Origin of the sequence: Pseudacidovorax sp. (genome assembly GCF_017991995.1) — a bacterium.
In the GTDB taxonomy this organism is placed as follows: Bacteria; Pseudomonadota; Gammaproteobacteria; order Burkholderiales; family Burkholderiaceae_C; genus Xenophilus.
Genome location: NZ_JAGOPN010000008.1, coordinates 167,780 through 254,419, shown reverse-complemented (window position 1 = coordinate 254,419; position 86,640 = coordinate 167,780). Strand labels below are relative to the sequence as shown.

Below are 86,640 nucleotides of genomic sequence, written 5' to 3'. Positions count from 1 at the left end.
GGTGGGCGGTCTGGTCGGCGAGAACGGCGTCGTGGGCGGCCTGCTGGGAGGCGAGCTCCTCGGCGGAGACCTGCTCGGCGGCGTTCTCGGTGAAGACGGCCTGCTCGGTGGCCTCACTGGTGGTGACCTGCTGGGCGGCGATCTGCTCGGCGGCGTTCTCGGTGAAGACGGCCTGCTGAGTGGCCTCACTGGTGGTGACTTGCTGGGCGGCGATCTGCTCGGTGGCGTGCTGGGTGACGATGGCCTGCTGGGAGGCCTCCTTGGCGGCCTGACCGGCGGGGGCGACGGTGGCACGGGCAACCAGCTGCTGGACCCCGCGGTGGGCGTGGTCTCCGACACCGTCGCCAGCCTGGACAGCCTGCCCCTGGTGGGCGAGCTGGGCCTGTCGGACACGCTGGCACCGGTCACGGGTCTGGTGGACAACGTCGGCGGCACGGTCAGCGGTGCGCTGTCGCCGCTGCTGGGCGACAGCTTCACGGCCAACGACCCGAACGTGCTGGACCCCGTGGATGACGTAGTGGGCACGGCCACCGGCGCGGTGGACGGCCTGGTCTCGCCGCTGACCGAAGGGCTGCTGGGCTCGAACATCGTGCACGACGTCTTCTCCGGCGTGACGCAGCAGGTGGACTACGTGACCGACGGCGTGGCGAACATCACCGACGGTGCACTCGGCGGCGACCTGCTGGGCGGCGTGCTGGGCGAGGACGGCCTGCTGGGCGGCCTGGCCGGTGGCGATTTGTTGGGTGGTGATCTGCTCGGTGGCGTGTTGGGCGAGGACGGCCTGCTGGGTGGTCTCACCGGCGGTGACCTGCTGGGGGGTGAGCTGCTCGGTGGCGTCGTGGGCAACGACGGCCTGCTCGGCGACCTGACCGGCGGGGGCGACGGTGGCACGGGCAACCAGCTGCTGGACCCCGCGGTGGGCGTGGTCTCCGACACCGTCGCCAGCCTGGACAGCCTGCCCCTGGTGGGCGAGCTGGGCCTGTCGGACACGCTGGCACCGGTCACGGGTCTGGTGGACAACGTCGGCGGCACGGTCAGCGGTGCGCTGTCGCCGCTGCTGGGCGACAGCTTCACGGCCAACGACCCGAACGTGCTGGACCCCGTGGATGACGTCGTGGGCACGGCCACCGGTGCGGTGGACGGCCTGGTCTCGCCGCTGAGCGAAGGGCTGCTGGGCTCGAACATCGTGCACGACGTCCTCTCCGGCGTGACACAGCAGGTGGACTACGTGACCGACGGCGTGGCGAACATCACCGACGGTGCGTTGGGCGGCGACCTGCTGGGCGGCGTGCTCGGCAGCGACGGCCTGCTGGGTGGCGTCACTGGTGGTGACCTGCTGGGCGGCGAACTGCTCGGTGGCGTGCTGGGCCAGGACGGTCTGCTGGGTGGGCTCACCGGCGGCGACCTGCTCGGCGGCATCGCTGGCGACACCGGCATCGTGGGCGGTCTGCTCGACACCGTGGCCGGCGACGGCGGCCTGCTGGGCGGCGTGACCGGCGGCGAACTCCTGGGGGGCGATCTGCTGGGGAGTGTGCTGGGTGACGATGGCCTGCTGGGCGGTGTGCTGGGCGCCGCCGACGGTGCCAGCGGTGCCGGCGACCTGTTGAACGCCGTGCTGGGCGACAACGGCGTGCTCGGCGGTGCGCTGGGCAGCGTCACGGGCGGCGACGGCGCCGCCGGCGGCCTGCTGGACGGCATCACCGGCAGCAGCGGCGTGGTCGGCGGTCTGCTCGACACGGTGGCGGGCGACCACGGCGTGGTCAGTGGCGTGCTCGACACCGTCGCCGGCAGCAATGGCCTGCTGGGCAATGTCCTGGGTGGCAGCGGCGGCAGTGGCGGCCTGGTGGGCGGCCTGCTCGGCGGCCTCGGCAGCGTTACCGAGCCGGTCTCCAGCGGCACCGGTGGCAGCACCCCCAGCCCGGCCAGCCCGGTCGGCGGCCTGCTGCACAACCTGCTGGGCTGATGAGTCCGGCGCCCTCGTCGTCCCCTGTCGAGTGGCCGGCCCGCCGTGCGGGCCGGTCGTTGACCAAAGGTCCCTCCATGATGAAGTCACTCCAACGCCTCAGCCTTGCGCTGTCGGTCTCCGTGCTGCTGGCCGCCTGCGGCACGGCGCCCAAGGACGGCAGCGAAGACACCACCTACTACTACGCCAATCCCAAGGGCCGCAGCGCCGTGGCCCCGGTGCAGGCGCCGCCCCCGCCACCGGCCCTGTCGGGGCCGGCGGGCGTGGCCCGCATCGTGTACTTCGACTTCGACAAGTACGAGGTGAAGCCCGAGTACCGCTCCATCGTCGAGGCCCATGCGCGCTACATGCGCGAGCGCCCGCAGGCCCGCGTGGTGCTTGAAGGCCACACCGATGCCCGCGGCGGCCGTTCGTACAACGTGGCCCTCGGCCAGCGCCGCGCCGAGGCGGTGCGCCAGGCCATGCAGCTGGGTGGCGTGCCCAACGAGCGCATGGAGGCCATCAGCTGGGGCATGGAAAAGCCCGCCTCGCTGGAGAAGACCGAGGCCGGCTACCAGCTGAACCGCCGCGTCGAGTTCGTCTACCGCTGACCGGCGCCGCACGATGGACCAGGACGTGAGCGCCCCCGCCCGGCCGGGCGCCGGGGGGGCGGTCTTGCCGCTCGCCGGCTCGCCCGGGCAGCCCGGCGAGCGCGGCTTTGCCGCCCAGCTCGCCGCCTGCCGCGACAAGGTGGCGGTGATGTGCGCGCCCGTCCCGGCGCCGTACCCGGCCTTCACGCTCTTCTTCTCGGTCACCGACGGCCAGCGCCGTGCGCAGGTGCTGCATGCGACGGGCGCCAGCTTCGACGAGGCCTGGCAGGCCGGTGCGCGCCGCGCCAGCGCCTTCGTGCTGCGGCAGCAGCTGCAGTCGCCCTGGCTGCGTGTGGACTGGGTGCAGGGCGTGGGCGAACTGCCGGTGGGCGAGTTCGAGCAGCAGCTGCGCCAGGTCAAGCGCAATTACTTCCGCCTGGGGCTGGCCTTCGACGGCGCCTTCGCGATGGCCCTGACCGAGCAGGAGATCAATGCCAACGCGCTGCTCTACGGCGGCCCCGAGATCCCGCATGCGGTCATCAACCGCCACAACCTGGGCCTCTACCTGCAGCAGCGCTACCGCGGCCAGCCGGCCCCGGCGCTCGAGCCGCAGGACAAGGTCTACCTGCTGGCCCTGGGCGGTGTCTTCTGCCAGGAGGATGGCGTGGTGCACCGCTTGGCTGGCCATGGCCTGGACACCGGCCGCCGCCAGGTGCCGCCGCTCGATGCCGCCGCGGCGCTGGAGCTGGTGCGCACCGGCTCCGCGCATCTGGCCCGCCAGGTGCAGGACAACGGCCGCTTCGTCTACGGCTACTTCCCCTGCTTCGACCGGCTGATCCCCAGCTACAACACGCTGCGTCATGCCAGCTCGCTCTACGCCATGGCCGAGGCCTGGGAGCTCACGCGCGACCCGGCGCTGCGCCAGGCCATCGACCGCGGCCTGCAGCACCTGACGCAGCAGCTGGTGCGCGACTACACGCTGGCCGATGGCCGCGCCGCCGCCTTCCTGGTCGACGTGGGCGACGAGATCAAGCTGGGGGGCAACGCCGTTGCGCTGCTGGCGCTGGTCAAGTACAGCGAAGTTCTGGGTACCGACGAATGGCGCCCGCTGATGGAGCGCCTGGCCACCGGCATCGCCGCCATGCAGGACGCGGCTACCGGCCGCTTCGTGCATGTGCTGCATGCGCAGGACCTGTCGGTGAAGGAGGTCTCGCGCATCATCTACTACGACGGCGAGGCGGCCTTCGGCCTGCTGCGGCTGTATGCGCTGACGCGCGACGAGCGCTGGCTCGCCGTGGTGGAGCGTGCCTTCGAGCACTTCATCGGCCAGCAGCACTGGCAGGCGCACGACCACTGGCTCAGCTACAGCGTCAACGAACTCACCCGCTGGCGGCCGCTGGAGAAGTACTTCCGTTTCGGCATCCAGAACGTGGCCGGCTACCTGGACTTCGTGCTCGACCGCAAGACCACCTTCCCCACGCTGCTGGAGTTGATGCTTGCGGCCCAGGCCATGATCCGCCGGCTCGAAGGCATCCCGGCCCTGGTCCACCTGCTGGACGAGATCGACCTGGAGAAGTTCGAGCGCGCGCTGCACTACCGCGCCAACTACCTGCAGAACGGCTATTTCTGGCCCGAGATGGCGATGTACTTCAGGCGGCCCTCCGCCGTCGTCGGGTCCTTCTTCATCCGCCACCATTCCTTCCGCGTGCGCATCGACGACGTGGAGCACTACCTGTCGGGCATGGTGGCCTACCACCGGCTGATGGCCGAGCGCGAGACCGCCGGCCGCGCCGCGGCGGAGCCGGCGGCTCGTGGCGTGCGCTGGTCGGCGGCCGAGCTGGCCCGCATCACAGGCGGTGACTGGGTGGTCGCGCCGCCCGAGGGCTGGCATGCCATCGGCATGGCGACCCGGCCCTTCGCGCAGCCGCAGCGCCTGCTGTGCCTGCACGACGAGCGCGCCGGCCGCGCACCGGCGCCGCTGGAGCTGGACGGCCTGCGGCCCGCCGCGGCGGTGCTGTGCGCCCATCCGGCGCCGCACCTGCACCGCGGCCTGCCGGTGCTGCGGGTGGAGGACGTGCGGCAGGCCATGCTGGACCTGGGGGCCCAGGCGCGCGCGCAGTTTCCGGGCCGTGTGGTCGCCGTGGCCGGCAATGCCGCGCGCGACACGACCGCCGCCATGCTGGTCAAGACACTGGGCGCCTGGGGCGAGGTGGGGGAGCCCGAGACCCGCCAGCGCCTGCCGCTGGGCGTGGCCTGGGCCCTGAGCTGCCTGCCGCAGGAGGCCGCCGCCTGGGTGCTGGAGCTGGGCCAGGCCCCGGCGCCGGCCATGGTGCAGGTCGCGCGCCCGCAGGTGCTGGTGCTGGCCATCGATCCCGCCGAACCTGCCGCAGCCGACGTGCAGCGCAAGGCGGCCCTGCTTTTCGAGGCCATGCCCGAAGACGCCTGCCTCGTGCTGTGCCGCGACATGCCGGGCTACGACGGCCTGGCCATGCTGGCGGCGCGGCGGGGCCTGCGCGTGTTCGACCACGGCAGCCATCGCGATGCGCAGGTGCGCCTCACGGCGCTGGGGCATGGCGAACTGCGCGCCGAGGTCGTGGGCAGCCCGGTGCGGATGAAGCTGCAGGCCGTGGGCGCGCATGTGGGCCTGGGCGCCACCGCGGTGCTGGCCACCGTGCTGGCCCTGGAATGGCAGGCGCAACTGGGCGCGGCGCTGGTGGCCCTGGGCGGCTTCGAGCGGCATGAATGGCGCGGGCCCGTGCTGGAAGTGCCCATCGCCGGCGGCAGCTTCCACTTCGTGGACGAGACGCACGATGCCAATCCCACCTCCATGCGGGCCGCACTCGCCCTGCTGGCCCAGGCGCCCTGCGCGCCGCGGCAGCGGGTGGCGGTGCTGGGCGAGATGCAGGGCCTGGGCGCGGAGTCGCAGCGCCACCACCTGGCGCTGCAGACCGAGGTGCTGGCTGCGCAGCCGGGCCGCGTGCTGCTGTGTGGGCCGCTCATGGGCCCTCTGGCCCAGCGGCTGAAGCCGCTGGTGCCGGTGCGGTGGTTCAACGACGCCGCCGAGCTCGTGGCCGCCTTCGGCGACATCGTGGCGCCGGGCGACTGGGTGCTGGCCAAGGGCGGCGCGCGCATCGGCCTGGCCCGCCTCGCCAAGGCCGTCAAGGCGATGGCCTGATCGGGTCGGCTCGGCGTTTACCCGGCTTTCTGTCTTCAACCTGACCTGCGTCCGCCTCAGTGAGTAACAATCTGTTCATGGTTTTCAACGTCGACGGCCGCCCATGCTGAAGTACCTGCTTCCCAGCCAGCTGGTCGCTCCCTCGGTCACGGCCGAGGGCGATGAGCCGGCCAGCCCGCATGCCGACGCGCTCGGCCGGGCCTTCGGCGCGGCCTATCCGGCCGTGCGGCAGGCGGCCTGGTGGTCGGTGCCGATCAGCCTGTTCGGGCTGCTGCCGTCGATCTTCCTGCTGCAGGTGTACGACCGGGTCATCTACCGCAGCGGCACCTCCACGCTGTGGGCGCTGTTCAGCGGCATCCTGTTCTTCCTGGCCATCGAGTTCGTGCTGCGCAGCCGCCGCTCGCGCCTGCTGCGCGACGCGGGCGCCACCATCGACCACGGCATCTCCGGCGCCCTGCTGCAGTCCATGCTCAACCGGCCCCTGCGGGCGCTGGAGGAGCGGCCCGCCGCCGCCTGGTTCCTGCTGTTCCGCGACGTGGGCGCGGTGCGCATGACGCTCAGCAGCGGCCTCGCGCAATCGATCTTCGATCTGCCCATGGCGCTGTTCGCGCTGGTGGTCATCGGCATCGTGGCGCTGCCGGTGCTGCCGGTGGTGGTGGTCTTTCTGGGCGTGATGTCCTTTCTGGCCTGGTGGTGGGCCGACGAGGTGCGCGCCGGCCGCGTCGAGGAAACCGAGCGCAGCCGCAACCTCGAACGCATGACGGCCGAGATCTGCGCCGCGCGCGAAACGCTCAAGACCCAGGCCAACGACGGCCCCACCATCGAGGGCTGGCGCCAGACCTACGACCACTGGCTGGGCGAGAGCTTCCGCAAGAACGGCGAGATCGAGACCGCCCGCGACGGCACGACGGTGCTGCTGACCATCTTCTCGACGGTGGTCATCACGGTGGGCGCGCTGTCGGTCATGGAGCAGTGGATGACCGTCGGCGGCCTGGTGGCGGCCAACATGCTCGCCATGCGGGCGCTGCAGCCGGTGGCCGGGCTGGTCTCCAACTGGCGCGCGCTGGCCACGGCGGGCGAGGCGGCCAGCCGGCTCGAAAAGGTGCTGTCCGAGCCGGTGGAGCGCGAGCCCAGCGGCCTGAACCTGCCGCAGCCGCCCGGCCTGGTGCAGCTGCGCGATGTGGACTTCCGCTTCCATGCGCAGGGCCGACCGGTGTTCGAGAAGCTCGACCTCGCCATCGGCCCGGCTGGCCTGCATGCCGTGGTGGGCCGCAACGGCGCCGGCAAGTCCACGCTGGTGCGGCTCATCTGCGGCCTGTATGCGCCCAGCGCCGGCACCGTGAGCCTGGGCGAGTACGACCTGGCCCAGTTCGGCCGCGACGACCGCGCCAAGTGGATCAGCTACCTCTCGCAGGAGGTCTACTGGTTCGCCGGCGAGATCATCGAGACCCTGCGCCGCTGCGCGCCCGGCCACAGCGACGAGCAGATCGTGGCGGCCTGCAAGCTGGCCGGCGCGCACGACTTCGTCTCGCGCCTGCCCGCCGGCTACCGCACGCGCATCGGCGAGGGTGGCACCGGCCTGTCGGTGGGCGAGCGCCGCAAGCTGGGCCTGGCGCTGGCCTTCCTGCGCAAGCCCTCGGTGCTGGTGCTGGACGAGCCCAGCAACGACCTCGACTTCCACAGCGAGCGCCAGCTCATCAACACGCTGGTGGCCATCGCCCGCACGCGCACGGTGATCGTGGTCACCCATTCGCTGCGCATGGTGGCCGCCGCCAACAACGTCTACCACGTCACCGGCGATGGCGGCGTGGAGCAGGGCGCGCCAGCGGTGATGGTGCCGCGCCTCTTCGGCAGCCAGCGCGCCGACCTTCAACAGGTGGCCGCATGAAGAACGATCTGCCCCAGGTCCTGCTGCGTGCCGAGGACCGCGCGCCGCTGCCGGACGGTCCGGGCCGGCGCCGACGCTGGCTCATCGGCGGCGCCATCGGCGTGCTGGCCGTGGTGGCGCTGGCCTTTCCCATGGAGACCGTGGTGGTCGCCAACGGCAAGGTGATCCCGTCCGACCGCGTGAAGTCGATCCAGCATCTGGAAGGCGGCATCGTGCGTGCCGTGCTCGTGCGCGAGGGCGAGCGCGTCAAGGCCGGCCAGCCGCTGGTGGAGATCGACCTGGGCGGCAGCGGCCTGAACCTGGAAGAGCTGACCGCCCGCCAGGCCGCCACCCAGGCCGCCCGCCTGCGCCTGACGGCCGAGAGCCGCGGCGAGCCATTGCGGCGCGAGAGCTTTCCGCCCGCCATGGACGCCGACGTGGTGCGCGGCGAGCTGGGCGCGTACCAGGCCCGTTCGCTGGAGCAGCGCGGCATCGCCGCCGGTGCCCAGGCCGCGCTGGAGGCCGCGCGCAGCAAGCAGATGGAGCAGCAGGCGAAGGTGGCCGGCCTCACGCAGCGCGTGGCCCTGGCGCGCAAGGAGCTGGAGATCTCCGAGCAGCTGGCCGCCGAGAAGCTGATCGGCCAGCTGGAGGTGCTCGACAAGCGCCGCGAGGCCGAGGTCGCCGGTGCCGAACTCGCGGTGGCGAGGCAGGGCGTGATCTCGGCCAGCGCCGCCATCGGCGAGGCACAGGCCAAGCTGGCCGAGACCGAGGGCAGTTTCCGCCGCCGCGCGTCCGACGAACTCTCCACCGTCGAGCGCCAGCTCGCCAGCCTCAACGAGGACCTGCAGCGCGCCCGCAACCAGCGCTCGCGCACGGTGGTCACGGCGCCGGGCGAGGGCATCGTGAAGGGCCTGCGCAGTGGCAGCCCCGGCTGGGTCATCAAGCCCGGCGAGGCCATCCTGGAGGTGGTGCCCGACGACGCGCAGGTGATGGTCGAGGCGCGCCTGAGCCCCAACGACCGCGGCTTCGTGCATGCCGGCCAGAAGGCCCGCGTGAAGATCACGGCCTACGACTTCCTGCGCTACGGCACGGTGGATGGCCGCGTGGACCTGGTGGCGGCCGACGCCGACCGCGACGCCACGCTGCCCACCGCGCCGCCCTACTACCGGCTGCAGGTGAGCACCAGCGCCTCGCACGTGGGCCGGCCCGAGAACCGCATCACGCCCGGCATGGAGGCCGAGGTGGACCTGATCGTGGGCACCGATCCCTTCATCTGGTACATCCTGCGGCCCGTGCTGAAGCTGCAGCGGGAGGCGTTCCGTGAACCTTGAGCGGATGCGAGGAGGAGAGGCCATCGTCAGACCGGTCGCGCCGATGCGCCCGCTGTCGGCCGCGTGGTTGTCTGGCCCCTTCCCCCTCTGGGGGAAGGCAGGGATGGGGGCCAGCGCCGCCCGCCACTTTCCAGCGCCGCAGGCCCCCACCCCCGCCCTCCTCCAGAGGGGGAGGGTGCCCATGCGCGGCCAGGAGGGCGTCGCATGAAGTGCCTCGCCGCCTGGCCGCTGCGCTCTCCGGCGCGCGCCGCCATCGCCCTGGCCTGTGCGCTCGCCTGCCTGCCCGCCGCCGCTCAGGTGCAGATCCGCCGGCAGGGCGTGCCCGTGGCCGTGTACGACGAGAACGGCATGCGGCTGCTGACGGCGACGCGGCTGTCGATGCCGGAGTCACCCGCGCCGATGCCGGTCGGTGAACGCATCGCGGCGGTGGCGCCAGCGTCGCTGCGCAGCGCGACGACACCCACGCCCTCCGCAGCAGCCGCTACACCGGCGCCGGTGCCCATCTCGCTGCCCGTGGCGCCCGCCTCCACGCCATCGGCCGCGCCGGCCTCTGCAGGCGCCGCGGCCGGCGCACCGGGCCTCGTCATCACCGGCCAGACCCAGCGCTTCAAGCAGTCGCTGCGCACCTTGGCGCTGGAGCATCCCGAAGTGCTGGCCGCCGATGCCGCCGCCGCCAGCAGCGGCTTCGAGGTCGAGGCGGCCAGGAAGGCGCGTTACCCGCGCTTCAAGGTCGGCACCGCCAGCGGCACCTACAACAGCGGCCGCGAGGGCGCCTCCAGCGAGACCTACACCCTGCTCACCGCCGAGGCCCGCATGAGCCTGATCGACGGCGGCGCCATGAGCGCGCGCGAGCGGGCCGCCGAGGCCGGCAGCCGGGCCCAGAGCGAGGCCGTCAAGACCACCTCGCAGAAGGTCGTGCTCGACGCCCTGACGGCCTACATGCAGGTGCAGCGCTTCGACCTCAAACGCGAGGTGGCCCGCCGCTCCACCCGCATCGTGCAGGACCTGGCCAGGAGCGAGGAGCGCCGCGTCGCCCTGGGGGGCGCCGGCCAGAACGACCTGCGCATGGCCAGCGCCCGCCGCGCCGGCATCGCCGCGCGCGAGGCGGACTTCGATGCCCAGCTGGCCGAGGCCATCGCCAAGTTCGACAGCTACTTCCGCTTCGTGCCCGACCCGGCGCGCCTGCCGCTGCTGCGCACGCCGCCGGCCTGGCAGATCGCCTCGCAACAGGAGGCCATCGCCCGCGCCGAATCGCGCAGCACGGAGCTGACCGAAGCCCAGGAGCGCGTGGCACGCGCGCGGGAGCTGGTCGAGCAGCAGGAGGCCAGCGTCTGGCCCACGGTGGATGCCGTGGTGGTCAAGACCAAGGACCCGCGCGGCGTGACCACCTCCGAGCCCACGCGCGCCGCGCTGGAGCTCAACTGGAACTTCGGCAGCGGCTTCGACCGCCAGCTGCGCGTCAAGTCGGCGCTGGCCGAGGTACAGACGCAGGAGGCCAAGCTCGACGGCGTGCGCCGCAACCTGCTGGAGCTCACCGCCTCGGCCTGGGGCCGCACCGCCAGCGGCCGCGAGCGCGAGCAGCAGCTGCGCGAGGCCGTGTCCGAGTCGGGCGAGGCCTTCCGGGGGCGCAGCCGGCTGCTGGAGTTCGGCCGTGAGACGCTGCCCAACGTGCTCGATGCGCAGCTCGACCACAACAACCTGCTGCTGGACTACATCGATGCCGTGTTCGACCTGCGCGTCACCGAGTTCCGGCTGGCCCGGGCCACCGGCGAGCTGCGCGTGGAGCCCGACGGCGTCAGTCCCTGGGTGGACGAGATCGTGGGCGGCCCCGCGCGCTCGCTGCTGGGGCCGGACGGCCTGGGCATGACGCAACAGGGCGCGCCTGCCGTGCCCGCCGGTCCGCCGGCGCGGGCCGTGGTCCAGCAGCCGATGGCGCCGCCGGTGCGCGGGCCGGACGTGAAGGCCGCGCAGCGCGCGGGCGGCGTGGCGGTGCCGGCGCAGAGCCTGCCCCAGCGCATGGCCCTGCGCACCGCTTCGCGTCTACAGTGAGGGGCGTACCTTCCCTCGTGCCTTCTCCTTGAACGACGCCGATCCGATCCTGCGACGCCGCCGCGTCGAGGCGCTCTACGACACCGTGCCCGTCTCCGGCTTCATGGGCCTGGCGGGCGCCGCCATGCTCGCCAGCGTCTTCTGGCGGCCCGACCGGCATGCGCTGGTCATGGGCTGGCTGGTCGCCTCCTGCCTGCCCATCTTCGCCCGCATGGGGCTGCGCCTGGCGTACCGGCGCAGCCGCCGACGGGGCGATGCCGGCCTGCGCTGGGTGTGGGCCTCGCTGGTGCTCATGGCCCTGACCGGCCTGGCCTGGGGCATCGGCCTGGGCTGGATGCTGGTCCACGGCGAAGCCGACGAGGTGCCGGTCGTGGTCGGCACGGCGTTGGGCGCGGTGGCCATGACCATGACCAACATGGCGTACTGGCAGACCCATGCGGCTTTCCAGGTGCCCATCCTCGGTTCGCTGGCGGTGGCGGTGCTGATCGCGCGGCCGGGCTTCGCGCATGTGCTCTCCGTGGCATCGGTGGTGCTCTGCCTTGCCCAGCTTGCCGTGGCGCGGCGCATGGGCCGCATCTATGTCGACGCGCTGCGCGTCTCGCTGGACAACGAACGCCTGGCGCAGGACCTGGCCACGCGCAGCCATGCGCTCGAGCAGGCCAACTTCGAACTCGAACTGCTCAGCCGGGCCGATCCGCTCACGGGCCTGGCCAACCGACGCAGCTACATGGAATGGCTGGGCACCGTGTGGGCGCGTGCGTTGCGCGAGGACATGCCCGTGGCCCTGCTGTCCGTCGACGTCGACCGCTTCAAGCTCTACAACGACGCCCACGGCCACGGTGCAGGCGACCGCTGCCTGCAGGCGGTGGCCTCGGCGCTGGCCCACGCCTGCCGCAGCGAGCAGGATCTGGCGGCGCGGCCGGGCGGTGAGGAGTTCGCCATCGTGCTGCCGGCCACCCCGTTGCGCGACGCGATGCAGGTGGCCGAGCGGGTGCGCCAGGGCGTGATCGATGCCTCGCGCGATGCCGGCTGGGCACTGCCTGCGGGCGTGACCGTCAGCGTGGGCGTCGCATGCCGCCATCCCCGCGACGGCGGCGGCATCGAGGACCTGCTTCGCGAAGCCGACCAGGCGCTCTACCAGGCCAAGGACCGCGGACGCAACCGCGTCGAGGCTGCACCGGTCGCCGTGCTGGAGTCGGCCGGCGATTGACCGGTGTCGTGGTCCGTTCGTTGCGGCGGGCATGGGCGGGCCGGGGCGGACGTCGCTGTGCGGATGCCTCTCGGCCCGAGGCGGAACTAATGCACGCTCTCCTGCAAAGTTGAGCCGGCGGTCCGCGCCGGACGCCGCGCCGCGCGCGTCGCGCCGCTAACCTCCCGCCCCAGCCGAGCCGCCTCATCCCCAGAAGGCCGCCGGCGCGAGACCAGGGAGGTTTCATGTCCACGCTGTCACACACGCTGCGGGTGCATTCGCCCGCACTGACGGTCTTTGCCGGCACGCCCCTGCTGCAGCCCGTGCGGCTGTCGGGCCACGAGGGCGTCAATGCCCTCTTCACCTATGAGCTGCTCCTGCAGACCCCCGATGCGCTGGACCCCGGCGCCCTGGCCGATGCCTGCGCCGACATCGACCTGGACGCGCTGATCGGCCGCGAGATCCATTGCGAGATCGACCTCGATGGTGCCGGCACCTTCGTGCCCGGCGGTGTCGGCGATGCCGTGGATCGCCTCGGCGCCGGCATCCGCCAGATCAACGCCCTCATCACCGAAGCAGAGTTGCTGGGCGAGCATGGCCGACACCTGCGCTACCGCCTCCTCCTTCGCCCCTGGCTGCACCTGGCCACGCTGAATTCGGACTGCCGCATCTTCCAGAACGCCACCGTCGTCGACATCCTCGACGCCCTCCTGGCGAACTACCCCTTCCCCGTCGACAAGCGTCTGGCCGAGTCCTTCCCCATCCGCGACTACCAGACCCAGTTCAACGAAAGCGACTTCGCCTTCTTCGAGCGCCTGTGCCAGGAATGGGGCATCAGCTACCACTTCGAGCACGACGCGGGCGCCCACCGGCTGGTGCTCTCGGACCATCTGGGTGCCTTCAGCCCCAACCCGAGCGAGGCCTATCGGCAGGTGGCCTATCACCCGCCCGGCTGGAAGCTCGACGCCGAGTATCTGCATGCCTTCATGCCCGCCAGCAGGCTCACCAGCGGGCGCTACAGCAGCCGCGACTACGACTACACCCGCCCCCGGGCCGACCTCTCGGTCAGCCGCAGCGATCCACGGCCCACGGGCTTTGCGGAGGCGGAGGTCTACGCCTGGCATGCCAGCCTCGGTGGCAGCCACTACGCCCAGCCACGCGCAGGCACCGCGCGCCCGAATGACCCGCTGGCCGAGGGCGACCTGATCGCCCGGCTTCGCATGCAGCAGCTGCGCACCTCGGGGGCGCGTGCGCGGGCCAGCGGCAACCTGCGCGGCATGGTGCCGGGCTTCAGCTTCGTGCTGCAGGGCCATCCAAGGGAAGCGGCCAATGCGGAATATCTGGTCCTGGAAACCGACTTCCTCATCGAGGACGTGGGGCAGGACAGCCAGGCGGCGCTGGCCGCGGGGGCGACGGTAGCGCGGCCCCAGGCGCAGCAACGCTGGCGGGTGCAGGTGGACCTGCTGGCCCATCCGATCACCGAGCCGCTGCGGCCGGCGCTCACCCGCACCAAGCCGCATACCCACGGCCCGCAGACCGCCCGCGTGGTCGGCCCCGCGGGCCAGGAGCTGTGGACCGACGAACTCGGCCGCATCAAGGTGCAGTTCCCCTGGGACCGGCAGGGCCGGGAGAACCCGCACAGCAGCTGCTGGCTGCGCGTCTGCAGCCCGTGGGCGGGCAACCAGTTGGGCGGCGTGCACCTCCCGCGCATCGGGCAGGAGGTGGTCGTCGACTTCCTCGGCGGCGATCCGGACCTGCCGATCTGCACGGGCCGGGTGCACAACCAGCTGAACCTGCCGCCGTGGAAGCTGCCCAGCCAGAGCGCCCTCAGCGGCTTTCGCAGCCGCGAGATGACCGACGGGGGCGGCAACAGCGCGGCCGGACGCAGCAACCACCTGGTGATGGACGACACGGCCGGGCAGATCCAGGCCCAGCTCAAGAGCGACCACCAGCACTCCAGCCTCAGCCTGGGAGCGATCACGCGCATCGAGGACCACCAGGGCCGCAAGGACGCGCGCGGTGAGGGCTTCGAGCTGCGTACCGATGGGCACGGCGTGCTGCGGGCCAAGGACGGGATGCTGATCACCACCGAAGGGCGGGCCAACGCCGCCGAACATGCCAAGAGCCTGGGCGAAACCGTCGCGCGCCTGAAGGCGGCCACGCGCCAGCACGAGGGCCTGGCCGATGCCGCCAGCATCGCCAAGGCGCAGGAAAGGGGCGCCGATCAGGACGCCGTGGCACAGCGGCTGGCCCGGCAGGCGTCCGACATCCAGGGCGAAGGCCAGGCCGATGCGGCGCAGCGGTGCTTTCCGGAACTGCAGCAGCCGCACCTGGTGCTGGCCAGCGCGGCAGGCCTGGCCGCCACCACGGCGCAGAGCCTGCACCTGCAGGCGGGCGAGCACGTGGCCCTGACCAGCGAGGGCCACACCAGCCTGAGCGTGGGCCGGCGCTGGCTGGTGGCCGCCAAGCAGGGCCTTCGCGTGTTCGCGCGCAGGGCCGGCATGAAGTGGATCGTGGGCGAGGGGCCGGTGCGCATCCAGGCGCAGCGCGATGCCGTGCAGGCCCTGGCCCGCCAGGGCGTGACCATCCGCAGCACCACCGGCAGCATCGTCATCTCGGCGCCGGTGAGCGTGACGGTCATCCGTTCGACTACGTGCATCTGCCCAACATTCACCTCGTCTGGGCCACCTTGATGCCGCCGAAGTACCACGCACTGGCAGCGAAGACCCCGTTACCCAATGAACCCAGCGCGCTGGTGGGCTTGCATCGCATGGTCATTGCCATGTACTACCAGTTGCTCTGCTACTTCGACAGCGCGAACAAGAAGAAGCCGGACCGACCGGGCTACCTGCCCGACGTCCTGCGAACCGAGATTCCCTTGGCAAGAAAGGCCGCCTATGAATTGCTTCAAGACGTGGGGTTGGGCGGCAAGCCCATCGATGTGGATCAGATGGCCATGGCGGAACCGGGCAGCCTCGGCTATCGCATGCGACCCTGGGAGGAGGACAGCTTCGCTTGCGAAGAGGTGGTCAAACACCTTTGGAACGGCGCTCCTGGCGCTGCTCTGCCTCAACCCGGCTTCTGCACAAGATTGTTTGACATCGCCACCAATTCAGTTCGGCAACCCACCCGAGGAAAAGAAAGTGATGGCACCCGCTGATAAGCAGAAGGCCTGGGAGGACTACCAGGCTCGCCAACGAGCGGCTCAGGCCGTCTACGACAGCTTCCGCTACACCGAGGCTCAGCGCGAACGGCTGATCGACTTCATCGGGGCAGCGATGAAGGTCATCCGTGGGGATGCGCCGTTCGAGGGCTTGGCTCGACTGCTTCCGATTTCGGATCGAAGGCCTGCCATCGTGAGTGGTGAAGCGTACCGCGGCGGCACTACCTTCGACTTTGACGCATGCTTTCTCAACCAGTGGACCGGCATCTACATGCTCGGCACGACGGATGACCAGGGCAAGGTCGAGCCGTATCACTTCCAGATCGAACTCAGTCCGCCGATGGACCTCGACCGGGAGCGTCTTGAGCAACTTTTGAATCTGAAGGTTGCGCCAGGATGGCTGCAGGATGGCGGCAATCTCTATCCCCCCGAAGTGATCATGCATCTGGGCATCGTGCGTCAGCCGGCCACCTTCGAGTACGACATCCTGAAGCCGGCCTACGCACCCTATCTGGTCAAGGTCAAACTCAGCTATATCAACCCTCGGGACAAAGACCCCTACACCGCAACGAGGATGGTCCGCCTCGAAATCCGCCGCAGATATCTCACTCCCGAGCAACTGCGCGAGCGCGATCAGAAGAAGTTCAGCGACATGCCCAGGACCGGCCAGCGGGTTCCCAAGGACGGCCGCTGGCTCGGCTTCTTTGCCGACGACGCACTGAATGCGGCCATCCCCATGCAGCGGCGCATCCACACCCTTGGCGATGACGGATGGTTCCCCGTCCTGAACGGGCAGGATCCTGATACCGGCCGCGTTGTGACACAGCCCGCCTGGTGGCAATGGGTCGGCCCCGATCCCATGGCCGAGGAAATCGAGCGGATGTTCGGCCCGAAGAAGAAGAGCTGACTTCGCTGCCGGCGCTACAGCAAAGCAGCCACCGGCCGAATGCGCATCGATTTGGCCTCGCCTGCAATGGAAAGGCCGCCTATGAATTGCTTCAAGACGTGGGGCTGGGCGGCAAGCCCATCGATGTGGACCCGATGGCCATGGCTGGATCGGGCAGCCTCGGCTACCCGAATGCGGCCCTGGGAAGAAGGCAGCTTCGCTTGCGAAAAGGTGGTCAAGCATCTGTGGAACGGCGCTCCTGGCGCCGCTCTGCCTCAACCCGGCCTCTGCACAAGATTGTTCGACGTCGCCACCACTCCGGTTGGCCGACCGTCAGGAGGAAAGGAAAGTCATGACACCCGCTGAGAAGGCCCAGCGGCGTGCGGAAACCGAGGCAGAACTGCGCGGCGCCCAAGCCGTCTAGGACAACTTCCGATATGACGACATGCAGCGGGAGCGGCTGGTCGAATTCACTGCGGCGGCGATGAAGGTCATTCGAGGGGACGCTCCGTTCGAATTGAGCAGGTTAGAAATCCGCCGCGACTACCGCATCCCCACGCAACTGAGCAAGCGCGAGGCCGATCGCCCGTCACCGACGTCCATACATTGAGCGCGCCATCCGGTCCGGCCTGCGCGGCCCCTTCGGCTCAGGACGCCTCCGGCGCCTCCGGCACGCCCGGCTCGCCGTCCATGATCTGGTACTTGCGCATCTTCTCCCACAGCACCTTGCGGCTGATGCCCAGGTGCTGGGCGGCGTCCTGGCGGCGCCAGTCGTTCACTTCGAGCGCCGCGATGATGCGGTTGCGTTCGGTGGCGTTCCAGCCGCGGCGCTCCAGCGGCGCAGCGGAGGGCACCTCCACCGGACGGGCCAGCGCCAAGGCGCGCTGGATCAGTGTCGGCTCCCAGCTCTTCGTCTGCCGCGCGATCACGCCCACCCGCTCGGCCAGGTTGCGCAGCTGGCGCACGTTGCCCGGGAAGGTGGCCGAGGCGATGGCGTCGGTCAGCCAGTGCGGCGCCTCACCCAGTTCCTGCAACAGCGGCTCGCCCAGCACGCCGGTCAGCACGGCCTTGAAGAGGGCGATCTTGTCGGCCTCGCCGCGCTCCTCCAGGCTGGGGATGCGCAGCTCGATCACCGCCAGCCGGTAGAACAGGTCGGCGCGGAACTCGCCCGCGGCCACCATCTCGCGCAGGTTGCGGTTGGTGGCCGCCACCAGGCGGAAGTCCACCCGCAGCGGCGTGGCCGAGCCCAGACGGGTGACGGCGCCGTCCTCCAGCACCCGCAGCAGCTTGACCTGCTGGTAGCGCGGCAGGTCGCCGATCTCGTCCAGGAACAGCGTGCCGCCGGTGGCCTGCTCGAAGTAGCCGCGGTGCGCATGCACGGCGCCGGTGAAGGAGCCCTTGGCATGGCCGAAGAACAGCGACTCGAACAGGCCGTCGGGAATGGCGCCGCAGTTGACCGCGACGAAGGCACCCTTGCCATAGGTGGGATGGCCATGGTGCAGCAACTGCGCCACGCGTTCCTTGCCCACGCCGGTCTCGCCCTGCACCAGCACCGAATGGTCGCTGCCCGCGAAGGTGTTCACCTCGGCCAGCAGCCCCTTCATGGGCTCGGACAGGGCCACCAGCTCGCCGGGCGCCGGCGCTTCGGCCGCGCGGGCGCGCAACTGGCGCACCAGCTTGGCGACCATGGTGCGCAGCTCGGCGCAGGTGAAGTCGTAGGGCAGGACGTGCAGGTACTCGGGCGGGTAGTTGCGCGGATCGCGCTCGCGGGTGCTCGCGCCCACCCAGATCACCGGCATGCCCTGCAGCAGTTCGGTGGCATGCGGCAGGCCGCCGCCATCGATGGCGGTGACGCTCATCACGGCCAGCGACGGGCGCAGCGGCTGCTCGCGCTCGGGCAGGTTCATGAAGCGATCATCGGCGCGGATCACGTCCACGTCGAAGCTGGACATGCAGCGCGCCACCCGGTCCAGGATGTCGGCCTTGCCCTCCCACACATAGAGGTCGAGTTCGTCGAAGGCGGGGGAGACGCTCATGATTTCCGGCGCATCAGTACACGAGCCGCGCACGACCGCAGCCCACCGAGATCAGCGAGACATCGGTCTGGCCGAGCGACACGCCGAGGACGTTGCCGAGCAGTGTGTTGAGGGCCTGGCTGAGCAGGTTGAGCACGGGCTGCAGGATGATCACGACCATCGACGTGACGCCATGCAAGGCGTTGGAGCTGCTGTTGAGCGTCGTGTTCTGGATGTAGCTGATGCGGCAGTTGCGTATGGCGCTGGGCACGATGGCCAGGGTGCATGTCAGGTCCGCCAGCGGGTCGAGGAGCACCGTTCCCAGCAGATTGCCCACCAGCTGAAGGGTGCCGCCGAGCACGCCAGTAAGACCGCCCGTCGCCACCCGGTCGCCCAGGGCCGCCATTGCACTGTCCGACCATCGCAGGTCGTTGGACACCTTGGAGATGCTGTTGCCAGCGCCGTTGTTGCCGGTGCCGACCAGGCTGGTGGCCAGGCTACCGCGTTGCGCGGGGCTCAGGCTCACGCCCTGACCGAGCAAGTCGCCCAGGATGCCGACGGTCACGGCGTCGGCAATGTTGCTGACCGACTGCGCCAGGTTCAGGCCGGGGCCCGTCAGCGTGGCTCGTGAACGTCCATCGTCAGGGCTGATCGGCTCTTGCAGCGTGGCTGGCATGGGCGCCTGCGAGGCCAGCACCGGCAGACCGACGCGCGATGTCAGCGGCAGCACGCCCACCACGTTCAGGATCTGGTGGCGGCGTACGCCGTCGAGGGTGTCGGGAAAGACGCCGCCGGTGTCCGGCGCGCATCGATTGGCCTGCGAGAAGAAGTGCGCAGGATCGCCGTCCTTCACCGAAGTCATGTCGTGGAAGCGGCCAAGGCACACGTTGACCTGCGACGAACTCACGTCGATGGTCGCGTTGCGTCGGGGCGCCTCACAGCTGATGCGGCTGAGTTCGCCCGTCGACTGGGCCAGCTCGATGATCACGGGCAGGTCGATGCCCGTGCCGAAGAGGTCGAGCACAGGGCCCACGAGTGGAGTGGCGCCGGTGTTGACCCGCAGATAGACCCGCACCTGCGCGCTGCGGGCGATGGTGCCGACGCCGCCGATGCCGATCTGGGGCGGTTCCACGATGCTGGCCTTGGCCTGGACCACGTTCAGCACACCCAGGTTGCCGATGTCGACGAGGTTGGCACCGTTGGCCACCGACACGCCGGCGGTCACCAGGCTGAGCAGGTCCACACCGGTGTCCAGCGCGGCGCGACCGGTCGTGTCCAGTCCGACCAGGATGCCCGGGCTCCCCTCTGCGCCGAACAGCGGCACGCGCGCCTGCAGGGCCTGAAGCGTCAGTCCTGCCCGCAGGCTGCGCAGCAGGCCGAGCTGCACATCTGCGGCGCTGCCCTGCTGGACCAGTGCATCGATGGAAGCGTCGAGCAGGCCGCCCAGCGTGAGGTTGGCCACCTGTGCCACGCCGCTGAGGGTGCCCACGTCCACGTCGCCTTCGACCGGCACGCCCAGCGCCTTGAGCAGGCCAGCCGGGGTGATGGTGGCGTTGGCGAGCCCGCGATAGCTCAACAGGTCGGTGGTGCCCAGGTTCAGGCCGACGGCCGAGAGCAGAGACGGAAGCAGGGTTCCGTCTTCCAGCCGCAGCAGACGCGAACCCACCGAGAAGGCGGCCGTTGGCGCATCCAGCGAGGCGACCGCTTCAGTGGCAACAGTCCGGCTGCCGCTGAAGAAGGGCAGCACGGCAGGAGCGTCCTGCTCCACGCGCACCATGAGCGCGTTGTAGTCGGTCGCGCCGGCGCGAAAGTGGCGAGACTCGGCATAGCTCGGGTCCCAGCGCCCGCATACCGGCGGTGCCAGCGTGATCTCCGGCGCGTTGGCACGCGCGTTGTCGATGGCCGCGGCCACGGCCCGGGCACACCGCTGTGCCGCGGTGTCCCCTTGTGGGGTCAGTTGCTGCGCGCCCGCCAGCGCGGCCAGATCCGCCACCTTCTGATATTCGCGCTTGGCAAAGAAGAGATAGCCGATCTGGATGCTGCCCAGTGCGATCACGATCAGGCTCAGCGCGATGACGGCCTGTACGGCCACCGAGCCGGTCTGCCGCCGCCGGCTCGTGGAGAAAGGAAGGGGGCACGTCGACATGCGGGGCTCAGCGAGGCGGCAATGCGACCACCGCCTGACTTGACAGTTGGTCGGGAACCCAGGCGGCCTGCGTCAGCAGCGGCACGGCAGGAAACACGCCACTGGTCGCGTAGGGGTAGTACACGGCAAGGGTGAGGGTGCTCGTGGGGGCGGCTTGTGCAATCTCGATGCGCACGGTGTCGGCGATCCAACGTCGCCGGGTCTCGGTGCTGCCGGACTGCGACAGTGGCGTGATGAGCGAACCCGCGAGCGAGTCGAGCATTGCGTTGCGGATCGCATCCAGGGCGGCGAGCCGCTCCGCTGCGCTGGCGCTGCCGAAGGCGGGCAGCACGCCCACCATGCGCGCACCGTCCTCGGTGGCACGTGAGAGAGCCTGGCGGGTGTAGAGCGCCAGACCGAAGGTCGTCAGGCCATAGAAGCAGAACAGCAGTGCCAGACACACCATCACGAATTCCAGTGCCGCCACGCCCTGTTGCGACGGCCGGCGGTGGCGGACGCGTCGCGAGCGCGCCGGACTTCCGTGGAGCCTGCCGCCGGTGCAAGCGCTTTTTGGCGTGGTTGGGCGGGTGCGCATCGGATCACCTTCGGCTCTGCCTGCGGTGAGCCTGCCTTTCAGAGCGGCCGGGCGGGCGCTCATAGGGCGCGTCCGTCCAGCAGCACCTGCGCCTGGCCGCGCAGGACGTCCGGCATCACCAGCCCGGCCAAGGGCGGGAGAACGCGATTGAGGCCCGATGCCTGCACGGTGACCTGGACACTGCAGCGGCCGGCGGCCGTGGCGTCGCAGAGCGGGCCTTGCGCCAACACGGTCGCACGCACCTCCGGTTCCACGGGCAACCAGCCGCGCGTCCGTGCCAGGGCGACCTCCTGGGCGTGAAGACGTCGCTGCTCCAGGGAGGGCTGATACCGGACGGCGGCCCGCGCCCCATCCTCCGCGGCGTTCTGCAACCCGAAGCGGAAGGTGAACACGATCGCGTAGCACACGATGGTGTAGATGAGCGCAAAGAACAGCAGGAACACCATCGCGTACTCCAGCGAGTACACGCCGCGCTGCACCCGCGCGGCGCGCGGCCGCGTGGCGTGTACGCGAGGGCTGCCCGTTCTCGGCATGTCGGTCGTCGTTCAGCGGGCGCCGCCGGTGGACGTGCCCGTGCCGGTGCCACCCTGGCGCACCGACACAGAGGAGCCGTACCGGTCGGGAATGGGGTGGTTGAAGCTGTTCAGGTAGCGCTCGTAGCTGCGATGCGCCACCTCGCCCGGGATGGGGCGCGGCGTGGCCGAAGCCATCGTGCCGCTACGCTGCAAGGCCAGCAGGCGCTGCGTGGCCGCGCCGACCGGCAGCGCAGGCTGGTCGGTGGCGGCGGCCGTCTCGTCCAGGGCCGCGCCGCTGCCGCCCGAGGGTGCGACCGACGGGGCAGGCACCGGCGCAGCCGTCACCGGCATCGGCGCGACCTGCACGGGCGTCACCTGCCGGCTGTCCGCCGAAGTCGATGCGGCGAGCGGCGCCGCCGAGATCTGGGCCCGGGCCGGTGCGGCCACGAGCAGGCCCAGGAGCAGCAGGGAAAGCGGGGTCGTCTTCGTCATGGCGTCCTTCCGGTGTCGGGGGCGTTGGGCGCGCGCTCGGCGGCGCTCGCGGTGGTGGCCGCGGCGGCCGGTGAAGCCGTCCGCGGCAGGCTGGCGCGGGTGGCGGTGCGCAGGGCCAGGCCGCCGGGCGCGAAGCCGGCCGGCAGGTCGGCGGTGGCCACGGGCGCGCCCCCGCCGGCCAGGTCGCGCCCCGCCTGGCGGATGGCCTCGCGGCTGGCCGGGGGCAGGCGCTGGGCGTCCATCAGCGCGCTCGCCTGATCGGTTCGGCCGCTCGCTTCCAGGTAGAGGGCCAGGTTGGCCTGCACCTGGGCTTGGTCGGGGCGCAGCTGGGCCGCCTGCATCAGCGGCACGCGGGCGGCGTCGATGCGGCCGGCGCGCAGCAAGGCATAGCCCAGGTCGCTCAGCAGCAGGCCGTCGGTGGGCGTGCTGCGGCGGGCTTGCTCCATCAGGCGCGCGGCCTCGGCGAAGTCGCCCTTGCCGCCCGCCAGCAGGCCCAGGCCGTGGTAGCCGGCCGCTTCGAGCGGCGTGCCCACCAGGCGCCGGTAGGCGGCCGCGCTGGCGGCGTCCTGCCCGGTCTGGCGCAGCGCATCGGCACGCAGGCGGGTCGAGGCCGGCGTCACGCCATGGCGCGCTTCCAGTGCGTCCACATGCGCCAGCGAGGCGAACCACAGGCCGTCCTGCTGCATGCGCTCGACCAGGCGCAGGTAGGTGCCCGCGCTGTCGATGGCGCCTGCGCCTTCGCCGGCCGGCACGGCATCGGCGGCAGCCTGTGCGTTCTGCCGCTCGCGCGCCGCGCCGGCGCCCGGGTAGTCCGACCGCGGCGTGCTGCCGCAAGCCGCGAGGCCCAGGCAGAGAAGGCTGAGGGCGATCACGGAAATCCTGTGCATGGGCGACTCCTTTCTCGTGAGGCGACAACAAGCGCCAGCATTGGCACCTGTCGAAGGGCCGCGGAGCAGGCCACGCCAGGGCACACCAGGAACTGGCTTTGCCAGGCCTGCGGGTGCGCCCCCCTCCAAGCCGAAGGCGCCAGAGAGGGGCTGAGGGCCGCGGCTCCAAGCCTGCCTGCGCAGGCTTGGACGTGCCCGAAGAGCAGCCGCCTCTGGCGGCCGCCCGGAGCCGCGAAGCGGCACGGGGGTGTCATCTGGGATGTCATCTCATGCTCCCGACCGAACGGACGATCGCCAGGAAACCGGGGCCTGCGGTGACCACCAGCAGCGCCGGCAGCAGCGTGGTGACCATGATCACGGTCATCTTCACGGTGATGCGGCCGATGCGCTCCTTCATCTCCATGCGGCGGCGCTCGCGCAGCCGCTCGCTGAAGATGCGCAGCGGCTCCTGCACGGCGCCGCCGTGGCGGTCCACCTGCACCAGCAGCATCACCAGGCTGGCCAGGTCCTCGTTGGCATGCAGCGTGGCCAGGCGCTGCAGCGAATGCTCGCGGGTGCGGCCCTGGGCGTACTGCCGGTTGGCGATGCCCAGCTCGAAGCCCAGCACGCGCAGCACATGGTGGAAGTCGGTGGCCATGATCTGCAGGCTCTGGTCCAGGCTCAGGCCCACGCCCTGCAGCAGGCGCAGCAGGTCGACGAAGAGCGGCAGCTCCTGCGCCACCTGTTCGCGGCGGTCGGCCGCGCGCCGCGCCAGCAGCCACTTGGGGCCCATGAAGCCGAGCGTGAAGCCGAAGGCCAGCCCAGCCATCGCCCTGGCCGGCGTCTGGCTGCCTGCCCACGCCATGTAGACCACCACGGGCAGCAGCAGCGCCATGCCCAGGCGCAGCAGCAGGAAGATGAGCTGCGCCCGCACGGCCGGAAAGCCGCACTGGTCGATCAGGCGCCGGTCCTCGTCGGCCACCAGCGCGCGGCCCAGGCGCGTGTCCAGCCAGTGCACCGGCAGGTCGCTGGCGCTGGGGGCGGCCAGGGGCGCATGCAGGCTGGGGTCGCCGGCCTGGCTCAGGCTGGCGCCATGGGCCAGGGCGCGGTCCAGCGCGCGTTCGTGGCGCAGCCGGCGCAGTTCGGCACTGATGAGGGCGGCGCCCAGCACCAGCAGGCCCAGGGCGAGCACCGCGACGCTGAGGGCGGCGAGCAGGGTGGGGCTGAGTTGCTGCGGCATCACAGCCTCGCCACCCGGTACAGCAGCACCGCGCCCAGCAGCTGCAGGCCCGCGCCGCCGAAGACCATCATGCGGCCCGTGCCGTCGTGCCACATGCGCAGGAAGTAGTCGGGGTTGTTGGCGACGATCAGCCCGCCCACGATGAGCGGCAGCAGGCCGAGGATCCAGGCCGACAGCCGGGTCTCGGCCGACAGCGCCTGCAGTTCCTGGTCGGCCTGCTCGCGGTCTCGGATGAAGTGCGCCAGCCGCTCCAGCAACAGGTCTGCCCGGCCGCCGTAGCGCACGCCCAGGCCCAGCACGGCAGCCATCAGGTGCAGCTCCTGCACGCGCACGCTCTCGGCCGTCTGTGCCAGCGCACGGTCCAGGTCCACGCCTGCACGCACCAGGCCGGCGGTGCGCTCCAGGTAGGCCCGCAGCGGCTCGCGCGCACTCGGAATGGCCAGCTGGAAGGCCGCCTGCGTCGAGTTGCCCACCGTGATGAGCCGCACCATCGCATCGATGAAGCCCGGCAACTGGCCCACCAGCCGGCGGCGGAATTTCTGCACCCGCCACCAGAGGAAGAAGGCCGACAGCGGCAGCAGCACGGCCAGTGCCGCGACCACGCCGGGCGCCGAGGCCAGCAGGCCTGCCAGCGACACCAGGATCACCAGCGCCAGCGCGCCCAGGCCGAGCTGGGGCGCCGACACCGCGCCCTGCAGCCAGGGCGGCAGCAGCTCGTCGAGGCGGCCACGGCCGGACGGGCTGGCCGCGGTAGCCGCCTCGGTCGTCGCGGCCCAGGGGTCGACCAGCGTGCCATCGGCGGGTGCGGCCGCCAGCGGCTGTGCACTGGCGGGCGTCGACAGCGGCGCCGGCCGTGCGCGCGGCACGGCGTCGCTGTCGGCCAGCCCGGCGAGCTGCTCGCCCAGGTGGCGCGCGGCGGCGGCCCGGCCCTGGCGCGAGGTCGCCCACTGCCACAGCAGCAGGCCGGCGGCGGCCAGCATCAGGGCCACGGCCGCCAGCAGCAGCAGGCCGATGCGCGGCGACTCAGCCACGGCGGCCCTCCGCCGCGCCCGGCGCGTTGCGGGCCAGGGTCTGGCGCAGCCGCGCGATCTTGGGCGAATGCGGCGCGATGCCCAGCGACACCCAGCGGTCGCGCTCCTCGCCATCGGGCCCGACCTGCGGCTCGTAGCGGTACAGCTCCTGCATGGCGACCACGTTGTCGTTCACGCCCGTCACCTCCGACAGCGACAGGATGCGCCGCTGCCCGCCCGAGAGCCGGCCGATCTGCACGATGAAGTCGATGGCGCTGGCGATCTGCCGGCGCAGGCTCACCTCGCTGCCCTGGTAGCCCGCGAAGCCCGCGAGCATCTCCAGCCGGTAGATGCATTCGCGCGGCGAGCTGGCGTGGATGGTGCCCATGGAGCCGTCGTGGCCGGTGTTCATGGCCTGCAGCATCTCGATCACCTCGGCGCCGCGCACCTCGCCCACGATGATGCGGTCGGGCCGCATGCGCAGGCTGTTGCGCAGCAGGTCGCGGATGGAGACCAGCCCCGCGCCATCGAAGCCGCCCTGGCGGCTTTCGAGCCGCACCACGTGGGCGTTGGCCAGCGACAGCTCGGCCGTGTCCTCGATGGTGATGACGCGCTCGGTCTCGGGGATGAAGGTGGTCAGCGCATTGAGCAGCGATGTCTTGCCCGAGCTGGTGCCGCCCGAGACCAGGATGTTGCAGCGCGCCCGCACCGCCATCTCCAGCACCTGCGCCATGCCGGCGTCGAAGGTGCCCAGCTTGACCAGCTCGGCCGGCGTGAGCGGGTCCTTGCGGAACTTGCGGATCGACACCGACATGCCGTCCAGCGCCAATGGCTCGATCACCGCGTTGATGCGGCCGCCGTCGGGCAGGCGTGCGTCGACCATGGGGTTCGACTCGTCCAGCCGCCGGCCCAGCGGCGCCAGGATGCGGCGCACGATGCGCAGCACATGCTCGTCGTCCGAGAAGCGGATCTGCTCGCGCGTGAGGATGCCGCGGCGCGAGACGTAGACGTTCTTGTGGCCGTTGATCAGCACGTCCTCGACGGCCGGGTCGTTCAGCAGGTCCTCCAGCGGGCCGAGGCCGGCCAGCTCCTTGGTGAGCGCATCGGCCACCAGCTGGATCTCGCGCTCGTTGATGGGCACGCGCTGCAGTCGCACGAAGCTGTCGAGCTCCAGCTCCACGAACTGCTGGATCGAGGCGCGCGACCAGCGGCCGAACTCGGCGCCCAGTTCCTCGATGCGGGTGAGCAGGTGCTCGTGCGTCCAGTTCTTGATGTCCTGGAACTGCTGGGAGCCGACGAAGGCCTGGTCGTCGTCGGCGAACTGGATGTCGGGGGACATGGCGCTCAACCCTCCTTCTTCCACAGGCTGCCGATCTGCTTGCCCAATGCACGCCAGCGGGCCGGCGACGCGGCGGCGCTGCGCGGTGCGTTGGCGCCCGGGCCACCGCCGGGCAGCGATTCGCGCAGGCCACGCGCCATCGCGGCCACCGCCTGGGTGTAGGCATCGCTGCGCGCGGTGCGCACCAGCATCTCGCCGCGGCTGGCGGCGGCATTGAGGGCGGCGGCCCGCGCCGGCACCACATGGGCCAGCGGCAGTTCGAGCCGCGCGGCGATCTCGCGCGCCGAGAGCTCCACATGGCTGTCGAACTTGTTGACCACCAGCGCGAAGCCCTGCAGGTCCACGCCCTTGGCCTTCAGGTCCTTGAGCAGTGCGGCCGTGGAGACGATGGCGCCGATGCTCTGGTCGCACACCACCCACACGCGGTCGGCCTCGCGGGCGGTCTGGGCGATGAAGTCCACCGACGAGAAGCCGCCCAGGTCGGCCACCTGCAGGTCGAAGAAGTCGGCCAGGCGGCGGATCAGCTGGGCCGAGTCGGCATGCGAGATCTCGCGCACCTGCGCCAGGCTGGCCGGCAGCGGCAGCAGGGCCACGCCGCTGTCGTGGTGGGCCAGCGCGGTCTGCAGCAGCGTGGGGTCGATGCGGCGCAGGTTGCGCACGCCGTCCACGAAGCTGAACTCGCTGGGCGTGTCCAGGTAGAGCAGCGCATCGCGCGCCGGCAGGCCCAGGTCGAGCAGGGCGACGCCCCGGCGTTGGGTGGCCGCGGCGTTGCGCGGTGCGGCGCCCGGCGGGCCTCCCAGTTGCTCCTGCAGCAGCAGGGCCAGGCTGGTGGCGAGCGTGGTGGTGCCGACGCCGGCGCGTGCGCCCAGCAAGGCGATCGTGCCGCCGCGCACGGTGCGCTGCGTGGCGGCGCGCCGCTGCATCAGCGCGCGCAGCGTGACCTGCGCATCCTCGGCGGCGCCGGCCAGGTCGATGAAGTCGTCCACGCCAGCGCGCAGGGCGCCGAGCGTGGCGGCGGGGTCGGTGGCCAGGCCTGCGGCGGCCACCGGCAGCGCGGGCCAGTCCTGGCGCAGGCGCTGCAGCAGGGCGGCCGCGTCATCGGCCCCGCCGCCGCCGAAGTCGATCAGCACGGCCTGCGGCGCCAGCATGCCGATGCGCTCCTCGATGCCCGCGCCCGCGCGCAGGGGCACGACCACGCCCTGGCCCGCCAGCGCGTCGGTCATCCAGGCCACGCGTGCCGGGTCGGCGCACACGAACACATAGGTGGCGGTGCCAGCGTCGGGAAAGCGGTCGCGCGGGGCGTTCATGGCGCTGTCTTCGTTCACGAACGGCTCATCGCGAGAAGCCGGGCAGGCTCGTGCTGCCGGGCACGTTGCCGGTGAAGATCGAGCGCCACACCGGGCCGTCGCGCTGTTCGTTGGCGCCGGGCAGGTAGGGCGACAGGTCGGTGCCGCGGGCGATGGGCCGCACGAGGTGCGGCGTGACCACGATCACCAGCTCCTTCTCGCTCATCTGGTAGCGGTTCTGCTTGAAGAAGGTGCCCAGCACGGGAAGGTCGCCCAGCAGCGGCACCTTGTCGGCGTTGGAGCTGGTGCTGCGGCTGACCAGCCCGCCGATGATGAAGCTTTCGCCGTCGCCCAGCTCCACCGTGGTATCGGCGCGGCGCGTGGTGATGGCCGGCACCGGCACGCCATTGAGGCTCAGGGCGTTGGCATAGTCGAGGTCGCTGGCCTCGGGCGCCACCTTGAGCGCGATGCGGTCGTCGCCCAGCACCGTCGGCGTGAGCGTCAGGCCGATGCCGAAGGGCTTGTATTCGATGGAGGTGGTGCCGAGGCCCTGCGGCACTGGGATGGGCAGTTCGCCGCCCGACAGGAAGCTGGCGCTCTGCCCCGAGAGGGCCACCAGCGTGGGCTCGGCGAGCACCCGCGCCAGGCCGTTGCCTTCGAGGAAGCCCATGTTCACGCCGATGCCGGCGCGGCCGAAGTTGAACAGCAGGTTGAAGGCCTGCGACAGCGGGTTGTTGGCGTCGGTGGTGAGCGAGCCGTCGCTGTTGTAGGTCGTGCTTCTGAGCGAGGTGGGCGTGAACACGCCGAAGCTGAAGCCGTGCGAGTTGGCCCGCGTGCTGAAGATGTTGAGCCCGGCCTGCTTGAGCACGCTACGGTTGAACTCCACCACCTTCACGTCGACCTGCACGGTGTGGCTCCCGACCTGCACGCTGGAGCGGTCGGTCAGCGCGGCCTTTTCGGGGAAGGCGGCGAGGGCGGTCTCACGCGCCTGACGGTGCTCCGGCAGGCTTTCGCTGCGGCCTTCGAGCACGGCGGTGCGACGCTGGACCTCGATGGCGTAGGTGCGGCCGGCAGCTTTGCCCTTCTCCCACACGATCAGCGAGGTGCCTCCTGCGGCCTTGCCGGTGATGACCAGCCGCGCCGCCGGCGAGCCTGGCGTGCGGCGGGCGATGGTGACGCCGGCCACCGACTCGTCGGCAATGGCGATGCGCTCCACCGCGCCGTCGAAGACCAGTTCCTTCTGGGTGCCCATGGTCAGCACCATCCGGGCCGGGTCGGCGGCTGGCGTGAGCGCCAGGGCCGTGGGCGCGGCCGCGGGTGCGAGCAAGGCGACGGCCAGCACGGTGGGGATCGGAAGGCGGCGGGGACGCAGGCGCATGGTCGTGGTCGGTGAGGGGCGGGCGGTGGGCGGGGCCATGGCGCGATCAGTAGCGCACTGTCTCGCGACGGTCGCCGCGGATCACTTCCACCTCCAGGCCGGCCGGGGTGGGGCGTGTGCCGGAAGAGGCCGGGGCGGCGGCCACGGTCCGGCGCGCGGCCCGGTTGCCGCCATTGGCGAGGTCTTCCACGGCGAGGCCGGCCTGGGCGCGGTCGATGCCGTCCAGAGGCGCGCGGGCCTTGTCGCCGCGCGCGGCGGGCAGCGGCTGCACCGCAGGCGGCAAGTCGGCGAACAGGCGCGGATCGGGCTCGGCAGTGTCGGCCGGATTGCGCAGCGCCAGCAGCAGGCGGCCGCTGTTCTCGACCAGCACCAGCCGGTTCACGTCGGCCACGGGCACGGCCAGCACGGCGGTGCGGGCGGCTTCCACGCGCTGGCCGCCGGTGGATGCGCTGGTCGCGCTGTTGACGCGGCCGTTGCCGCCCTCCGCACGGCTGGCGTTGCCGTCGAGGGAGGCCTGCCCGAAGGCCAGCACGCGCAGGCGCGCGAGCAGCAGCCGCGCCTGGCTTCGCTCGATGTCGCGGCCATCGGCCTTGAGGGTGAAGAAGACATCCACGTAGTCGCCGGGCGTCACGCGGTTGCCGACGCCGATGACCTCGTCCACCTTGACGGCCACGGCGCGCTCGCCCTCGGCCAGCTTGAGGGCGAGGCCCGTGCTCAGCTGCGCTTCGAGCACCGGCGTGCCGGCACCCAGGTCCAGCACCGGCACGCGGCCGGCCACGTCGGCCGTGGTGCGGAAGGCGCCGGCGGGGTCGATGGGCAACTGCGCCAGCTGCAGCGCGTCGGCGGAGATCGGCTGGCCGGCCGGCACGGCCTTGCTCGTCACCACCACCGCATAGGTGGCGGCGGGCGCGGCGGTGGCCGGGGCGCTGGCGGCGGGTGCCGCCGCCGTGCGGGCGGGCGCCGGGTTGCGGCTCAGCAGCCACGCATACACCGCCAGCGCCACGGCCAGCAGCACGAGGAGAACGGCCAGGATCTTGGAGAAGCGGAGCATGGCGGGCGGTTCAGTTCGGATCGAAGGGGACGCGGCCGGCGTACGCCCGGCTCATTGCGGCACCCGCCATGCCAGCCACCCGAGGGTGGCCAGCGCCAAGTAGGCGGCGTAGGGAATCGGCCGGCGGGCCGAAGGCGATGCCGTGCCGTCCGCCTCGCGGCCGGAAAGCGCCAGCATCAGCCGGGGAGAAAGGGGCCAGCGCCGCAGCACGAGCACGGCCAGCGCATGGGCGAAGGCGAGCAGACTGCCGACGATGGCGATCGGCGCCAGCGGCGCCAGGCCCACCCACAGGCCGAGCGCGGCGGCGAACTTGACGTCGCCGGCGCCCATGAGGCGCAGGGCGTAGAAGGGAAGCAGGACGGCGAAGGCCGCGCCCGAGCCCACGAGTGCCGCAGGCCAGTCCAGGCCCGGCAACGCGGCGCCGAACGCCAGCGAGAGCAAGGCGCCCACCACGCCGGCCAGGACCAGCAGGTTGGGCACCTTGCGCCAGCGGAGGTCGCAGAAGACCGCACCGGCGAGCCACAGCAGGAGGAGGGGCTGCATGGGCGAGGCGACGCGTTCTTGAGCAGCGGACCCTTCCAGGAGGCTCACGCGCCCGTTGTGGCGACAGTCTTGACCTTGGTGAAGATGGCTTCCAGCGTGGTCTGGACGGCGCCGTCGGTGCCGAAGATGGCGACCAGCATCAGGGCCATCAGGCCCGCGATGATCCCGTACTCGATGGCGGTGGCGCCTTCTTCATCACGCAGAAAACGAACGATTGCAGCTTTCATGGTTGACCTCGCAAAGTGGTAGCAGAACGACAGGGGCCCGAAGGCGAGTTCATGCTAGGTTCCGGTAACTTCCTGTATCAATAAGATGGAAGTATTCACATTTGCGAGGCCGTCCGAAGCCGTCACTGCGGGGGCCTCAGCCATCCGCCATCGGCTGCATCAGCCAAACGGATGAGTGCTGATTTTCAAGTTGTTGAAATCAAAAGAAAAATTTTTCCTGAATTGCAGCTGAATAGAGTGCACCGAAAAGGTGCATTCCGGAAATCGCCCAGTTACGGCCGTGTCACGCGAGGCGTTACGTAACGCGCTTTTTGACATTCAGGCCACAAAGCAAGGGAAAACGTTGAATAGTTCACGCCCACGCCGTAGGGGTATTGGGCGTGGTCAGCTGCTGCTGGAAGGGTGGACACAGCCGGTCGATGCAGACGGAACGCCGTGCGCCGAGCGCGGCGGGCGCATCGCGCCGCGGTGGGAGCGCCTGTGACCAGCCCTCGCGGGCCGCGGCGGTCAGCCCAGGATGTCTTCGTGGAAGAGCTTCCAGCTGTCCGGGGTGCGCACCCAGTACTGGCGGCGGGTGCGGCCGGTGCGTTCGCCGGCGACCACTTCGCCGAAGGTGGCGACCACCGTGTCGCGCTTGTCGTGCCACATCAGCACCGACGTGTCCTTGAGCTGGATGCTGCGGCCCTGGGCGGTGGCCAGTTCCTGGCGAAGCACGTTGTCGATGGGGACAGTGACCGGGCCTCGGCGGCCGGCGCGCTGGTATTCGGTGGCGTAGAAGCTGCGCAGCCGCTCCTCGTTGCCGCCGCTGCGGGCCTGCAGCCAGGCGCTCAGCGCCGTCTCGAAGGGCTCGGCCAGCGTGCGCACCTTGGGCGGCGCCACCCAGTCCAGGCTGCGGGCGATCACGACCGGCGTGGCGCCCACCTGCACCTTGCGCAGGATCTGCTTGAGGTCGGGGTTGGACAGCACCACGCAGCCGTCGCTGGCCTGGGGTGGCCGCGAGAACTGCTCGGGCGGCGTGCCGTGCAGCCAGATGCCGCTGCCCGTGCGCCCCAGCATGTTGTCGTAGGGGTTCGGGTAGTTGATGGGCAGGGCGCCGGCGCCGTAGAAGTCCTTCAGCGTGCGCGGATCGAGGTTGCTGGTGACGTAGTACACGCCCAGCGGCGTGCGGGCGTCGCCTTCGACGAGCTTGTCCGTGCCGGCCTTGCCCACCGAGATGTAGTAGTCCGCGGCCAGTTGCAGGCCGTTGGCCGTGTTCTCCAGCAGGTACAGCCGCGAGCGGGAGGCGTCCACGGCAATGGCATAGCGGCTGCGTTGCGACAGCGCCAGGAACTGCGAGGGGACGGTGCCCGGCGGTGGCCGGTCGCGCAGGGCCTGCAGGCGGCGCCGCGATTCCTCGTGCAGCTCGGTCAGGGCAGGGTTGCCGCGCAGTCGGGCCAGGCTGGCCGCGTCCGCCAGGGCGGCGTTGGGCGGCACGCGGGTGGCCAGCAGGTCGCCGTACACCAGTTGCGCGAGCTGGAAGTTGGGGTAGGTCTTGACCAGCGCGCGGGCCTTGTCCAGCGCCTGCTGCGTTTCGCCGCGGCCGAATAGCTGGTAGACCTCGATCAGTTGGGCCTCTGCCGCACCCCCCGCCTGCAGGATGGGACCGGCGTCGTTGGGCGCGCTCGGCACCGCGGACGCGTTGGCGGGCTGTACCGTGCCCATGGCGGGCGGATGGGCCACCACGCGGCTGGTGGCGGCGGCAGTGGCCACCGTGGCCGCAGCGGCCGGAACAGCGGCGCGGGCTGCCGCCCGCACGGGCGTGCGCTCCGTGCGGCGAAGCGCCGTACGTCCTGCGGGGGCGGCTGCCGCGGCGCGGGAAGGCGCGGCGCGCGCAGCTTCCTTCTTGGAACGGGCGGCGGGCGCCGCGACGGACTTGGCGGGTGCCTTGCCCCGGGCGTGGCGCTCCGCGGGAGCGGCCTGTGCCGCCATCGGCAGGGATGCTGCGAGCAGGCCCGCGGCCCACAGCCAGGCCGTGGAGGGCTTCAGGGAACTGGAGCGGTCCGCCAAGATCGGGCGCCGTTGCGTGTCGCCGGCCTCAGCCGCCGACGGTTTCCTTCACGATGCGCCACTTGCCGTGCACACGCTGCATCTCCAGCGTCTTGCGGCTGCTGACGTTCAGGCGGTCGGCGCGATAGCGCTGGCGGAACTTGGCGGTGGCCTTGTCACCCTGTACCTCCACGTTCAGGCCTTCGACCTGGACGGTGATGCTGCTCTTGCCCACGATGCGGGCACGGCGCTCCTTCTCCCAGGCGGCGCGGCTGGCGCCGTCGGCTGGATCGAAGTTGGGGGCATAGGCGGCCAGGTAGCCGTCCATGTCCTGCTTGGACCAGGCGCTGGCCCAGGCATTGACGGCCGAGGCCACATCGGTCTGGGCGGCGCTGCTGGCATCCGGCTTGGCGGCGGGCGAGGGTTCGGCGGGCTTGGGCGCCGGGGCGGCAGCGGGCACAGGCGCCGGTGCCGGCACTGCCGCAGGAGCCGGTGCGGGCGTCGGTGCCGCAACCGGTGGCTTGGCGGGTGCGGGTGCCGGAGGCGCGGGGGCCGGCTCTGGGGCCTTGGCGATCACCGTGGGAGCCGGCGCGGGCGGTGCCTTCGCCACGACCGCCGGTGCAGGGGCGGGCGTCGGAGCGGCCGCGGGCGCTGCGGCCGGTGCCTTGGCCACCGTCGTCGGTGCGCCCTTGCCGGCCAGAAGGGCCGCGCTCGGCGTGGTGAACAGCGTGCGGATCACGGCCAGCTTGGGCTGCACGGCGGCGTTGCTCTTGTCGAGCTGCAGCGCCTTGCCATAGGCCTCGCTGGCGAGCCGGGCGTACACGTCGCCCAGGTTCTCGTAGGCCGTCGCGTAGCTGGAGTTGGTGCGGATGGCCCGCTCGAGCACGCCGCGGGCCTTGTCGAAGTCGCCCTGGCCGGCGTAGATCACGGCCAGATTGTTGTACGGCTCGGGCAGGTTGGGCGCGTCTCGGGTGAGCTGCTCGAAGATGGCGATGGCCTCGGGGCGGCGCCCGGCCTCGAGATTGGCCACGCCCTTGAGGAAGCGCATCTGCAGGTCCTGGGGCTTCTCGCGCAGGAACTTGTCGGCCTGGGCGAGGCCTTCGTCGAACTTGCGCTGCTGGATGAGCTGTTCGACGTTGTCGTACTCGTCCGCCCAGGCGGCCGCGAAGGGCAGGGCGCAGGCCAGCGCAACGGCCAGCAGACGCGACGGGATGCGGGAAGCGGATCGAGGCGGCTGGGCGGCTGCGGTCTTGGACATGCGGGCAGGGGCTCTATCGGAACCGGCGGATTGTAGTGTCGCCCTTCCACGCATTGTTTACTTTTATCCACACATGAACGCCCCTTTCCTGTTGCCATCCGCAACGGGAAAGGGACGTCGTGAGGAAGGCGGGCCCGCTCAGCGGGGCATGCGGGTCGGCGGCAGGGTGGTCACGGTTTCGCGGATGAGTCCGCCACCGAGCACGCTGCCGTCGATGGTGGTGTCGCCTTGACCGGTGACGCGCGCCTCGCAGGCCGCGCGGTCCACGCTGGTCTGGTGAAGCTGGCAGCGGGCCAGGGCGTTGCGGCGGTAGGTGTCGGCGTTGGCGCTGCTCAGGTTGCCCTGGCGGGCGGCCTGTGCGGCGGCGCCCGCCTCGCGGATGCAGGCGGCGCGGTCCTGCTGAATGTGGCCGCACATCGCGCGCTCCTGGCTGTACGTGCCGCTGTCGGCGGCTTGAGCGAAGGGGCTTGCGAACAGGGCCCCGGTGGCGAGGGCCAGTGCGAAGCCGGCGTGACGAAGGGTCTTCTTCATGGCGTTGCTCCTGGTGAGTGTTGACAGGAAAGGAATGGAATCAGCGTGCTGCGGAAGACGCCTTGACGGGAATCAAGGTCGGGGCGTGGCAGGCGCCGCGGGGATGGGCGTGACGGTTTCGCGGATGATCCCGCCGCCCATCACGCTGCCTTCGGTGGTGGTCGTTCCCGCACCGCTGCCGCGCACCCGCGCTTCGCAATCCGCGCGGTCGGCCGCGGGCTGAAGCTGGCAGCGCGCCATCGCGTTGGCACCGGCGTTGCCTTCCACAGGGGTGGTCAGTCCGCCGCGGCGGGCTTCCTCGCGCGCCGCGCCGGCCTCGCGGCGGCAGGCGGCGGAATCCTGGCGGCTGTCGCAGTCGGGAGCGGGCTGTGCCCAGGCCGTCCAGGCCGAGGCGGCCAGGACGACGGCGAGGCCGCCACGGAGCGCGGATTGGCGCCAGGCACGGGTGGAAAAGGTCATGGGCACATCCAGTCGCCCTGTGAGGGGCGTCGTTGTTCGATGCCCTGGACTATCGGCAGGCCCTCCGTCGCCCCGCTGTGGGACGCGGCTGCGAGCCCATTCGCGCCGACGGCGACCGCCGGTGTCGGACAGGTCGCACGCCGCCCCCGACCGTCTGCACGGCCGGAGGTTGCCCCTCAGTCGGCTTCCGCGATGCGCTGTGCCAGATGCGCCAGCGCCTCTTCGACCTGATCGACGAGGATCAGGGACAGGTCGCCCGGCGCCAGCCGCTCCAGCGCCGCGTCGATGGCCAGGAACTCGCCGCGGATCTCTTCCACATGCGCGGTGCGGCGGGCGCCCTGCAGGCCCTGTCGCAGCAGCGCGATCACCTCGCCATCGGCCCGGCCGCGCTGGGCGGCGTCCTGGTAGAGGATGACGTCGTCGAAGGCGGCGCCGAGGATGGCGGTCTGATCGCGGATGTCCTCGTCGCGGCGGTCGCCGGCACCGCTGATCACCACCGACCGGCGCTTGGCCGGCAGCGTCTCGATGGCCGCCACCAGCGCCTTCATGGCGTCGGTGTTGTGACCATAGTCGGCGATCACCGTGGCGCCCTTGTAGTCCATCACGTTGAAGCGGCCCGGCACGCCGGCCGCATCGTTCTTGAAGCTGGCCAGGCCGCGGCGGATGGTGTCCCAGTCCAGGCCCACCGCCCAGGCCGCGGCAACCGCGGCCATCACGTTCTCGACCTGGAAGGGCAGGGTGCCGCCACGGGTGATCGGCACGTCGCGCAGCGCGACGCGCTCGCGCCAGGCGCCTTCGGCGGCGATCAGCGTGTCGCGGTCGACATAGACCGTGCGCTTGCCCTGGGCCCGGTGCGTCGCCATGACGGGGTGCTGGCGGTCGGCCGCGAAGTAGATGACATGGCCCGGGCAGGCGCCGGCCATCGCCGCCACGTGCGGGTCGGCGGCGTTGAGCACGCCCCAGCCGCTGGGCGCTACGTTGCGCACGATCACCCGCTTGACGGCGGCGAGGTCCTCCACCGTGTGGATGTAGTTCATGCCCAGGTGGTCGCCACTGCCCACGTTGGTCACCACGGCCACGGTGCAGCGGTCGAAGCCCAGGCCCTCGCGGAGGATGCCGCCGCGCGCGACCTCGAAGACGGCGGCTTCGACCTCGGGATGCAGCAGCACGTTGCGTGCGCTCTTGGGGCCGCTGCAGTCGCCGCTGTCGGTCTGGCGGCCGTTGACGTAGACGCCATCGGTGTTGGTCATGCCGGTGACCATGCCGCTGGCCGCCAGCAGGTGGTTGATCAGGCGTGTCGTGGTGGTCTTGCCGTTGGTGCCGGTGACTGCGATGACCGGCACGCGCCCGTCGTCGCCGTCGGCGTAGAGCTGGTCCACGATGGCCTCGCCCACCGGCCGGCCGCGGCCGAAGGAGGGGCTGATGTGCATGCGCAGGCCGGGCGCGGCATTGACCTCGACGATGCCGCCGTGCTGCTCCTCCAGCGGGCGGATCACGTTCTCGCAGACCATGTCCACGCCGCAGATGTGCAGGCCCACCATCTGCGCCGCATCGACCGCGCGGGCGGCAATCTCGGGATGGACGGTGTCGGTCACGTCGGTGGCCGTACCGCCGGTGGAGAGGTTGGCGTTGTTGCGCAGCACCACGCGCTGGCCCAGGGCCGGCACGCTGTCGGGCGTGAGGCCCTGCGCCTCCAGCCGGCCGAGGGCGATGTCGTCCAGCCGGATCTTGGTGAGCGAGGTGGCATGGCCTTCGCCGCGGCGCGGATCCTGGTTGACCACGTCGACCAGTTGGCGCACGGTGCTGTGGCCGTCGCCGATGACCTGCGGCGGGTCGCGCCGGGCGGCGGCGATCAGGCGGTCGCCGACCACCAGCAGGCGGTAGTCGAAGCCGGGCAGGAATTTCTCGACCAGCACCTCGCCGTAGTGCGCGGCAGACGCATAGGCGGCGTCGAACTGCTCGCGGGTGGCGATGTTGACCGTCACGCCCTTGCCCTGGTTGCCGTCCTGCGGCTTGGCGACCACGGGCAGGCCGATCTCCAGCGCGGCGGCCCAGCCGTCGTCCGCGCTGCTCACCGGCCGGCCCAGCGGCACCGGCACGCCGGCCGAATGCAGCAGCTGCTTGGTGAGTTCCTTGTCCTGCGCGATGGATTCGGCGATGCCCGAGGTGGCGTCGACCTCGGCGGCCTGGATGCGGCGCTGGCGTACGCCCCAGCCGAACTGCACCAGGCTGCCGGTGGTCAGGCGCCGGTACGGAATGCCGCGCGCAACGGCCGCATCGACGATGGAACCGGTGCTGGGGCCCAGGCGCTCGTCCTCGTCCAGCTCGCGCAGCTCGGCGATGGCGGCGGCGGAGTCGAAGCTGCCGCTGCCGTGCGGATCGAGGGCGGCAGCGAGGAGTTGCGTGGCCATCTCGACCGCGCGGCGGCCGACGGCCTCCTCGGTGTACTGCACCGCCACCAGGAAGATGCCTTCCTCGCGGGCCCGCGTGGTGCGGCCGAAGATCACCTCGCAGCCGGCCTGGGCCTGCAGCGCCACGGCGGCGTTCTCCAGCACATGGGCGGCGCTCAGGGGCTGGCCCAGCACCACCGGGTGCAGCTCGCCGATGGTGGGAAAGAGGGCGCGCAGCCGCGGCTCGAAGCCGGGGATCTGCTCGACGGCCTGCTCGACGGCGCTGCACGAGACGACCAGCTCGATGCAGGTGTGGCGGCTCCAGAGGTTGGGGCCGCGCAGGGCGCGGGTGCGGATGATGTCCATGGGGCGATCTCGTCTCAGGCGAGTTGCAGCGAAGCGGCGGGCTGGCTCTGGTCGAGCTGCAGCGAAGCGGTGGCCAGCTGAAGGTCGGCCTCGAAGGCCTCGATGCCGGCACCGATCAGGTTCAGCGGAATGGCCATGGCCCAGGCGGCGGCCACGGCGGCCAGCACGCTCTCGATGCCGACGCCGGCATGGTGGGCGCTCCAGACCGTCAGGCGGCCCAGGCCGGGGAGGAAGGATTCGCTGGTGCCGTGGGCGAGCACGATGCGGTCCTGCCGCACGGTGACCACCTTGCCGCCCGCAGCCATGTGCGCGGCGAGGGGCGCGGCGTGCGGATCGGCGGCGTACAGGATCACGTCGCCATCACACAGCGGCGCCATGCCGGCCACGCGCGCATCGGCGGCGTTGAGCACGGCGGTGCCGTAGTCCAGAACCACATCGACCTGGGTGCGCAGCACCTTCACCATCTGGTCGCTCTCGGCGATGTCCTCGTGGGCGAGCTGCTCGGCGCCCTCCAGGTCGGTCACGATGCCGATCTCGCAGCGGTCGTAGGGCAGGCCATCGGCCAGGATGGTGGCGGCGCCGTTCTCGATCACCACCGCCTCGACCTGCCGGTTGACCAGCAAGCGGCGGCCGGCGGCCCAGTGGGCGCTGTCGCGGGTGTCGACGCGCCGGCGGTCCAGGAACAGGCCGTCGCGGCAGGCCAGGCCCACATGGCGGCCCGAAAGCCCCACCAGCCAGGCCACCAGGCGGGCCAGCACCGCGTTCTCGCGCGAGCCGGCCACGCCGACCACGGGAATGCGGCCGGGCCGCTCGTCGTCGGATTCGGGGAACAGGTGATCGCAGATGGCGCGGCCCACCGGTCGCGGCGAGCCGACGGCGGGCTTGAGGTGCATCAGCAGGCCGGGTCCGGCGTTGACCTCGACGATGGCGCCGCCCTGCGACTGCAAGGGCCGGCCGACGTCCAGGCAGACCAGGTCGATGCCCGCGATGTCCAGGCCCACGGCACGTGCGGCCAGGGTGGCCGCGTAGGCGACTTCGGGGTGGACCTGGTCGGTGCAGTCCACGCCCAGATTGCCGTTGCGCTGGATGATGACCTCGCGGCCTGCCTCCGGCACCGACTCGCCCGTGAGGCCCTGCCGCTGCAGCTCCAGCTGCAGCTTGGCGTCGGTGGCCAGCACGATGAGGTCGAGCGGGAATTCCTCTTCCGCGCCGCGGCGCGGGTCGCTGTTGAGCTGGCTCTCGATCAACTCGGCCACGGTGGACCGGCCATCGCCGGTCACGGTGATGATCTCGCCCCGCGCGGCGGCGACGACCTCGCCGCCCACCACGAGCAGCCGGTGCTCCTGCCCGCGGACGAAGCGCTCCACCATCACGCCGCTGCCCTCGGGCTCGGCCACGGCGAAGGCGGCCAGCACCTCGTCGCGGGTGCGCAGGTCCAGCGAGACGCCGCGGCCATGGTTGGCATCCACGGGCTTGACGGCCACGGGCAGGCCGATGTCCTCGGCGGCCTCCCAGGCCTCTTCGGCCGAGCCGACTTCCTGGCCTTCGGGCACCGGCACGCCGCAGCTGGCCAGGAGCGACTTGGTCAGCTGCTTGTCGCTGGCGATGGATTCGCCGATGGCACTGGTGTGGTCGGTCTCGGCGGTCCAGATGCGCTGCTGGCGGGCGCCATGGCCCAACTGCACCAGGTTGCCGCTGTTCAGTCGCAGCGAAGGAATGCCGCGGTCGACGGCGGCGGCCACGATGGCGGCCGTGCTCGGGCCCAGGTAGCACTCGTCCACCTTGGCCTTGACGGCGGCGACGGCCTTCTGCACCTCGGCGGCGTCGTAGGCATCGCCGTTGATGGCCGCCATCAGCAGCCGGTGGCCTTCATGCAGGGCGGTGCGGGCGACCTGCTCCTCGCGGGCGCGGAACACCATGCGGTAGACACCATGCTTCGACGTGCTGCGCGTCTGGCCGAAGCCGGTGGGCATGCCGGCCAGGTTGAGCAGCTCGATCACCACATGCTCCAGCACATGGCCGGCCCAGGTGCCTTCGGTCAGCCGCTGCAGGAAGCCACCACGCTCGCCGACGCCGCAGTGGTGTTCGATCAGCGCCGGCAGCAGGGCCGTCAGCCGCTCGGGAAAACCCTCGATCTTGTTGGAGGGAAAGTCTTCCAGCGGGCCGAGGTCCAGCCAGGTCTCCAGCACGGGGCGGTAGGTCCAGACGTTGGGGCCGCGCAGGTAGCGGATGCGCAGCAGGCGGATGTCGTCGAAACGGGGCATGGATGCGTTGATAGGCGTTCGATGGAAGCGGGCAGGGGCGCCGTCCGGCGTGCCCGGGTCAGTGGAGAGAATCGGCGCCCGACCGGCGCGCGGGTGGGACCTGCCACAGGTCCTCGACCATCCAACACAACGAATGACAAATCACGATTCAGTCGGTGCCCCAGGGGGCGAATCGGCCTCGGCGGCACGCGTCCCTGCTGTCGGAGAAAGCCGCGTGCCGGTGTCGGACAACGTTCTGGTCAGCCTTTTGGTTGACCTGGACGAGGCGCTGCGCTTCGCTCATGAGACCCAGCTGCACCTGACGCCGACCCAGTTGCGCGAGGTCTCGCCCGATGGCCGCGCGCGGATCTGGCCGCTGGCGGCGCCGGGCCTGCAGCTGCGTCTGGCCGAGCATGCTGGCGTCGCGACGCTGGATCTGCTGGGCCCCCAGGGCCTGTTGGCCCGCTGGCGCTTCACCCTGGTCGGGCAGGCGGCGGCCGTGCGGCTGGTGCGGTTGTTCGAGCAACTGCGCGGCGGCGGCCTCCAGCCCGAGGCTACCGAGAGCGAGGAGGCGGTCGACACCGAGCTGCAGTCCGCCCCCTCCACCTGGGTGCTGCTGCGGCTATGGCGCTTTGCCCATCCCTATCGCCTGCAGCTGTTCTGGGGGTTTGCCCTGACCCTGCTGGCCACCGGCGCCACGCTGGTGCCGCCCTACCTGACCATCCCGCTGATGGACGACATCCTGATCCCCTACCAGAACGGCAAGCCCATCGCCCCCGGCGAAGTGGCGCTGTATCTGAGCGGGCTGCTGGGCGCCGCGCTGGTGGGCTGGGGCCTGGGTTGGGCGCGCACCTACCTGCTGGCGCTGGTCAGCGAACGCATCGGCGCCGACCTGCGCACCACCACCTACGAGCACCTGCTGACCCTGCCGCTGGACTACTTCGGCGGCAAGCGCACCGGCGACCTGATGGCGCGCATCGGCTCCGAGACCGACCGCATCAACGTCTTCCTCTCGCTGCATGCGCTCGATTTCCTCACCGACCTGATCATGATCGGCATGACGGCGGTGATCCTGGTGTCGATCAACCCGCTGCTGGCCGTGGTCACGCTGGTGCCGCTGCCCATCATTGCCTGGATGATCCATGTGGTGCGCGACAAGCTGCGCACGGGCTTCGAGAAGATCGACCGGGTCTGGAGCGAGGTCACCAATGTGCTGGCCGACACGATTCCGGGCATCCGCGTGGTCAAGGCCTTCGCGCAGGAGAAGCGCGAGGCCGAGCGCTTCCGCGCCGCCAACACCCACAACCTGCAGGCCAACGACCGGCTCAACCGCACCTGGAGCCTGTTCACGCCCACCGTCACGCTGATGACCGAGATCGGCCTGCTGGTGGTGTGGGCCTTCGGGGTCTGGCAGGTGGCGCGCGACCACATCACGGTGGGCGTGCTCACGGCCTTCATCGCCTACATCGGCCGCTTCTACACGCGGCTCGATTCGATGAGCCGCATCGTCTCGGTGACGCAGAAGGCGGCGGCCGGCGCCAAGCGCATCTTCGACATCCTCGACCACGTGAGCACCGTGCCCGACCCCGTGCAGCCCGTGCGCCTGCCACAGGTGCAGGGCGCCATCGAGCTGCGCGGCGTGGGCTTCCGCTACGGCGCGCGCTCGGTGATCCGCGACCTCAACCTGCAGATCCGCCCGGGCGAGATGATCGGCTTGGCCGGCCACAGCGGCTCGGGCAAGAGCACGCTGGTCAACCTGATCTGCCGCTTCCACGACGTGAGCGAGGGCGCGATCCTGGTCGACGGCCAGGACGTGCGCCGCTTCGCCGTGGCCGACTTCCGGCGGCATGTGGGGCTGGTGCTGCAGGAGCCCTTCCTCTTCTTCGGCACCATCGCGCAGAACATCGCCTACGGCCGGCCCGATGCCAGCCGCGAGGAGATCGTGGCCGCCGCCCGCGCCGCCCATGCGCACGACTTCATCCTGCGCCTGCCGCAGGGCTACGACTCGCTGGTGGGCGAGCGCGGCCAGGGCCTGTCCGGCGGCGAGCGCCAGCGCATCAGCATCGCTCGCGCGCTGCTGATCGACCCGCGCATCCTGATCCTGGACGAGGCCACCTCGGCCGTGGACACAGAGACCGAGAAGGAGATCCAGAAGGCGCTGGACAACCTGGTCAAGGGCCGAACCACCATCGCCATCGCCCACCGCCTGTCCACGCTGCGCAAGGCCGACCGGCTGGTGGTGATGGACCGCGGCGAGATCGTCGAGGTCGGCCCGCACGACGAACTCATGGCCCGCCAGGGCGCCTACTGGCGGCTCTATCAGGCGCAGCAGCGCCAGGCCGATGACGAGGAGAAGGCCCAGGCCGACGTGGCCGAGATCGCCTCGGTGGCCGTGGCGCTCGACACCCATGCCGCCCATCCTGCCGGAGATGCCTGATGTCCGTTGACGCTCATGACGACGCCACCTTGCCGCTGCAGCGCGATGCCCTCGGCGCCTTGCTGTGGACGGGCCCCACGGGCCGCGCCGAGCCCGTCGTGCCGGTGCGGGCCTTTCCCCTGAGCGCGCCCGGCGAAGGCGTGTCGCTGGTGGGCGCCGACGGCCGCGAGCGCTGCTGGATCGCCCGCACCGATGCGCTGCCGCCCGCCACGCGCGCCCTGCTCGACGAGGCGCTGGCGCCGCGCGACTTTGCGCCCGAGCTGCAGCAGCTGATGGACGTCTCCACCTTCGCCGTGCCCAGCACCTGGACCGTGCGCACCGACCGGGGCGACACCCGCTTCGTGCTGCGCGCCGAAGAGGACATCCGCCGGCTCGAAGACGGCGGCCTGCTCATCACCAGCGCCCACGGCGTGCACTTCCGCATCTCCCGCCCGATGGCGCTGGACCGCGCCTCTCGCAAGCTGCTGGAGCGTTTTCTCTGAGGCAGGACCGGGATGCATCAGTTTCGATAGACTGCATCAAGTCCAGTTTTCTGCATCATTCCGCCATGCGAACCACCGTGACGATCGACGACGACGCATTCGGCACCGCCCAGGCCTATGCGCAGGCGCGCGGGTTGAAGTTGGGCGAGGCCCTGTCCGAGCTGATCCGGCGGGGCAGCAGCGAGCGCCTGGCGCTGCGCAAGTCGGGCGAGGTCTGGGTGTTCGACCTGCCGCCGGACACGCCGCGCGTCAGTGCCCGGCAGGTGCGCGACCTGCTGGACGAAGCGCCGTGAGCCACCTGCTGGATGCCAATGCGCTGATCGCCCTGTGCTGGCCGGCGCACGAGCACCACGAGCGCATGCTGGCCTGGTTCCGCACGCATGCGCGGCAGGGCTGGGCCACCAGCGTGCTCACGCAGTCCGCGCTGGTGCGCATCGTCTGCCAGCCGGCCTTTGCCGGCCGGGCGGTCTCGGTGCAGGAGGCGGGCGAGCTGCTGCTGCGCAACACCGCACATCCGCGGCATCGGCTGCTGCCCTTGGATTTCGGCTTTGCCGAGGTACTCGGGCATTGCACCGGCGGGCTGTTCGGCCATCGGCAGATCACCGACGCCTGGCTGCTCACCCAGGCGATCCGATCGGGTGTCCGGTTGCTCAGCTTCGACAGCGGCATCGACAGGCTGCTTGCATCGCCCGCCGAACGGGCCCGGCACATCGCGCGTCCTGCTTGAACACCTGAGAGTCTTCCATGCACACCACCGCCCTCGTCCTCTTCTCTGGCGGGCAGGATTCCACCACCTGCCTCGCCCATGCCCTGAACCGCTACGAGCGGGTGGAGACGCTGGGCTTCGACTACGGCCAGCGCCACCGCATCGAGCTGGAGGCCCGCACCCACGTGCTGGCCCGGCTGCGTCGGCGCTTTCCGGGCTGGTCGCGGCGCCTGGGCGAGGACCATCTGCTCAAGCTCGACGTGCTCGGCCAGATCGGCGGCTCCTCGCTCACCGAGGACATCGCCTTCGCCATGCAGGCCAATGGCCTGCCCAATACCTTTGTGCCCGGGCGCAACCTGCTGTTCCTGACGCTGGCCGGCGCGCTGGCCTACCGCCGCGGGCTGCAGGTGATCGTCACCGGCGTTTGCGAGACCGACTACTCCGGCTACCCCGACTGCCGCGACGACACCATGAAGGCCATGCAGCTGGCGCTGTCGCTGGGGCTGGACCAGCGCCTGCTGATTGAGACGCCGCTGATGTGGATCGACAAGGCCCAGACCTGGCAGCTTGCCGAATCGCTGGGCGGCCAGGGCCTGGTGGACCTGGTCGTGGAGGACACCCACACCTGCTACGAAGGCGACCGCACGCACCGCCACGACTGGGGCTGGGGCTGCGGCCACTGCCCCGCCTGCCAGCTGCGGGCCCAGGGCTGGGCGGGCTACATCGAGGGTGACGTCGGCAGCGGCGCATCCTCCACTGCGTAGGCGGCCTCGCCGTCGCGCCGGGGGCGCAGCGTCCAGCGCCGCGCGTGGTGTTCCTTGAGCGTGGAGCGGTGCGCGATCGACACGATGGCGCCGCGGGCCTGCTTCACCATGTCGGTCAGCCGCTTGTAGATGGTGGCCTCGGCGTCCTCGTCCAGCGCGCTGGTGGCTTCGTCGGCCAGCACCCAGGCCGGCTTCTTCAGCAGCACGCGGGCGATGGCCAGGCGCTGGCGCTCGCCGCCGGAGAGCTTCTGGCTCCAGGCGTCCTCGCGGTCCAGCTGGTCGGCCAGTTGCGGCAGGAGGGCGTCGACCAGGGCCTGGCGCAGGGCCTCGTCGCCGTAGTCGGAGGCCGGGGCCGGGTAGGCCAGCGCATCGCGCAGCCGGCCGTCCGGAAAGTAGGGCTGCTGCGGGATGAACATGGTGTCCTTCGGCATCGCCACCGCGCCCTGCGCGTGCGGCCAGATGCCCGCCAGCGTGCGCAACAGGCTGGACTTGCCGCTGCCCGAGGGGCCGTGCACCAGCACCGTGTCGCCGGGCGCCACCCGCAGCTCGGCACCGCGCAGCAGCGCCTGGCCGCCGGGCAGGCCCACGGTCAGGCCATGGGCCTCGATGTCGGCCGCCGCGGTGTCGCGCGACAGGGCGTCGTTCTCGCGCGACTGGGCCGTGAGGCTGTCCTCGAAGCCGGCCAGACGGTCGGTGGTGGCCTTCCAGGCTGCCAGCGACATGTAGTTGTCCACCAGCCAGGACAGCGAGTCCTGCACCCGGCCGAAGGCCGAGTTGATCTGCATGAGCTGGCCCAGCTGGATGGCGCCGCTGAAGTAGCGCGGCGCCGCCACGATCAGCGGGAAGATGATGGCCGCCTGGCCGAAGAAGCTGCTGAACCAGGTCAGGCTCTTCTGATTGCGGATCAGCGCCAGGTAGTTGCCCATCACGTCGGTGAAGCGCAGGTCGAGGTGGCGGCGCTCGACGCCCTCGCCGCCGTCGAGCGCGATGGCCTCGCTGTACTCGCGCACGCGGATCATGTGGTGGCGGAAGTTGGCCTCCAGCATCTGCTGCTGGAAGTTGAGCTGCACCTGCGGCCTGCCGATCCAGTGCGCGATGGCGCTGCCCACGGCGCAGTACAGCACCGCCGCCCACACCATGTAGCCGGCGATCTCCCAATGCCCGCCGCCCGGCAGCGGCACCGTGAGCGAGCCGCTGAGCGTCCAGAGGATGCCCACGAAGCTGAAGAGGGTGACCAGCGCATTGAGGATGCCCATCGACAGCGTCACCGTGTAGGTGGTGAACAGGTTCAGGTCTTCCTGGATGCGCTGGTCGGGGTTGTCCGGATGGCTGCCGTTGCCGGTATAGCGCGCCAGCTCCAGGCGGTAGAAGGCCTTGTGCGACAGCCAGCGGCCCATGTAGTGGTCGGTCATCCACACGCGCCAGCGCAGCTGCAGGATCTGCGTGAGATAGAACTTGTAGACCGCGATCACGATGTAGATCAGCGCCAGCCAGCTGAAGCGGCCGATCTGCTGCCAGAACACGGCCTGGTCCTTGTTCTGCAGCGCGTCGTAGAACACGCGGTACCACTCGTTGATCTGCACCAGCATGTAGACCGCGCCCAGGTTGAGCGCCACGATGGCCGCAAGCAGCCCGCGGGCCTTCCATTTCTGGTCGGAGTTGAAGTAGGGCGTGGTCAGCGACGCGATGCGGCGCAGCGTCTGGCCCAGTCCGGGGCGTGAGGGGTGTGTGGGGGCGGTGCTCATCGTGGATGGAGTCGAAGCAGGGATCGGGCCGCCAGCGCCGTGAAGGCGCGCAGGCGTGCCCGATCCTAGCGAGGCGGTGCAGGGCCTGCCTTAAACCGGACTGAAAGCGGCATCCCGCCCGTCTGGCGCGCTGCCCGCGCTGGCGGGCGGGGCATGGCCAGCCCGCTTGGCCGTCGCCGAACGGCGGCCTAGGATGAGCTGCATGAAGTCCCTTTTCCTCCTCCTGGCCGGTCTGGCCTTCCTGCTCGCCGGCTGCAACGAGAAGCCGAAGCCGGGCGGTCCGCTGCCCAAGGCCGGAGCGCCCGCGTCGTCTGCGGCCGCAGCTGCGGCCTGAGCCCATGCCGCCGGACGCCTTCGACCTGGTGCGCTTCGTCGACGCGCAGGCGCCGGTGTATGCGCAGGTGCGGGCCGAACTGGCCGCCGGCCGCAAACGCACGCACTGGATGTGGTTCGTCTTTCCGCAGCTGGCGGGCCTGGGCCGCAGCGCGATGGCGCAGCGCTATGCCATCGGCTCGCGCGGGGAAGCCGTCGCCTACCTCGCCCATCCGCTGCTGGGCGCGCGCCTGCGCGAGTGCAGCGCGCTGGCGCTGTCGGCACAGGGGCCGGCCATCGGCGACATCCTCGGCGCGCCGGACGACCTCAAGTTCCACTCCTGCATGACCTTGTTCGATGCCGTGGCCCCGGCCGGCGAGACCTTGTTCGCCCAATGCCTGCAGCGTTTCTTTGGCGGCGAGCGCGATGCGGCGACCCTGGCGCGCCTGGGTTGAAGCGGTCGCCGGGCTCAGCCCTGGGGTTCAGCGCGCGGCAGGTTGCTGATGCCGCTGGCCACGTGCCCGGCCGGCACATGCCGGGCGGCCGAGCGCACATGGCCGGTCTGGTCGTCGAAGAAGAAGTCGGGCTCGAACTCGCGCAGGAAGCCGCCCTTGTCCAGCCCGGCCAGGAACATCGCCTCGTCCACGCGGATGTTCCAGCTCATCAGCGTCTGGATGGCGCGGCGGTGTGCCGGCGCGCCGCGGGCCGTGACCAGCGCCGTGCGGATGCGCATGCCGGTGCTGGCGGCCTGCTGCAGCCGGTGCAGCGCCACGAGAAAGGGCGCCAGCGGCCCCGCGCCCAGCGGCACGGCGGCCTTGTCCACCTCATGCGCCTGGAAGGCCGCCAGGCCCTGCTGCTGGTAGACGCGCTCGGCCTCGTCCGAGAACAGCACCGCGTCGCCGTCGAAGGCGATGCGCACCTCGTCCGGATGCTGGTTGCCGGCCAGGGCCGATTCCACACTCACATGCGCCGCCGCGAAGCCTGCAGCCAGCGCCTCGCGCACGTCGTCGGCATTGGCCGAGAGGAACAGGTCGGCCCGCAGCGGTGTGAGATAGCGGAAGGGCGGCCGGCCCTGGGTGAACACCCCGCGCTCGATGGCGAGCTCCGCCGCCGCGCCGGAGTTGAAGATGCGCATGCCCGAGACCGGGTCGTTGCGCGACAGGATCACCACCTCCACCCGCTGCACGCCATCGGCGTTGAAGCGCAGCAGCTTGCGCACCAGTGAGTAGGCGATGCCGGGCTGCGCCGGTACCTCCAGCCTTTCCAGTTGCAGCCGCATGTAGGCGGCCGGGTCGCCGGCATCGAACAGGCGGTTCTCTTCCTCCAGATTGAACAGGGCGCGCGAGGAGATCGCGACCACGAGCTTGTCGTCCAGGGTGACCGGCATGGGATTGGAACGGAGGGCGGGAGGCGGAGCAGGCATTGTGCGGCAGCGCCGCCGGCTGCCCCCAGTGACGCAGGTGACAGCCGCCGTCCCCGGCTTGCGCCACCATCGCGGCCATGAGCCTGCCCACCGCCGACACCCCCTTCGCCACGCCGCTCGCCCTGTCCGGCCCGCTGCGCCAGCCGCGCCAGATGCTGGCCGACCAGACCTACGACGGCCACAAGTCCATCCACGACGATGCCACGGCCGGCAATCTCGGCCTGCGCGCCGGCCCCATCGAAGGACCGACGCACTTCAGCCAGTTCGACCCGCTCCTGGCGCGCCTCTTCGGCCGGCAGTGGTTCGAGACCGGCTGCATCAGCGCCCATTACCAGACCATGGTGGTGGAAGGCGAATCGGTGCGCGCCTTCGTCGACCTGCCCGAGCCCGGCGCCACGCTCGTGCGCATCCGCGCCGAGAAGGCTGACGGCACGCCGGTGCTCACCGGCACGGCCTCGGTCGGCGAGCCCGGCCAGCCGCACGAGCTGGAACAGCGCATGGCCCGGCTGCGCCCCGCCACCGGCCTGGTCATCAACCGCGACCTCCAGGTCGGCCAGCGCGGTGCCGTGCCCGAGACGATCCGCATGGGCTTCGACCAGCACATGGGCGACCACTATCCCTTCACGCTGCGCGACAAGCTGGCGGCCATCACCGAGCCCTGCGATTGGTACACGCCCGAAGGCGGCGCCCGCTCGCCGTGGGGCCGGCCCATCATCCCGATGGAGATGATCAGCGTGCTGCTGGGCAGCACCATCGCCGAGGCGCAGCTGGGCGGGCGCAAGCCGGCCGTGGGCCTGTTCGCGGGCCAGCAGATCCGCCTGATCAGTGGGCCGCTCTTCGTCGACCAGGACTATGCGCTGGAGCGCGAGATCGTCGCGCTGAGCGAAAGCGCCCGCACCGAGTCCACCTGGGTGCGCACCCGCGTGTTCGAGCTGCCCAGCCGCACGCTGGTGGCCGAGATGATCCTCAACGGGGCGGTGATGAAGGCCTCGTACCCGCACTACGAGCACGAGGCGCGCGAACTCGGCCTCGCCTGAGAGCCAGCACCATCCCCTTCCATGACAACGATGGAGACTTCCATGACCGCATCCACGATCGACACCGGAACACCGGACCTGCAGGCGCAGCTCGACGCCGGAGTGCTGACCCTGATCCTCAACCGTCCGCAGGCGCGCAATGCCATGACGCGGGCCATGAACGAGGCCCTGGCCCGCGAACTGGCGCGCGCCGAGCTGGACCCCGAGGTCCGCTGCGTGGTGCTGACCGGCGCGGGCGGCGCCTTCTGTGCCGGCGGCGACGTGAAGAACATGGCGGCCTCGGGCGATGGCACCGTCGGCGCGCTCACCATCGACCAGGCCATCCATCGCCAACGCGTCAACCAGCGCGAGACGGCGGGCCGCCTGTTCAAGATGCCCAAGCCCACGCTGGCCGTGCTGCCCGGCCCCGCGGCGGGTGCCGGCCTGGCGCTGGCCCTCGCCTGCGACCTGCGCCTGATGGCCAGCAACGCCATCATGACGACCGCCTTTGCGCGCGTGGGCTTCTCGGGCGACTACGGCGGCAGCTACTTCATGACCCAGCTGGTGGGCGCCGCCAAGGCGCGCGAGCTGTATCTGCTGTCCGATCGCGTCTCGGCGGAGGAGGCACTGCGTCTCGGGCTGGCCAACTGGGTGTGCCCGTCCGAGCAACTGGCCGGCCGCGCCCACGAGATCGCCACCCGCCTGGCGAATGGCCCGGCCGTGGCCTACCGCTACATGAAGGAAAACCTCAACCGCGCGATGGCCGGCGAGGTGGACGAATGCCTGGATCTGGAGGCCACGCATCACATCCACTGCGGCCAGACCGAGGACCACCGCGAGGCGGCCAAGGCTTTCGTGGAGAAGCGCGAGCCCGTGTTCAAGGGGCGCTGAGGCCCGCCCGCGCCTCGCGCCGGCGCTCCGGCGTGCGGCGCATTCAGTCGTGCAGATGGGCGGCGATGACCTCACGCAGCAAGGGCAGAGCGGGCGCCTGCTGCCGCCGAGCCTGGGTCACGAGCCCGAATCGGGCACCGCCCTCGATCTGCGGCCGAACTGACAACTCGACCAGGTCGGGGGCCGCAGCGCGGATCGCCAGGAGCACGGCATCGCTGTGACGGGTGAGCTCGATCAGCCGCGTCAGCTCGTTGCAGCGCAGTCGCACGCACACATCCGGATGCGCCTGAGGTCCATAGGCCGCCACCATGCCGCGGCCCACGTGATCGCCCAGCGGCGTGGAGGCGATGGGGTACTTCTGCAGATCGTCGAAGCCCAGCCTGGGTGTCGGCCTCACTGGCGCGCAGCAGCAGCGGTGTGCTCAACAAGGCACCGGGGCCGGAGCCCAGTCCCACCCGCAGTGTCGAGGCATGGCCCGCACGAAGCCGTTCGCCAGTGAGCGCCAGTTGGTCCGCGTCGTGCACCAGTTGTCGGGCCTGCTCCAACAGCTCGCGGCCGAAGTGCGTGAGTTCGCTGCGGCGGCCCACGCGGTCGAACAGAGGGCCGCCCAGCGTGGCCTCGAGCGCACGGATGCTGCGGCTGAGGGCTGGCTGGGTCAGGTGCAGCGCCTGGGCCGAACGCGTGAAGGAGCCCGTGTCCGCCAGCGAAAGAAAGTGGCGCAACTGGACCAGCGTCATGGAATCCGGCGCGTGATGGTGCGCGGCTTTGCATGAGTCGAATGCATGCCAGAGCATAGAACAATGCATTGGACGCCTGACAGCGCATTGCCTAGATTCCGCGGGTCGCCCACGGACCACTGCGCCACACCATGATTTCGTCGCTCTCGATTCGCCAGCTCTCACTCGCCGTCCTGGCTGCCTGCGCCATCGCGCCTGTCAGCGCGCAGATCGTTTCGCCCGAGAAGATTCAGCCGCTCGTCAACGGCATGTACGGTCAGCTCGATGCGCTCTACAAGGACCTGCATGCCAACCCGGAGCTGGGATTTCAGGAAGTGCGCACGGCCGGCAAGCTCGCCGCCGAGCTGCGTGCCCTGGGCTTCGAAGTGACCGAGAAGGTGGGTCGAACCGGGCTGGTGGCGCTGTACCGCAACGGCGCCGGCCCGACGGTGATGGTGCGCACCGAGCTCGACGCCCTGCCGATGGAAGAGAAGACCGGCCTGCCCTACGCCAGCCGCGCCAAGGCCCAATGGAATGGCCGCGAGACCTTCGTCGCCCACAGCTGCGGCCACGACATCCACATGGCCAGCTGGGTGGGCACGGCCCGCACGCTGCTGGCCCTCAAGGACCAGTGGAAGGGCACGCTGATGTTCATCGCCCAGCCTTCCGAAGAGACGGTCAGCGGCGTCAAGGCCATGGTGGACGACGGCCTGTTCACGCGCTTCCCCAAGCCGGACTTCGCCTTCGCGCTGCACACCAGCCCCTCGCCCTACGGATTCGTCGGCTACCGCGCAGGGCCGGTCACTTCGGCCTCGGACAGTCTGGAGATCACCTTCAAGGGCCGCGGCGGCCACGGCTCGGCGCCGCACGCCACCATCGATCCGATCACCATGGGCGCGCATTTCGTCAGCGATGTGCAGACGGTGGTCAGCCGCGAAAAGGACCCGGGGGAATTCGGCGTCGTCACCATCGGCGCCTTCCAGGCGGGCACGGCGGGCAACATCATCCCGGATACGGCGAAGCTCAGCGGCACCATTCGCAGCTACAAGCCGCAGGTGCGCGAGAAGCTGCTCGATGGCATCCGCCGCACGGCGCTGGCTTCGGCCGCCATGGCCGGCGCGCCCGAGCCGGACGTGCGCCTGGGCGCCGACAGCAGCACCGGCGCCTTGGTCAACGACCAGGCGGTGGTCGACCGCACCGTCGCCGCCCTGCGCAGCCAGTTCGGTGAGGCGCGCGTGGTGCAGGTCATGCCCATCACCGCCAGCGAGGACTTCTCCGTCTTCACCGACGCCGGCATCCCGTCGATGTTCTTCTTCGTCGGCGTGACCGATCCCAAGGACGTGGCCGAGTCGATGAAGAAGGGCGGCAAGCCACTGCCCTTCAACCATTCGCCCTTCTTCGCACCGGTGCCCGAGCCGTCGATCAAGATCGGCGTGCAGGCGATGACCTCGGCGGTGCTGACGGCGATGAACACGGCCGGGCGTTGAGCCGCTGTCCTGAGCCCCATTCCGCACGCCCTGCACCCTCATCCCGTTGCCCTGAGCCTGTCCTAGGGCGGAACGGCGCGCAGGGCCTTTTCCGGTGCGGGCCAGGGCAGTCCTCCAGAACTGCGGCGGATACGTTGGTCATTCGCCGCAAAAAGTGCGGCGAATGACTTGCGCATTCGCCGCGTCCCCCGTTTAATCGCCGCATGGAAAGCGGTGAATATCTCTACATCTGGCAGTCGCCCGATTGGCCGGCCTGGCGCTACGACCTTGCTGCGCTGGCCCAACCACTGGAAGACGTCAGCCGCGCCCAGGGCCTCCTGCTTGGCCGGCTGGCCGACGTGGGCCTGGAACTGCGGGACCGCGCCAGCCTGGCCGCGCTCACAGACGACGTGCTCAAGACCAGCGAGATCGAGGGCGAACTGCTGAACCCGGCCTCCGTGCGCTCCTCCATCGCCCGCCGGCTGGGGCTGGACATCGGCGCTCTCGCGCCGGCCGATCGGCATGTGGACGGCGTGGTGGAGATGGTGCTCGACGCCACCGGCCGCAGCGCCGATCCGCTCACGGCCGAGCGCCTGTTCGGCTGGCATGCGGCGCTGTTCCCGACCGGCTACTCGGGCCTGTCGCGCATCGCCGTCGGCCGCTGGCGCGACGATGCCACCGGGCCGATGCAGGTGGTCTCGGGCCCGGTGCACCGGCGCAATGTGCACTTCGAGGCACCTCCGGCCGATCGACTGGCGGCGGAAATGGTGCGCTTCCTGGCCTGGGCGGAGGCCGAGGGCAGCCGCGTGCCGGCGCTGGTCAAGGCGGGCCTGGCGCATCTGTGGTTCGTCACCGTCCATCCTTTCGACGATGGCAACGGTCGCATCGCCCGGGCTGTGGGCGACCTGTTCCTGGCGCGCGCCGATGGCGCCGGGCAGCGCTTCTACAGCCTGTCGGCGCAGATCCAGCGGGAGCGCAATGCCTATTACGACATCTTGGAGCGCACGCAGAAGGGCTCGCTGGACGTGACCGCCTGGCTGGCGTGGTTCCTGGCCGCGCTTGGGCGTGCGCTGGAGAGCGCGCAGACCGCGTTGAGCGCCGTGCTGGCCAAGGCACGCTTCTGGCAGCACTGGGCGGGCACCGCCTTCAACGAACGGCAGGCCAAGCTGATCAACCGGCTGCTCGACGGCTTCGAGGGCAAGCTCACCAGCAGCAAATGGGCGGCCATCGCCAAATGCTCGGCCGACACGGCCCTGCGCGACATCACGGCGCTGCTCGAACTGGGCGTGTTGCGCAAGGCGCCCGGCGGTGGGCGTAGCAGCGCCTACAAATTGGTGATGCCCTGACTGACAAAGCACGCGCGAACCCGCCAGGCCCACGCGCGCCCCGCGACCCTACTTCACGAACTGGTTGAGCTGGATGATCGGCAGCAGCACCGCCAGCACGATCAGCATCACCACGCCGCCCATGCCCACGATCAGCAGCGGCTCCAGGATGGTGGCCAGGTGCATGGCGCGGCGCTGCACCTCGGCCGACAGCTGCTTGGCGGCACGCTGCAGCATCACCGGCAGCTCGCCGGTCTGCTCGCCGAGGCGGGCGAACATGGGCACGATGCCCGGAAAGCGCTTCTTCTGCGCCAGGGCCGAGGCCAGCGGCGCGCCCTCGCGCACCAGCGTCAGCGCATCCAGCGCGTCGGCGCGCATGGCGCGGTTGTTGAGCGTCTCGGCCGCAGCCTGAAGCGCCCGCAGGATGGGCACGCCCGCTGCCGCGAGCATGGCCAGCGTGCCGGCGAAGCGCGCGGCGTTGTAGCCCCGCGCGAGCTTGCCCACCAGCGGCAGGCGCAGCCAGAAGGCATCGAAGCGCTCGCGCAGCGCATCGCGCGCCAGCGCCGCCTTGGCGCCGACGACGGCTACCGCGAGTACGCCCAGCATCAGCCAGCCCCAGCCGCGCACGAAGGCCGACAGGCCCAGCATGGCCTGCGTCAGCAGCGGCAACGCCCGCTTGGTGCCGGCGAACACGCTGGCCACCTGCGGCACCACGTAGCTCACCAGGAAGATCACGATCACCACCGCGATCACGGTGACGATGGCCGGGTAGAGCGTGGCGCCGATCAGCTTCTGGCGCAGCGCCTGCTGCTCTTCGAGGTCGTCGGCCAGGCGCTCCAGCACGAGGCCGAGCTGGCCGCTGTGCTCGCCGGCGCCGATGACGGCGGTGTAGATGGACGAGAACTCGCGCGGATGTTGCGCCAGTGCGCGCGCAAAGCTGCTGCCGCCATTGACCTCGGAGCGCAGCGAGGCCACCAGCTGGCGCTGCGGCTCGCTCTCGGCCTCGTCGGTCAGCGCGGTGAGGGCGCGCTCCAGCGGCAGGCCCGAGGCCACCAGGCCGGCGAGCTGGCGCGTCCAGACGCCCAGCGCGGTGGAATTGAACACGCGCCCACCGATGCGTCGGCGCCAGAGCGGCGTGGCGGCGCCGCCCGCATCCGTTCCGCCGGCCACACCCTCGACGGACAGCGGGATGAGCGCCTGCGCGCGCAGCATGCTGCGCGCGGCGCGGGCGGTGTCGGCCTCCAGCACGCCCTTGCGGGGGCGTCCGTCGGCGTCGATGGCTTCGAAGGCGTAGGCGGGCATGCGGTGGTTCGGGAAGAAGGCAGTCAGCGCTGCAGGATGCCGGAGATCTCGTTGCCGTCGGACTTCACGGCCGCCGCGGCACTGCGCAGCCGCAGCGAGGCATGGCCGTGCGCCTCACTGGTCAGCAGCCGGCCTTCGTAGCGGCCGTTGACGCGCGGGTCGCTGCAGGTGTCGACCTGCACGGCCAGCTGGGCGTGGGCATTGCTGCGGAAGGGCATGGCCTGCCCTTGGACGGTGCAGCTCGCCCGCGGCATCTGGCCCGACACCTGGCCGTCGCTGCCGATGCGCAGCCACAGGTCGGAGGTCAGCCGCCGGCCGACCTGGAAGCCGTCGGCGCCCAGCTCGAAGACCATCACGCTGCCGCGCCAGTCGCCATGTAAGTCGGTGTAGCCCTGCGCGCTGGCCAGGCCCGGCGACAGCAGCGCGCCCATGCCGAGCAGGGCGGCGCGGCAGGCGGGAGAGGCCGCGCGGCGGGTGGGCATGGCGTGGCAGGCGGGCATAGGCGGCAGGATGCTGGCGCTCAGTCCCGCGTCACGCGCAGCAGTTCGGCGCGCGAGGTGATGCCGGCCGCCACCAGCCGCTCGCCGTCGGCGCGCATGGAGCGCAGGCCGCCGCGCGCGCCCGCAGCCAGCAGCTCGCTCTCGGGCGCGCGGTTGTGCACCAGTGCGCGCACGGCATCGTCGGCCACCAGCAGCTCGAAGATGCCGGTGCGGCCCTGGTAGCCGGTGTGGCCGCAGGCTTCGCAGCCCACCGGCTGCATCTGGCCGTCGGGGCCGGGTGCGGCGCAGTGTGGGCACAGCTTGCGCACCAGCCGCTGGGCGAGCACGCCCAGCAGCGAGCTCGACAGCAGGAAGGGCTCCACGCCCATGTCGGTCAGGCGGGTGACGGCGCTCACGGCGTCGTTGGTGTGCAGCGTGGCCAGCACCAGGTGGCCCGTCAGCGAGGCCTGGATGGCGATCTGCGCGGTCTCGAAGTCGCGGATCTCGCCGATCATGATCACGTCCGGGTCCTGACGCAGGATGGCGCGCAGGGCCTTGGCGAAGGTGAGCTCGATGCGGGCGTTGACCTGCGTCTGGCCGACGCCGGGCAGCTCGTACTCGATCGGGTCTTCCACCGTCATGATGTTGCTGCTGCCGGCATCGAGCCGCGACAGCGCCGCATAGAGCGTGGTGGTCTTGCCCGAGCCCGTCGGGCCTGTCACCAGGATGATGCCGTGCGGCTGCTGGATCAGGCCTTCGAAGCGCTTCAGCGTGTCGCCCAGCATGCCCACCGATTCGAGGCTGAGCTTGCTCTCGCTCTTGTCCAGAAGGCGCAGCACCGCCCGCTCGCCATGGGCCGAGGGCAGGGTGGAGACGCGCACGTCCACCGCCCGCGTGCCGATGCGCAGCGAGATGCGGCCGTCCTGCGGCAGGCGCTTCTCGGCGATGTCGAGGTCGGCCATGATCTTCAGGCGCGAGATCAGCGCCGCGTGCAGGGCGCGGTTGGGTTGCACCACCTCGCGCAGCGTGCCGTCGATGCGGAAGCGCACGGCCGAGGTGCGCTCGTAGGGCTCGATGTGGATGTCGCTGGCGCCGTCGCGCGCGGCCTGCGTGAGCAGCGCGTTGAGCATGCGGATGATGGGCGCGTCGCCGGCGGACTCCAGCAGGTCCTCCACCGCGGGCAGCTCCTGCATCATGCGCGAGAGGTCGGCGTCGGTCTCGACCTCGCTCACGATGGCGGCGGCATTGGATTCGCCCTGTGCATAGGCGGCGCTGATGCGCTGGGCCAGCTGGTCGGCGGGCAGCAGGTCCACCTGCGCATCCGGGTATTTCCGCAACACCTCGCCCACCGCGCTGGCGGGGGCGCCGACCGGCATCCACAGCGTCAGCCGGCCGGTGTCGTCTTCTTCCAGCAGCAGTTGCTGGCTGCGCGCGAAGCCGTAGGGCAGGGGATGGCGCAGGCCGGGCATCAGGGCATCTCGCGGCGCGAGGCCGGGTCGTCGGTGGGTGGCAGGGCGCCCTTGAGCGGCGCGCGGCTCAGCGAGTCGGGCGACAGCGGCCCCGGTACCGCCGGCGGCATGGGCGGCGGGATCAGGCGCGTGCCGTCGATGCGGCGGCTGTCGTCGCCCACGCCCTGAATGGCCGGCAGCGGCGGCAGCACGAAGGAATCGCGCACGTTGTTGAGCATCGGGTTGTCGGTGGGCGGCTGGCTGGCCTGCTGCAGGGCGCGCAGCGTGTCGTAGCGGTCGGCCGTGATGGCGTCGCTGGAGAGCTGGTCGCGCACGATGGTCGGGCGCAGGAAGACCATCAGGTTGGTCTTGTTGCGGCGGCGTGTCTCGCTCTTGAACAGGTTGCCCATGATGGGCACGTCGCCCAGGCCCGGCACCTTTTCCTGCGAGGCGGAATACTCGTCCGACAGCAGGCCGCCCAGCAGCACGATGCCGCCCTGGTCGACCAGCACGCTGGACTCGATCGCGCGCTTGCTGGTGGTCGGGCCATTGACGTTGTTGACCGACGAGGCCACCACCGCCGAGACCTCCTGGAAGATGGTCATCTTGACGGTGCCGGTCTCGCTGATCTGCGGCCGCACCCGCAACGTCAGGCCCACGTCCTTGCGCTCGATGGTCTGGAAGGGGTTGACCTGCGTGGTGGCGCTGCCGGTGTTGGTGTACTGGCCGGTGACGAAGGGCACGTTCTGGCCGACGACGATTCTTGCTTCCTCGTTGTCCAGCGTCAGCAGGTTGGGCGTGGACAGTACGTTGCCCTCGCCGTTGGAGGCCAGGAAGCGCGCCAGGAAGCCCAGCACGTAGTTGTCGCCGTACTTGTGACCGATGCCGAAATTGAAGCCCGTCGAGGGCAGCGTGGTGGCGCTCTTGGTGGCCAGGCCGACGGCGAGGTTGATGATGTTGGCGCCAGCCAGGCTGGAGTTGGTGCCGATCACGCCGACGTTGCTGCTGCCGCTGTTGCCCAGGGCGCTTTGCCACTGCACGCCGAATTCGGCCGCCTTGTCGGCATTGACCTCGACGATCAGCGTCTCGATCAGCACCTGGGCGCGGCGGCTGTCCAGCTTTTCGATTACCGCACGCAGCTGGCGGTACTGCGGCTCCGGCGCCGTGATGATGAGCGAGTTGGTGGACGGGTCGGCCTGGATCTGCCCGCCGGTGGAGGGCTGGTTGGCGTTGTTGACCGGCGTGCTGGCGGCGCTGCTGGTCAGGCTCGACAGGCCGGCCTGCAGCGTGTTGGGCATGGCCTGCGGGACGGCCGAGGCGGCGCTGGCGCCGCCTTGGGCCGCGCCAGCGCCGGCCGCACCGTTGCTGTTGGCCTGACCGGCCGCCATGGCGGCACGCAGCGTGGCCGCCAGGCGCACCGCGTCGGCGTTCTTGAGGTAGACGACGTAGATGTTGCCGGCCGCGCCGTTGCCCGTGTCCGCGGCCGGGCGGTCGAGCTTGTCGACCAGCGAGCGGATCAGCTGCAGCCGTGCCGGCGTGGCGGCCCGCACGATCAGCGCATTGCTGCGCGGGTCGGCCAGCAGCGCGGTGCGGAAGCCCGCTTCACCGCCACCCGTGGGCGCCCCGCCCGCCGCGACGCCGGCGATTCCACCGCCGCCCCCGCCGCCGTCGATCAGGCGCTGCACCAGCGGCACCATGTCCGAGGCGATGGAGTAGCGCAGCGGGATCACCTCGATGTCCGAGGCGCTGGGCACGTCCAGCGCCGCGATGATGCGGGCCAGCCGGCGCATGTTGTCCGCGTAGTCGGTGATGACCAGCGAGTTGTTGCCCGGGTTGGCGTTGATCGTGTTGTTGGGCGGAATCAGCGGCCGCAGTACCGGCAGCAGGTTGTTGGCCGACTCGTGGTTGAGCCGGAACACCTGCGTGATCATCTGACTGCCGCTCACGCCGCCGGCGCCGCCCACCGAGGTGGTGACCGTGCCGCTCTGCAGCTTGGCATCTGCCTCGGGCAGCACCTTGAACAGGCCGTCCGACTGCACGATCGAGAAGCCCTGCAGCCGCAGCGCGGCGGCAAACTGGTCGAAGGCCGCTGCGGGCGGCAGCGGCCGGTCGGTCTGCAGCGTGATCGTGCCCTTGACGCGCGGATCGACCACCACGTCGCGGCCCGTGATCACGCCCATGGTGCGGGCCACGGCCTCGATGTCGGCATTGGCGAAGTTGAGCGTGATGGGCTCGCCGCGGCGCACGGCCGGGCTGGCGGCATCCTGGGCCATCGCGGCGGGAGCGATCGCCTGCAGCGCGAGCACGGCAAGCAGGGCACGGGCGGCGCGGGCGCCCAGGGTGAGGGAAGGCTTCATGGTCAACCGAGATTGATGATGGAGCGCGCGCCTTCGCGCCGCCCCATGATGTTCAGGAGATTGGCGAGGGCGTCCTCGCTGCCGGGCGCGGCGCTGGCCTCGCCCCCGAAACGCATGGTGTTGCCGCTCCAGCGGCCGCTGCCCGACAGGCGCAGCGCGCCCTGGGTGGTGGTCAGCAGCAGGCTGGGCGAGGGGCCGCCCTCCAGTACCAGGCGGTAGCTGCCCATGGGGCGCAGCGTGCTGAGGCTGGAGCTGAGGTCGGTCGCATCGAGCACGGCGCGGCCGTCCAGGGCCAGGCGGCCCTGCGACCAGCGCAGCGCGAGGGCCTCGGTGCGCAGGTCGAGTGCGCCGTCGAGCCGCAGGGTGTTCCAGGGGGCGCCCAGGCCGGCCAGCATGGCCGCAGGCCAACGGCTGCGGCCGTCGTCCCAGGCCAGGCGGAAGCCGGCGCTGCCAGCAGAGCCGGCCGCAAAGCCCAGCGGGCCCTGCGTGCAGCAGCCGAGTTCGAGCTGGCCGCGCACGCCCAGCCAGGCGGGGCGCAGCTGCCATTGCATGCGGCCCGGCAGCGCGATCCGGTCGACGCCGCCCGCGCTGCTGGCCAGCACGACGGCGGCACTGCCTTGCCAGACGGTGCCGCGCGCATCGCGCAGCTGCAACTGGCCGCCAGTGGCCGATTCCAGGCCCTGCGCCAGCCAGCGGGCCGGCGCCCACTGCACGGCAGCCACCAGCGCACCGAACAGGGCGCCGGCCACGGCCCAGCGCCAGGGCGCGCGTGGCTCCCGTCGGACGGCGGCGGCAGTGCGCAGAGCCATGTCAGCGGGAGGCGGGCAGGCCCATGACCAGCGTGCCCTGCCAGGACGGCTGCACCACGCCCGGCGCGGCCGTCGCATTGGCGGCACCGGGGCCGCTCGGGGCTGAGGCCTGCGCGCGGGTGAGGTGCGCCTCGCGCGGCACGGCGCGGGCGTTGGCGCGGGCCTGGGACAGCCACTCCGCCAACTGGGCCGCCGGCACGCTGCGCAGGCCGACGGCCACGGCATCGCCCCCTGCGGCGCGTACCTGCGCTTCCGGCCCGAGACCCTGGCGTGCGGCGGTCTCGATGCCGCGCAGGGCGTCTTCCCGGCTGGGCCGGGGCTGGCCCTGCAGGGCCCGGGCCTGGGCCTGCAAGGACGCCATCTGCTGCAGCTGGGCGTCCAGCGCGGCATGGGCGGCCGGTGCCGCCGACAGGGTGCGCAGGGCGGGTGCCAGCGCCACCCACCACAGGAGCGCCACACCCACGAGTGCGGCGGCGATGGCGGCCAGGCGCCGCTCGCGCGGGGCCAGCGTAGCCCACCAGGTCTGCAGGCGGGCCTTGGAGGCGGGGCGGCGGTTCACGGAAGAGCCTTCTCGGTCGGGGTTGCCGGGGCGGCGGCCGATGCCGTCCGAGCCATGGGGCAAAGGTGGGCGGTGCGCATGCCGCACGCACGCACGGGAGTCGGGGCGCTCATCGTGCGGCCTCCGCCTGCACCAGCAGCAGGTCGCCCTCACCCCGCGCGTTGTAGCCGCGGCTGCGCAGGCCGGCCTGCACGGATTCCATCTCTGCCGGCGACAGCGTCACACCGCGCAGGCGCAACTGGCTGCCGCTGTAGTCGATGGCCGAGGGCACGCGGCCGGCCGGCAGGCTGCCGGCCAGGGCGGCGAGCATCGGCTCGAGATCGGCCGCCGTGAGTCCGCCGGTGGCCGCCTGCAGTGCCGCCACCTCGCGCGACATCTGCAGCGGCGCATCGAGCACGACCGACACATGCGGAAAGGTCTGCGTGAGAACCTGGCGCACCTGCTGGCGCTTGGCCTCCAGGGCGCGGCGCTCCTTGAAGGCCCAGGCATTGAGGCCGACCAGTTGCAGCACGACGAGCAGGGCCGCGCCCCAGCGTGCGGCCCGCCAGCGGGGCGCGCGCCACACCGCCGCCATCAGCGCGCCGGCCTGCTTGCGGGCGCGGGCGCTGCCGGTGGTGGCGAACTCGAACTGGGCCAGGTCCCAGCCCGACTGGCTGGCCTGCAGCCAGCGTTCGGCGGTCGGCAGCAGGGGCAGGGCGCGGCCGAGCAGCTGCTCGGCCACGGCGGCGACCGCCGGCTCGGCCATGGCTTCGCCGGCTTCCGACTGGGCCACCGCGAGTGCCGCGGTGCTGGCCGACAGGGGCAGCCGCAGCACGCCCTGCGCGTCGCAGAGGGTCAGCCATGGCGCCTCGGCATCGCCGGTGACGAAGACGGTGGGGCGCTGGCCTTCGGCCTGGGGCGCGAATTCAGGGACCAGCCGGCTGACGCGCCGCCCCGTGGCCTCGATGGCCTGGAGCGTGGTCTGCAGCCAGTCGCGGCGGCAGGTGGCCACCCACGCAGGCGCACCCGCCTGCGCGCCGGGGGCGAGGGCAAAGTGCAACTGTTCCGGATCGTCGAGCAGCCGGTCTTCCAGAAGGCCCGACAGCACGCTGCGCAGCCGCGCCGCGTTCTGCAGGCTGCCCGGTGGCAGGGCGACGGCGTGCCACGACAGGGCGGAGGCCGGCACGATCAGCACCAGTTCGTGCTGGCCCGGCAGCAGGGAGACGGGCGATTCGCCCTGGCCCACCAGCTGGCGGCCGTCGGAAGACCAATGCGCCCAGGCCACGGAGCCGAGGCCAGGCGCGGACGGAGGCGGCGGCTGGACAAGGATCAGGGCCATGGCGCGTGTCGCGGAAAGTTTTTCATTCTAGGCAGCGGGGTCGTGCACCCGGCCTCCGCTGAACAGCGGAGGCGGCATTGTGGAGGGGGCGCAAGACAGATCCATGACGGCGTTTCGGGAGGCTCGGCGGCGGGACAGGGCGCAAGAGACGGAAAGATTTTCCGATGTTCAGCCCGATCCGCCAGTCGGTTGAACCCCGGCATTGCGCTGGCGCCAGATGATGCTGACCGTGGTGCCCGTGCGGTGCAGCAGCGAGGCCTCCTCGACCCAGTAGCGGTCCATGCGCAGCCGGCCGCGTACTTCGAAATAGCTGGTCGAGATGCCGACCTGACCGGGCGTGAGCTGCACGTCCGTGGCCGAACTCAGCTGCTGCGATGCCTCGGCCAGGTCGGAGAAGAACTTGCGTCGGCGCACTTCGACCAGCTTGCGGGCGCCCGCCATGTCGATCTGATCGACGGCGGCGAAGATCACCTCGGCGCTCGCCGTGTTGAGGTTGACCGGCGTGCTCGCCGGCAACAGCGTCACGTAGGGCGCAATGGCCGCCACGGTGTCGGCCGGCAAGCCCAGCCACCCGAGTTGCTCCACCCGCTGGGGCATGAGCGGTGCGCCCTCGGATGCGCCGGCGTCATCGGTCGAGGACGTCGACGCCTGCGTCTCGCTGGGGGTGGACGCTGTGGCAGAACCGGCGGTGGCCGTGCCGTCCGTGCCGGTCGTGGTGGATTGGGTCTGTGTCACGCCGCCACCGGCCAGCAGGGCGCGGCGCATCTGCTGCACCAGCGTGTCCACCTGGCCGGGCGGCAGGTCGAGCAGATCGAAGAGTTTGCGCGTGGCGGCTACGGCGCGCAGCACCGGACGGCCGCTGGCATCGACGAGGTTGCGCAGGTTGAGCCGCGACTGCGCGTCGGTGATCGAGCCCGACAGGAAGGCATCGGGCAGGCCTTCCAGCGCGTCGCTGGCCACGTTCTTGTCGGCGGCCAGGAAGCTGGTGAGCTTGGCCTCGGCCAGCGGCACGGCCCAGGGCTCGGCGAGGTGGTCGGCGCCGCCGGTGCGCCCGTCCTCGGCCAGGATGAGCCGCGACCAGTCCAGCGCGCCGGCGAGCACCAGCGAGGCCTGGAGGCGGGAGCGTTCGGCGGCTTCCACCTCGGTGGCACGCCACTGGCGCCACAGTGCCGCCGCCGCCAGCGTCGCCACCAGGGTGACGGTGATCAGCGCCGTGAGCAGGGCGGCGCCTCGCTGCCGCCGAAGGGGGACGGGTGGGACGGTCATGAGGTCTTGGCGCCGGCCCAGGTGGGGCGCAGCCAGTCGCGCGTGATCAGTCCCGACAGTCCGGGCCCGGGTGGCAACTGCAGTTGCAGCCGGACGCCGTCGGGCAGCGTGGCCGTGCCCAGCGCCTGTGCCTGGACCGCCACGCTCCAGGCGCCATTGCGGAAGTAGCCCACGTTCCAGCTGGCCGCGGGCAGGACGCGCGTGGCGGCCGCGTCGGCACCGGGCAGGGCGGACTCGGCCCACGCCGCGGCCGTGCCCCAGGCCTGGGTCCAGTCGGCACGGCTGGCCAGCGGCGGTGACTGCCAGCGCAGCCAGCTGCCGCTGCCGTCGGCGGTGGCGCCCACCGTCCAGGCGATCACCCGCGCGGCGGGGCTGCCCTGGGCGTCGACGGCCTGTCGGGTGATGCGCAGCACGCGGCCGTTCCAGTCCAGCGCGGGCGTGTTGCCGAAATTCGTGGCGCCGTCCAGGTCGGCGCCCCACTGGGCGAGCGCCGTCTGCAGCACCAGCACGGCTTCGTCGCGCGCGCTGTGCTGCGACTGGGCGCGGGCCATGCTGTCCAGCCCTCGCCAGCTGATCAGTGCCAGCAGGGCCATCGCCGCCAGCGCGACCAGCAGTTCGACCAGCGTGAAGCCGCGCAGGCGGACGGCGGCCCCGGGGGCCCTGCGGTGTCTCCTCATCAGTAGCGACCGATCACGGTGGACAGACGCAGCAGCGGCCAGCGCTGCGCATCGCGCACCTGCACGTCGATGCGGTTGAAGTTGGGGTTGAGGGTGGGGGTGGTGGACACCCCCACATCCAGCTGCACGCCGGCCTGCTCGCAGCCCTGGCTGCTCTCGCCCACCGGCGGCATCTGCGGCGACAGGCGCAGCTGGACCAGCTGGTTCTCGGCGCATAGCTGGGCCAGCACCATGTCGGACTGGCGCTGTGCATTGCGGGTGAGCGCGTTGGTGGCCTGCGCCCCTGCCGCCAGGGCGATGGCGACGATCGCCAGGGCAACCAGCACCTCGACCAGCGTGAAGCCCCGGTGACGGGGCAGGGCCGGCCTCCTGGCCGCAGCGTCCGCTCCACCGGAACGGCAAGAGCGCATCGGGGCGGTCCTGCCTGCCTTCATGGCGACACCGGATCGACCACGGAGAAGGGGCGAAGTCCGTCGGTGGCCAATCGCAGTACCTGCACAGGCGGGCCTTCGCCGCGGATCAGCACCTGCTGCGCGCCGATGATGGGCTCCGGTCCCAGCAGCAGCGACGCCACGGGGCGGCCGGCCGCATCGAGGGGCTGGGCGCTCACGCCCGCCATCTGCCAATCCTGGGGAAGGGCGCCGGGCGGCACACCATCGAAGACGAAGCCTTGCTGCGTGACACGCCAGCGCACCGATGCCCCGCTGGCGCGGGCCTGGGCGCGGCCGGCTTCGAGCAGGGCGACGAGGCGCTCGGCCTCGCGGTCCAGGCTGGCGCGCGCCGTGTCGCGCAATGCGAAGCCGACGCCCGCGGTCGCGAAGGCGATGATCGCGACCACCACCAGCAGCTCGATCAGCGTGAAGCCGGCGGCGTGGCGGCGCAGGTGGCTACTGCCAACTGCCGATGTCGGCATCGTTGCCCTCGCCCCCGGGCTGGCCGTCGGCGCCGAGCGAAAGCACATCCACCTCGCCCTTGATGCCCGGATTCACGTACTGGTAGGGCCGGCCCCAGGGATCGTTGGGCAGCTTGTCGACGTAGGGCTTCCAGTTGGGCGCGGCGGGGCCGGTGGTCGGCCGCGTGACCAGGGCCTGCAGGCCTTGTTCGCTCGTCGGGTAGCGCTGGTTGTCCAGACGGTACATCTTGAGCGCGTTCATCAGGTTGTTGACGTCCGTGCGGGCGGCGGTCACCCGCGCGTCGTCCGCGCGGCCGATCACATTGGGCACGATCAGGGCGGCGAGCACGCCGATGATCACCAGCACGACCATCAGTTCGATGAGCGTGAAGCCGCGCTGGAGATGGCTCTGCCGGTTGCGTTTGTAGGAAGCTGTCATGGGCGGCGCATGATAATGCCCGCATATGACGAGTGCGTTGCCCGTACCTTCCCGATGGCCCGTGGCCTTGATCACTGCCGCGCTCTGGGCGGCCGCCGCTGCGAGCGCTGTCTATTGGGGGTTGCGGCTCGCCTCGCCCGCCGGGTCCATGCTGCCGCCGCCGGTGGCTGCGCCGGTGTTGAGCGTGCAGACCGCGGAGGTGGCTCGCGCCTTCGGTGCATTGAAGGTGGCGGCCAGCGCGCCGGTTGCTCCGGACGTGGCCAGCCGATTCAGACTGCTGGGCGTGGCGGCCGACCGCGAAGGCGGTGGCGCCGCGCTCATCGCGGTCGATGGCAAGCCGCCGCGTTCCTATCGCACTGGTGCGGCCTTCGACGGTCAGCTGGTGCTGCAGTCCATCGATACCGCGGGGGTGCACATCGGACCGGCGACCGGTGGCACCGGCTTTCGTTTGATGGTGCCGTCGCGTCCCCTGGCCGTGAATGGGCCGCCGCGGGCGACCACGCCTTGATCTGAGCCTGCGGTTGTTCAGGCCTGGAGGAAGAGGCGGTAGGCGGGGTTGGCGGTCTCTTCGATGAAGGGATAGCCCAGTTCGTCCAGGAAGGCCTGGAACATACCGTCTTCCGCCGCCGGCACCTGCAGGCCGACGAGGATGCGCCCATAGTCCGCGCCCTGGTTGCGGTAGTGGAACAGGCTGATGTTCCAGTTCGGCTTCATCAGGCTCAGGAACTTCAGCAAGGCACCGGGCCGCTCCGGAAAGATGAACCGCAGCAGCCGCTCGTCGCTCGCCAGACCGCTGCGCCCTCCTACCATGTAGCGCACGTGCTCCTTGGCCAGCTCGTCGTGAGTGAGGTCGAGTGCGCCGAACCCGTGGCTTCGGAACAGATGGGCAATGCTGGCGGATTCGCCGCGCTGCTGCGTCGTCAGGCCGACGAACACATGGGCCTGCTGCGCGTCGCTGATGCGGTAGTTGAACTCCGTCACGTTGCGCGGGCCGCCTGGCAACTGGCCCACCAGTTCGCAAAAGCGCCGGAAGCTGCCACGCTCCTCGGGGATGGAGATGGCAAACAGGGCTTCGCGCTCCTCGCCCACCTCGGCGCGTTCGGCCACGAAGCGCAGCCGATCGAAGTTCATGTTGGCGCCACACAGGATGGCGGCATAGGTCTCGCCCCGCTTTCCGTGCGTTTGCACGTACTGCTTGATCGCTGCGACGGCCAGTGCGCCCGCGGGCTCGACGATGCTGCGCGTGTCGATGAAGACGTCCTTGATGCCGGCGCAGACGGCGTCGGTGTCCACCGTGATGAACTCGTCGACGAGGTCACTGGCGATGCGGAAGGTTTCTTCGCCCACCAGCTTGACGGCCGTGCCGTCGGAGAACAGGCCGACATCCGGCAGCGTGACGCGATGCTTGGCGGCCACGGATTGCATCATGGCGTCAGAGTCGTTCATCTGGACGCCGACCACGCGGATCTCCGGCCTGACTGCCTTGATGTAATTGGCGACGCCTGAAATCAACCCGCCGCCGCCGATGGCGACGAAGACGGCGTCCAGGCGGCCCTGGTGCTGGCGAAGGATCTCCATCGCGATCGTGCCCTGCCCGGCGATGACCTCCGGGTCGTCGAAAGGATGCACGAAGGTCAGGCCTTCTCGTTCCTGCAGCGTCAACGCGTATTGATAGGCATCGGAATAGCTGTCGCCGTGCAGGTGGACCTCGCCGCCCAGCCCGCGCACCGCGTCGATCTTGAGCTGGGGCGTCGTGACCGGCATGACGATGACCGCCCGGGTGTCCAGCTTGCGCGCACCCAAGGCGACCCCTTGCGCATGGTTGCCTGCGGAGGCGCAGATGACGCCGCGCGCCAGTTGCTCGGCCGACAGATGGGCCATCTTGTTGTAAGCGCCACGCAGCTTGAAGCTGAAGACAGGCTGCTGGTCTTCACGCTTGAGCAACACCGTATTGCCAACTCTTTCACTCAATGCGCGCGCAGGTTCCAGCGCCGATTCGATGGCCACGTCGTACACGCGGGCGGTCAGAATTTTTTTGAGATAGTCGGCGGGCGTCAGCGCCGGTCCCTGGCTGGTTGGCATGGCGAAGGGGAGGACCAATGAGAACAGCGTTTGATGATACGCGGCACTCGTTTTGCACCCAGGAAGCGGTATGGACACGAATGTCATCTTCCGCTTAACAGCAGTGCAAGCGGCCAACGATTCCGCTTTTTCGGGGCGAGTGCATCCCGGGGACCCCGTGCCCCCCAAGCTCTTAACAATTAAGAAAGAGTCGTCAGACGTTTTTGTCAGAGACCTCGCGATGGGCTTGCTGCAGGCGGAGCGTGCTCGCGTGCAGCGCAAGGAGATTGCGTGGGGGAGCTGGCAGATCATGAGCAACCGCATGGATGCCCATCTGCTGCCCTTGCTGGGTGACCGACTGGCGCGCGACGTGGATGGGGTGGCCGCGCAGGAGTTGATCGATCGCCTGGGGGAGCAGGACTTCACCAGCACGACGATCGCGCAGTACATGGTCCTGCTGCGCAAGACCTTGATGCATGGCGTGCTGACTGGCGTGCTCGATGAGATGCCGCGGCTGCCCAAGGTCAAGATCCGCAGCCAGCCGCGTGGCAGCTTCAGCGTGGCGGAGTACCGGCGCCTGGTTGCCACCGCGAGGCGGTTGGTAGGTCAACCCCATCCCGTCCTCGAGACGCTGCAGCCCGGCGAGCGCTTCTGGATTGCGCGCGAGTTGCTCTACATGCCCCGGGAGTTGCCGTGGCTGATCCGGTGGATGGTGAACACCTTCGTGCGCCCCAGTGACATCAAGAGCGTGAGGCATCGCCACATCGACATCGTGCGTGGCAAGCATGTGTACCTGCGGATGCGGTTGCCCGAGACCAAGCGACACAGCCAGCCGATGGTGAGCCTTCGGCCTGCCGTTCAGGTCTATGAGGTGCTCCGCAGCTACCGTCGCTCGAGAGGCGAGGTGGCGCCCGATGACTACCTCTTCTTCCCTGAATTGAAGAATCGAGAGCACGCGCTCGCGGTCCTCAACTTCTTCTTCAAATGGGTGCTTCAGGAAGCCGGCCTCGAGACCGGCCCGCTTGGGCAGAAGCGAACGCTGTATTGCCTTCGCCATACGGCGATCACCCTGCGTCTGCTCTACGGTCAGGGGATCGACATGCTCACGTTGGCCCGCAACGCGCGGACCAGCGTCAACATGATCGAGCGCTTCTATGCGTCGATCCTGAGTGGCGAGATGAATGTGGGGTTGCTGCAGAGCCGGCGTAGCCGCGGGGATTAGGGCAGCCAGCAGCGCAACTAGCGCAAAAAGCCACCCGGCTCTGGCTGGGTGGCTTTCAAGAGTCTTCGACAACTGGCTCACGCCAGCTTGCATCAGAAGGAGTGGCGAATACCCAGGTCGTAGCCGACCGAGGTCTTCGGCGTATAGCCTCCGACGGCGGTGCCGTTCGTGATCGACACCACGGTCGGAGCCGTGATGCTGTTTGAGCCTGCACTGAAGTTGGCGCCGTTCTTGTTCTTGATGTAAGCCACGGTGGCGTACAGGGCGGTGCGCTTGCTCAGGTTGTGCACGTAGCCCACTGCCAGTTGATCGGCTTTGGGTGGGCTGTAGCTGAGGGTGGAGAGCGGGTTTTGGTCCGTCTTGATCTTCACGTTGCCATAGGAGGCTTTGATCACGCCTGCGCCGACCGGAACGGTCACGCCCAGCAGATAGCCATCCAACTTGGTCGCAGGATTGAACAGGGGTGCGTTTTCGGAGTAGTCGATCACGCTCTTGGTGTTCTGGTACTGGGCAAACAGCTTGGCGGCGCCGAAGTCGTAGCTGCCAGCCAGGCTGAAGTTCTTGACCAATGCGTCGGCTCCCAGGGCGTACGACGATTTGGCGTTTTGCTCGCCGTACGAAAGGGCGACATCCACGGGACCGTTGGCATAGCCAAAGCGGCCGCCCCAGTACCGGCCGCCCCGGCTGTTGTCGTTCAGGCTGCTTTGGATGGCACTGTCGTACTTGCCTTGCTCATGGAATGCGTACTGCAGTTGACCGTAGAAGCCTCCCAGATTGGCGGGCAGGAAGTAGCCGATCGAGTTGTTGCTTCGCACGTTGTTGGCTTCGAACGCGGTCGCGGCGCGCTGAACCAATGCAGTACCCGCGCCGTTCGTGCCGAACGGATCGAACACGGTCAGGTTCCAGAACGTGGGCTTGTAATCACGTCCCAGGCGTACTTCACCGAAGGGGCCCGACAGGCTCACCGTTGAGCGACGCTGGAAACTGAGGCCGCTGGCGGTACCGTCGTCGTTCGACAGCGCACCTTCCAGCCAGAAGCTGGCTGCGAGTCCGCCCCCGAGATCTTCTGTGCCGCGGAAGCCCAGACGGCTGGAACTGTTGGCGGAGTTGTTCAAGCCGGTCTTGCTGGCCTTAGCCGTGCTGGGCAGCAATGCGTACGCCAGAGGGTTGGCCATCAACGTCAGCGGGTCCTGAATCAGCTCACTTTTGTTGGAAACACTGCTGATCGAGGCATCCACAATGCCGAACAGGGTCACCGACGATTGGGCCGAGGCCACACCGGCGACAGCCAGGGCAGCCAGAGCAGCTAGGGTTGTCTGCGACCTCCTAGAGTGGCTGCACCTCGCCCGAAACCGCAAGGCAAAGAAAAAAGCCCCGAATCTTGCGACTCGGGGCCAAATCCACCAATTGGGAGGGTGGAGGAGACAACTGGTGCACACCCTGAGGTATGCGTTGGGATAAAGTATAGCAAAGCAATGCTGCATCGCAACAAGCTGGTGATGCGGAAGCGCAACATTTCTACAGATGCGAGCCACGCCGTGAGCAGTTCACGGCGGTGGGCCAGGAACTCTTACAGATGGAATGCACAGTCAGTTGGACCGGCCACGCCGGGACGCGCTCATCCATGGGGTTTGTTGCCGAGACGGGTAGTGGTCACGTCTTAACCATGGACGGGGCGCCGGACGCTGCACGGCCTGAAAACGGGGGGCAGAATCTCGCCCCGCGGCCGATGGAGACCGTCCTGGCGGGAACTGGGGGATGCACCGCCTACGACGTCGTCATGATCCTTCGCCGCGGACGTCATCAGGTGGAAGGCTGCAGCGTGCGCCTCACCAGCGAACGCGCGCAAAAGGATCCCAAGGTCTTCACCAAGATCCATATGCACTTCACGGTGACCGGCCGTGCGATTCCGGAGGCGGCCGTCGAGCGGGCGATCTCGCTGAGTCATGAAACCTACTGTTCAGCCAGCATCATGCTGGCCAAGACAGCTGAGATCACCACGAGCTATGAGCTTGTGGACAGCTCTGGAGCCGCCTCGTCCTGAGATATCGCGTTCACTGGCGCCTGCCGCGCTACCGGTCGGCGAGGCGCAGGGCATGGTCAGATTCGATGGGCGACGGTGGTCATGACACGCGCGGCCGCGCGCATGAGCCCCTTTGCCGGGGCCGGCAACGGTAGCCCGCCCGCCTCTTCTGCCCAGGCTGCATGAGCGGCTTCGTCCGCCTTCATGCGGGCGACTACCGCGCGGGAGGCGACATCACCGGCGGGCAGACGACTCAAATGGCCGTCCAGATGCGCCTCGACCTGCCTTTCCGTCTCATTGACGAAGCCCAGACTCCACCGGTCACCCAAACGACCAGCGATCAGCCCCAGTGCGAAGGCGCCGCTGTACCAGAGGGGATTCAGCAGTGAGGGTCGAGCGCCGAGCCTGTCCAGGCGCTCGCGCGTCCAACTAAGGTGATCCGTTTCCTCCTGTGCCGCCCGCAGCAGTTCCTGCTTTAGTAACAGGTCTGCGGTAGTCGCCGCCTGCGCACTGTAGAGTGCCTGTGCGCATACCTCGCCCACATGGTTGACGCGCATCAGCGCGCCAGCCTCCTTGCGTTCGGCGGCGGACAACGGTGCTTCGGAACCCACCACGGCTTGGGCGGGAGATGGCGTGCTGGCGCGTGGGCTACCCCAGATCGTGCGCAGCGCGCTATCCACAGCGTTGATACAAGCATCGACAGATGAACTCATGTCGCCATTGGAACGCATCCCGCGGGCGTCTTGCTTGCAGCAAGGTTTCGATGCTTTTCTCTATATGAAACTCCCATGTTCTAGGCGCGAGCGGGAGTGCACCCTGACCTTGTTGTACTGCTGCAACGAAACGCGGAGCCCTCTCCAGATTTGGCCCAATTTGCTTTGCCGTGGCGCCGAGCGTCTGGTGCAATAGCGACAACTTCCCAAAAGGAGGTTGGCCCGGGGCCCGGCGGGAGCACAGCATGTGCCAGCGCGGTGAACCCTTCGCACCGGCGCCCTATGTTTAACCTTGGAGAAACTTGCAATGAAAAAATCTCTAGTTGCTCTGGCTGCCCTGGCTGTCGCCGGTGTGGCCTCGGCCCAATCGTCGGTGACCCTGTTCGGTATCGTTGACGCTTCCGTGAGCGGCGTGTCGAACAAGAGCGAACTGGTGACCAACCCCGCGGTTCTGCTGGCCAACCCGTTCGCCTACGCGTTCCTGCCCCAGTCGACCTCGGTGAGCAAGACCGGCCTGAACAACTCGGCCAACAGCTCCAGCCGTCTGGGCTTCCGCGGTGTGGAAGACCTGGGTGGCGGTCTGGCTGCCAGCTTCTGGCTGGAAGGCGCGCTGTCGAACGACGACGGCACCGCCAGCGGCTTCAACTTCCAGCGTCGTTCCACCGTGAGCCTGTCGGGCCCCTTCGGTGAAGTGCGTCTGGGCCGTGACTACAAGCCGACGTTCTGGAACCTGACCGTGTTCGATCCGTTCGGCACGAACGGCGCCGGCACCGCCCTGGTGCAGCGCGCCATCAGCGGCAGCACCGCTCTGCCTGGCATCGAAACGTCGAACGTTCGCGCCAACAACAGCGTCGGCTACTTCCTGCCCCCGAACCTGGGTGGTTTCTACGGTCAGGCGATGTACAGCTTCAGCGAGCAGACGAAGTACGACAACTTCCTGCAAGCCAGCGCCAACAACAACAGCCGCGGTGGCCGTTACTGGGGTGGCCGCTTCGGCTACGCCAACGGTCCCCTGGACGTCGCTGTGGCCTACGGCGAGCAGATCAACACGTCGAACTTCGCAGTCGGCACCAACAACCTGTCGAAGAACTTCAACGTCGGCGGCAGCTACGACTTCGGCGTCGCCAAGCTGTTCGCTCAGTACGTGAACGTCAAGGGCACTGTTGACTACTCGGGCGGCAACCAGCCCCTGTTCAACCCCGACACGAAGCTCGACGGCTACCTGCTGGGCGTGACCGTGCCGGTCGGCGCTGGCCAGATCAAGGCTTCCTACGGCCACGTGAAGACCAAGGTCGACCAGAGCCCCCTGGTGTACCTGACGAACCCGTTCTTCACGTACAACGCTCCGAAGGCTGACCAGCTGGCTCTGGGCTATGTTCACAACCTGAGCAAGCGCACCGCCCTGTACGCCACCGTGGCCTACATCAAGAACAAGAACGGCGCCGACTACAGCGCTGGTTCGGGCAACATCACGGCTCCGTACGTTGCCACGTTCACCAACGCCTTCGGCACGGGTACCTACCTGCCGAAGAACTCGGTGGGCTACGACTTCGGTATCCGCCACTCGTTCTAATCCGATGCTGGCGAAAGCCAGCTGACGATGAAGTTCGACAAAGCCACCCGGTGCAAGCCGGGTGGCTTTTTTCATGGCCGCGGGCCTTCGCTGTCTTCGCTGGAGCGTCGATTTCACGGGGTGTTGCGGCGCACTGCCGAAGCGCTGGTCGCCCCCCGTCGGCGCTGCGCGCCCTAGTGCTTTCCATGAACCAAAACGGGGCGCTGGGCGCGGTGTTTGGTCTTATGCTCCCTGCGGCCGGGATGCGGTCTGGGCATGTCCTTTGCTCTGCATCCTGCTTCGAGGAATTTCCCCACGCATGCTCGCCTTCGTCCTGCGCCGCCTCATCCAGGCCGTCATCGTCATGGTGGCGGTGGCCTTCATCGCCTTCCTGCTCTTCCAGTATGTGGGCGATCCGGTGGTCTTCCTCCTGGGGCAGGATGCGACGCCCGACCAGATCCGCGAGCTGCGGTCTGCACTCGGCCTCGATCAGCCCTTCTTCGTGCAGTATTGGCACTTCCTGATCAACGCGGCCCAGGGCGAGTTCGGCCTGAGTCTGCGCCAAGGTGCCAAGGTGTCCAGCCTCATCGCCGAGCGCTTCCCTGCCACATTGGAACTGGCGCTGGTTGCAGCAGGACTCGCGTTGCTGCTGGGCATTCCGATGGGCGTGTATGCGGCACTGCGCCGCGGCAGCTTCATGAGCCAGATGTTCATGACGCTGTCTCTGTTGGGCGTCTCGCTGCCCACCTTCCTGATCGGCATCCTGCTCATCCTGGTGTTCGCGGTGCATCTGGGCTGGTTCCCCAGCTTCGGGCGAGGCGACGTGGTGCAGATCGGCTGGTGGCGGACAGGCCTGCTCACGCTCGACGGCTGGCACCACCTGGTGCTACCGGCCGTGACGCTGGCCATCTTCCAGCTCACGCTGATCATGCGGCTGGTGCGTGCCGAGATGCTCGAGGTGCTGCGCACCGACTACATCAAGTTCGCGCGGGCGCGGGGCCTGTCGAACCGTGCCATCCATTTCGGCCATGCGCTCAAGAACACGCTGGTGCCGGTGATGACCATCACCGGGCTGCAACTGGGGGGGCTGATCGCCTTCGCCATCATCACCGAGACCGTGTTCCAGTGGCCCGGCATGGGCCTGCTCTTCATCCAGGCCGTGACCTTCGCCGACATCCCGGTGATGGCGGCCTACCTTTGCCTCATCGCGTTGATCTTCGTCGTGATCAACCTGGTGGTGGACCTGCTCTATTTCGCCGTCGATCCGCGGCTGCGCGTGGGCAAGGCGGGCGGCCATTGATCGGCCAGCGCGAACCCTTTTGCCGCGCAGCGATCCTTCAGCCATGACTACACAACGCCTGTACGCGAACGGCCGGGCCTTCGAGCACATCGCCCGCTTCCATCCTGAACTCACCGCCTTCCGGCGCGACCTGCACGCGAACCCAGAACTGGGCTTCGAAGAGGTCTATACCGCCGGCCGGGTCAAGGCCGCCCTGCAGGCCTGCGGCGTGGACGAGATCCATACCGGCATCGGCAAGACCGGCGTGGTCGGCGTCATCCGCGGCCGCTCGACGGCCAGCGGTCGCATGATCGGCCTGCGCGCCGACATGGATGCGCTGCCGATGAAGGAGGACAACGACCTGCCCTGGTGCTCCGGTAAGTCGGGCCTGATGCACGGCTGCGGCCATGACGGGCACACGGCCATGCTGGTCGGCGCGGCGCGCTACCTGGCCGAGACGCGCCACTTCGACGGTACCGCCGTGCTGATCTTCCAGCCGGGCGAGGAAGGCTTCGCCGGCGCCCGCGTGATGATCGAGGACGGGCTGTTCGAGCGCTTCCCCGTCGATGCCGTCTATGCCATGCACAACTGGCCGGCCCTGCCGGCCGGCACCATCGGCATCAACCGCGGCGCCATGATGGCGGCGGCGGACCGCATCACCATCCGCATCACGGGCAAGGGCGGCCATGGCGCGCATGCCTACCTGACGGTCGATCCGGTCGTGGTGGCGGCCCACATCATCACGGCGGCGCAGACCATCACCTCGCGCAACGTGCGGCCCATCGACGCCGCTGTGGTCAGCCTTTGCGCCGTGCAGGCGGGCGACCTCGATGCCTTCAGCGTCATCCCCGGCACCGCCACCTTGGTCGGCACCGTGCGCACCTTCAGCTCGCGCGTGCAGGCGCAGGTCGAGCAGCGGCTGCGCGAGCTGTGCACGCAGGTGGCCGCGGCCTTCGGCGCCACGGCCGAGCTGACCTACGAACGCATCTACCCCGCCACCATCAACACGGCGCCCGAGGCGCAGTTCGCCGCCGACGTGGCGGCTGCCATCGTGGGCGAGGGCAATGTCGACCGCCATCTCGAGCCCAGCATGGGCGCCGAGGACTTCTCCTTCATGCTGCAGAAGAAGGCCGGTGCCTATCTGCGCCTCGGCCAGGACGCCCGCGGCGGCGCCTTCCTGCACAACAGCCGCTACGACTTCAACGATGACATCCTGCCCCTGGGCGCCGCGCTGCATGCGGGCCTGGTGGAACAGGGCATGCCCCTGGCCGGTGAAGTCGGCCGGGGCGCCGAGGCCGTCGCCACCCGCGCGGCCTCAAAAGACAGGGCCGCCACCGCGGCCCGATGACCGACCGTCCCGAGCCTTGACCAACCCGAGGAGTGATTCCATGAGCTTCAAGAAAAAAGCCGCTGTCGCGGCCGTGCTGGCTGCGGCCAGCCTGATCGCCAGCGCCCAGACGGTGCGTATCGCCAACCAAGGCGATGCGCTGTCGCTGGACCCGCATTCGCTCAATGAGTCGCTCCAGCTGTCGGTGGACCTGAACGTCTACGAAGGCCTCACCGACCGCAACAAGGACCTGAGCCTGGCGCCATCCCTGGCCACCTCCTGGAAGCAGACGGCGCCCGACACCTGGCGCTTCGAACTGCGCAAGGGCGTGACCTTCCATGACGGCACGCCTTTCACGGCCGACGACGTGATCTTCAGCATCGCCCGCGCGGGCGGCGACGGCTCCGACGTGAAGGCCAAGGTCAACGACATCCAGGAAGTGCGCAAGGTCAACGACCATGCCGTGGACATCGTCACCAAGGGCCCCTTCCCGATCCTGCCCGACGTGCTGTCCGACCTCGCCATCATGAGCAAGAAGTGGTGCGAGGAGAACAAGGCCGAGAAGCCGGTGGATCGACGAAAGGGTATCGAGAACACCGCGTCCTTCAAGGCCAACGGCACGGGTCCCTTCCGCGTGCGCGAGCGCCAGCCCAACGTCCGCACGGTATTCGTGCGCAACATGAACTACTGGGGCAAGATCGAAGGCAATGCCCAGGAAGTGATCTTCACGCCCATCGCCAACCCGGCCACCCGCGTTGCGGCCCTCGTCTCCGGCGAGGTGGACGTGATGGAGCCGGTGCCCGTGCAGGACATCGCCCGCATCAATGCGAGCCCCAGCGCGCGCGTGGTGGTCGGCCCCGAGCTGCGCACGATCTTTCTGGGCATGGACCAGAAGCGCGACGAACTGCTGTACTCCAACGTGAAGGGGAAGAACCCCTTCAAGGACAAGCGCGTGCGCCAGGCCTTCTACCAGGCCATTGACATCAACGGCATCCAGAAGACGGTGATGCGCGGCGCCTCCCGTCCCACGGCGCTGATGGTGGGCCCCGGCATCAATGGCTGGACCGAGGCGCAGGACAAGCGACTGCCCTACGACCCCGAGGCCGCCAAGAAGCTGCTGGCCGATGCCGGCTACCCCAGCGGCTTCGAGGTCACGATGAACTGCCCCAACGACCGCTACGTCAACGACGCACAGGTCTGCCAGGCAGTGGCGGCCAACCTGGCGCGCATCGGTGTCAAGATCAACCTTGCGGCCGAGACCAAGGGCACCTACTTCCCCAAGATCCTGCGCCGCGACACCAGCTTCTACCTGCTGGGCTGGACGCCCACCACCTACGACTCGCACAACGCGCTGGACGCGCTGATGCGCTGCCCCAACGACAAGGACGGCAGCGGTCAGTTCAACCTGGGCGCCTACTGCAATCCCAAGCTCGACGAACTGATCGGCCAGATCAAGTCCGAGACCGACAAGGCCAAGCGCCAGGGCCTGATCGAAGCGGCCTTCAAGATCCACACCGACGACATCGGCCACCTGCCGCTGCACCAGCAGTCGCTAGCCTGGGGCGTGAGCAAGAAGGTGTCGCTGACCCAGCGGGCCGACAACTTCATGCCCTTCAAGTGGATCAGCATCAAGTGACCGGCCGGGCGTGAGGGCAGCCAGCGGCTGAACATCACGTACGCACCGCCCTGGCCGTGCAGAACGATGGCCAGGGCGGCACGCACTTCGCTTGGCAGGGTGACGGGCGCCGGATTCGCCCCTTGCCCATTACCTCTCCCCCGATGAAGAACACGCTCCTCCGTTGGCTCGACAGCGATGTCGGCCACAGTTTCAGGACCTCGCCCGTGGCGGTGGCCGCGGCGGTCATCGCCTTCGTCTGCATCTTCTGCTCGGTGTTCGCCGGCTGGGTGGCGCCGCACAACCCCTTCGATCTTGCTTCGCTGGAGCTGGGCGATGCGCGGCTGCCGCCGGCATGGAGCGAGGGCGGCAGCAGCAAGTACCTGCTGGGCACCGACGACCAGGGACGCGACATCCTCTCGGCGCTGATCTACGGCGCGCGCATCTCGCTGGTGGTGGGCGTGGTGTCGGTCATCCTGTCGGTGGTGGTGGGCGTGCTGCTGGGCCTGCTCGCGGGCTTCCTGGGCGGCTGGCTCGATGCCTTCCTGATGCGGCTGTGCGACGTGATGCTGTCCTTCCCGCCCATCCTGGTGGCGCTGCTGATCGCGGGCGTGGGGCGTGCGCTCTTTCCCAATGCGCACGAGTCGCTGGCCTTCGGCGTGCTCATCATCTCGATCTCGCTCACGGGCTGGGTGCAGTACGCGCGCACGGTGCGCGGCTCCACGCTGGTGGAGCGCAGCAAGGAATACGTGCAGGCGGCGCGCGTCACCGGCGTGGCGCCGCTGCGCATCATGCGGCGGCATGTGCTGCCCAACGTGACCGGGCCGGTGCTGGTGCTGGCCACCATCCAGGTGGCCACGGCCATCATCACCGAGGCCACGCTGAGCTTCCTGGGCGTGGGCGTGCCGCCCACCTCGCCCTCGCTGGGCACGCTGATCCGCGTGGGCAACGACTACCTGTTCTCTGGCGAGTGGTGGATCACCGTCTTTCCCGGCGCCATGCTGGTGCTGATCGCGCTGTCGGTGAACCTGCTGGGCGACTGGCTGCGCGATGCTTTAAATCCCCGGCTGCGGTGAAAGAAGGACATACCGCCATGAGCCTTCTTCAGGTCAAGAACCTCGTCGTCGAATTCCCCGGCCGCCGCGGCACGCTGCGGGCGCTGGACGACATCTCCTTCGACATCGCGCCGGGCGAGATCCTGGGTGTGGTGGGCGAGTCGGGCGCCGGCAAGTCGCTCACGGGCGCGGCCATCATCGGCCTGCTGGAGCCGCCGGGCCGCGTGGCCAGCGGACAGATCCTGCTGCAGGGCCAGCGCATCGACAACCTCGGCTATGAGCAGATGCGCCATATCCGCGGCCGCAAGATCGGCGCGATCTTCCAGGATCCGCTCACCTCGCTGAACCCGCTCTACACCGTGGGCCGGCAGTTGGTGGAAACCGTCCGCGCGCACCTGCCCGTGACCGAGTCCGAGGCCAAGCGTCGCGCCATCGCGCTGCTGCAGGACACGGGCATCCCGGCGGCCGAGCAGCGCATCGACCACTATCCCCACCAGTTCTCCGGCGGCATGCGCCAGCGCGTGGTGATCGCGCTGGCGCTCGCGGCCGAGCCGCAGCTGATCGTGGCCGACGAGCCCACCACCGCGCTGGACGTGTCGATCCAGGCGCAGATCATCCAGCTGCTCAAGCGCCTGTGCCGCGAGCGCGGCGCGGCCGTCATGCTGATCACCCACGACATGGGCGTGATCGCCGAGACCTGCGACCGCGTGGCCGTGATGTACGCCGGCCGCATCGCCGAGATCGGCCCCGTGCACGAAGTGATCCACCAGCCCGCGCATCCCTACACCGCCGGGCTGATGGCGTCGATCCCGGAGATGGACAGCGACCGCGAGCGGCTGAACCAGATCGACGGCGCCATGCCGCGCCTCAATGCGATTCCCCAGGGCTGCGCCTACAACCCGCGCTGCCCGCGGGTGTTCGACCGCTGCCTGCAGCAGCGGCCCGAGCTGATGGCCGCCGGCGCCACGCGTGCCGCCTGCTGGCTGCACGACGGGACCGATCCGCACCGTGGTCATGACCGTCTGGCCGCCCAGCATGCCGCCGCGGTGGCGCACGGCGAACGGGCCACCCCCGACGCCGCCACGCCTGTCCAGGAGATCGACGAATGAGTGCCGCGTTCGTGCCTTCCGCAAAAGCCGACGCGGCCGCCGGCACGGCGCCGCTGGTCGTCGCCCATGACCTGGCCCGCACCTTCGACGTGTCGGCCCCCTGGCTCAATCGCGTGCTGGAGCGCAAGCCCCGCACGCTGCTGCATGCCGTCGACGGCGTGAGCTTCGAGATCGAGCGCGGCAAGACGCTGGCGCTGGTGGGTGAATCGGGCTGTGGCAAAAGCACCGTCGCCCGCCTGCTGGTGGGCCTGTACGAGCCCACGCGCGGCGGCATGCGCTTCGACGGCCAGGATGCGCATGCGGCCTACCGTACATCCGCCGGACGTCAGCTGCGTCGGCGCATCCAGATGATCTTCCAGGACCCGTACGCCAGCCTCAATCCGCGCTGGGTGGTCGAGGACATCATTGCCGAGCCGCTGCGCGAGCACGGCATCCTGCGCGAGAAGGCGCCGGTGCGCGAGCGCGTGGGCGAGCTGCTGCGCTCGGTGGGCCTGTCGCCGCTGGACATGACCAAGTACCCGCACCAGTTCTCGGGCGGGCAACGCCAGCGCATCTCCATCGCCCGGGCGCTGGCCACGGCGCCCGAGTTCCTGGTCTGCGACGAGCCCACTTCGGCCCTGGACGTGAGCGTGCAGGCGCAGGTGCTCAACATCATGAAGGACCTGCAGCGCGAGCGGGGCCTGACCTACCTGTTCATCTCGCACAACCTCGCCGTGGTGCGCCATGTGAGCGACCAGGTGGGCGTGATGTACCTGGGCCGGCTGGTGGAGCTGGCGAACAAGGCCGAGCTCTTCGCGCAGCCGCGCCATCCGTACACGCGCATGCTGCTGGACGCGATCCCGCAGATGCATGCGACCGGCCGCTCCCGTACGCCGGTGCAGGGCGAGGTGCCCAATCCGCTCAATCCGCCCACGGGCTGCGCCTTCCACCCACGCTGCCCGCATGCCAACGCGCGTTGCTCGGCCGAGCGGCCGGCGTTGCTGTCCATCGGCGGCGTGCGCGTGGCCTGCCACGCGGTGGAAGAGGGGCGCATCTGATCCGTTGAGCGCGGGGGCGCCGCGCCAGCGGTAGTTCCACCGATGCCCGTCGCGGGGTGGGGGCGTAAGGTCGGTAGCCCGGTCCGGCGACGCCGGGCCCTTCTCTTTCCGGAATCAAGATGCTCCGACAACAACAGACCTTCCGCCGCGCCTTCATGGCGGCGGCCCTCGCCACCGCCGCATCGGCCGCCAGTGCCCAGCAGGTCAACGTCATCTGCTCCGTGCAGGCCGACTGGTGCAACATGATCGCCACCGTCTATGCGCGCACCACCGGCGTCAAGATCAACTTGGCGCTCAAGGGTTCGGGCGAGGCGCTGGCCCAGCTGATCGCCGAGCGCGACAACCCCAAGACGGACGTCTGGTTCGGCGGCACGGGCGATCCGCACCTGCAGGCCGCCGAGCAGAACCTCACGTTGGAATACAAGTCGCCCACGCTCACGCAGCTGTACCCCTGGGCGCAGCAGCAGGCCCAGCAATCGGGCTACCGCACGGTGGGCATCTACTCCGGCCCGCTGGGCTTCGGCTACAACACCGAGCTGCTGGCCAAGAAGAAGCTGCCGGTGCCGCGCAGCTGGGCCGACCTGCTCAAGCCCGAGTACAAGGGCGACATCCAGGTGGCCAACCCCGCGTCCAGCGGTACGGCCTACACCATGATCGCGACGCTGGTGCAGCTGATGGGCGAGGACAAGGCTTTCGAATACCTCAAGGGCCTGCACAAGAACGTCTCGGCCTACACCCGTTCCGGCACCGCGCCGATCAAGGCGGTGGCGCGCGGCGAGACCGCGGTGTCGATCAGCTTCGTGCACGACGCGCCGCAGGAGAAGATGCAGGGCTTCCCGGTCGAGACGGTGACGCCCGCCGAAGGCACCGGCGCCGAGATCGGCTCCATGAGCATCGTGAAGGGCGCCCGCAACCTGGAGCAGGCCAAGAAGTTCTACGAATGGGCGCTGACGCCCCAGGCGCAGGCTTTCGGTGCGGCTTCCAAGCAATACCAGCTGCCGTCGAACAAGGCCACGGTGGTCGACCCCAACGTGCCCGACTTCAAGAAGATCAAGCTGATCAACTACGACTACAAGACCTACGGCGCCAGCGCCGAGCGGCGACGCCTGATCGCCCGCTGGGAAAAAGAAGTCAACTCGCTGCCCCGCTGAGTGCGCGCCCCCCGTTCGAACGCGGCGGCCTGGTCGTGCATCGCGATCGGGCTCGTCGCCTATGCGCTCTTGCCCTGGTATGCGATCCAGGACACCAGCTGGTGGCAGGCGCTGCCCGGCATCTGGCGTGAAGGCGATGCGGCCGATGGGCTGATCCAGGCTGCGAAGCAGGGGCGGCCATGGCTCTTCGCGGGCCTGGCCGGACTGGTGCTGTGCATGATCGGCTCGAGCCTGGCGCCAGGCCGCGCCCAGGGCCGTTGGTGGCTGGCGGGCGGCGGCCTCGGCGCGCTGGCGCTGGCCGTGTCGGGTCTGGCCATCGGCGCGCGCGGCTGGAGCTTCGCCGCACTCAACACGCTGTTCGGCGAACTGCAGGTCAACCAGTTCGGCATCGGCATCGGCGGCTTCGTCGTCTTCGCGATGCTTGTCGTGCTGGCCGCCTTCGGGCTCGCGCGGCTGGGCTTCTTCCGCGGCGACCTGTTCGTCTCCGCGGCCGTGGTGGGCTGTGGGATGGTGCTGCTCATGTTCATCGGCTGGCCGGTGGGCAAGGCGCTGTCGGCGGCCTTCTTCGACGAGGACGGGCATGCGTCGCTCGCTGCCTTCGGCGCGCGGGTGTTCACCGAACGCATCTGGGGCCTGGGCTGCGTCGGCGGCGGCACGAGCTGCGGCGTGGCCTGGAACACGCTGCTGCTGGCCCTGCTGACGGCCGCCGGCACCACCTTCCTGGGCACGCTGATCGCGCTGATGGCCGAGCGCGGCGCACGCCGCTGGCAGGGGCCGCTGAAGGTGGTGGCGCTGCTGCCCATCATCACGCCACCCTTCGTGGTGGGGCTGGGGCTGATCCTGCTGTTCGGCCGCGCGGGCGTGGTCAATCAGGCGCTTGAAGCGTGGTTCGGCATTCCTGCCACGCGCTGGTTCTACGGCCTGCCCGGCATCCTCACGGCGCAGCTCTTCGCCTTCACGCCCATCGCCTTCATGATCATGCGCGGCGTGGTGCAGGGCATTGCGCCCAGCCTGGAAGAGGCGGCCCTGATGCTGCGGGCCGACCGCTGGCGCACCTTCCGCACCGTGACGCTGCCGCTGCTCAAGCCCGGGCTGGCCAATGCCTTCCTGGTGGGCTTCATCGAGAGCATCGCGGACTTCGGCAACCCGGTGGTGGTGGGCGGCCAGTATTCGGTGCTCTCCACCGACATCTTCTTCGCCATCGTGGGGGCGCAGTACGACCAGGGCCGGGCGGCCTCGCTGGCGTGGGTGCTGACCCTCTTCGCGCTGCTGGTGTTCGCGGTGCAGCGTGGTCTGCTGGGCCGCCAGAACTTCACCACCGTGAGCGGCAAGGGTGACTCCGGCGTGCCCATGCCGCTGCCCACGGGCGTGCTGCGCACCGTGCAGTGCGTGGCGCTGCCGTGGATCGGCTTCACCGTGGTGGTCTACCTGTTCGCCTTCGCAGGCGGCTTCGTGCAGACCTGGGGGCGCGACTACACGCTCACGCTGCAGCACTTCCGCACGGCCTTCTCGCTGGAGTGGGGCCAGTTCGGCCTGGTGTGGGCGGGCACGGCGTGGAACTCGCTGTGGACCACGCTCAGGCTGGCGGGCCTGTCTGCGCCGCTGACGGCGGCGCTGGGCCTGCTGATCGCCTGGCTGCTGGCGCGCAACGAATTCAAGGGGCAGGGCGCCTTCGAGTTCGCCGCGCTGCTGGCCTTCGCGATTCCGGGCACGGTGCTGGGCGTGAGCTACATCCTGGCCTTCAACGTGCCGCCGCTGGAGCTCACGGGCACGGGCCTGGTGATCGTGCTGTGCTTCATGTTCCGCAACCTGCCGGTGGGCGTGCGGGCGGGCACGGCCGCCTTCAAGCAGCTCGACCGCTCGCTGGACGAGGCCTCGCTCATGCTGCGGGCCTCCACCGCGCAGACGCTCATGCGCGTGGTGCTGCCGCTGCTCAAGCCGGCGCTGGTGGCCGCGCTGGTCTACAGCTTCGTGCGGGCCATGACGACGGTGAGCGCCGTGATCTTCCTAGTCACGGCCGAGAACGAACTGGCCACCACCTACATCATCGGCCGCGTGGGCAACGGCGACTACGGCGTGGCGCTGGCGTACTGCACGGTGCTGATCGTGCTGATGTCGCTGGCCATCGCCTTGATCCAGCTGCTGGTCGGCGAGCGCCGGCTTGGACGCCGCAAGGTGGCGCCACCTGTCGCCGCATGACGCGCGCAAAAGAAACACGGAATACGCACAGATGAGCGACGGCATCGAATTTCGCAACGTCACCAAGCGCTACGGCAGCGACGCCAATGCGCCGCTGGCGGTCAAGGGCATCAGCTTCGAGGTGCCCAAGGGCACGCTGACCACCATCCTCGGCCCCTCGGGCTGCGGCAAGACCACCACGCTGCGCATGATTGCGGGGCTGGAGTCGCCCAGCTCGGGCCAGATCCTCATAGGCGGGCGCGACGTCACCACGCTCGGCCCGGCCGAGCGCAACGTGTCGATGATGTTCCAGAGCTACGCGCTCTTTCCGCACATGAACGTCATCGAGAACGTGGCCTACGGCCTGCGCATGAGCCGCGTCGCCAAGGCCGAGGTGGCCGCGCGCGCCCGCGAGGCGCTGCGCGGCGTCGGGCTGGTGGGCTTCGACGAACGGCTGCCCAGCGAGCTGTCTGGCGGCCAGCAGCAGCGGGTGGCTTTGGCGCGCGCGCTGGTGCTGGAGCCGGCGGTGCTGCTCTTCGACGAGCCGCTGTCCAACCTGGACGCGCGCCTGCGACGCGAGATGCGCGAGGAGATCCGCGCCATCCAGCAGCGGCTGCAACTCACCGTGGCCTATGTGACGCACGACCAGGGCGAGGCGCTGGCCGTGAGCGACCAGATCATCGTGATGGACCATGGCGTGATCGCCCAGCGCGGCACGCCCCAGGCGCTCTACAACCAGCCCGAGAGCGAATTCGTGGCCGGCTTCATGGGCGAGGCCATGGTCTTCGCCGGCGAGGTCGAGGCCGATGGCCGGGTGCGCCTGGGACCGATCGCCTGGTCCGCGCCCCAGCCGCTGCCCGCCGGCCCGGTCAAGCTGGCCGTGCGGCCTGAAGCTTGGCAGATCGGTGCGGCCGACGGCCTGCCGGCGGTGTGTGCCAAGGCTGCGTACCTGGGTCATGGCTACGAATACAGCTTCGACACCCCCCTGGGGCCGGTCTTCGTGCTGAGCGGCCATGCGGGACAGCCGATCGCGCAGGGCGAGCGGACGCAACTGGCGCTCGGGCGCCAGGGCGTGTCGGTCGTCCGCACCGCAGCGGCCTGAGCGCCCGCCCGGGCGCTCCTGAACGCGCGCTTGTCTCGGGAGGGGCCGATGCGCCTCCCGCGCCGCCTTCATGTGTGCGGCGCCCGGCCGCGACAATCGCCACTCGTCCGGCACCGCATCCGCCATGCGGCGCCAATCCCCTGTCGGTGTTCCCCGCTTCATCGCTTCGTCATCCGGGCGCCCCAGCATGCACGGCTGCAACAACGAAGGACGGGGAACTTCCATGGATCGAACTGTGATCGGCACACTCGCGGCCGCCGTCTGCCTTGGCCTTGCGGGCTGTGGCGGCGGCGCTTCCACCCTGCAGATCGGCAGCGCGACGCCGGTGCCTGCAGCGTCGGCACCAGCGCCAGCGCCCGCGCCGGCCGCGGCGCCGGCGCGGGCACCGCTCGAACTCACGCTGCTGCACATCAACGACCACCATTCCAATCTGGCGGCCAAGACGCGCACGCTGCAACTGCAGGCGGGCGACGCCACGCGCAGCACGGTCAGCGTCGAGGCGGCGGGATTTGCGCGCGTGACGGCCGCCATGAACCAGCTGGCGGCCGGCAAGGCCAACGTGCTCAAGCTGCATGCGGGCGATGCGCTCACCGGCACGCTGTTCTTCAACCGTGCCGGCGCCGACGGCGAGGCCGACGCGGCGCTGATGAACACCGTCTGCTTCGATGCCTTCACGCTGGGCAACCACGAGTTCGACAAGGGCGACAGCGGCCTCAAGAACTTCCTGGACCTGCTGCGCCAGGGCCGCTGCAAGACGCCCGCGCTGAGCGCCAACGTCGTCTTCGGCGCCAATTCGGCGCTCAACCCGGCGCGCGCGCCAGGCGCCGTGCAGCGGTCCACCGTGGTCGAGCGCAGTGGCCAGAAGATCGGCATCGTCGGCCTGACCATCGCGGGCAAGACCAAGGCCTCCTCCAGCCCCGACGCCGACACCACCTTCGAGGACGAGACCATCGCCGCGCAGCGCGAGATCGACCGCCTGCGCGCCCAGGGCATCGACAAGATCGTGCTGATGAGCCATATCGGCTACGAGTACGACCTGCAGGTGGCCAAGGCGCTGTCCGGTGTGGACGTGGTGGTGGGCGGCGATTCGCACACGCTGCTCGGCCCCGACGCCCTGACCGCGCTGGGCGTGGGCTCGCCCGCCGGCGCCTACCCCACGCAGATCACCAACAAGGACGGCAAGCGCGTCTGCGTGGTGCAGGCCTGGGAATACGCGCAGGTGGTGGGCGAGCTCAAGGTCAGCTTCGACGCCAACGGCGACGTCACGGCCTGCAGCGGCACGCCGCATGTGCTGGTGGGCGACAACTACACGCTCGCCGGCAAGGCGCCCACCGATGCCCAGCGCAAGGCCATCCAGGCCGACGTCGCGGCCACCAACGGGCTGCTCTACACCGTGGCGCCCGATGCGACTGCCAGCGCCGTGCTCAAGCCCTTCGCCGACCGCATCGAGGTCTTCAACAAGACCGACGTGGCCGTGGCGGTCGACGAGCTGTGCTCGCGCCGCGTGCCGGGCGGCGCCGGCACGGTCGACTATTCGCGGTCCAGCAGCAGCTGCAACACGCTCGGCAGCGTGTCGCTGCGTGGCGGCGACATCCAGCAGCTGGTGGCGCAGGCCTACCTGGAAGTGGCGCAGAAGAAGTACGGCGGCGCCGACATCTCGCTGCAGAGCGGCGGCGGCGTGCGCATTTCGCTCGTGCCCGGCAAGGTGACTGCGGCGCAGGTGATCCAGGTGCTGCCCTTCGGCAACATGCTGTTCCGGCTGGACATCACTGGTGCGGAGGTGAAGGCGATGCTGGAGGACGGGCTCGACGCGGTCTACGGCACCGGCGGCACGACCGGCCCCTATCCCTACACCGGCGGCCTGCGCTTCGACGTGGATGCGCGCCTGGCCAAGGGCGCGCGCACCAGCAACATCGAGGTGCGCGACGCGAAGACCGGCGCCTGGGCCGCACTGGACGCCAGCAAGACCTACAAGCTCTTCGTGCTGAGCTTCAACGCCAACGGCGGCGATGGGTACAAGACGCTGGCCGCCGTGCCCGCGGCGCGGCGCCTGGACATCGGCGTGCTCGATGCCGACGTGTTCATGGACTACATCCAGTCGCAGGCCAGGGACAGCGTCACCGGCCTGCCGGCGTTGAAGAAGCTGCCGGTGGAGCTCTACAGCACCAAGAGCTACCAGGCGCCCTGAGCGCCTGCCCCTACTGCTCTTCGCTCCAGGCCAGCCCGTCGCGCGCGATCATG

73 protein-coding genes and 2 pseudogenes (1 of these 75 running past the window's edge) are annotated in these 86,640 nt (G+C 70.1%); 35 read left to right on the top strand and 40 right to left on the bottom strand.

Going from position 1 to position 86,640, the window contains the following annotated elements; all coding sequences use genetic code 11:
* The 10 genes and pseudogenes from KBC94_RS13495 to KBC94_RS13450 all read left to right on the top strand — a co-directional run.
* A pseudogene (locus KBC94_RS13495) lies at positions 1–1,963 on the top strand (hypothetical protein); the annotation flags it as partial.
* Between the two features lie 77 nt (positions 1,964–2,040).
* Positions 2,041–2,553 (top strand): peptidoglycan-associated lipoprotein Pal, encoded by a 513-nt coding sequence (pal, locus tag KBC94_RS13490; protein WP_294370760.1) that lies wholly within the window; start codon positions 2,041–2,043, stop codon positions 2,551–2,553.
* Positions 2,554–2,578: 25 nt separating this feature from the next.
* Positions 2,579–5,707 carry a Mur ligase gene (locus tag KBC94_RS13485; protein WP_294370757.1) on the top strand — a complete coding sequence of 1,043 codons (3,129 nt, stop codon included), beginning with the start codon at positions 2,579–2,581 and terminating at the stop codon, positions 5,705–5,707.
* A 103-nt stretch (positions 5,708–5,810) separates the two neighbouring features.
* Positions 5,811–7,595, top strand: coding sequence for an ATP-binding cassette domain-containing protein (locus KBC94_RS13480; protein WP_294370755.1), 1,785 nt, complete (start codon positions 5,811–5,813; stop codon positions 7,593–7,595).
* Positions 7,592–8,905, top strand: a complete 1,314-nt coding sequence (locus tag KBC94_RS13475) for an HlyD family type I secretion periplasmic adaptor subunit (RefSeq protein ID WP_294370753.1) — start codon at positions 7,592–7,594, stop codon at positions 8,903–8,905. Before KBC94_RS13480 ends, KBC94_RS13475 begins: the two co-directional genes overlap by 4 nt.
* A 204-nt stretch (positions 8,906–9,109) precedes the next feature.
* Complete coding sequence (locus KBC94_RS13470) at positions 9,110–10,954, top strand: TolC family protein (RefSeq protein WP_294370752.1); 1,845 nt, start codon at positions 9,110–9,112, stop codon at positions 10,952–10,954.
* A gap of 28 nt (positions 10,955–10,982) precedes the next feature.
* Positions 10,983–12,164, top strand: a complete 1,182-nt coding sequence (locus KBC94_RS13465) for a diguanylate cyclase (protein ID WP_294370750.1) — start codon at positions 10,983–10,985, stop codon at positions 12,162–12,164.
* 224 nt (positions 12,165–12,388) lie between these two features.
* The gene (gene tssI, locus KBC94_RS13460; RefSeq protein ID WP_294370747.1) at positions 12,389–14,836 is read left to right on the top strand and encodes a type VI secretion system Vgr family protein; all 2,448 of its coding nucleotides are present in this window, start codon (positions 12,389–12,391) and stop codon (positions 14,834–14,836) included.
* Positions 14,797–15,303 (top strand): hypothetical protein, encoded by a 507-nt coding sequence (locus tag KBC94_RS13455; protein WP_294370745.1) that lies wholly within the window; start codon positions 14,797–14,799, stop codon positions 15,301–15,303. Before tssI ends, KBC94_RS13455 begins: the two co-directional genes overlap by 40 nt.
* Positions 15,290–16,213 carry a hypothetical protein gene (locus KBC94_RS13450; RefSeq protein ID WP_294370744.1) on the top strand — a complete coding sequence of 308 codons (924 nt, stop codon included), beginning with the start codon at positions 15,290–15,292 and terminating at the stop codon, positions 16,211–16,213. The genes KBC94_RS13455 and KBC94_RS13450 overlap by 14 nt, the downstream gene beginning before the upstream one ends.
* A 626-nt stretch (positions 16,214–16,839) precedes the next feature.
* Here the strand turns inward: KBC94_RS13450 and KBC94_RS13445 are convergent.
* The 20 genes from KBC94_RS13445 to cphA (KBC94_RS13350) form a co-directional block, all read right to left on the bottom strand.
* Positions 16,840–18,228, bottom strand: a complete 1,389-nt coding sequence (locus KBC94_RS13445) for a sigma-54 dependent transcriptional regulator (RefSeq protein WP_294370743.1) — start codon at positions 18,226–18,228, stop codon at positions 16,840–16,842.
* A gap of 13 nt (positions 18,229–18,241) precedes the next feature.
* A complete protein-coding gene (locus KBC94_RS13440) occupies positions 18,242–20,353 on the bottom strand; it encodes a TadG family pilus assembly protein (RefSeq protein WP_294370742.1) in 2,112 nt (703 codons plus the stop codon).
* Positions 20,354–20,360: 7 nt separating this feature from the next.
* Complete coding sequence (locus tag KBC94_RS13435; RefSeq protein WP_294370740.1) at positions 20,361–20,819, bottom strand: TadE/TadG family type IV pilus assembly protein; 459 nt, start codon at positions 20,817–20,819, stop codon at positions 20,361–20,363.
* Between the two features lie 167 nt (positions 20,820–20,986).
* Positions 20,987–21,460 carry a TadE/TadG family type IV pilus assembly protein gene (locus KBC94_RS13430; protein WP_294370738.1) on the bottom strand — a complete coding sequence of 158 codons (474 nt, stop codon included), beginning with the start codon at positions 21,458–21,460 and terminating at the stop codon, positions 20,987–20,989.
* Positions 21,461–21,472: 12 nt separating this feature from the next.
* On the bottom strand, positions 21,473–21,934 hold the full coding sequence (locus tag KBC94_RS13425; protein ID WP_294370736.1) for a DUF3613 domain-containing protein: 462 nt from the start codon (positions 21,932–21,934) through the stop codon (positions 21,473–21,475).
* Positions 21,931–22,821, bottom strand: a complete 891-nt coding sequence (locus KBC94_RS13420) for a tetratricopeptide repeat protein (RefSeq protein WP_294370734.1) — start codon at positions 22,819–22,821, stop codon at positions 21,931–21,933. The genes KBC94_RS13425 and KBC94_RS13420 overlap by 4 nt, the downstream gene beginning before the upstream one ends.
* A gap of 262 nt (positions 22,822–23,083) precedes the next feature.
* Positions 23,084–24,040 (bottom strand): type II secretion system F family protein, encoded by a 957-nt coding sequence (locus KBC94_RS13415; RefSeq protein WP_294370730.1) that lies wholly within the window; start codon positions 24,038–24,040, stop codon positions 23,084–23,086.
* On the bottom strand, positions 24,040–25,071 hold the full coding sequence (locus tag KBC94_RS13410) for a type II secretion system F family protein (protein ID WP_294370729.1): 1,032 nt from the start codon (positions 25,069–25,071) through the stop codon (positions 24,040–24,042). The genes KBC94_RS13415 and KBC94_RS13410 overlap by 1 nt, the downstream gene beginning before the upstream one ends.
* A complete protein-coding gene (locus KBC94_RS13405) occupies positions 25,064–26,389 on the bottom strand; it encodes a CpaF family protein (protein ID WP_234194434.1) in 1,326 nt (441 codons plus the stop codon). The genes KBC94_RS13410 and KBC94_RS13405 overlap by 8 nt, the downstream gene beginning before the upstream one ends.
* A 5-nt stretch (positions 26,390–26,394) precedes the next feature.
* A complete protein-coding gene (locus KBC94_RS13400; RefSeq protein ID WP_294370724.1) occupies positions 26,395–27,696 on the bottom strand; it encodes a histidine kinase in 1,302 nt (433 codons plus the stop codon).
* A 25-nt stretch (positions 27,697–27,721) separates the two neighbouring features.
* Entirely contained in the window at positions 27,722–29,053 is a 1,332-nt protein-coding gene (locus tag KBC94_RS13395) for a type II and III secretion system protein family protein (RefSeq protein WP_366934699.1), read from the bottom strand.
* Between the two features lie 46 nt (positions 29,054–29,099).
* Positions 29,100–30,104 (bottom strand): Flp pilus assembly protein CpaB, encoded by a 1,005-nt coding sequence (gene cpaB, locus KBC94_RS13390; RefSeq protein WP_294370722.1) that lies wholly within the window; start codon positions 30,102–30,104, stop codon positions 29,100–29,102.
* A 51-nt stretch (positions 30,105–30,155) separates the two neighbouring features.
* The gene (locus KBC94_RS13385) at positions 30,156–30,647 is read right to left on the bottom strand and encodes a prepilin peptidase (protein ID WP_294370720.1); all 492 of its coding nucleotides are present in this window, start codon (positions 30,645–30,647) and stop codon (positions 30,156–30,158) included.
* Between the two features lie 44 nt (positions 30,648–30,691).
* Positions 30,692–30,874, bottom strand: coding sequence for a Flp family type IVb pilin (locus KBC94_RS13380; RefSeq protein ID WP_017759181.1), 183 nt, complete (start codon positions 30,872–30,874; stop codon positions 30,692–30,694).
* A gap of 507 nt (positions 30,875–31,381) precedes the next feature.
* Entirely contained in the window at positions 31,382–32,920 is a 1,539-nt protein-coding gene (locus tag KBC94_RS13375) for a L,D-transpeptidase (RefSeq protein ID WP_294370719.1), read from the bottom strand.
* Between the two features lie 28 nt (positions 32,921–32,948).
* Positions 32,949–34,157, bottom strand: coding sequence for a tetratricopeptide repeat protein (locus KBC94_RS13370; protein ID WP_294370717.1), 1,209 nt, complete (start codon positions 34,155–34,157; stop codon positions 32,949–32,951).
* Positions 34,158–34,295: 138 nt separating this feature from the next.
* Positions 34,296–34,688 (bottom strand): hypothetical protein, encoded by a 393-nt coding sequence (locus tag KBC94_RS13365; protein ID WP_017757397.1) that lies wholly within the window; start codon positions 34,686–34,688, stop codon positions 34,296–34,298.
* A 72-nt stretch (positions 34,689–34,760) separates the two neighbouring features.
* Positions 34,761–35,147 carry a hypothetical protein gene (locus KBC94_RS13360; protein ID WP_294370714.1) on the bottom strand — a complete coding sequence of 129 codons (387 nt, stop codon included), beginning with the start codon at positions 35,145–35,147 and terminating at the stop codon, positions 34,761–34,763.
* Between the two features lie 176 nt (positions 35,148–35,323).
* Positions 35,324–37,903, bottom strand: a complete 2,580-nt coding sequence (cphA, locus tag KBC94_RS13355; RefSeq protein ID WP_294370712.1) for a cyanophycin synthetase — start codon at positions 37,901–37,903, stop codon at positions 35,324–35,326.
* A gap of 14 nt (positions 37,904–37,917) precedes the next feature.
* The gene (cphA, locus tag KBC94_RS13350) at positions 37,918–40,167 is read right to left on the bottom strand and encodes a cyanophycin synthetase (protein WP_294370710.1); all 2,250 of its coding nucleotides are present in this window, start codon (positions 40,165–40,167) and stop codon (positions 37,918–37,920) included.
* A 133-nt stretch (positions 40,168–40,300) separates the two neighbouring features.
* Between cphA (KBC94_RS13350) and KBC94_RS13345 the strand changes: the two genes are divergently transcribed.
* The 5 genes from KBC94_RS13345 to queC all read left to right on the top strand — a co-directional run bounded on the left by KBC94_RS13345 (position 40,301) and on the right by queC (position 44,535).
* Positions 40,301–42,583, top strand: coding sequence for an ABC transporter ATP-binding protein (locus tag KBC94_RS13345; protein ID WP_294370708.1), 2,283 nt, complete (start codon positions 40,301–40,303; stop codon positions 42,581–42,583).
* Positions 42,583–43,065 (top strand): DUF1854 domain-containing protein, encoded by a 483-nt coding sequence (locus KBC94_RS13340; protein WP_294370707.1) that lies wholly within the window; start codon positions 42,583–42,585, stop codon positions 43,063–43,065. The genes KBC94_RS13345 and KBC94_RS13340 overlap by 1 nt, the downstream gene beginning before the upstream one ends.
* A gap of 65 nt (positions 43,066–43,130) precedes the next feature.
* Positions 43,131–43,358, top strand: coding sequence for a hypothetical protein (locus KBC94_RS13335; protein ID WP_294370705.1), 228 nt, complete (start codon positions 43,131–43,133; stop codon positions 43,356–43,358).
* Positions 43,355–43,792: a TA system VapC family ribonuclease toxin gene (locus KBC94_RS13330; protein WP_294370704.1), complete on the top strand. Its 438-nt coding sequence runs from the start codon at positions 43,355–43,357 to the stop codon at positions 43,790–43,792. The genes KBC94_RS13335 and KBC94_RS13330 overlap by 4 nt, the downstream gene beginning before the upstream one ends.
* A gap of 17 nt (positions 43,793–43,809) precedes the next feature.
* The gene (queC, locus tag KBC94_RS13325) at positions 43,810–44,535 is read left to right on the top strand and encodes a 7-cyano-7-deazaguanine synthase QueC (RefSeq protein ID WP_294370702.1); all 726 of its coding nucleotides are present in this window, start codon (positions 43,810–43,812) and stop codon (positions 44,533–44,535) included.
* Here queC and KBC94_RS13320 read toward each other — a convergent pair.
* On the bottom strand, positions 44,490–46,280 hold the full coding sequence (locus KBC94_RS13320; RefSeq protein ID WP_294370701.1) for an ABC transporter ATP-binding protein/permease: 1,791 nt from the start codon (positions 46,278–46,280) through the stop codon (positions 44,490–44,492). The two genes, queC and KBC94_RS13320, sit on opposite strands and share 46 nt — an antisense overlap.
* A gap of 202 nt (positions 46,281–46,482) precedes the next feature.
* Between KBC94_RS13320 and KBC94_RS13315 the strand changes: the two genes are divergently transcribed.
* Both KBC94_RS13315 and KBC94_RS13310 read left to right on the top strand, forming a co-directional pair.
* On the top strand, positions 46,483–46,614 hold the full coding sequence (locus KBC94_RS13315; RefSeq protein ID WP_294370700.1) for a hypothetical protein: 132 nt from the start codon (positions 46,483–46,485) through the stop codon (positions 46,612–46,614).
* A gap of 4 nt (positions 46,615–46,618) precedes the next feature.
* Positions 46,619–47,047, top strand: a complete 429-nt coding sequence (locus KBC94_RS13310) for a DUF1810 domain-containing protein (protein WP_294370697.1) — start codon at positions 46,619–46,621, stop codon at positions 47,045–47,047.
* 14 nt (positions 47,048–47,061) lie between these two features.
* Here the strand turns inward: KBC94_RS13310 and KBC94_RS13305 are convergent, their stop codons facing one another.
* The gene (locus KBC94_RS13305) at positions 47,062–47,979 is read right to left on the bottom strand and encodes a 5'-nucleotidase (protein ID WP_294370695.1); all 918 of its coding nucleotides are present in this window, start codon (positions 47,977–47,979) and stop codon (positions 47,062–47,064) included.
* A gap of 113 nt (positions 47,980–48,092) precedes the next feature.
* On the opposite strand from KBC94_RS13305, the gene KBC94_RS13300 reads away from it, so the two are divergent.
* Both KBC94_RS13300 and KBC94_RS13295 read left to right on the top strand, forming a co-directional pair.
* Complete coding sequence (locus KBC94_RS13300) at positions 48,093–49,052, top strand: hypothetical protein (protein WP_294370694.1); 960 nt, start codon at positions 48,093–48,095, stop codon at positions 49,050–49,052.
* A 42-nt stretch (positions 49,053–49,094) separates the two neighbouring features.
* A complete protein-coding gene (locus KBC94_RS13295; protein ID WP_294370693.1) occupies positions 49,095–49,922 on the top strand; it encodes an enoyl-CoA hydratase-related protein in 828 nt (275 codons plus the stop codon).
* 43 nt (positions 49,923–49,965) lie between these two features.
* Here the strand turns inward: KBC94_RS13295 and KBC94_RS28870 are convergent, their stop codons facing one another.
* A complete protein-coding gene (locus KBC94_RS28870; protein WP_354322119.1) occupies positions 49,966–50,319 on the bottom strand; it encodes a hypothetical protein in 354 nt (117 codons plus the stop codon).
* 214 nt (positions 50,320–50,533) lie between these two features.
* Positions 50,534–50,659 (bottom strand): annotated as a pseudogene (locus KBC94_RS28865) (LysR family transcriptional regulator); the annotation flags it as partial.
* Positions 50,660–50,790: 131 nt separating this feature from the next.
* On the opposite strand from KBC94_RS28865, the gene KBC94_RS13285 reads away from it, so the two are divergent.
* Together KBC94_RS13285 and KBC94_RS13280 are read left to right on the top strand one after the other, a co-directional pair.
* On the top strand, positions 50,791–52,125 hold the full coding sequence (locus tag KBC94_RS13285; RefSeq protein WP_294370692.1) for an amidohydrolase: 1,335 nt from the start codon (positions 50,791–50,793) through the stop codon (positions 52,123–52,125).
* Positions 52,126–52,328: 203 nt separating this feature from the next.
* The gene (locus KBC94_RS13280; protein WP_294370691.1) at positions 52,329–53,450 is read left to right on the top strand and encodes a Fic family protein; all 1,122 of its coding nucleotides are present in this window, start codon (positions 52,329–52,331) and stop codon (positions 53,448–53,450) included.
* A gap of 48 nt (positions 53,451–53,498) precedes the next feature.
* Here the strand turns inward: KBC94_RS13280 and gspF are convergent, their stop codons facing one another.
* The 12 genes from gspF to gspG all read right to left on the bottom strand — a co-directional run bounded on the left by gspF (position 53,499) and on the right by gspG (position 64,975).
* Positions 53,499–54,731 (bottom strand): type II secretion system inner membrane protein GspF, encoded by a 1,233-nt coding sequence (gene gspF, locus KBC94_RS13275; protein ID WP_294370689.1) that lies wholly within the window; start codon positions 54,729–54,731, stop codon positions 53,499–53,501.
* A gap of 23 nt (positions 54,732–54,754) precedes the next feature.
* Positions 54,755–55,213 carry a hypothetical protein gene (locus KBC94_RS13270; protein ID WP_294370687.1) on the bottom strand — a complete coding sequence of 153 codons (459 nt, stop codon included), beginning with the start codon at positions 55,211–55,213 and terminating at the stop codon, positions 54,755–54,757.
* Positions 55,214–55,251: 38 nt separating this feature from the next.
* Positions 55,252–56,679, bottom strand: a complete 1,428-nt coding sequence (gspE, locus tag KBC94_RS13265; RefSeq protein WP_294370685.1) for a type II secretion system ATPase GspE — start codon at positions 56,677–56,679, stop codon at positions 55,252–55,254.
* Complete coding sequence (gene gspD, locus KBC94_RS13260) at positions 56,679–59,015, bottom strand: type II secretion system secretin GspD (RefSeq protein ID WP_294370683.1); 2,337 nt, start codon at positions 59,013–59,015, stop codon at positions 56,679–56,681. The genes gspE and gspD overlap by 1 nt, the downstream gene beginning before the upstream one ends.
* 2 nt (positions 59,016–59,017) lie before the next feature.
* Positions 59,018–59,824: a type II secretion system protein N gene (gene gspN / locus KBC94_RS13255; protein ID WP_294370681.1), complete on the bottom strand. Its 807-nt coding sequence runs from the start codon at positions 59,822–59,824 to the stop codon at positions 59,018–59,020.
* Position 59,825: 1 nt separating this feature from the next.
* On the bottom strand, positions 59,826–60,383 hold the full coding sequence (gspM, locus tag KBC94_RS13250) for a type II secretion system protein GspM (RefSeq protein WP_294370678.1): 558 nt from the start codon (positions 60,381–60,383) through the stop codon (positions 59,826–59,828).
* A 109-nt stretch (positions 60,384–60,492) separates the two neighbouring features.
* The gene (gspL, locus tag KBC94_RS13245; RefSeq protein ID WP_294370676.1) at positions 60,493–61,701 is read right to left on the bottom strand and encodes a type II secretion system protein GspL; all 1,209 of its coding nucleotides are present in this window, start codon (positions 61,699–61,701) and stop codon (positions 60,493–60,495) included.
* Positions 61,702–61,869: 168 nt separating this feature from the next.
* Positions 61,870–62,967: a type II secretion system minor pseudopilin GspK gene (gene gspK / locus KBC94_RS13240; protein WP_294370675.1), complete on the bottom strand. Its 1,098-nt coding sequence runs from the start codon at positions 62,965–62,967 to the stop codon at positions 61,870–61,872.
* Positions 62,964–63,644: a type II secretion system protein J gene (locus tag KBC94_RS13235; RefSeq protein WP_294370673.1), complete on the bottom strand. Its 681-nt coding sequence runs from the start codon at positions 63,642–63,644 to the stop codon at positions 62,964–62,966. The genes gspK and KBC94_RS13235 overlap by 4 nt, the downstream gene beginning before the upstream one ends.
* Positions 63,644–64,054 carry a type II secretion system minor pseudopilin GspI gene (gene gspI / locus KBC94_RS13230; RefSeq protein ID WP_294370671.1) on the bottom strand — a complete coding sequence of 137 codons (411 nt, stop codon included), beginning with the start codon at positions 64,052–64,054 and terminating at the stop codon, positions 63,644–63,646. The genes KBC94_RS13235 and gspI overlap by 1 nt, the downstream gene beginning before the upstream one ends.
* 20 nt (positions 64,055–64,074) lie before the next feature.
* The gene (locus KBC94_RS13225; protein ID WP_294370669.1) at positions 64,075–64,557 is read right to left on the bottom strand and encodes a prepilin-type N-terminal cleavage/methylation domain-containing protein; all 483 of its coding nucleotides are present in this window, start codon (positions 64,555–64,557) and stop codon (positions 64,075–64,077) included.
* On the bottom strand, positions 64,532–64,975 hold the full coding sequence (gene gspG, locus KBC94_RS13220; protein WP_017758012.1) for a type II secretion system major pseudopilin GspG: 444 nt from the start codon (positions 64,973–64,975) through the stop codon (positions 64,532–64,534). The genes KBC94_RS13225 and gspG overlap by 26 nt, the downstream gene beginning before the upstream one ends.
* A 67-nt stretch (positions 64,976–65,042) precedes the next feature.
* Between gspG and KBC94_RS13215 the strand changes: the two genes are divergently transcribed.
* Entirely contained in the window at positions 65,043–65,483 is a 441-nt protein-coding gene (locus tag KBC94_RS13215) for a type II secretion system protein N (protein WP_294370667.1), read from the top strand.
* A gap of 17 nt (positions 65,484–65,500) precedes the next feature.
* Here the strand turns inward: KBC94_RS13215 and ilvA are convergent, their stop codons facing one another.
* Positions 65,501–67,057 (bottom strand): threonine ammonia-lyase, biosynthetic, encoded by a 1,557-nt coding sequence (gene ilvA, locus KBC94_RS13210; protein ID WP_294370776.1) that lies wholly within the window; start codon positions 67,055–67,057, stop codon positions 65,501–65,503.
* Between the two features lie 220 nt (positions 67,058–67,277).
* Between ilvA and KBC94_RS13205 the strand changes: the two genes are divergently transcribed.
* A complete protein-coding gene (locus tag KBC94_RS13205; RefSeq protein ID WP_294370665.1) occupies positions 67,278–68,258 on the top strand; it encodes a hypothetical protein in 981 nt (326 codons plus the stop codon).
* A 92-nt stretch (positions 68,259–68,350) separates the two neighbouring features.
* Here the strand turns inward: KBC94_RS13205 and KBC94_RS13200 are convergent, their stop codons facing one another.
* A complete protein-coding gene (locus tag KBC94_RS13200) occupies positions 68,351–69,559 on the bottom strand; it encodes a porin (RefSeq protein ID WP_294370775.1) in 1,209 nt (402 codons plus the stop codon).
* 275 nt (positions 69,560–69,834) lie between these two features.
* Here KBC94_RS13200 and KBC94_RS13195 point away from each other — a divergent pair, with 275 nt between their 5' ends.
* Entirely contained in the window at positions 69,835–70,302 is a 468-nt protein-coding gene (locus KBC94_RS13195; protein WP_294370664.1) for an OsmC family protein, read from the top strand.
* Between the two features lie 56 nt (positions 70,303–70,358).
* Here the strand turns inward: KBC94_RS13195 and coq7 are convergent, their stop codons facing one another.
* Positions 70,359–70,994 carry a 2-polyprenyl-3-methyl-6-methoxy-1,4-benzoquinone monooxygenase gene (gene coq7, locus KBC94_RS13190; RefSeq protein WP_294370663.1) on the bottom strand — a complete coding sequence of 212 codons (636 nt, stop codon included), beginning with the start codon at positions 70,992–70,994 and terminating at the stop codon, positions 70,359–70,361.
* Positions 70,995–71,301: 307 nt separating this feature from the next.
* Between coq7 and KBC94_RS13185 the strand changes: the two genes are divergently transcribed.
* The 11 genes from KBC94_RS13185 to KBC94_RS13135 all read left to right on the top strand — a co-directional run bounded on the left by KBC94_RS13185 (position 71,302) and on the right by KBC94_RS13135 (position 86,587).
* Positions 71,302–72,567 carry a porin gene (locus tag KBC94_RS13185; RefSeq protein ID WP_114802247.1) on the top strand — a complete coding sequence of 422 codons (1,266 nt, stop codon included), beginning with the start codon at positions 71,302–71,304 and terminating at the stop codon, positions 72,565–72,567.
* Between the two features lie 298 nt (positions 72,568–72,865).
* Positions 72,866–73,846, top strand: coding sequence for an ABC transporter permease (locus tag KBC94_RS13180; RefSeq protein WP_234194470.1), 981 nt, complete (start codon positions 72,866–72,868; stop codon positions 73,844–73,846).
* Positions 73,847–73,889: 43 nt separating this feature from the next.
* On the top strand, positions 73,890–75,173 hold the full coding sequence (locus KBC94_RS13175; RefSeq protein ID WP_294370661.1) for a M20 aminoacylase family protein: 1,284 nt from the start codon (positions 73,890–73,892) through the stop codon (positions 75,171–75,173).
* Positions 75,174–75,213: 40 nt separating this feature from the next.
* Positions 75,214–76,788, top strand: coding sequence for an ABC transporter substrate-binding protein (locus KBC94_RS13170; protein ID WP_294370660.1), 1,575 nt, complete (start codon positions 75,214–75,216; stop codon positions 76,786–76,788).
* Between the two features lie 143 nt (positions 76,789–76,931).
* Positions 76,932–77,843, top strand: coding sequence for an ABC transporter permease (locus KBC94_RS13165; protein ID WP_294370659.1), 912 nt, complete (start codon positions 76,932–76,934; stop codon positions 77,841–77,843).
* Positions 77,844–77,860: 17 nt separating this feature from the next.
* Positions 77,861–78,931, top strand: a complete 1,071-nt coding sequence (locus KBC94_RS13160) for an ABC transporter ATP-binding protein (RefSeq protein ID WP_294370658.1) — start codon at positions 77,861–77,863, stop codon at positions 78,929–78,931.
* A complete protein-coding gene (locus KBC94_RS13155) occupies positions 78,928–79,968 on the top strand; it encodes an ABC transporter ATP-binding protein (protein ID WP_294370656.1) in 1,041 nt (346 codons plus the stop codon). Before KBC94_RS13160 ends, KBC94_RS13155 begins: the two co-directional genes overlap by 4 nt.
* Before the next feature lie 119 nt (positions 79,969–80,087).
* Complete coding sequence (locus KBC94_RS13150) at positions 80,088–81,119, top strand: ABC transporter substrate-binding protein (RefSeq protein ID WP_294370655.1); 1,032 nt, start codon at positions 80,088–80,090, stop codon at positions 81,117–81,119.
* Positions 81,120–83,318 carry an iron ABC transporter permease gene (locus tag KBC94_RS13145; protein WP_294370654.1) on the top strand — a complete coding sequence of 733 codons (2,199 nt, stop codon included), beginning with the start codon at positions 81,120–81,122 and terminating at the stop codon, positions 83,316–83,318.
* A gap of 31 nt (positions 83,319–83,349) precedes the next feature.
* A complete protein-coding gene (locus KBC94_RS13140; protein WP_294370652.1) occupies positions 83,350–84,399 on the top strand; it encodes an ABC transporter ATP-binding protein in 1,050 nt (349 codons plus the stop codon).
* A gap of 223 nt (positions 84,400–84,622) precedes the next feature.
* Complete coding sequence (locus tag KBC94_RS13135; RefSeq protein WP_294370650.1) at positions 84,623–86,587, top strand: 5'-nucleotidase C-terminal domain-containing protein; 1,965 nt, start codon at positions 84,623–84,625, stop codon at positions 86,585–86,587.
* 10 nt (positions 86,588–86,597) lie between these two features.
* Here KBC94_RS13135 and zwf read toward each other — a convergent pair whose 3' ends face one another.
* Positions 86,598–86,640: the 3' portion of a glucose-6-phosphate dehydrogenase gene (zwf, locus tag KBC94_RS13130; RefSeq protein WP_294370648.1), read on the bottom strand. It continues 1,424 nt past the right edge of the window; the window shows 43 of its 1,467 coding nt (coding positions 1,425–1,467); its start codon lies off the right edge, out of view; its stop codon occupies positions 86,598–86,600.

What these genes read in the sequence shown, in the direction of transcription:
- pal (WP_294370760.1), top strand. Translation starts at nt 2,041, where the DNA reads ATGATGAAGTCACTCCAACGCCTCAGCCTTGCGCTGTCGGTCTCCGTG.
- KBC94_RS13480 (WP_294370755.1), top strand. Translation starts at nt 5,811, where the DNA reads ATGCTGAAGTACCTGCTTCCCAGCCAGCTGGTCGCTCCCTCGGTCACG.
- KBC94_RS13475 (WP_294370753.1), top strand. Translation starts at nt 7,592, where the DNA reads ATGAAGAACGATCTGCCCCAGGTCCTGCTGCGTGCCGAGGACCGCGCG.
- KBC94_RS13470 (WP_294370752.1), top strand. Translation starts at nt 9,110, where the DNA reads ATGAAGTGCCTCGCCGCCTGGCCGCTGCGCTCTCCGGCGCGCGCCGCC.
- tssI (WP_294370747.1), top strand. Translation starts at nt 12,389, where the DNA reads ATGTCCACGCTGTCACACACGCTGCGGGTGCATTCGCCCGCACTGACG.
- KBC94_RS13450 (WP_294370744.1), top strand. Translation starts at nt 15,290, where the DNA reads ATGGCACCCGCTGATAAGCAGAAGGCCTGGGAGGACTACCAGGCTCGC.
- KBC94_RS13445 (WP_294370743.1), bottom strand. Translation starts at nt 18,228, where the DNA reads ATGAGCGTCTCCCCCGCCTTCGACGAACTCGACCTCTATGTGTGGGAG.
- KBC94_RS13440 (WP_294370742.1), bottom strand. Translation starts at nt 20,353, where the DNA reads ATGTCGACGTGCCCCCTTCCTTTCTCCACGAGCCGGCGGCGGCAGACC.
- KBC94_RS13430 (WP_294370738.1), bottom strand. Translation starts at nt 21,460, where the DNA reads ATGCCGAGAACGGGCAGCCCTCGCGTACACGCCACGCGGCCGCGCGCC.
- KBC94_RS13425 (WP_294370736.1), bottom strand. Translation starts at nt 21,934, where the DNA reads ATGACGAAGACGACCCCGCTTTCCCTGCTGCTCCTGGGCCTGCTCGTG.
- KBC94_RS13420 (WP_294370734.1), bottom strand. Translation starts at nt 22,821, where the DNA reads ATGCACAGGATTTCCGTGATCGCCCTCAGCCTTCTCTGCCTGGGCCTC.
- KBC94_RS13415 (WP_294370730.1), bottom strand. Translation starts at nt 24,040, where the DNA reads ATGCCGCAGCAACTCAGCCCCACCCTGCTCGCCGCCCTCAGCGTCGCG.
- KBC94_RS13405 (WP_234194434.1), bottom strand. Translation starts at nt 26,389, where the DNA reads ATGTCCCCCGACATCCAGTTCGCCGACGACGACCAGGCCTTCGTCGGC.
- KBC94_RS13400 (WP_294370724.1), bottom strand. Translation starts at nt 27,696, where the DNA reads ATGAACGCCCCGCGCGACCGCTTTCCCGACGCTGGCACCGCCACCTAT.
- KBC94_RS13395 (WP_366934699.1), bottom strand. Translation starts at nt 29,053, where the DNA reads ATGCGCCTGCGTCCCCGCCGCCTTCCGATCCCCACCGTGCTGGCCGTC.
- cpaB (WP_294370722.1), bottom strand. Translation starts at nt 30,104, where the DNA reads ATGCTCCGCTTCTCCAAGATCCTGGCCGTTCTCCTCGTGCTGCTGGCC.
- KBC94_RS13385 (WP_294370720.1), bottom strand. Translation starts at nt 30,647, where the DNA reads ATGCAGCCCCTCCTCCTGCTGTGGCTCGCCGGTGCGGTCTTCTGCGAC.
- KBC94_RS13380 (WP_017759181.1), bottom strand. Translation starts at nt 30,874, where the DNA reads ATGAAAGCTGCAATCGTTCGTTTTCTGCGTGATGAAGAAGGCGCCACC.
- KBC94_RS13370 (WP_294370717.1), bottom strand. Translation starts at nt 34,157, where the DNA reads ATGTCCAAGACCGCAGCCGCCCAGCCGCCTCGATCCGCTTCCCGCATC.
- KBC94_RS13365 (WP_017757397.1), bottom strand. Translation starts at nt 34,688, where the DNA reads ATGAAGAAGACCCTTCGTCACGCCGGCTTCGCACTGGCCCTCGCCACC.
- KBC94_RS13360 (WP_294370714.1), bottom strand. Translation starts at nt 35,147, where the DNA reads ATGACCTTTTCCACCCGTGCCTGGCGCCAATCCGCGCTCCGTGGCGGC.
- cphA (WP_294370712.1), bottom strand. Translation starts at nt 37,903, where the DNA reads ATGGACATCATCCGCACCCGCGCCCTGCGCGGCCCCAACCTCTGGAGC.
- cphA (WP_294370710.1), bottom strand. Translation starts at nt 40,167, where the DNA reads ATGCCCCGTTTCGACGACATCCGCCTGCTGCGCATCCGCTACCTGCGC.
- KBC94_RS13345 (WP_294370708.1), top strand. Translation starts at nt 40,301, where the DNA reads ATGACAAATCACGATTCAGTCGGTGCCCCAGGGGGCGAATCGGCCTCG.
- KBC94_RS13340 (WP_294370707.1), top strand. Translation starts at nt 42,583, where the DNA reads ATGTCCGTTGACGCTCATGACGACGCCACCTTGCCGCTGCAGCGCGAT.
- KBC94_RS13335 (WP_294370705.1), top strand. Translation starts at nt 43,131, where the DNA reads ATGCGAACCACCGTGACGATCGACGACGACGCATTCGGCACCGCCCAG.
- queC (WP_294370702.1), top strand. Translation starts at nt 43,810, where the DNA reads ATGCACACCACCGCCCTCGTCCTCTTCTCTGGCGGGCAGGATTCCACC.
- KBC94_RS13320 (WP_294370701.1), bottom strand. Translation starts at nt 46,280, where the DNA reads ATGAGCACCGCCCCCACACACCCCTCACGCCCCGGACTGGGCCAGACG.
- KBC94_RS13315 (WP_294370700.1), top strand. Translation starts at nt 46,483, where the DNA reads ATGAAGTCCCTTTTCCTCCTCCTGGCCGGTCTGGCCTTCCTGCTCGCC.
- KBC94_RS13310 (WP_294370697.1), top strand. Translation starts at nt 46,619, where the DNA reads ATGCCGCCGGACGCCTTCGACCTGGTGCGCTTCGTCGACGCGCAGGCG.
- KBC94_RS13305 (WP_294370695.1), bottom strand. Translation starts at nt 47,979, where the DNA reads ATGCCGGTCACCCTGGACGACAAGCTCGTGGTCGCGATCTCCTCGCGC.
- KBC94_RS13300 (WP_294370694.1), top strand. Translation starts at nt 48,093, where the DNA reads ATGAGCCTGCCCACCGCCGACACCCCCTTCGCCACGCCGCTCGCCCTG.
- KBC94_RS13295 (WP_294370693.1), top strand. Translation starts at nt 49,095, where the DNA reads ATGACCGCATCCACGATCGACACCGGAACACCGGACCTGCAGGCGCAG.
- KBC94_RS13285 (WP_294370692.1), top strand. Translation starts at nt 50,791, where the DNA reads ATGATTTCGTCGCTCTCGATTCGCCAGCTCTCACTCGCCGTCCTGGCT.
- KBC94_RS13280 (WP_294370691.1), top strand. Translation starts at nt 52,329, where the DNA reads ATGGAAAGCGGTGAATATCTCTACATCTGGCAGTCGCCCGATTGGCCG.
- gspF (WP_294370689.1), bottom strand. Translation starts at nt 54,731, where the DNA reads ATGCCCGCCTACGCCTTCGAAGCCATCGACGCCGACGGACGCCCCCGC.
- KBC94_RS13270 (WP_294370687.1), bottom strand. Translation starts at nt 55,213, where the DNA reads ATGCCCACCCGCCGCGCGGCCTCTCCCGCCTGCCGCGCCGCCCTGCTC.
- gspE (WP_294370685.1), bottom strand. Translation starts at nt 56,679, where the DNA reads ATGCCCGGCCTGCGCCATCCCCTGCCCTACGGCTTCGCGCGCAGCCAG.
- gspD (WP_294370683.1), bottom strand. Translation starts at nt 59,015, where the DNA reads ATGAAGCCTTCCCTCACCCTGGGCGCCCGCGCCGCCCGTGCCCTGCTT.
- gspN (WP_294370681.1), bottom strand. Translation starts at nt 59,824, where the DNA reads ATGGCTCTGCGCACTGCCGCCGCCGTCCGACGGGAGCCACGCGCGCCC.
- gspL (WP_294370676.1), bottom strand. Translation starts at nt 61,701, where the DNA reads ATGGCCCTGATCCTTGTCCAGCCGCCGCCTCCGTCCGCGCCTGGCCTC.
- gspK (WP_294370675.1), bottom strand. Translation starts at nt 62,967, where the DNA reads ATGACCGTCCCACCCGTCCCCCTTCGGCGGCAGCGAGGCGCCGCCCTG.
- KBC94_RS13235 (WP_294370673.1), bottom strand. Translation starts at nt 63,644, where the DNA reads ATGAGGAGACACCGCAGGGCCCCCGGGGCCGCCGTCCGCCTGCGCGGC.
- gspI (WP_294370671.1), bottom strand. Translation starts at nt 64,054, where the DNA reads ATGCGCTCTTGCCGTTCCGGTGGAGCGGACGCTGCGGCCAGGAGGCCG.
- KBC94_RS13225 (WP_294370669.1), bottom strand. Translation starts at nt 64,557, where the DNA reads ATGCCGACATCGGCAGTTGGCAGTAGCCACCTGCGCCGCCACGCCGCC.
- gspG (WP_017758012.1), bottom strand. Translation starts at nt 64,975, where the DNA reads ATGACAGCTTCCTACAAACGCAACCGGCAGAGCCATCTCCAGCGCGGC.
- ilvA (WP_294370776.1), bottom strand. Translation starts at nt 67,057, where the DNA reads ATGCCAACCAGCCAGGGACCGGCGCTGACGCCCGCCGACTATCTCAAA.
- KBC94_RS13205 (WP_294370665.1), top strand. Translation starts at nt 67,278, where the DNA reads ATGGGCTTGCTGCAGGCGGAGCGTGCTCGCGTGCAGCGCAAGGAGATT.
- KBC94_RS13195 (WP_294370664.1), top strand. Translation starts at nt 69,835, where the DNA reads ATGGAATGCACAGTCAGTTGGACCGGCCACGCCGGGACGCGCTCATCC.
- coq7 (WP_294370663.1), bottom strand. Translation starts at nt 70,994, where the DNA reads ATGAGTTCATCTGTCGATGCTTGTATCAACGCTGTGGATAGCGCGCTG.
- KBC94_RS13185 (WP_114802247.1), top strand. Translation starts at nt 71,302, where the DNA reads ATGAAAAAATCTCTAGTTGCTCTGGCTGCCCTGGCTGTCGCCGGTGTG.
- KBC94_RS13180 (WP_234194470.1), top strand. Translation starts at nt 72,866, where the DNA reads ATGCTCGCCTTCGTCCTGCGCCGCCTCATCCAGGCCGTCATCGTCATG.
- KBC94_RS13175 (WP_294370661.1), top strand. Translation starts at nt 73,890, where the DNA reads ATGACTACACAACGCCTGTACGCGAACGGCCGGGCCTTCGAGCACATC.
- KBC94_RS13170 (WP_294370660.1), top strand. Translation starts at nt 75,214, where the DNA reads ATGAGCTTCAAGAAAAAAGCCGCTGTCGCGGCCGTGCTGGCTGCGGCC.
- KBC94_RS13165 (WP_294370659.1), top strand. Translation starts at nt 76,932, where the DNA reads ATGAAGAACACGCTCCTCCGTTGGCTCGACAGCGATGTCGGCCACAGT.
- KBC94_RS13160 (WP_294370658.1), top strand. Translation starts at nt 77,861, where the DNA reads ATGAGCCTTCTTCAGGTCAAGAACCTCGTCGTCGAATTCCCCGGCCGC.
- KBC94_RS13155 (WP_294370656.1), top strand. Translation starts at nt 78,928, where the DNA reads ATGAGTGCCGCGTTCGTGCCTTCCGCAAAAGCCGACGCGGCCGCCGGC.
- KBC94_RS13150 (WP_294370655.1), top strand. Translation starts at nt 80,088, where the DNA reads ATGCTCCGACAACAACAGACCTTCCGCCGCGCCTTCATGGCGGCGGCC.
- KBC94_RS13140 (WP_294370652.1), top strand. Translation starts at nt 83,350, where the DNA reads ATGAGCGACGGCATCGAATTTCGCAACGTCACCAAGCGCTACGGCAGC.
- KBC94_RS13135 (WP_294370650.1), top strand. Translation starts at nt 84,623, where the DNA reads ATGGATCGAACTGTGATCGGCACACTCGCGGCCGCCGTCTGCCTTGGC.